At 71.4% G+C, this 115343-nt stretch carries 76 protein-coding genes and 2 pseudogenes (1 of these 78 running past the window's edge); 58 read left to right on the top strand and 20 right to left on the bottom strand.

Going from position 1 to position 115343, the window contains the following annotated elements; genetic code table 11:
• The 3 genes from BL254_RS09760 to BL254_RS09750 form a co-directional block, all read left to right on the top strand.
• Window positions 1-688, top strand: the end of a protein-coding gene (locus BL254_RS09760; protein WP_047223244.1) for an aldehyde dehydrogenase. It extends 830 nt beyond the left edge of the window; 688 of the gene's 1518 nt are visible here — the last part of the coding sequence; its start codon lies off the left edge, out of view; its stop codon occupies window positions 686-688.
• A gap of 103 nt (window positions 689-791) precedes the next feature.
• Window positions 792-2075, top strand: a complete 1284-nt coding sequence (locus BL254_RS09755) for a cytochrome P450 (protein ID WP_047223243.1) — start codon at window positions 792-794, stop codon at window positions 2073-2075.
• Window positions 2076-2080: 5 nt separating this feature from the next.
• Entirely contained in the window at window positions 2081-2272 is a 192-nt protein-coding gene (locus BL254_RS09750) for a ferredoxin (RefSeq protein ID WP_047223242.1), read from the top strand.
• 190 nt (window positions 2273-2462) lie between these two features.
• Here BL254_RS09750 and BL254_RS09745 read toward each other — a convergent pair whose 3' ends face one another.
• Complete coding sequence (locus tag BL254_RS09745; protein WP_076843122.1) at window positions 2463-3653, bottom strand: acyl-CoA dehydrogenase family protein; 1191 nt, start codon at window positions 3651-3653, stop codon at window positions 2463-2465.
• Window positions 3654-3842: 189 nt separating this feature from the next.
• Window positions 3843-5045, bottom strand: a complete 1203-nt coding sequence (locus tag BL254_RS09740) for a LuxR C-terminal-related transcriptional regulator (protein WP_175648334.1) — start codon at window positions 5043-5045, stop codon at window positions 3843-3845.
• Between the two features lie 548 nt (window positions 5046-5593).
• Here BL254_RS09740 and BL254_RS09735 point away from each other — a divergent pair.
• Window positions 5594-7144, top strand: a complete 1551-nt coding sequence (locus BL254_RS09735; RefSeq protein ID WP_076843120.1) for an acyl-CoA synthetase — start codon at window positions 5594-5596, stop codon at window positions 7142-7144.
• Window positions 7145-7516: 372 nt separating this feature from the next.
• Window positions 7517-8746: an NAD(P)/FAD-dependent oxidoreductase gene (locus BL254_RS09730; protein WP_076843119.1), complete on the top strand. Its 1230-nt coding sequence runs from the start codon at window positions 7517-7519 to the stop codon at window positions 8744-8746.
• A gap of 135 nt (window positions 8747-8881) precedes the next feature.
• Here the strand turns inward: BL254_RS09730 and BL254_RS09725 are convergent, their stop codons facing one another.
• The 3 genes from BL254_RS09725 to BL254_RS09715 all read right to left on the bottom strand — a co-directional run bounded on the left by BL254_RS09725 (window position 8882) and on the right by BL254_RS09715 (window position 12113).
• Entirely contained in the window at window positions 8882-9535 is a 654-nt protein-coding gene (locus tag BL254_RS09725; protein WP_076843118.1) for a TetR/AcrR family transcriptional regulator, read from the bottom strand.
• Between the two features lie 795 nt (window positions 9536-10330).
• Window positions 10331-11011, bottom strand: coding sequence for a hypothetical protein (locus BL254_RS09720; RefSeq protein ID WP_139342246.1), 681 nt, complete (start codon window positions 11009-11011; stop codon window positions 10331-10333).
• A 331-nt stretch (window positions 11012-11342) separates the two neighbouring features.
• A complete protein-coding gene (locus BL254_RS09715; RefSeq protein WP_076843117.1) occupies window positions 11343-12113 on the bottom strand; it encodes a hypothetical protein in 771 nt (256 codons plus the stop codon).
• Window positions 12114-12995: 882 nt separating this feature from the next.
• On the opposite strand from BL254_RS09715, the gene BL254_RS09710 reads away from it, so the two are divergent.
• The 12 genes from BL254_RS09710 to BL254_RS09655 all read left to right on the top strand — a co-directional run bounded on the left by BL254_RS09710 (window position 12996) and on the right by BL254_RS09655 (window position 27652).
• On the top strand, window positions 12996-13856 hold the full coding sequence (locus tag BL254_RS09710; RefSeq protein ID WP_076843116.1) for an ABC transporter permease: 861 nt from the start codon (window positions 12996-12998) through the stop codon (window positions 13854-13856).
• 13 nt (window positions 13857-13869) lie between these two features.
• Window positions 13870-14718: an ABC transporter permease gene (locus tag BL254_RS09705; protein WP_076843115.1), complete on the top strand. Its 849-nt coding sequence runs from the start codon at window positions 13870-13872 to the stop codon at window positions 14716-14718.
• 181 nt (window positions 14719-14899) lie between these two features.
• Complete coding sequence (locus BL254_RS09700) at window positions 14900-15751, top strand: ABC transporter ATP-binding protein (RefSeq protein ID WP_083730952.1); 852 nt, start codon at window positions 14900-14902, stop codon at window positions 15749-15751.
• Window positions 15752-16978, top strand: coding sequence for an MlaD family protein (locus BL254_RS09695; RefSeq protein WP_076843114.1), 1227 nt, complete (start codon window positions 15752-15754; stop codon window positions 16976-16978). It abuts the gene before it with no gap.
• Window positions 16975-18393, top strand: coding sequence for an MlaD family protein (locus BL254_RS09690; RefSeq protein ID WP_076843113.1), 1419 nt, complete (start codon window positions 16975-16977; stop codon window positions 18391-18393). Before BL254_RS09695 ends, BL254_RS09690 begins: the two co-directional genes overlap by 4 nt.
• Window positions 18390-19682 carry an MlaD family protein gene (locus tag BL254_RS09685; RefSeq protein ID WP_047223384.1) on the top strand — a complete coding sequence of 431 codons (1293 nt, stop codon included), beginning with the start codon at window positions 18390-18392 and terminating at the stop codon, window positions 19680-19682. The genes BL254_RS09690 and BL254_RS09685 overlap by 4 nt, the downstream gene beginning before the upstream one ends.
• A complete protein-coding gene (locus BL254_RS09680; RefSeq protein WP_076843112.1) occupies window positions 19679-21142 on the top strand; it encodes an MlaD family protein in 1464 nt (487 codons plus the stop codon). The genes BL254_RS09685 and BL254_RS09680 overlap by 4 nt, the downstream gene beginning before the upstream one ends.
• Window positions 21139-22434, top strand: coding sequence for an MlaD family protein (locus tag BL254_RS09675; protein ID WP_047223362.1), 1296 nt, complete (start codon window positions 21139-21141; stop codon window positions 22432-22434). Before BL254_RS09680 ends, BL254_RS09675 begins: the two co-directional genes overlap by 4 nt.
• Window positions 22431-23717, top strand: coding sequence for an MlaD family protein (locus BL254_RS09670; protein ID WP_076843111.1), 1287 nt, complete (start codon window positions 22431-22433; stop codon window positions 23715-23717). The genes BL254_RS09675 and BL254_RS09670 overlap by 4 nt, the downstream gene beginning before the upstream one ends.
• Window positions 23714-26257, top strand: coding sequence for an RND transporter (locus tag BL254_RS09665; protein WP_175648333.1), 2544 nt, complete (start codon window positions 23714-23716; stop codon window positions 26255-26257). The genes BL254_RS09670 and BL254_RS09665 overlap by 4 nt, the downstream gene beginning before the upstream one ends.
• Window positions 26254-27420, top strand: coding sequence for a peptidyl-prolyl cis-trans isomerase (locus BL254_RS09660; RefSeq protein WP_076843109.1), 1167 nt, complete (start codon window positions 26254-26256; stop codon window positions 27418-27420). The genes BL254_RS09665 and BL254_RS09660 overlap by 4 nt, the downstream gene beginning before the upstream one ends.
• A gap of 13 nt (window positions 27421-27433) precedes the next feature.
• Window positions 27434-27652: a hypothetical protein gene (locus BL254_RS09655; RefSeq protein WP_047223360.1), complete on the top strand. Its 219-nt coding sequence runs from the start codon at window positions 27434-27436 to the stop codon at window positions 27650-27652.
• Between the two features lie 100 nt (window positions 27653-27752).
• On the opposite strand, the gene BL254_RS09650 is transcribed toward BL254_RS09655, so the two are convergent.
• Complete coding sequence (locus BL254_RS09650) at window positions 27753-28790, bottom strand: TIGR03617 family F420-dependent LLM class oxidoreductase (RefSeq protein ID WP_047223359.1); 1038 nt, start codon at window positions 28788-28790, stop codon at window positions 27753-27755.
• Window positions 28791-29275: 485 nt separating this feature from the next.
• Between BL254_RS09650 and BL254_RS09645 the strand changes: the two genes are divergently transcribed.
• From BL254_RS09645 to BL254_RS09635, 3 genes are all read left to right on the top strand, one after another.
• Entirely contained in the window at window positions 29276-30466 is a 1191-nt protein-coding gene (locus BL254_RS09645) for a TetR/AcrR family transcriptional regulator (protein ID WP_047223358.1), read from the top strand.
• Window positions 30467-30728: 262 nt separating this feature from the next.
• Window positions 30729-31898 carry a LuxR C-terminal-related transcriptional regulator gene (locus BL254_RS09640; protein ID WP_076843108.1) on the top strand — a complete coding sequence of 390 codons (1170 nt, stop codon included), beginning with the start codon at window positions 30729-30731 and terminating at the stop codon, window positions 31896-31898.
• Complete coding sequence (locus BL254_RS09635) at window positions 31895-33118, top strand: LuxR C-terminal-related transcriptional regulator (RefSeq protein WP_047223356.1); 1224 nt, start codon at window positions 31895-31897, stop codon at window positions 33116-33118. The genes BL254_RS09640 and BL254_RS09635 overlap by 4 nt, the downstream gene beginning before the upstream one ends.
• Window positions 33119-33392: 274 nt before the next feature.
• Here the strand turns inward: BL254_RS09635 and BL254_RS09630 are convergent, their stop codons facing one another.
• On the bottom strand, window positions 33393-34604 hold the full coding sequence (locus tag BL254_RS09630) for an acyl-CoA dehydrogenase family protein (protein WP_047223355.1): 1212 nt from the start codon (window positions 34602-34604) through the stop codon (window positions 33393-33395).
• 650 nt (window positions 34605-35254) lie between these two features.
• Here BL254_RS09630 and BL254_RS09625 point away from each other — a divergent pair.
• From BL254_RS09625 to BL254_RS09560, 14 genes are all read left to right on the top strand, one after another.
• Complete coding sequence (locus BL254_RS09625) at window positions 35255-35752, top strand: hypothetical protein (RefSeq protein WP_076843107.1); 498 nt, start codon at window positions 35255-35257, stop codon at window positions 35750-35752.
• A gap of 47 nt (window positions 35753-35799) precedes the next feature.
• Window positions 35800-36777 (top strand): nitronate monooxygenase family protein, encoded by a 978-nt coding sequence (locus BL254_RS09620; RefSeq protein ID WP_076843155.1) that lies wholly within the window; start codon window positions 35800-35802, stop codon window positions 36775-36777.
• A gap of 7 nt (window positions 36778-36784) precedes the next feature.
• Window positions 36785-38359: an AMP-binding protein gene (locus BL254_RS09615; RefSeq protein ID WP_047223353.1), complete on the top strand. Its 1575-nt coding sequence runs from the start codon at window positions 36785-36787 to the stop codon at window positions 38357-38359.
• 104 nt (window positions 38360-38463) lie between these two features.
• Window positions 38464-38988, top strand: coding sequence for a flavin reductase family protein (locus tag BL254_RS09610; RefSeq protein WP_235433547.1), 525 nt, complete (start codon window positions 38464-38466; stop codon window positions 38986-38988).
• A 47-nt stretch (window positions 38989-39035) separates the two neighbouring features.
• On the top strand, window positions 39036-40547 hold the full coding sequence (locus BL254_RS09605) for an aldehyde dehydrogenase (protein WP_076843106.1): 1512 nt from the start codon (window positions 39036-39038) through the stop codon (window positions 40545-40547).
• 144 nt (window positions 40548-40691) lie between these two features.
• A complete protein-coding gene (locus BL254_RS09600; protein ID WP_076843154.1) occupies window positions 40692-41903 on the top strand; it encodes an acetyl-CoA C-acetyltransferase in 1212 nt (403 codons plus the stop codon).
• 29 nt (window positions 41904-41932) lie between these two features.
• Window positions 41933-44101 carry a 3-hydroxyacyl-CoA dehydrogenase NAD-binding domain-containing protein gene (locus BL254_RS09595; RefSeq protein WP_076843105.1) on the top strand — a complete coding sequence of 723 codons (2169 nt, stop codon included), beginning with the start codon at window positions 41933-41935 and terminating at the stop codon, window positions 44099-44101.
• A gap of 342 nt (window positions 44102-44443) precedes the next feature.
• Window positions 44444-44854 (top strand): transposase, encoded by a 411-nt coding sequence (locus BL254_RS09590; RefSeq protein WP_076843153.1) that lies wholly within the window; start codon window positions 44444-44446, stop codon window positions 44852-44854.
• A gap of 230 nt (window positions 44855-45084) precedes the next feature.
• On the top strand, window positions 45085-46239 hold the full coding sequence (locus BL254_RS09585; protein WP_076843104.1) for an acyl-CoA dehydrogenase family protein: 1155 nt from the start codon (window positions 45085-45087) through the stop codon (window positions 46237-46239).
• Window positions 46240-46249: 10 nt separating this feature from the next.
• The gene (locus BL254_RS09580; protein ID WP_076843152.1) at window positions 46250-47884 is read left to right on the top strand and encodes an acyl-CoA carboxylase subunit beta; all 1635 of its coding nucleotides are present in this window, start codon (window positions 46250-46252) and stop codon (window positions 47882-47884) included.
• 5 nt (window positions 47885-47889) lie between these two features.
• A complete protein-coding gene (locus BL254_RS09575; RefSeq protein WP_047223379.1) occupies window positions 47890-49878 on the top strand; it encodes a biotin carboxylase N-terminal domain-containing protein in 1989 nt (662 codons plus the stop codon).
• Complete coding sequence (locus BL254_RS26955; protein WP_047223350.1) at window positions 49875-50054, top strand: hypothetical protein; 180 nt, start codon at window positions 49875-49877, stop codon at window positions 50052-50054. Before BL254_RS09575 ends, BL254_RS26955 begins: the two co-directional genes overlap by 4 nt.
• The gene (locus tag BL254_RS09565) at window positions 50054-50851 is read left to right on the top strand and encodes a TIGR03084 family metal-binding protein (protein WP_047223349.1); all 798 of its coding nucleotides are present in this window, start codon (window positions 50054-50056) and stop codon (window positions 50849-50851) included. Before BL254_RS26955 ends, BL254_RS09565 begins: the two co-directional genes overlap by 1 nt.
• 55 nt (window positions 50852-50906) lie before the next feature.
• Window positions 50907-52706 (top strand): acyclic terpene utilization AtuA family protein, encoded by a 1800-nt coding sequence (locus BL254_RS09560; RefSeq protein ID WP_076843151.1) that lies wholly within the window; start codon window positions 50907-50909, stop codon window positions 52704-52706.
• A 388-nt stretch (window positions 52707-53094) separates the two neighbouring features.
• Here BL254_RS09560 and BL254_RS09555 read toward each other — a convergent pair whose 3' ends face one another.
• Entirely contained in the window at window positions 53095-55869 is a 2775-nt protein-coding gene (locus BL254_RS09555; RefSeq protein WP_076843103.1) for a PEP/pyruvate-binding domain-containing protein, read from the bottom strand.
• A 665-nt stretch (window positions 55870-56534) separates the two neighbouring features.
• On the opposite strand from BL254_RS09555, the gene BL254_RS09545 reads away from it, so the two are divergent.
• A complete protein-coding gene (locus BL254_RS09545; protein WP_052914638.1) occupies window positions 56535-57143 on the top strand; it encodes a TetR/AcrR family transcriptional regulator in 609 nt (202 codons plus the stop codon).
• Window positions 57144-57521: 378 nt separating this feature from the next.
• Here the strand turns inward: BL254_RS09545 and BL254_RS09540 are convergent, their stop codons facing one another.
• Window positions 57522-58451 (bottom strand): hypothetical protein, encoded by a 930-nt coding sequence (locus tag BL254_RS09540; RefSeq protein ID WP_076843102.1) that lies wholly within the window; start codon window positions 58449-58451, stop codon window positions 57522-57524.
• Window positions 58452-60076: 1625 nt separating this feature from the next.
• Between BL254_RS09540 and BL254_RS09530 the strand changes: the two genes are divergently transcribed.
• The 5 genes from BL254_RS09530 to BL254_RS09510 all read left to right on the top strand — a co-directional run bounded on the left by BL254_RS09530 (window position 60077) and on the right by BL254_RS09510 (window position 68985).
• Window positions 60077-62977: a branched-chain amino acid ABC transporter permease/ATP-binding protein gene (locus BL254_RS09530; RefSeq protein ID WP_076843100.1), complete on the top strand. Its 2901-nt coding sequence runs from the start codon at window positions 60077-60079 to the stop codon at window positions 62975-62977.
• Window positions 62974-63972: an ABC transporter ATP-binding protein gene (locus tag BL254_RS09525; protein WP_083730950.1), complete on the top strand. Its 999-nt coding sequence runs from the start codon at window positions 62974-62976 to the stop codon at window positions 63970-63972. Before BL254_RS09530 ends, BL254_RS09525 begins: the two co-directional genes overlap by 4 nt.
• A complete protein-coding gene (locus BL254_RS09520) occupies window positions 63969-65219 on the top strand; it encodes an ABC transporter substrate-binding protein (protein ID WP_047223346.1) in 1251 nt (416 codons plus the stop codon). Before BL254_RS09525 ends, BL254_RS09520 begins: the two co-directional genes overlap by 4 nt.
• Before the next feature lie 739 nt (window positions 65220-65958).
• On the top strand, window positions 65959-67248 hold the full coding sequence (locus BL254_RS09515; RefSeq protein WP_371390336.1) for an ABC transporter substrate-binding protein: 1290 nt from the start codon (window positions 65959-65961) through the stop codon (window positions 67246-67248).
• Window positions 67249-67878: 630 nt separating this feature from the next.
• Window positions 67879-68985 (top strand): ABC transporter substrate-binding protein, encoded by a 1107-nt coding sequence (locus BL254_RS09510; RefSeq protein ID WP_254857974.1) that lies wholly within the window; start codon window positions 67879-67881, stop codon window positions 68983-68985.
• Window positions 68986-69053: 68 nt separating this feature from the next.
• Here the strand turns inward: BL254_RS09510 and BL254_RS09505 are convergent, their stop codons facing one another.
• On the bottom strand, window positions 69054-70253 hold the full coding sequence (locus BL254_RS09505) for a CaiB/BaiF CoA-transferase family protein (RefSeq protein WP_047223344.1): 1200 nt from the start codon (window positions 70251-70253) through the stop codon (window positions 69054-69056).
• 212 nt (window positions 70254-70465) lie between these two features.
• Entirely contained in the window at window positions 70466-71167 is a 702-nt protein-coding gene (locus BL254_RS09500) for a TetR/AcrR family transcriptional regulator (RefSeq protein WP_047223373.1), read from the bottom strand.
• A 441-nt stretch (window positions 71168-71608) separates the two neighbouring features.
• On the opposite strand from BL254_RS09500, the gene mftA reads away from it, so the two are divergent.
• From mftA to BL254_RS09415, 17 genes are all read left to right on the top strand, one after another.
• Window positions 71609-71755: a mycofactocin precursor MftA gene (gene mftA, locus BL254_RS09495; RefSeq protein WP_076843098.1), complete on the top strand. Its 147-nt coding sequence runs from the start codon at window positions 71609-71611 to the stop codon at window positions 71753-71755.
• A 68-nt stretch (window positions 71756-71823) separates the two neighbouring features.
• Window positions 71824-72174, top strand: coding sequence for a mycofactocin biosynthesis chaperone MftB (gene mftB / locus BL254_RS09490; protein ID WP_200902438.1), 351 nt, complete (start codon window positions 71824-71826; stop codon window positions 72172-72174).
• Complete coding sequence (gene mftC, locus BL254_RS09485) at window positions 72171-73436, top strand: mycofactocin radical SAM maturase (RefSeq protein ID WP_047223343.1); 1266 nt, start codon at window positions 72171-72173, stop codon at window positions 73434-73436. Before mftB ends, mftC begins: the two co-directional genes overlap by 4 nt.
• 1 nt (window position 73437) lies before the next feature.
• A complete protein-coding gene (locus BL254_RS09480; RefSeq protein WP_076843097.1) occupies window positions 73438-75663 on the top strand; it encodes a mycofactocin system FadH/OYE family oxidoreductase 1 in 2226 nt (741 codons plus the stop codon).
• 162 nt (window positions 75664-75825) lie between these two features.
• Window positions 75826-77802 carry a mycofactocin system FadH/OYE family oxidoreductase 2 gene (locus tag BL254_RS09475; protein ID WP_076843148.1) on the top strand — a complete coding sequence of 659 codons (1977 nt, stop codon included), beginning with the start codon at window positions 75826-75828 and terminating at the stop codon, window positions 77800-77802.
• Window positions 77803-77972: 170 nt separating this feature from the next.
• Window positions 77973-79001, top strand: coding sequence for a mycofactocin-associated electron transfer flavoprotein alpha subunit (locus BL254_RS09470; protein WP_235433539.1), 1029 nt, complete (start codon window positions 77973-77975; stop codon window positions 78999-79001).
• Between the two features lie 113 nt (window positions 79002-79114).
• Window positions 79115-80413 (top strand): FAD-dependent oxidoreductase, encoded by a 1299-nt coding sequence (locus tag BL254_RS09465; RefSeq protein ID WP_076843096.1) that lies wholly within the window; start codon window positions 79115-79117, stop codon window positions 80411-80413.
• Window positions 80410-80889: a ferredoxin family protein gene (locus BL254_RS26950; protein ID WP_175648332.1), complete on the top strand. Its 480-nt coding sequence runs from the start codon at window positions 80410-80412 to the stop codon at window positions 80887-80889. The genes BL254_RS09465 and BL254_RS26950 overlap by 4 nt, the downstream gene beginning before the upstream one ends.
• 7 nt (window positions 80890-80896) lie before the next feature.
• A complete protein-coding gene (locus BL254_RS09455) occupies window positions 80897-82090 on the top strand; it encodes a mycofactocin-associated electron transfer flavoprotein beta subunit (protein WP_076843095.1) in 1194 nt (397 codons plus the stop codon).
• A 154-nt stretch (window positions 82091-82244) separates the two neighbouring features.
• On the top strand, window positions 82245-83279 hold the full coding sequence (locus tag BL254_RS09450; RefSeq protein WP_175648331.1) for an NADP-dependent oxidoreductase: 1035 nt from the start codon (window positions 82245-82247) through the stop codon (window positions 83277-83279).
• 264 nt (window positions 83280-83543) lie between these two features.
• Complete coding sequence (locus BL254_RS26945) at window positions 83544-84707, top strand: hypothetical protein (RefSeq protein WP_047223340.1); 1164 nt, start codon at window positions 83544-83546, stop codon at window positions 84705-84707.
• Window positions 84704-86938 carry an ATP-binding protein gene (locus BL254_RS09440; protein WP_076843094.1) on the top strand — a complete coding sequence of 745 codons (2235 nt, stop codon included), beginning with the start codon at window positions 84704-84706 and terminating at the stop codon, window positions 86936-86938. Before BL254_RS26945 ends, BL254_RS09440 begins: the two co-directional genes overlap by 4 nt.
• On the top strand, window positions 86935-88137 hold the full coding sequence (locus BL254_RS09435) for an AAA family ATPase (protein ID WP_076843093.1): 1203 nt from the start codon (window positions 86935-86937) through the stop codon (window positions 88135-88137). The genes BL254_RS09440 and BL254_RS09435 overlap by 4 nt, the downstream gene beginning before the upstream one ends.
• A complete protein-coding gene (locus tag BL254_RS09430; RefSeq protein WP_047223337.1) occupies window positions 88130-88903 on the top strand; it encodes a hypothetical protein in 774 nt (257 codons plus the stop codon). Before BL254_RS09435 ends, BL254_RS09430 begins: the two co-directional genes overlap by 8 nt.
• 154 nt (window positions 88904-89057) lie before the next feature.
• On the top strand, window positions 89058-89372 hold the full coding sequence (locus tag BL254_RS09425; RefSeq protein WP_047223336.1) for a hypothetical protein: 315 nt from the start codon (window positions 89058-89060) through the stop codon (window positions 89370-89372).
• Complete coding sequence (locus tag BL254_RS09420; RefSeq protein ID WP_047223335.1) at window positions 89365-90333, top strand: hypothetical protein; 969 nt, start codon at window positions 89365-89367, stop codon at window positions 90331-90333. Before BL254_RS09425 ends, BL254_RS09420 begins: the two co-directional genes overlap by 8 nt.
• Window positions 90334-90429: 96 nt before the next feature.
• A complete protein-coding gene (locus BL254_RS09415; protein ID WP_175648330.1) occupies window positions 90430-92442 on the top strand; it encodes a hypothetical protein in 2013 nt (670 codons plus the stop codon).
• 215 nt (window positions 92443-92657) lie between these two features.
• Here the strand turns inward: BL254_RS09415 and aceB are convergent.
• From aceB to BL254_RS09400, 3 genes and pseudogenes are all read right to left on the bottom strand, one after another.
• Window positions 92658-94281 (bottom strand): annotated as a pseudogene (gene aceB / locus BL254_RS09410) (malate synthase A).
• Window positions 94282-94450: 169 nt separating this feature from the next.
• A complete protein-coding gene (locus BL254_RS09405) occupies window positions 94451-96283 on the bottom strand; it encodes an MFS transporter (RefSeq protein WP_083730948.1) in 1833 nt (610 codons plus the stop codon).
• Window positions 96280-96999 carry a TetR/AcrR family transcriptional regulator gene (locus BL254_RS09400; RefSeq protein ID WP_047223333.1) on the bottom strand — a complete coding sequence of 240 codons (720 nt, stop codon included), beginning with the start codon at window positions 96997-96999 and terminating at the stop codon, window positions 96280-96282. The genes BL254_RS09405 and BL254_RS09400 overlap by 4 nt, the downstream gene beginning before the upstream one ends.
• Window positions 97000-97483: 484 nt before the next feature.
• Here BL254_RS09400 and BL254_RS09395 point away from each other — a divergent pair, with 484 nt between their 5' ends.
• Entirely contained in the window at window positions 97484-97945 is a 462-nt protein-coding gene (locus tag BL254_RS09395; RefSeq protein ID WP_076843091.1) for a hypothetical protein, read from the top strand.
• Window positions 97946-98206: 261 nt separating this feature from the next.
• On the opposite strand, the gene BL254_RS09390 is transcribed toward BL254_RS09395, so the two are convergent.
• The 6 genes and pseudogenes from BL254_RS09390 to BL254_RS09340 form a co-directional block, all read right to left on the bottom strand.
• The gene (locus tag BL254_RS09390) at window positions 98207-99715 is read right to left on the bottom strand and encodes an acyl-CoA carboxylase subunit beta (RefSeq protein ID WP_139342239.1); all 1509 of its coding nucleotides are present in this window, start codon (window positions 99713-99715) and stop codon (window positions 98207-98209) included.
• Between the two features lie 307 nt (window positions 99716-100022).
• Window positions 100023-100499, bottom strand: a complete 477-nt coding sequence (locus tag BL254_RS09385) for an AtzH-like domain-containing protein (RefSeq protein WP_047223332.1) — start codon at window positions 100497-100499, stop codon at window positions 100023-100025.
• The gene (locus tag BL254_RS09380; protein WP_076843090.1) at window positions 100496-100963 is read right to left on the bottom strand and encodes an ester cyclase; all 468 of its coding nucleotides are present in this window, start codon (window positions 100961-100963) and stop codon (window positions 100496-100498) included. Before BL254_RS09380 ends, BL254_RS09385 begins: the two co-directional genes overlap by 4 nt.
• A gap of 256 nt (window positions 100964-101219) precedes the next feature.
• Window positions 101220-101996 carry an SDR family NAD(P)-dependent oxidoreductase gene (locus BL254_RS09375; RefSeq protein WP_013873904.1) on the bottom strand — a complete coding sequence of 259 codons (777 nt, stop codon included), beginning with the start codon at window positions 101994-101996 and terminating at the stop codon, window positions 101220-101222.
• 299 nt (window positions 101997-102295) lie between these two features.
• Window positions 102296-109255: pseudogene (locus tag BL254_RS27645) on the bottom strand (SDR family NAD(P)-dependent oxidoreductase); the annotation flags it as partial.
• Window positions 109256-109257: 2 nt separating this feature from the next.
• Window positions 109258-115343, bottom strand: a 6086-nt coding sequence (locus tag BL254_RS09340; protein ID WP_139342238.1) for a type I polyketide synthase, incomplete at its 5' end; no start/stop codon positions are given.

Below are 115343 nucleotides of genomic sequence, written 5' to 3'. Positions count from 1 at the left end.
CGGCGTGCTCTACGGCTGTTTCCTCTACTCGGGCCAGGTCTGCGAGTCCGGTACCCGGCTGCTGCTGCCGGAGTCGTTGCACGACGAGTTCGTCGAGCGGCTCGTCGAACGCGCGAAGACCATCGTGCTGGGCGACACCCGGGACTGGGAGACCGATCTCGGGCCGGTCATCTCCGCCAGGCAGCACAGCCGGATCCTCGAGTACATCGCCTCCGGGGTCGAGCAGGGCGCGACCCTGGCCCACGGCGGCGGCGTCCCCGCGGGTGAACGATTCGAGCGCGGGCACTGGATCGAGCCGACCATCTTCACCGGGGTCCGCAACGACATGCGCATCGCGCGTGAGGAGATCTTCGGTCCGGTGCTGTCAGTGATCACCTACCGCGCCGACGAGGAGGCGGTCGCGATCGCCAACGACACCAGCTACGGGCTCGCCTCCTCGCTGTGGAGCGGGGACAACGACCGCGCGCTGGCCATCGCCAACGAGATCGAGGCCGGTTCCGTCTGGATCAATGACGCCCACCAGATCAACTGCCAGGTGCCCTTCGGCGGCTACAAGCAGAGCGGCCTTGGCCGGGAGCTCGGCCCGGACGCGCTCGACGAATACACCGAGACCAAGAACGTCCACCTCGATCTCTCCGGCCGCCGCGACCGCAGGCCGTACGACGTCCTGCTCAGTCACGTCGACTGACAGATCCCCCGGTTACGGGCGGCTCAAAGGCGCCCGGAAGGCCCGGCGTCGCCGGGCCGGGAAAGGCCACCGCCAAGCCACTGCAATTCTTTTGGAGGATCCGATGACCGTCGAGATGATCCCGGCCACTGCGGATCACAAACCTGATTTCGACGAGATCGACGTCTCGTCGAAATCCTTCTGGGAGCAGACCTCCGAACAGCGGGAGAAGACCTTCGCGTTACTACGCGAACAGCGCCCGGTGTCCTGGCAGCGTCCGGTGGAGGACGCGGTGACTCCCGACCCGGACGACCCCGGCTACTGGGCTGTCGTCAAGCACGCCGACATCGTGCGGGTGAGCAAGGACCACGAGACCTTCATCTCTGGTCAGGGTGTGCTGTTCGATCTCCTGCCGGAGATCTTCCTGGAGATGTCCCAGTCGTTTCTCGCGATGGACCCGCCCAGGCACGACAAGCTGCGCAGGCTGGTGAGCGCGGCGTTCACCCCGAAACAGATCAGGCGTATCGACGACAAGATTCGAATTGCGGCGGCCGAGATCGTCGACTCCATCGCGGACAAGGGCAGCATCGACTTCGTCGCCGAATGCGCGGAGAAACTTCCCGTCCGCATGTTCGGGGATATCTTCGGCGTTCCCGCCGAGCTGCGTCCCACCGTGGCCAAAGCCGCGGCGGACGTGGTGGCCTGGGCCGATCCGGAGATCCTCGGCGACCGTTCGGCCGACGAGGTACAGGTCGAAGCGTGCACCACCCTGCACGACGTCGCCGAGCAGCTGATCGCCGACCGCCAGCGGAATCCGGGCGAGGACCTGATGACCGCGCTCGTGCGGGCCGAGGTCGATGGGCAGTCCCTGGACGCCTTCGAGATCGGCTCCTTCTTCGTGCTGATGGCGGTGGCCGGCACCGACACCACCAAGCACACCTCCAGCCACACGGCGCTCGCCTTCACCAGGTTCCCCGATCAGCGGGACTGGCTGTTGGCGGACTTCGACGGCCGGATCGGCCGGGCCACGGAGGAGTTCGTCCGGTACGCCTCACCGGTGATGACCTTCCGTCGTACCGCGGTCCGGGAGACCGAACTCGGCGGCCAACGGATCATCCCCGGCGACAAGGTCGTRCTGTTCTACCCGTCGGGCAACTGGGACACCGACGTGTTCGAGGATCCCGACCGCTTCGACCTGAGCCGCAACCCCAACCCGCATGTAGGTTTCGGTGGCGGYGGCATACATTTCTGCCTGGGGAACCAGCTCGCGAAGTCGATGCTGCGCGCGCTGTTCCGCGAACTCCTGACCCGCATACCCGAGTTCACCGCCAGCGAGCCGGAATATCTTGGCACCAACTTCATGCGCGGCATCAAGCGGATGAAGTTCGAGTTCACACCGGAGAGATGACTGACATGCGTATTGTGGTCGACCACAGCAGGTGCACCGGCCTGGGTATGTGTGAGTCGATAGCCGAGGACGTGTTCGAGGTCCAGAGCGACGGCAGCCTTCGTATACTGATCGAGGAAATCGACCCCGCCCGCCGTGAGGAGATCCAGGCCGCGGTGGACTCCTGTCCGACCGAGGCACTGAAACTCGTCGACTGACGACTGATTTCCGTTGGGAGGGTGTTCGGAGCCAGCTGTCCGGTTCGCCGTGCCCAGGTGGCTCCTGGCCTCGTCGTTCCCCGCACACCACGGTGCCCCTGGTCGGGCATCGTGGTGTGCGGGTCGCGGCCCAGCGGATCCTTCTGACACCGTAGCCAGGTCCACGTCCGCTATGTCATGAGTGTGTCGCTCATCCGGTCACGTCCCTGCCGATGAGCTGGCGAGCGACCACCCAGAGCAGTACCTCGTTGGCGCCCTCGAAGATTTCCAGGACCTTGGCGTCTCGGTAGAGCTCCTCCAGCCGGAAGGTTTCACCGGTCTCGGATATCTCACGAGCGAAGCCGTAGCCGCCGAAGACCTGAATGGCGTCGCGAGCCATGTCACCGGCAAGCCTGGTGGCGTATGCCTTGGCCATCGCCGCCTCGGGTTCCGGTACCCGTTCGCCGCGGTCCACCCGCAGCGCGGCCTTCTGGTACAGCGTCCGTGCGCAGTCCAGCTCGGTGGCCCGCTGCGCGAGCCGGTACTGCCAGTGCTGCATGGCGCCGAGCGGTTTGCCGAACAGGTGACGGCTGCRCGTCCGGTCCACCGCCAGATCCAGCGCGGCCTGCGCCACACCGACACCGGCGGCGGCGATGCCGATCCGTCCGTAGGTGAGTGTCGCCAGCGCCACCGACAGGCCTCTGCCAACTCCGCCCAGCACGTTGTCCCTGGGCACGAGTACGTTGTCGAACGCGATGTCCGCCGTCAACTGGCCGCGGTGGCCCATCTTCAGGTCCGGTTTGCCGATGCGGACGCCGGGGCTGTTCTTCAGGTCGACGGCGAACATGGTCATGGCGGAGCCGGAGCGGCAGAGCACGGTCACCCAGTCCGCGACCGGGCTGTTGGTGATCCAGCGTTTGCGCCCGTTGATGACGAATCCTTCCGCGGTCTCCTCCGCCGTGGTCCGYAGGGCGCCCGCGGAAAGGTCGCTGCTGGCATCGGGCTCGGTGGTGGCGAAGGAGAACACCAGCTCACCGGAAACCAGACCGGGGATCAGCCGGGCCCGCAGTTCGTCGCTGGCGAAGGACAGCGCCTTGGGTACCAGGATGCACTGCCCGTCGTACACGCCGGCCATGCTGCTGCTGTGGTAGGCGATCTCCTCGGTCGTGGTGCATGTGCCCAGCAGCGGGAACTCCAGGCCCAGGCCGAAATCCGGTCCGAACGGGACCGCGAAGGCGCCCGCCTCGGCGAGTCCGCGAAACGCCTTCCACGGGAAGCTCTCCGCGCTTTCCTCACGCTGTCCGATGTCGCGGGCGTGGGGCGCGACCCGTTCGACCACGGCCTGACGTATCTGTTTCCGGAGGGCGATCGTCTCCTCCGGTATTCCTAGATCGTGCCACATGTGATCCTGCGTACGTGGCGGTGTCTGGGTCAAAGTAAGAACTCCTCACGGGACGGAAAAGAGCGCGGATCCCGGCGGGAACTGTCGGCCGGGAATCCCTGGATGTGKGCATGGCCGGAGCCGGTCGGGCAGAAATCGGGGGTGCGTCCGTGTCCGATCTGTTCGGGTGGCGTTACGAGAACGCGGTGGCTACCGCTGGCCGTTCAGCCAGATCGACACGGCTTCGGCACGATTGGCCGCAAGCAGTTTACGCAGGATGTGTTTGACGTGGGACTTTACGGTTCCCTCGGTGATCACCAGTTTGCTGGCGATCTGGTGGTTCGTGTCACCGGCGGCCATCAGCCTGAGTACGTCGATCTCCCGCCTGGTCAGGGGGGAGCCCGTCGTCCGGCGGTCGTCGTCCGGCGGTCGTTCGGGGCGGGCGGGCCGGTGCTCCTTACCGTGTGTGMCGAGCCCGCTCTGCTCCTCGAAATCGTCGTTGATCAACGCGGTCAGCCCCGCGGCGTAGCGCAGCATCTCGGTGCGCATCTGGGTCAGCCGTTCGAGGAGGATCGCGCGTTCCAGGGTATAGCCGAAGCCTTCGGCGAAGAACGTCAGGACGTCCTGGTCGAAGTCGGTGAATCCGCCGCGGTGGAAGTAGCGGTCGGCGTGCAGGAAGCCGATCATCTGGTCGGAGGACATGATCGGCACCGCGACGTAGCTCCGGCACTGGGAGACCTCGGCGATCGGCCGGTGTACGCGTGACTCCCGCTGGACGTTGGTGACGGTCAGCGGTCGTTTCCGCCGTACAATCTCAGTTTCGAACAGGTTGGGCACGAGCTTCTGCGGGTTGTCCCGTCCGGCCTGCAGGATCACCTGTGCCCACTGACCGTCCCCCTCGACGTGCAGCGCTTCCGCCATCCACAGTGAATGGTGGATGCGGGACAGGATCGCCCGGTCGAAGCCCATCGTGCACACGATGCTCGGGGCGGACTCGATGAGTTCGGGCACCGACGCCGTCTGGCGTAATCGGCTGAGGGCATTCTGTGCGTTGCGCAGCATGCCTGAGTGGTACTGGGCGCGTTCCTCACGCACGTCGTCGTAGACGTTCTTCAGCTGGATGGCCAGTGATAGCAGGTCGTCGGCGCCGGCCAGACGGTCGGCTATGGCGCGGTCACCGGCCGCGGCCGTGCGTACACCGCGCCAGATGGCGTCCAGGGCGATGCTGGCGGTGGGTAAATCGTCGATCTCGGCGGCGTCGGACAGGCGCTGGGAACGGAGCAGCTCCTGGGYTCTGCCGATGATCGTGAGCACCTCGCTCAGCGTCTGATCGGAAATCGACCGCTGGTGTACGCGGCCGTCGATCGTTGGTCTGCGGTTCCTCCCCTGACACCCGATGTCCTTGGTGGGCACGATGAGCCTCCTCGACTGACGCAGGCGTCCGGCGCTGGACGCTCGGCGGGGCATAGGCCGAGCACAAAACCAAGGTCCGGTCCCGCCATATTCTGTCCATATCCATAACCTGCTGTCCGGGCCGCCGGTGTCGGTGCGGCGGATGTTACCTCGTTGGAGGGAGTAAATGTCCCCCGAACGGGAGATGTGACCTGGCGAATAAAAGACGGGACCCTTCGTGTTGTCCGGTCGAACCGCTCCCGAGAATTCCGTCCGGATCCTGCTGTTGTCCGGGTCGGCGACGCAGTGAATACTCCCTCGTTGGAGAGAGCAACAGTCTCCCGGCGAGAGATGCGACCCGATGCGCGGAAAGGCCGGATTCGTTCCCGGTGCGTTGCCCGGCCTGACTGCTCCCAACAACGTGAACACCGAATACTCCCGGTCGGCGCTGGTGCCGCTGGAGGGGATGCGGATGCCCTTGTCCCAGCTCAGCCGTCCGATGAGAACCAGGTGTGCCGGGTACGCGCGGCCCGTCCTGTCCTGACAATCCCTCCACAGCCGGAGCGCTCATGTATCCAGGAACGCACGCAGCCGGAAAACCCGACAAGCCGGCGGTGGTAATGGTCGGCACGGAACGTACGCTCACGTACCGCGAGTGGGAGAGCCATTCCGCCCGCCTCGCGCGCTACCTGTACGACGCTGGCCTGCGCCGCGGCGAGACGGTGGCCGTACTCGCCGAGAACGCCCCGGAGTGCTTCGAGGCCTACTGGGCGGCGCTGCGTTCAGGGCCCTACATCACAGCGGTCAATCACCACCTCTCGCCGGAAGAGGCCGCCTACATCGTCAACGACTGCGACGCCAGGGCACTCATCGTTTCGGCGGGCAAGCACGAACTGGCCGAGGCGGTCGCGCAGCGGGCACCCGAGCTGATCGTGAAGCTCGCCTTCGGCGGCAGGGTCACCGGTTTTGGTGACTACGTCTCGGCGCTGGCCGGGGTAAGCGACGACCCCTTGCCCGAGCGGCCGCGCGGCGCGGACATGCTCTACTCCTCCGGCACCACCGGGCGCCCCAAGGGTGTCAAGCCACCCCTGCCGGACCGGCAGGTGCACGAGCCTGKTGACCCCTACACCGCGATCTTCAGCAGGATGTACGGGTTTGACGAGAACACCGTGTACCTTTCGCCCGCGCCGCTGTACCACGCCGCGCCACTGCGCTTCGGCGGCGTCGTGCACGCCATCGGTGGCACGGTGCACGTGATGCCGAGGTTCGACGCCGAGCAGGCGCTGCGCACCATTGAATCGGCGCGGATCACGCACAGCCAGTGGGTGCCGACGATGTTCGTGCGGATGCTCAAGCTCCCGGAGGAGGTAGGTCTGCGCCACGACGTCTCGAGCCTGCGGGTTGCCATCCATGCCGCCGCGCCCTGCCCGGTGGAGGTGAAGCAGAAAATGATCAACTGGTGGGGGTCGATCCTGTACGAGTACTACAGCTCGACCGAGGGCAACGGGATCACCTTCATCGACAGCGAGCAGTGGCTGCGCAAGCCGGGATCGGTGGGGCAGGCCGGGCTCGGCGTCGCGCGGATCTGCGACGACGACGGCCGTGAGCTGTCGGCCGGGAAAATCGGAGTGGTCTATTTCGAACGTGAGACGCTGCCGTTCCAATACCACAAGGATCCCGCGAAGACCTTGAGCGCACAGCACGTTGACCACCCGAACTGGACGACCACGGGCGACATCGGTTATCTCGACGACGACGGCTGCCTGTTCCTGACCGACCGCAGGGCGTTCACCATCATCTCCGGTGGGGTCAACATCTATCCCCAGGAGATCGAGGACTGTCTCGCCCTGCACCCGAAGGTGCATGATGTCGCGGTGATCGGTGTTCCCGACCCGGAGATGGGTGAGTCGGTGCACGCGGTGGTACGGCTACCRCCGGGCGTGGCGCCCAGTGCGGAGCTCGCCGAGGAACTGCACACTTATGTCCGGGAACGGATCGCCCGATACAAGGCTCCGCGGGGGATGGATTTCGTGGACGAGTTACCGCGTACTGAAACCGGCAAGCTCGTGAAGTGGGTGCTGCGTGAACGGTACCTGCGGGCAGCCGGAGTCACCCCGTGATGACGACAACGGTCGATACCTGCAGCGATCAGGGAGATCTTGTAGTGGCCGGGGACGAGGTGGCAGCCCAGACGGTCCGGGCTGCGGCTGGTTGGTTTCGCAGGCCTGTTCGGCCGAAATGTTGTAGCGTACGCCATGAAATCCCTCGGTAGCCGGCGGTCCGGAGGTGTCGATGCCACGATTCGTGCCGTGGCCATTTTTTGATGACCATGGTATGGGCCATTCGCATGGTGGTATGTACGTATTTTCTCGGTGAGGTGCGCGTTGCACTTCGATGATCATGGCGGACGCGGCAGTTTATTCCGCATTCAATGATGGCCTGACTTCAGACAGCCTGAAGCGACCAGCTCGGAACAGAAAGGTGATCGGGCCATGACGTCTTCCCGCCCGCGTCTTGTCGTGGTGGGCGCGTCCCTCGCCGGGCTGCGCGCTGTCGAGGCCGCGCGCCGCCACGGCCACGACGGGCCGATCACGCTGGTCGGCGCGGAGGAGCATCTGCCCTACGACCGGCCGCCGCTGTCCAAGGCGTATCTGGAGTCGGGGGAGCCACCCGTCGTGCAGTTCCGCGACGAGTCCTACCTGCGCGAACAGCTCGGTGTCGAGCTGGTGCTCGGCCTGCCCGCGAGCGCGCTGGACACCGAGGCGCGGACCGTCCTGGTGGGGGAGCGTCCGATCGGCTACGACGCGCTCGTCATCGCCACCGGCGCGCGGGCCCGCCAGCTGCCGGGGGGTGAGCAGCTCGCCGGCGTGCACACGTTACGGACGCTCGACGACGCGCTGGCGGTGCGGGCCGCGCTCGACGCGGGCGCGCGGACCGTGGTCGTCGGTGCCGGGTTCATCGGGTCCGAGGTCGCCTCCGGCGCGCGCCGGCGCGGGCTGCCGGTGACCATCGTCGAGGTGCTGCCCACCCCCCTCGTCCGGGCGGTCGGCACGCGGATGGGGGCCGCCTGCTCGGCGCTGCACCAGGCGCACGGCACCGACCTGCGCTGCGGCGTCGCGGTYGACACCCTCCTTGGGAACGGCAGGGTCGAGGCCGTGCGGCTCGTCGACGGCACGGTGCTGCCAGCCGACCTGGTCGTGGCGGGGATCGGGGCGAGCCCGCAGACCGACTGGCTGGCCGGCTCGGGCCTGACCATCGACAACGGTGTGCTCTGCGACGAGACACTGTGGACCGGTGCCCCCGGCGTCTACGCGGCCGGTGACGTCGCGCGCTGGCCCAACCCGCTGTTCCCCGGGCACATGCGGGTCGAGCACTGGACCAACGCCGCGGAACAGGGCACGCTCGCCGCCACGAACGCGCTGAACCCCGACGACGCCAAGCCGCACGAGAGCGTGCCGTACTTCTGGTCGGACTGGTACGACCACCGGATCCAGTTCGTCGGCGTGCCACAGGCCRACGAGGTCCAGGTGGTGTGGGGCAGCGTCGACGAGCACCGCTTTGTCGCCCTCTACCGGCAGGGCGACCGGGTCACCGGCGCGCTCGCCGTCAACGGGGCGCGAGAGATCATGAAGTATCGGATACAGATCAGCCGGCGTACCTCCTGGGCGGACGCCCTGACGTTCGCGGCCGGGCGCCCCGCGGCGACACCGGCGTCCGCGTGAACGGACCGGGTCTTTGACGTCCGGCTCAGTTGGGGCCCTATAGCAGGTCGCCGAGGCTGGGTGTTGCGGAGCGTACCGTGACACCCCGGCCTGAGCGGCCGGCTACCGGCAGGCCATGGTCGAGGGGACCGTGGGTCAGGGGCGCAGCGCGTGCAGCACCATCGACTGCGCCGTGGTGATCAGCGTTTCGAGCGGCCCGCGGTCCGGGTGCCACCACTCGGCGGCCCAGTTGAGGGCGCCGAGCACGAGCATGCGGGCCAGCGGGGGATCGACGTCGGGGCGTAGCTGGCCGCTGGCCTGCAGGGCGGCCACGAGCTCACGCCAGATGTCGTTGTAGGCGGACACCTCCGCGAGCGCCCGCCGGCTGATGGCCTCGGGCAGCTGGTTGGCGTTACGGATGATCGCGTGCGAGTAGGCCGAGATCTCCAGCTCGTGACGCAGGTGCGCGGCCACGGCGGCGGCGATCCGCTCGGACGGGGTGGCGTCGGACGGCAGCGCGGCGAGAGCCTCCTCGAGATGTGTCCGCATCGCCGCCGCGCCGACGAACATGACCTCCTCGATGAGGTCCTCACGCGACGGGTAGTAGTAGTAGATCGCCGGTGCCTGCACACGGGCCTGTGCGGCGATGTCCGACAGCCGGGTCCCGCTGAAGCCCTTGCGGCTGAGCACCTCCGCGGCCGCGTCCAACAGCCGGCCGCGGGTGCGCGAGGACTTCGACGCGCTCGCAGCCTTCGACGTGGTCGCCGCCTGCCCCTCGCCCCTGACGCCGTCGACGGCGTTTTTTGCCACGGTTCAATAATAGGACGCTCCAGCGCCGCGTCCTGCCGAGGCGCCCATTGCTCCCGGAGCGCGGTACGCACAGGCGATCACCGGCAGCGCCCCTGGCGAACTCAGGCCACTCAGGCCGCTCAGGGCGACCGGCTGGCCGGTAGCGACATCGACAAGCGTCGTGCCRTACACCCGGCGCGGCGCATCGCGAAGTCGTCCACCACGATGTTCGCCAGACGCGACGCAAGACCCCACCGCCACGGAGGTCGCATCCGCCCTGTGGTCGTAGTCATCTGACACAGTCGGTCAACACCGAGAGGCCGGTTCGGTTTCAAGATCGTTCTTGGCTCCGGAGAACACCCGTAGAGCCAGYTGTGAGCCCGCTGCTTTCCGGGACTGCCGCGACGTCCCCACGGTGTGCGTTGTCATGGGCCAGGTGTGGCGTGCTCCCCTTCGGTGAAGGCGGCGAGTTGTTCGCCGACACCGTCGAGGACAGCGTAGGCGCGGATCTCCCGCCGGACGGGGGCGGTTCCGCCCGCCGTCCCCGCCACGCTGTCGGCGGTATTTTCACCGTCGGTGTGGCTCGGCCGCGGGGCGGGACGGTCGGGGCGCGTAGAAGCGCACGCTGGCCTCGGTATGCGCGACCGCGCTCCAGCAGGGCCGGTCGAGGGCTCTGCCCGCGGCATCGGGCAGCCAGCGGGCAGGCTGATGACAGGGTATGACCGTACAGGGATGCCAGAGCTCACCGGGTGGGGTGGGGTTGCTTCGGTGTTGCGGGCGCGCGGGGGATGCGGTGGCCGCGCGCCCGCCGGCCGGTTACAGAATTTCGATGTTCGAGATCTTCCAGCGGCCGTCCTGGTTCTCCAGGACCAGTCCGAGGTGTGCCGGGCCGGAGGAGTTGGACTGCTGCGCCGAGGAGCTCTGCGCGGCCTGGTCGGCCAGTACCAGCACGTCGGCGCGGTTGCCGTTGAGCGCTGTCACGCCAACGGCGTGGACGGTCGTGGTGACGCTGACCCCTCGCGCCGGGGCCTGCTGCAGCAGCGGTCGATAGAGCTGTTCGTACTGGTCGGTCGCGCTTCCGGTCAGGGAGTCCTTGGCGGCCTGCTCGGTGGCGGCGACACTGTTCGGGTTGACCGTGAAGACCGTCTCCACGGTCTTGCCGATGTCCTGCATCAGGGCTGTCGTGGCGGCGGAGTCGACGAAGGCGTCATTGGTCGACAGGGGATGACGGCCAGCCTTGTCCGCGTGCACACCCAGCGCGATGGCCGCTGTGACCGCGGCCGCCAGACCCGCCACGAGAGCTACGAGAACCTGGACGCGGGCGAGTGCGGGAACGGCGGGCACGGTGGATCGCCTCCGCGCGCCACCGCCGGGGGTGCGCGGCCCCACGCGCGGTTCACCGGTGGCGGCCGCGGGGCTGTCATCCGCCGGTTTTCCGGTCGCCGCGTCCAGGGCGGACCCGTCGCGTTCCCCCCCGTCGGCGGAAGCCTCGGGCACCTCAGGCACCTTGGAGGCGCCGGAAGCGTCGGGTAAGTCGGGCGTCCTGGGCGCGGCGGGCGCTTCAGGCACCTTGGAAGCGTCGGGCGCCTCGGGCGCGGTCAAGGCGTTCGACGCGCCGTCCCTGGCTTCGTGATCAACAGTGGTGTCGACGCTGGGGTCGGCCGTGAGGTCGACATCGCTGTCGCTGTCGCGCCGTTGCCGGTGAGACGGTCGCCGCCGCCCCGGTGCGGACGGATGCATGGTGGCCCTGTCGGTCCGGGAACGGTGAGCGGATGTCACAGGGGCGTCCTTACAACTGTGAAGTGACCGGATGACGTACCGGGTGATGTCATGTCCCCGCCGGGACCGTCTGGATGGAGCTGAGCTTCCAGCCGGCGRCTGTCCGTGTCACGTCGCCGGTCAGGCGGGTGCGTTCGGTGGTGGCCGGCTGTCCTTCGGGGACCGAGCGGATCTCGATGACCGCGATCACCTTGGCGGTGCCGGCGTCACGGTCGAACGCGACGAGGCCGCCCTGGATGAGCCGCGCGGTGCTGACGGTCCTGGTGTCGGTGATCGTTTTGGTGATCTGTGCGTTTTCCTGCCGGACCTTGTCCTGAAGGGCTCCCGTCGAGGCGTTGGCCCAGCGCTCCAGGCCCTCCGCCGGCTGGCGGTAGTCCACTGTGTTGAATATGACCATGCTGTCCTGCCCGGCGGTTATCGCGGCATCGCGGTCGGCCGTGAACGTGGCCTTCGCGTTGTCGCCGGATCTCTCCTCCGCCCACCAGCGCAGGCCCTGCCAGGCAGACGCGGCCACGGCGATGACGAGCAGGCCCGCGAGTACGAATCCCGTGACCTGGCGCGCCCGGGGATAGCGGGGTGCCGCGTCGCCACGGCGGGAGCGCTGGGCACGCCGGGAGCGCCGGGCGCCGCCGGTGGGGCCGGCGGGCCGTGCCGGCTTCCCGTCGGCCCCGGGGCGGTCACCGGGCTGCTCCTGCTCCTGTGCCTGGTCCCGCTCCTGGTCCTGCTCCTGTCGGATGCTGGTGTCATCCTCCGCGTCCTGGTCGTGGCCTTCGGCCTTCCCGTTGTCGGCGGTCTTGCGCGCGGTCAGTCGAAGCGCCATGACCGATGAACCCTCCTGCCTGCCTGGCTGGTGACCGTGCTTTCGTAGGCATCGATCTGTTCAGCCGGTGTCATGCCGACGGCGCGGCGTCCTCCGCCGGAGTCCGCCGTCCGTCCAGGGACAGCGAATCCTGAAAGTAGTCCGCTCCGCGCGTCAGTGGAATCTCTCTCGTGGAGAAGTTCCGCCCTTCTATGGGGTGACTACCGGCGGTGCGCGCGGAGCCGGGGCACCAGCACACAGCGGCGGTGGGACCGACGGGCGTCGAATCACCTGCGCCGGTGTGCCGCGCGGGTACCGAGCCGCTTCCCGTTCTCCAGCCGTCGTGTTTACAGGCCGGTTCTTCCCCGCTCGCCTGGGAGTCGGCGTTCCGGCTGTTATCCAGGCGCCCTCTTCCGGTCCGTCGACAAATCCAGTAGTTTTGTCAACAATAGTGATTGTTGTGTATTTGTTGATGGTTATTTATTGTGCGATGTGATTTTTTGGCGCTGCCCACCTGCCCCGCCAGCTGCCCCAGCACCTGTCCCCGCGCTGTTCACCCGGCGCTGTCGGGACAGGTGTGTCATAGCGGGGGCGTCGTCAGGGTGATGCCAGGGCATCCAGTGTCATGGTGCATCCAGGGACGGTAGGGCCGGGCCTGCCTGGTAGGGTGGATCTCCCCCCTGTCCCACCCCAACGGGTAGGTCAATTCCTCCCCGGGGATGTCGCGACCGTGCTTCCCGCTGGAATAGGTTCATGGTCCAATAAAGATCCAATCCGTCTGGTGAATCTGGTACGGCGAGGTTCCGTACTCCGGTGAGTGCCCGAAAGCGACGGGAACCCCGTTGACGACGGCACGGTGGGTCCGCGAACGTGATACAGCGCCGAGYTGATGCAGGGAGACAGATGACGCACCAGGTTGCGACCGGGCCCAGCCATCACCGCTCACGTTCCGGCTCCCTCGCCGGGGGCGTTATGACGAGGCTGCCACCGCTTCTTCAGCGAGTAGCCGTCGACGTCGGACAGAGCGGGCAGTTACTCGGGCAGCTGACGACCACGGCGGTACGCCAGCCACGCGGGTACTGGGGGAGCACCCGTGACGAGATGTACGCGATGCTGCGCTTCTGCTGGCTGCCGTGCAGCCTCGCGGTCGGCGGCTTCACCTTCCTCATCGCGAACTACGCGTACGACCTGCTCAGCCTGCTCGGCGGGCACAACCGGATAGGCACCTACTTCGTGATGGCGAGTCTCCGGGAGATCTCGCCGTTCTGTACCGGCATGGCCGTCGCGGGGGTGATGGGCACGGCCATGACCGCGGACCTCGGCGCCCGGCGCATCCGGGAGGAGCTCGACGCGCTGAAGGTGCTCGGGGTCGACGCGACGCGCACGCTGGTGCTCCCCCGGGTGCTCGCCATCACGATCATGACGGTGGCCTTCACCATCATCGGTAGCCTGCTCGGCATCATCATGGCCATGATCTCCGCGACCGTGCTCGGCACGACGTCCACCGGTGGTTACTTCGGTAGCTTCCTGTCGAGCCTGACCGCCCCCGAGCTGGTCGGTGTTCTGATCAAGTCCACGCTCACCGGCCTGTTCATCGGCATCGTCTGCGCGCAGAAAGGGCTCACCGTGCGTGGTGGGTCGGAGGGTGTCGGACGGGCAGTCAACGAGGCGGTGGTGCTGTGTTTCGCCGCCGTATGGGTGATCAACTTCGTGGTGAACGCGACGATGCTGGGCCTGAACCCCGACATGTTGGCGAACCGGTGAAAGGCGTTCGACGATGACCGTGACCGACGAGCGGAAAGAGGCCACGCCGGAGCCGGTGAGCAGCGGTGGCGGTGGCTTCGGTTCCTACAGCAGTGACCGGTCGTTGGTGAGCGACCTCGGTGAGATCGCCAGGTTCGCGGCGACCTCCGTGCGCCGCATGCCGGGTGTGCGGCACTACGGCTCCGAGGTGTTACGCCAGGCCGGGATCATCATCCTGTCCAGTTCCGGGATCATCTGGTTCATGATGGCCATGCTGGCCGCGGAGATCTCGCTGGAAGGCCACTACCTCCTCGGCCAGCTGGGCGCCGGTGGTTACACGGCGGTGTTCACCTCGACCGGTGACTACACGGTCGCCCCCGAGATGTGGGGGTGGATTCTCTCGGCGAAGGTCGCCTGCGGGCTGGTCGCCGAGCTCGGCTCGATGCGGATCAGCGAGGAGATAGACGCGCTTGAGGTCATGGGCCTCGACTCGCACTCGTATCTCATCAGCACCCGGCTGCTCGCAACCATCGTCGTCACGCCGTTCATGTTCATCGCGGGCACCGGGATCATGTACTACGTCAACTACGTGCTGAACGTGCACGTGTTCCACAGTGTGTCCGCGGGTGGGTATCTCTCCGTCTTCTGGGCCTTCCAGACCCAGCAGGACCTGCTGCTGTCGCTGCTCATGGGCGCGATGATGGGAATCATGATCGTCCTTGTCGGCTGTTACTACGGGTACACGGCCAGCGGTGGGCCGGTCGGGGTCGGCAAGAACACGGCGAAGTCCATGGTGATCAACCTGGTCATCGTCAGCGTGATCGGGGCGGTGTTCCAGCAGATGTTCTTCGGGTCGCTGACACGCGCGCCCATCGGGTACTAGGCCGGGCCCGGCAGATGTCCGACCGTGTGGGTGGCGCCCACCTCGACCAACATCCGTCTGGCTGGTGTCCAGCGGGCCGGTACCCAGCGGACCGGCATTCATCAGGCATGGCCCAACCGGCTGGCGGCAACGCGCGCCGGGTTCTTTTACGCCCGGGATTCCTGGAGGAAAGGAGCGGTGAATGTCCACGAGTGACGACCTTGTCGGTGGGAACGTCGATCCGTGGCTGTCGGTGAGTGAGCCGTATCAGCCGGACCCGCCGGGTCACGAGTCGGATCTCACGCACAGCGTGCAGATCCGTGACGTGCGGAAGGCGTTTGGTTCGTTCCACGTGCTGACCGGACTCAACCTGAACTTCGTGGACAACGCTGTCACCACGATCCTCGGGCCCTCCGGCACCGGTAAGAGCGTGCTGCTGAAGCACATCGTGGGCCTGCTCGAGCCCGACCACGGAGAGGTCGTCGTCTTCGGGCAGAACATCTGGAACGTCAGCGAGCGGGAGCGGCAGGAGATCCGCAAGCGGTTCGGTGTGCTGTTCCAGGACGGTGCCCTGTTCGGGTCGATGAACATCTACGACAACGTCGCCTTCCCGTTACGCAAGCACACGGACAAGAGCGAGTCGGAAATTCGCAAGATCGTGATGGCGCGGCTTGAGGAAGTCGGCCTGACACGGGCGGTCAACAAGGCTCCGGGCGAGGTCTCCGGTGGTATGAAGAAGCGCGCGGGTTTCGCCCGCGCGCTGGTGCTCAACCCGAGCGTCGTCATGTTCGACGAGCCGGACTCGGGTCTGGACCCGGTGCGCACGAGCCTGTTGAACGACCTGATCCTCAAGCTGCACGCGGAGCACGGCGGTACCTACATACTGGTCACCCACGACATCCGGACCGCGCGCAAGGTGAGCGACTACGTGGGCGTGGTGTGGAAGGGGAAGCTCATCCACTACGGCGAGACCGAAGAGGCGTTCAACTCCGACCTGCCCTTCGTTCGCCAGTTCCTGTCCGGCGACTCGGTGGGCCCCCTGGGGATGGACTGAATGAGATCCCGACGACTGGTCGTCAGCGCGGCGCTGGTGGCCGCTGTTGTCGTCGGCGCCCTGCTCTGGCGCGCCGACGACAACTACGAAGTGACGGTGGTGATGCCGTCGGCGGCACAGCTCGCCGACCGTTCACCGGTGTGGATCAACGGTTTCGGCGCGGGTTCGGTCAAGGAGCTGGAGACCAAGAACGGCAAGGCGCTCGTCACCATCGCCCTGAACAAGAAATACGCGCCCCTGCATGACGGCACGACCTCGCGGGTGGAATGGAACTCCGCCATCGGTGAACGCATGTTGACGCTGTACCCGGGACCGGCCACGAACGCGCGGATCCCGGAGCACGGCCTCATCGAGAGCGAGTCCAAGCAGATCGAGGTCGACCAGGTGCTCGCCGCCCTGGACAAGCCGACCCGGGACAGGGTCAGCTCGTTGCTGACCGAGCTGAACCAGACGGTGGACGGCCGGGAGCCGGACCTCAACGCGACGATCAGGAGCGCCGGGTCGAGCGTGCAGGCGCTCGGGGAGATCCTGGAGGCGGTCGGGCGCGACGGCCCGGCGATCCGCGCGCTGGTCACCCAGCTCCAGCAGATGATGGCGATAGGCGCCGACCACCGCCAGGAGCTCGCCTCCGTGGTGAGCGACCTGACCAGCGCGACCGGCGCGGTCGCGGGCCAGCAGCAGCAGCTCTCCGAGGGGCTCAGGGAACTGCCGTCGACGTTGCAGACCGCGAAGGGCACCCTGGACCGGGTTCCCACGGCGGGGGAGCCGACCATCGCGTTGCTCCAGGATCTCAGGCCGGCGACCAGCCGGTTGCCGTCGGTGGCGAAGAACCTCAGCCCGGTGCTCACCGAACTGCGCCCCAGCCTCGCCCAGCTGCGTCCCACGGTGGTGTCGGCGCAGGCGCTGCTGCAGGAGACACCCGGTCTGATCGACACCTCCCACGAGGTCGTCCCGCCCGTCACGCAACTGGTGAACAGCCTGCAGCCCGCGGTCGCCTTCCWGCGTCCGTACACCCCTGAAGCGGTCGGGTGGTTCCACAACTGGGGGCAGGCGTTCGCGCACTACGACGGGCAGGGGCACCTGTGGTCGGGCCTGCTTGCCCCGGGCACCAACATGATCAACGAGAGCCCGGTGCAGCTGCCAGGGTCACGCCGTGATCCTGAGCCGTATCCCGGCCAGCCGGTCGGGCAGCCGTGGGTGGACGCGACCGGGAGCGGAATCCGATGAGTACTGGTGGATTAGGCCGCAGACGGCCCGTGATCATCGCGCTGGTGGTCGTGGCGGCGCTGGTGTTGGGCGGCATCCTGTGGACCTCGCGGGGCGACGACGCCGTCGAGGTGACCGCGGTGTTCGACGACGCCAGCCCGCTGGTGCCCGGCAACACGGTCAAGGCGTCCGGGGTGGACGTCGGCATCGTGCAGTCCATCAGCCTGGCCGGTGGCCGGGCGCGGGTGCGGATGACGGTGGACCGCAGCGTGCTGCCGCTGCACAACGACGTGCGGGCGACCATCACCACGCAGGACCTGCTCGGTGAGCGGTTCATCCTGCTGGAGCGCGGGTCGCCGTCGGCGCCGGTGCTCTCGGAACCCGTGGTGATCCCGCAGACCCAGACCAACCGGGTGGTGGACCTCCAGGACGTGCTCAACGCCGTGGACACGCCGACCGCGTCCGCTCTCGGCGCGCTGCTGACCACCGCGGGTGAGGGCTTCAAGGGGCAGGGCAAGCAGGCCGCGGACGCGATCACCGCGTTGGAGCCGGCGATGACGCAGGCCAAGGACCTCGCCGCGATCCTCGACCAGCAGAACGAACTGCTGACCAAGCTGGTGGACGACGCCCAGCCGGTGGCGAGCGCGCTGGCCACCGACAACGGGCAGAGCCTCGACCGGCTGGTCGGGTCGGCCACGGACACACTCGCGACCGTGGCGGCCAACCGCAAGGCCCTGCAGGACTCCCTCGTCCGCCTCCCGGGGACCATAGCCAGCGCGCGCAGCACTCTCGCGCAGCTGGCCGGTGTCGCCGACCCGGCGACCCGCACGCTGGCGTCGCTGCGCCCGGTCACCGACGATCTCAGCGACATCACCGGTGAGCTGCACCGGTTCGCCGATGCGGCCGATCCCGCGCTGGCGTCGCTGCCGCCGGTCCTCGACCGGGCCAACACGCTGCTGGACGAGGCGGCGCCGCTGGTGAAGGCGCTGCGCCCGGCCACGCCGGACCTGCTCGGGGTGTCGGTGTCGGCGCGGACGCTCTCGGAGCAGGCGCTGAGCCTGCGGCTGACGAACCTGATGGAGTTCGTCAAGGGCTGGTCGATGGCGACCAGCGACTACGACGCCATCAGCCACTACTTCAAGGCGATGCTTCCGCTGTCGCCGAAGGTCCTGGGGCAGACCGTCGGCGGGCTCGTGCCCGGCCTGCCGGACGCGCCGGTCCCCAGCCTGCCGCTGCCCGCGCCGCCGGAGCTGCCGCTGCCGGGCAAGACCAACGCGCCGGCGGCGTCCACGCCCGCCAGCGGCGGGCGGACCGGTTCCGCGCCGGCCACCGCCGGCGGCGGCACCTCCGCCCCGGCCGGCGGCAGTGCGACCGGGCTGACCGAACGGCAGGAGAACTCTTTGCTGGGGCAACTGCTGGGAGGGGTGCTGTCATGACAACGCCGGAGTTCCGCGCGCGGTCGCGCTCCTTCCGCGCCGGCGGCATCGTGCTGGCCGTCCTGGCGGCGATCCTGTACCTGACGTTCAAGGCGCAGACCGGGCTGCCGTTCGCGCCGACGACGACGGTGCGCGCGGCGTTCGACAACGTCCACTCGCTGCGGGTCAACGACGGTGTCCGGGAGATGAGCAAGCGCATCGGCCGGGTCAGCGCGATCGACTACGTCAACGGTGCCGCGGTGGTGACCATGCAGCTCGACGGCAACGTTGACGTCTACCGGGACTCGCACGCGGAGATCTGGGACGTCTCGGCGCTGGCGACGAAGTTCGTCGAGCTCGACCTGGGTACTTCGGCGGCCGGCAAACTCGGCGACCAGACCATCGAGGCGACCCGCAACGTCAACTCGGCGGACCTCTACCAGCTGCTCGACGTGCTCGACCAGCCGACCCGGGACGCCGCCACCCGGACGGTGCGCGTTCTCGGCGGTGGGGCGGCCGGGCACAGCGACGACCTGCAGGATCTGCTGAAGACCGCGCCCAGCCTGCTTGCGGACATCGGCACTGTCTCCCAGGCGCTCGCGTCCGCGCAGACGGACCTGCCCACGTTGCTGACGGACATCGACCGGCTGGCGGGCCGGCTCGACGACCACCAGCAGCAGATCGCCTCCCTCGTCGACCAGTCCGACCAGACGCTGCGGGCGGTGTCGGTGGACGGCGGCAAGCCGCTGGCCGGCACGCTGGAACGGCTGCCAGGCACCCTGGACACGGCCAAGCACGCGCTGGACTCGCTGAACACGCCACTGGCCGACACCGCCTCGGCGGTGCGGGACCTCGAACCGGGCGCGGGCGCGCTCGCCGACTCGGAAACCGACCTGCGTGGCGTGCTGGTGGACGGGGTGCCGGTCGCGGGCAAGGTCCCCCCGGTGGCCGGGCAGGCCATCCCCGCCGTCGAGGACCTGACGCGCACGGTCTCGGACGCCCGGCCGTTGGCGTCGCCGGTGCGCCAGGCGGTCGGTGACCTGCTCACCCCGCTGCGGGTGCTGGCGCCGTACGCGCCTGAGCTCGGGCAGCTGTTCGTCCGCGGCCAGAGCTTCGTCTCCGAGGGAGGCGCGCCGGGGATGCGCTACGCCCGGCTGGGGCTCAACCCCGGTCTGGGGACCGTCACCAGCGGTCTGCTGCCGTCCGGGAACTTCTATCTGAACCAGTACCCGCGGCCCGGTGAGGCGCAGCGGGACCGCGCGCAGGGACTTCCGGCGGGCATCCCGCTGGTGGGGGGGACGGCTCGATGAGTGTGCTGCGGCGTCAGCGGGCGAGCCTCGCCCACCTCGGACAGCGGATACCCACCAAGGCGCTCGGCCTGGTGGTGCTGGCCGTGCTGGCCCTGGTCGGTTTCTTCGCCTTCAACCGGGCCCGCATCCTGATCACGGTGGGCTCCGGYGAGACGATCAGGGCGGAGTTCGCGCGGGACTACAAACTGGAACCGTTCAAGAGCGTCGTGAAGGTCGCCGGCGTCAAGGTCGGTGACGTCACGGGGGTGAAGGAGAGCGACCAGCACACCGCCCTGGTATCGCTGAAGATCGACGGGTCGGTGCTGCGGAAGCTCGGGGACCAGCCGACCGCGACGGTGCGGCCCGCGCTCGTGGTGGGTGGCTCCTACTATGTCGAGCTCGCCCACGGGGGCTCGGGCAGCGGCTTCCGCACCGGGCAGACGATCCCGCTGGAACGCACCAGCGTTCCGGTCGAGCTCGACCAGGTCCTCAGCGCCATCGATCCGGACGCGCAGAAGTCCATCCCGCGCACGGTTGAGCGGCTGGACGCGACGTTGCGTAACGACGGGCAGGAGGAGTTGCGCAAGCTCATCGCGGACGCGCCGGACACCCTCGAACCGGCCGGGGTGGTGCTCAGCGCCGCCCGCGGCACCCGTCCGGACACCGACCTGACCGGGGTGGTCACCGGCCTGCAGCACGCGGCGGCGGCGCTGACCAAGCAGGACGGCCAGCTCGACTCGATCATTACCTCGTTGGCGACGACATCGGAGGCGCTCGCGGACGAGCGTCGCCCGCTGGCCCAGACGGTGGCGGACCTGCCGCAGACGCTGCGGACCACCCGCGCCGGCCTTGCCGACCTCAACCCCACCCTGGACAAGCTGACCACGACCGCGCAGGAGTTCCGGCCGGCGGCCCGCCAGCTCGACCCGGTGCTGGCCAAGCTCGACCCGGTGCTGGAGCGCACCCTGCCGGTAGCGACCGACCTGCGGATCCTCCTGCAGGACGCCCGGCCGCTGGTCGACCGGCTGGTGCCCACCGCGCAGAACGCCAACGGGGTCCTGACCGACGTGCGCGGCCCGGTGCTGGAGCGGCTCAACGGCCCGGTCACCCAGGCTGTGYTCTCCCCCTGGCACGGCACCGGAATCTACGACGGTGGCGGTAACGATCATCTCCTGTACCAGGAGCTCGCCTACCTGTTCACGCATGGTGATGAGGTGTTCAAGTTCCATGACAGCAACGGCGCGGCGGGCCGGCTGATGGCCGGAGTCGGGGTCAACTCCCTCGGTGGGACCGCGACAATACTGCCGCTGGAGAAGTACCTGGAGTCCCTCGGTCTGCAACAGCCCGCGGGCCCGCAGGAGGGCACCCGGCAGGGTGCGCCGGGTCTGATCCCGCCGCCGGGGGCGGGGCCTGACGCGGGCGCGCTAGGCCAGCTGGTGACCTCGCTGGACCTTCCGCTGGTGTCGAGGAGTTTCCAATGAGTGCATCCCTGCGTCGTCGCTGGGAGCGGATCCGGACGGTACCCGGGCTGGGCCGTGACATGACCGCGTTGGCGGTCCTCGTCGTGCTCGGCCTGGTGGCCGCCGTGATCATCCAGTCCCAGCTGTCCTCGACGCCGCCGTGGGCGAACCGGTCGATCGTCAAGGCCGAGTTCGCCTCGGTGCCCGGCGTGAACCCGACGAGTTCCAACCAGGTCACGATCGCGGGCGTGAAGGTCGGGAAGATCGCTGACTGGTCGGTCAGCGACCATGCGACGGCCATCCTCACGCTGGAGATCGAGCCCGGGCATCCCGTGTACGACAACGCCCGTGCGGTGGTGCGCCCGAAGAACGCGCTCAACGAGATGTCGGTGGAGATCAACCCCGGGGGGCCGCCCGGCCGGGTGCTGCCGTCCGGCGGGCTCATCCCGCTGAAGCAGACGTCCCGGCCGATACAGGCCGACGAGGTCCTCAGCCATCTTGACGACCGCACCCAGCTGGCCCTCACCGACCTCCTCGTCGAGTCCGACGTCGCGTTGGCACGGTCCGAGAAGGAGCTGCCCCCTGGCCTGGCGGCGACGGACGGCACGGTCACCCAGCTGCAGCCGGTGGTCGAGGCGCTGCAGACCCGCCGGGAGAAGATCAGCCAGCTCGTGACCGCGCTGTCGCAGATCTCCACCGCGGTCGGCGGCAACGACCAGCGGGTCGCCCAGCTCGCGACGGCGACCCAGCAGACGCTGGAGACACTGGCGGGCAACGACGGGCAGCTGCGCGACAGCCTCGCGCAGCTGCCCGGCCTGACCGACCAGCTCCGCAGGACGTTGACCAGCACCCAGGCGCTGACCGAACAGCTCGACCCGACGCTGGACAACCTCCACAGCGCCTCCGGCGAACTGCCGAAGACGCTGGAGCGGCTGGAAAGCACCGTCGACGAGCTGGGGAACACCGTCGACGCGGCGAAGCCGGTGGTCAGCAAGGCCCGGCCGGTGGTCGCCGACCTGCGTCCGATGGCCGACGACATCGACAACTCTCTGATCAACCTTCGGCCGATCAGTCGTAACCTCGACCGCGACACCCAGACGGTGGTGTCCTACCTCACCGACATCCAGGCGTTCGTGTACAACACCTCGTCGGTGTTCGGCGCGGGAGACGCGCAGGGCAGCATCATCCGCGGGCACCTGGTCGTGCCGCTGCCCGCCGCCGGAGTACTGCCGAAGCAGCCGCCGAACGGCTACTTCCCCGGACCGGAGAACGGCCTGCCCATCAACCCGCAGCAGGGAGGCCAGAGCCGATGAGAGCACTGACCGGGACGGTGGGCCGGCTGGTCATCGTCCTGCTGTTCCTCGCCGCGAGCCTCGGGATCCTGACCTTCCTGCTCAGGGGCACCGGGACGCAGATCCCGCTGATCGACCGTGATGAGTACACCTCCTCCGCGGTGTTGACGGACGTCGACAACCTGGTGAAGGCGGGCCGGGTGCAGATCGCGGGCGTGCAGGTCGGCGAGGTCCGCGAGGTCACCCGGCAGTCGAACGGGCTGCGGGTCGAGTTCTCGCTGGACAAGAAGGTCGCCCCGCTGYACGAGGGGGTGAGCGTGCGTCTCGGCGAACGCTCCCTCGTCGGYGAGGGCTACCTGGACATCACCGATGGCAACGGCCGCGCGCTGCCCTCCGGCAGCACCATCCCCATCGACGCGGTGAAGCCCAGCGTGCAGCTGCGCGACGTGCTCGCCAGCCTGGACACGGACACCCGCGCGGAACTGGGCACCCTGGTGCGGTCGTTGGGCCAGGGCACCGAGGGCCGTCAGCAGGACGTCTCCGCGACCCTCGACGGGCTGGGCGATCTCGGCCGGGAGGGGCACACCGCCCTGGACGCCATCGCGGCCCAGTCCGAGGACCTCAAGGCACTGGCACAGCAGACCGCCGTCGTGCTACGGGCCCTCGACACCGGGCAGGGGCAGATCGCAGCCCTGGTGGACAACGCCAACCGGCTGACCCAGGCCACCGCCGGCCAGCGGCAGGCCGTCGAGGACGTGCTGAAGCAGACACCCGGCGTGCTCGACAGCGCCAAGGCCGCGTCGGGCACCCTGACGAAGCTCTCCGGGGCGCTGGCACCGGTCGCGGCCGACCTGAAGACGGCCTCCCCGCTGCTGAGCAATGCACTGCAGCAACTGCCCGACACCTCGGCGGACCTGCACGGGCTGCTGCCCCCGCTGTCGGGCGCGCTGGACCTGGCACCCGCCACGCTCGACCGCGTGCCCACCCTGGGCACCGATGTCCGCGGCGCCATCCCGCCGGTACAGACACTCCTGCGGGACGTCAACCCGATGCTGTCGTACATCAAGCCCTACGGGCCCGAGCTGGCGGCCTACTTCGCCAACTTCAACGCGGTCCTGCAGTACACCGACGAGTCCGGGGCCCACTACCTGCGGCTGGTCCCRCTGGTCAGTGACCAGTCCGTTCAGACACCCATCCCGTACCACATCCTGACCTACACCAACCCGTTCCCGGCACCAGGCACGGGCGCGAAGCCCGGGCCGTTCACCGGGCCGTACCCGCGGGTGGAGCGCAGCGACGGATGAGGTTGCGTGGACCTGCCGTCCGGCGCCTGGCGGCGCGGGGGACCCGTCCCCCGCGCCGGCCGGGCGCGCCGCGCCGACTGCTGGCCTCCCCGGTCCGGGGACTGAGGTGGCTGTGGGCGCGGCTGAGGCGGCGGCGCCCGTCCGCGCGGGCCTGCGCCGGGTTCGCCGTCGTGCTGGTGGTGGCGCTGGCGGCGGGGGTGGGGCTCAGCCGGGTCAGGTCGGACACCACGACGACGTCCTTCCTGCCCGCCGGGGATCCGGCGCAGCGCGCGTTACAGGAGTCCGCGCGTTCCTTCGGCGGCGACCCGATCGTCATCCTCGCGGAGTCGGCGGGCGATCGTGAGCTGCTGGGCGCCGAGGAGATCACCAAGCTGATGGCGTTGGAGGGCAACCTCGCGCAGTTGCCCGACGTCGCCGTGGTCTATGGCCCGGCGACCGTGCTGAACCAGATCGCCGGTGCGGCACAGAACCTGCTCGCGACCATCTCCGGCAAACGGGACGCCCTGCGGGCCGAGGCCGAGCAGCAGGCGCGTGCCGCCGGCCGTTCCGACGCCGAGGTCACCCAGGCCGCGGACGCGGCTGTCGCCGAGTTCGACCTGCGTTACGGCAGTCTGCTCGTGCGTGGCCTGCCCGCCGGCCTGCCCACGCTGCGCAACCCGTCCTTCGTCAGCGCCGTGGTGTTCGACCAGGACGGCACTCCCCGCCAGCAGTGGCGGTTCGTGGTTCCGGCGCCGAACGCCGTCGCCATCCTGGTCCGTCCCCGGGAGGGGCTGGACCAGGCGGGAACCGAGCGGCTGGTCGCCGCCACGAGGAAGGTCGCCGACGGCGCCGGGCTGCGCACGAGCAGGCTGACCATCACCGGCATGCCCGCGATCGCCGCCGATCTCGGCGGGCAGGTACGGCGCGAGATCCCGCTGCTCGGCGCGCTGGCCCTCGGGCTGATCGCCGCCTGTTATCTGCTGGTGCCCTGGGTGCGCCCCCGTCACCGGCTGCTGCCGCTGGCCGCGACGCTCGGCGCGACAGCGCTCACGCTCGCGGCCCTCGGCTGGCTGGGGCATCCGCTCTCCCTCGGCGTCGTGGCGTTCCTGCCCATCCTGGTCGGGATCGGCAGCGACTTCCCCGCCTACCTGATCCGGGGCGCCGAACGGCGGCGGGTGATCGTGGCGGCGCTGGCCAGCGCCGCGGGCTTCGCCTCGCTGGGACTCTCACCGGTGCCGTTCGTCCAGGACCTCGGATGGGCGCTCGCGGCCGGTGTCCTGCTCGCCGTCGGGTTGGGCTTCCTCACCCGGCGCCGGGTCGCCCAGGCCGCGGCCGAGCGGGCGGTGGGCGATGCGGTGAGCCACGAGGTAAGCCATGAGGTGAACGAGGACAGGCCGGTGCCGACGATGTCGCGGGCGCGCCGGGCGATCGTGCTGGTCATGCTCGTCGCCGTCGCGGGAGCGGGCTGGTCGGCGCTGGCGTTCCTCGACATCGAAGCCCGGCCGGACCGGCTCGCCAACGGTGTGTCCACACTGGCCGACGCGCAGCACGCCGAGAACGTGCTCGGATCGGCCGGTGAGGTCCAGATCCTGGTCAGCGGCACAAACGTGATCACACCGCAGGCGCTGGCCTGGATGCGGCAGGCCGAGGACACCACCATCCGCCGGTTCGGGGGCGACCTGCATCCCATCGTGAGCCTTCCCGGCCTGCTGGCCTTCCTGGGGGACTCGCCGACACCCGACCAGATCGCGGCCGGGCTTCAGCAGCTCCCGCCCTACCTCGCCACCGCGGTCGTGCGCAACGACGGCCGGCAGGCGGTGATCAGCTTTGGCGTCGAGCTGGAGGACGTCGCGCGCCAGCAGGCCCTGCTGCGGGACGTGCGGGCCGCGCTGCCCAGGCCACCGGAGGGGCTGACCGCCGAGCTGGTCGGGCTGCCGGTGGTGGCCGCGCGAGGATACGAGCTGGTGTCCGGCGATCGCTACCCGGCGAGCCTGCTCGGGATCGTGGCGGCGGGGCTGGTGCTGCTGGTGGGCCTGCCCCGCCGTTCCGAGGCGGCGCGTGCCGTGCTGGCCGCGGCGCTGGCCACCGGGTGGGGGCTGGCCGGGGCGTGGCTGTGCGGCATCGCGCTCACCCCGCTGACCGTCACGCTGGGCTCGCTGGCCACCGCCACCGCGTGCGAGTTCAGCGTGCTGCTCGGCCAGGGGTACGCGCGCCGGTCACCACACCTGCGCCGGTCGGTGGCGGTGGCGGCGCTGGCCGCGTCCGCCGRCTACCTCGCGCTGGCGGCGTCCGGCCTGTCGCTCATCCGGCAGTTCGGTATCTTCCTGGCGGCCACGGTCGGCCTGTCGCTGCTGGCGGCGTTTGTCGTCGTCCGGCTGTTCCCCGTTCGGCCCGCGGCCGGGCCGCGGGCCGACGGTGCCGGCGGCGCAGCGGTGCCGGATGCCGTGCCCGGCGTGGCGGTGCCGGACGACGGGCGCGGCGTACCGGCGTCCGACAGCGAGCATGACGCGCCAGCGCCGGACGGCACACCCAGCGCAGCGCGGACGGAGGTGAAGGTGTGAGGATCACGCTACCGGGCCCGCTGGGCCGGTCATGGGCGCGCGCGGTTCTGGTGGTGCTGGTACCGCTGGTCATCGCCGGGCTTGCGCTGCTCGTCGTGCCGCTGGTGACCGGGCTGCCCGGCAACGCCGCCTTCCGCGTGGGCGACACCGTGGTGACCAAGGACCAGTTGCACGACCGGGTCGAGGTGCTCAGCGCGCTCTACGGGATCCGCGAGCCGGTCGGCGGCAGCGAGCTGGAGCAGTTCCGGCGGGACATCGCCAAAGCGGTCGCGGTGAGCATGATCCTGGACAACGCCGCCGCCGAGCGCAAGATCGTCATCGCGGACAAGTCGGTCCGGGACACCCTCAGCAAAATGATCGACGAACAGATGGGGTCGGACGGGCAGCGTGCCTTCACCGACCTGCTGGCCAAGCTGAAGGTGTCCGAGAACGACGTCCTCGACGAGGTCGGACGCCAGCAGCGCACGGCCAGGCTGTTCCAGGAGGTGACGGCGCCGGCGGTCGCGACCGTCGCCGACGACCAGCTGCCCTCGTACTACGAGGGCCACCGGGCGGACTTCGCCGTTCCCGCGCAGCGCCACCTGCGCAACATCGTGGTCGCCACCAGGGAGGAGGCGGACCAGGCGGTGCAGCGCACCAGGGATGGCGCGGACTTCRCCGCCCTCGCCGGTGAGACGTCGCTGGACGAGTCGACCCGGAGCAGCCAGGGCGATCTGGGGTTTGTCACCGCCTCGCAGCTGGATGCCGAGTACGCCAAAGCCGCCTTCGCCGCCCCCGTGGGCTCCGTGTTCGGCCCGGTGCAGACCCGTTACGGCTGGAACGTCGGTCAGGTTCTCGAGGACAGGCCGGCCAGCCAGCCGTCTTTCGAGCAGGCCAGGGACGAGGTGCGGGAGGCGCTGCGCTCCGAGCGCGCGGTCGCGACCTGGCGGACGTGGCTCGCCGACCGGATCAGGGCGGCGGACGTGGAGTACGCCGACGACTACCGGCCCGCGGATCCCGACGCGCCGCCGTCCGACGACTCCGCGACGCTTCCGCAGCCGGGCGTGACCGGCAGCCCGGCACCCGCGGCGCCTCTCTCGTCGTCCCTGCTGTCCCTGCCGCCCGCCTCCGCCCCGCCGTCGCTGTCGGCCCCGCCGCCGCTGTCCCTCTCCTCGACGCGATGATCGGCTCGGTGCGATGATTGCCGCGGCGCTGGTGCAGTTCGCGTTCGCCGCCGCGTTCTTCGCCATCGGACGGTGGGGGCAGCGGCACGCCCCCACCCTCGTCCCCGCCTCCCTTTCTCCGGAGGGACGGGCGAAGAGGGAGCGGTCCCTGCGCCGGGGGGCGCGTTCCTGCAAGATCATCGCTGTGTTCTTCGTCGTGCTCGGCGTGGTCGGGCCGGTGCTGCCCAGCTGACCAGGGAGCGGGGGAGTGCCGCGGGGCGGGGGAGCGGCGGCCGGATCGTCCGCCGGCGGTCAGCTCCCGCCGCCGTGGTGGCCCGGYCGGCTCTTCTCGGTCAGTTCCGCTGCAGCCCGGTGACGATGATCTGCCGGGCCTCGTCGGCCAGCGGGTAGGGCACGAACAGGGTGAACCGGTTGATCAGGTCGTCGAAGCGGCGCCGGAGCTCCGTGACGACCGCGGCCGGCTCGCCCACCACCGCGAACGTGTGCAGCACGGTGTCGTCCACGAGCTTGGTCATGACGTCCCACTCGTTCTGCCTGGACAACCGGTGCAGCTCCGTGTGCAGGTCRCCCCAGCCGTGCAGTTCCAGGACGCCGCGGTAGGCCGGGGTGGCCCCGTAGAAGGCGATGCGCTCGCGCACCGTCCGCACGGCCTCGTCATAGCTTTTCTCGTCGATTCCGGTGGCCACCAGCCCCGGGTAGGACAGGGTGAACTGTTCCCGCCGCCGGCCGTTGTCACGGAGCACCGATTCCACGATGGGGAGCGTGACCTCCCGCAGGTAGCGTTCCGTGGTGAAAGAGTGCACGAGTATGCCGTCGGCGACCTCCGCGGCGACCGAGGCCATCTTCGTTCCGACCGCGGCTATCAGAACCGGTGGCGGGCCGTAGGGGTTGGGGCCGGGATTGAACAGCGGTGTCATCAATGTGTGCTGGTATATGTCGCCGCGGAAGTCGAGCGGTTCCCCGTGGTGCCAGCTACGCCATATCGCCCGCATGGCCAGGACGAACTCCCGCATCCGCTCGTTCGGCGCGGACCACGGCATGCTGAAACGGCGCTGAATATGTGGTTTGATCTGAGAGCCAAGCCCCAGCACGAACCGGCCGGAACTGAATGTCTGGAGGTCGTTCGCTGTCGACGCCATGGTCATCGGGTTGCGGGCGAATGCCACGGCTATGGCGGTACCGATTTGTAGCCGCGGTGAGCGGTCCGCGGCCAGCAGCAATGGTAAAAAAGGGTCGCGGCCGACCTCGGTCGCCCACACCCCGTCGTATCCGATCCGTTCGGCCGCCGCGACCTGGGCCGAGATGCCAGCGATATTCGCGCCGCTGGTCCCGTCCGAGGATCCGCCACCAATGAATCCGTCAACCAGCACTGTCAGCTCCTCCTGATCGCCACGACGACAGTTTCAGGCCTGCTACGGGGTCGACGCGCCCCGCCCGGGTCGACTGCCGTGCCCTGACGGCCCGGCTGTCCACCGACGGGCCGGCCGGTCGCGGGTACCAGCGAAGATCATTTTCTTCTCCTGGTCGGCCTGCCTGGCCGTGAAAGGTCGACCGGCGTCTCGGCGGACGGGGTGAGGGCCGCCGTCGCGATCAGGACGGGGCCGACGGGCGGACGATCGTGGAGAATTGGCTCCGATGGCGAGAAGTAAATCAGGAGTAACTTAATGGGTCAACAACTCCACCTCGTCCGGCGATGCGCGAGGCGGTGCGCGAAGCGGCACACAGCGCTCCCCGGACGCGGGCTGGACGCCTGGCTGGGGGCGTTGCCGTCGGATCGTGCCGTCAGCTGCTGTCGGTGGTGGGGAAGTTTGAGTGGGACCGGTATCCGCGTGAGACGGCATGGTGGGAGCGGACAGTGAGTGAGCATGGCGGTAGAGGGACGATCGCRAGAACTCCGCGTCCACGCAACCGCAGAGCTCAGATCATCACTGCTGCCAGTGAGCTGTTCTATCGTTTCGGTTATCACAACGTGGGCACCGAGGACATCGCCGGCGCGGTCGGGATCACCGCCGGTGCGCTCTACCGGCACTTCCGCAGCAAGGAGGAGCTGCTGGTGTGCGCGCTGACCGACAGCTTCGACCTGGCGGCGTCCGTCGTCGACCGGCATCACGATGGCCAGCTCACAGCCATGGTGCAGGACCTGGCCGAGACCGCGGGCCGGCGACGCGACCTCGGGGTGCTGTGGAGTCGGGAGAGCCGCCATCTCAACGACGAGCAGCGGCAGCGGATGCGGGAGAGGTTCTTCGCCTTCCTGGCGGGCTTCGTCGTCGCCCTGAACGACGTGCGTGACGAGCTGAGCCGGGACGACGCGGAACTGCTGGCATGGTGCGCGCTCGCCGTGCTCACCAGCCCCTCCTACCACCGGGTCCCGGCCGCCCCGGAGACGATGGTCGCCCTGCTGCGCAGGATGGCCCTGTCGGTGTGCACCGTTGACATCGCCGGTCTGTCCGGGCAGCCGGCTCCGGAGCCGGTCACCACCGAGACCGGGCTGTCACCGCAGGGGCGGCGGGAGGCGCTGTTGGTGGCGGCGGCCCGATTGTTCAGCATCCGTGGTTACCAGACGGTGACCATGGAGGAGGTCGGTGCCGAGGTCGGGGTGACCAGCGCCGGCGTCTACCGGCACTTCACCGCCAAGGCCGACCTGCTGATGGCGATTGTCGCGCGTGCGGCCGAGTCCCTGCAGCTGGGCATCGCCCGGGCRCTGGCGGCCGCCACGACCCCGCAGGCCGGCCTGGAGAACGTGGTGGCGGCCTACATCGACTTCGCGATGGCGCACACCGATCTGGTCAACGTGCTGGTCGCCGAGGTGATGAACCTTCCGTATTGGAACCGTCACAGAATTCGTAAGGCGCAGCACGACTACGTCGCGGAATGGGTGTCCCTGATGGCGGCCACGCGCCCGGATCTGGACCGGACCGCGGCGCTTTTCCGCATCCACGCCGTGTTGATGGTGGTCAACGACGTAGCGCGCACCGCTCACCTGCGAAGCCAGCCAGGAGTAACAGAAAAACTTCGTTTGGTAGCCGCTCATATCTTGCACAGTTAACACTGTGTCGACGGTGGCCGCCGGCCTCCGTCGCGGGCGGGCGGCCGTGGCGACGGGCCGTGCCCGAGGCCGACCCGAGAGTCGTATCCGGAGAAGCCTTGACGAAGTGACCTGAATCACCTACGTTCTGTCCCGAAGTAAATGTGGCAACACATAGATCCGGTCTCTGGAGCTGTTGTCCGGCCCCCGCGAGGGGCGCTGGGCCCTGGGGGCCGCGCCGTCGTCGCGATCGGTCCACTTCGGACGTGGAGGACAAGGGACAGTGGCGTCACCATATTCCACCACTGCGTTAGCCCAGGCGGATCTTCAGATTCGTCAGAAGAAGCTGGTCACGGCATTACACACGGCGGTGGACGCGGCTCCGGTCGAACCCGGCAGCCGTTCGGCCGCGGCGCTCACCGCGAGACTCGAGCGGATCGACGGTGAATCCATCGACGCGGAGGTCCGGGGCGGGGAAGCGGCCCGGGCCGGCGCGCTGCTCGCCGAGATCAGTGCCGTGCAGAACGATCTGCGCGAGCACATGTTCGGTATGCCGTTCCGGGTGCTGAGCCGCATCCGGGAGGAGCTCGCCCGGATACGCCGGGCCACGACTTCCGCGGAGGCCATCGCGTCCGCTCCGGCAGCCCTGTGCGCGGCCGGTGGATTCGACCGGGCGATGATTTCCAGCCTGCGCGGCTCGACCTGGCTGCCCGCCGGGCTGCACGTCGGGGCCGACGCCGACAGCGCGGTCAACGTGGCGTTCCGGGACTTCATCCAGGACCTGCGGATTCCGTTGACCTCCGCCATGCCGGAAGCCGAACTCGTCCGGCGCAGGGTACCCGCGCTGATCCAGCACGCGCAGTCCGAGCCCAGGCTCTTCCGCCCGTTGGTCGAGGTGTCCCAGACCCGGGAGTATGTCGTCGCGCCGATCCTGGCGAGTGGTTCGGTCGTCGGCTACCTGCACGCGGACGCCTATTCCTCCGGGYGTCGCCTCACCGGTTACGACCGGGAGCGTATCCAGATCTTCGCCGACGGCTTCGGTCTGATTCTCGAGCGCACGGTGCTGCTCGAACGCCTCGCCCTGCAGCGGGAACGGATCGCGAAGGCGTTCTGCACCGCCCGGATGATGACCGAAGGGCTCAGCGCCGCCCCGGTCCGGCTCGTGCGGCAGAGCACCCCGGCGACCGAGTCCAAGCCGCCGGTGTCGCTGCCGAGTATGCTCGCGGCCTCCGCACCTCGTCTCCCGGACGGGCTGACCCCGCGGGAGCGGGAGGTGCTCGCCCTGCTGGCCAGCGGAGCAACCAACGCACAGATCGCCGATCGTCTGACCGTCTCCGAAACCACGGTGAAATCACACGTGAAACACATCCTGCGCAAGCTGCACGCGTCGAACCGCGCCGAGGCGATCGCCCGGTATCTGTACCTTGCGCGCAGTCAGGATCGTGCCTTATGACCGCCGACCCGGACCGGAAGCCCGGCATGTTCCCGGCGCCCGCCGGCGCCCGAGGATGGCGACGCCGCCAACGCGATCTCGCGGCCCGCATCGACCTCATGCACGACGAGGTCCGGGCCGCCCTCCACACGGAGCCGACGGCATCCGTCATCCCCGACGATCTGGCGACGTCGGCCGAGGTCGTCTCGACTCTGGCCGGGCGCTGCATCGACCAGCTGCGGGCCACCGCCGGCACCGACGGCATCACCGCCGCGGACGGCGACACCAGCCTGCAGCTGTGCCATCTCATCCTGGATCTCCAGGAGCTCTCGTTCGACCTCTACCAGCACGACCTGAACCTGTGCACCCGGCGGTTCGCCGACTGCGCCGCGGGGCTGCAGCGCCTGCGGACGCTGCCGAGCTCGGTCGACCTGCTCGACCAGGTGTGCGAGGAGCTCGTCCACCGGTGCGGGTTCGGGCGCGCGGTRCTCTCTCGGGTGGAGGACAGCGCCTGGCATCCGTGGATGGCCTATTTCAGCAACAGTGACGAGTTCGAGTCATGGTTCGCGCGCTGGGTCGACCGGCCGATCCCGTTGGAGGGCATGACGCCCGAGACCAGGCTGCTGACCGACTGCCGGCCCGCGGTCGTGTACGACACCGCGAACGCGCCCGTCCACCGGCCGATCATCGTGGAGTCCGGGCGTTCCAAGTCCTACGTCGTCGCCCCGGTGATGCGCGGGACGGAGGTCGTGGGTTTCCTGCACGCGGACCACCATCCGTCCTCGCGCCGGGTGGACGAGGTCGACCGGGACGTTCTCTGGATGTTCGCGGACGGGTTCAGCCACATCTACGAACGAGCCGTGCTGGCCGAACGCCTGCGTACCCAGCGCAACCACGTGCGGGAGATCCTGTCGTCGGCAGTGGAGATGATGAACGACTTCTGCGACGCGGGCATCGATCTCTCCCGGTACGCGGGTATCGGAGCCATGCCCGGCGACGGCGCGCGGCCCGCCCCGATCGCCACCGCGCACACCGGCGGGGATCTCACCGCGCGGGAGTCGGAGGTTCTGGAGCTGATGGTGGCGGGTGCCACGAACAGCGTCATCGCGGAAACCCTGGTCATCGCCGAGGAGACCGTGAAGTCGCATGTGAAGCACATCCTGCGCAAGCTCGGCGCGGTGAACCGCTCCCAGGCGATCGCGGGCTCCCTGGGGATGACCATGCGTGAGATAGAGGCCTGAAAACTGGTCACAGCCGAAAAATCAATACGCAACGTAACAAAAAGTTGCGATGCGTATTGACTTTTCTAGCACCTGGAACCACAGCCCCCGACAGGGAACCCCGCTCCTCGATGGGGACCGCGGCCACGGTGGCCGCGGTCCCCGCAGGTAGGGCATCGTGGCTTGGGTCGCCAGTGACGCCCACCGTCTCGCGTTGCCGCCGGCATCCTGTTCGCCGGAGGCAACGCGAGCAGCGGCTACGGAGCGTGAAGCAGGCCAGGGACCTGGTCGGTGGTCAGCCGAACAGACCGAGCTCGGACCGGCCGAGCAGGTCGTAGACCTGGTCGGTGGTCAGCGGGTGGAAGGGGCCACCACGGGCGTCCCGGTAGAGCCGTTCCAGGATGTGCCCGCGCCGGAAGGCCGAGCCGCCGACCAGGCGGAGCGCGGCGTCCGTCACCTTGATCGCCGTCTCGGTCGTGGCGACCTTGGTAACGTCGGTCCAGGCTGCCCGCGCGACCGGGTTCCACTCGGCGTCACGGCCCTCGATGAGGATCCGGGCGGTCGTCTCCAGCGCCCGGGCCGCAGCCTCCGTCTCGACCAGGATCTTGCCGAGCCCGTACTGGACGTAGCCGATCCCCTTCAGGGCGACGTCCTTGCCCTCCTGCGTCGCGCCGAGGGACTTCTTCTTGAGGATCTCCCGGGTCTCCAGGTAGGCCTTCTCCGCGAGGCCGAGGTAGACGCCGGAGAAGCTCAGTGACGCCCACTCGAACTCGCCGAAGAGGCCGTTGCGGAAGTTGCCGCCGTACGCCGAGGCCGGCACGTAGACCTTGTCGAAGACGAGCGTGTGAGTGCCGGTCGCGCGCATCCCCAGGGTGTCCCAGGTCTCGACGATGCTGACCCCGGGCGTGTCGATCGGGATGACGAAGACGGCCTCGCGGGACGCGTGCTCCTGGAAGTCCTCGGGCAGCTCCCCGGAGGGGTCGGTGATGGTGGCGTTGAAGGCGACGATGTCGGCGCCCTGACAGAGGGTGGCCCAGGTCTTCTTGCCGCTGACGTGCCAGCCGCCCTCACCGTCGGGGACCGCCACGGTGTCGGCGAGACCGGTCAGCCCGGCCCGGTCCTCGCTGAAGGGCCCACAGATGATCTTACGCTCGTTGACGACCTCGGAGAAGACCCGCTGCCGGGTCTCCTCGTTCAACAGGCCACGGAAGATACCGACCATGGTCTGGTGCATGTTGAACGCCAGCGCGATGGGCGGGTCACCCTTGGCGAGCTCCCTGGACACCAGAGCGGTGGTCCAGATGTCGGCGCCGAGGCCACCGTACTTCTTCGGGACGGCCAGAGCGGGCAGGCCGCTCTCCTTGTAGATCGGCACGAGCTCGGTCGGAAAGCGGTTCTCGGCATCAGCCCGTGCTCCGGCCTCGGCAAAGTGCTTCGCCACCGAACGGGCTATCTGTATCACCTCGGCTTGTTCGGCCGGGGTTATTTCCACGTCGTGCTTCCCCATACCGCAACTCACTCCCAACCATCGACGACCATGTGCTTGCGAAGCCGTTGCGAGCGTAATCGCGCCGCCGCCGGCCGGAATCTCCCTGCGGGAGAGATTCTGCCCTTCAACGGGGTGACACCCGCTGGGAACCGCCTCCTCCCGGGGGATTCGGGAGCCGGCCGCGCGCGTGCCGCCCCGGGCCGGGTGCGGTCCGCGACCACGGCTGCCCGGCTTCCGTCATTATCGGCATCGGCCCTTCCGTCATTACCGGCCCTTCCGTCATTACCCGGGCACGGTAAGCTGGCCATCGCCGACCGGCGGATGATCGTCCGCGATCAGGCTATCGTGGCGGTGTGCGCCGCCGCCGGCCTGCTGGTTCACGCGAAGGAGCACCGGTTCACCCGAAGGAGCAGCGTCTTTACCCCTGGGGGATGAGGCGCCGGCCGTGAACTGGTTCTACCGTTGGGACACCTACCCGCCGATCGGGCCGGCGGTGTCTTTCTTGAGTTTTCCCGGATTTTCCGGGACCGCGGGTACGCAGGAAAAGCTTGATCATACCCGTCGGTCCGGCGGAGCCGACCCACCGCGGCTCCGCCGGACCGTCGCTCGTGGGTGTGACCGTCGCCTGACCCTGGTCGGGCCAACCGGGATCGGAACGGAGCGCGTCGATGAGCCGAGTCACCGAACACGCCGAACACTGGGCGCAGGGGATCACGAGTGACACCGATGTGGCGATCTCGCTGTACACGGACGACGTCCGGTACGACGGGCACTCGGCGGCCGGCCAGGAGCGCGGCCCGGCCGCCGACGTCGCGGGCCTTCGCGAGCGGTTCGCCGCGTACCCGGACCGGGAGACCGACAACGACCCGGAAGCTCCTCGTTTCGAGGTGCTTGAGGCGATCACGACCACCGGGGRAAGCGGATCGCGTTCCGTAACTGTCCTGTGGCACCAAAACGGCGAGCAGCGTGCCGGATACCAGAACCCGTCAACCGGCGACGAGAACCCTTCCGTTCGGGACCAAACCTGGTGGTTGGCCGACGCCGACGGCAGAATTGACCGTGAGCCGACCACCTGGAACGACGCCCCGGTATTTCAGCGAATCGGGCCGCCGGTCCCCACCCCGCACTCCTGGGAGAAGGATGCCGACCCCGGTTCGCCGGTCTGAACAGGCGGACCGAAGGTGACACCACTCCGCCGATCGTGGAGGTACCGGTGACATTACCGCACGCATGGCACCAACGGCTGAGGCTGCCGGCGGTGGCGGCGCCGATGACCGACGTGTCAGGCCCCGATCTCGTGATCGCCGCCGCCGTGAACGGCATCATCGGCACTTTTCCCACCCATAACGCGAAAAGTGCCGACGAACTGGAGGAATGGCTGTCGCGCATTACCGCGGCGACAGGGCCCCCCGGGTCCGCGCAGGCCGCCCCGGTGGGCGCCAACCTCGTCGTGCACCGGTCCAACACGCGGCTCGCCAGCGACCTGGACAGCCTGCTGCGGCATCGTCTGGAAATCGTCATTACCAGCGTGGGTTCTCCCGCGGCGGTGGTCGGGCCGCTGCACGACGCCGGCATCCTGGTACTGGCGGACGTGGCAAGCATACGCCATGCCCACAAGGCGATCGAAGCCGGGGTGGACGGCCTGGTGCTGCTGTCCGCCGGCGCCGGCGGACAGACCGGGTGGGCCAACCCGATCTCCTTCGTACGGGCCCTGCGGGACGACTACGACGGGATCCTGGTCCTGGCCGGCGGCATCAGCGACGGTTACGGCGTGTTGGCCGCCCGCGCCGCCGGTGCCGACCTGGCCTATCTCGGCACCCGCTTCATCGCCACCACCGAAAGCCTGGCCTCCGACGCGTACCGGCAGGCCGTCGTCGAGGCCACCCTCGACGACATCGCCGCATCGGTGCAGGTCAGCGGCCTACCAGCGAACGTACTCAGAAGCTGGCTCGAAGCCCAGGACATCACGCCGACCCCGCCCGCCGGGGGGGCCGGCGACGCTTCTCCCGGCTTCGCCCAGGACCGGCTGCTCGCCCAACAGAACGTCTGGGCGGCTGGCCACTCGGTATCCGGCATCGACGAGGTTCTCGACATTCCGAAGCTGGCGGAGCGGCTTGCCCGCGAATACCAGCAGGCCCAGGACCTGCTGCTACCGGCCGCAGCGAACGGCATTTCCAGAAGGTGGAGGTAGAGCACGCATGTGGGGCACGCTGCCAACGGTTTTCGATCGGGTCACCCTGTACTACGCCGATTCAACGGCGATCATCGACGGTGATCGCCGGCTGACATACCGGCAGACGCGGCAATGGGCCAACCGGGTCGCGAACGGGCTCATCGCGTTAGGGGTCGCCAAGGGGGAGCGGGTCGGCCTGTTGCTGCCCAACGTCCTGGAGTTCATCCCGTCCCAGCACGGCATCTGGAAGGCCGGCGCGGTGCTGGTGCAGCTGCCGACCCGGGCCTCCGCGTCCGGCCACCGCAGCAACCTCAAGCAGGCCGAGGCGACCACGCTCATCTACCACGCGCAGTTCGACTCGACCGTCGCCGAGGTGGTGGCCGGGCTGCCCAACCTGCGCCACGTCATCCGGCTCGACGACGGGCGCGGGCCCGCGGAGACCACCGTCGCCGGTGTCGTCGACTACGCGAAGCACTTCGAGTCGCAGTCGGACACGGCCCCCTCGGTGGACATCGACGAGCACGACGAGGCGTACGTGCTGTTCACCTCCGGCAGCACCGGTGAGCCGAAGGGCGTGATCAACTCTCACTTCACCTGGGCGCACTACAGCATCACCGCCGGTCTGGAGATCGGTGACATCCGACCCGGTGAAATCTTCGCCCACGGCGCGCCGCTGACCCACTTCACCCAGATCTTCGTGCTGCCGACCTTCCTGCGCGGCGGCACGAACGTGATGCTGCCGGGACTGGACGTCAACACCCTCCTCGAGAAGATCGAGAAGGAGAAGGTGACGGCCACGGCCCTGGTCCCGACGATCATCTACCTGCTGCTCGACCACCCCGACCGGAAGAAGTTCGACCTCTCGTCGCTCAACACCATCATCTACGCGGGGGCCCCGATCGCTCCGGAGCGACTGCGTGAGGCGCTCGACGTGTTCGGCCCGATCTTCATCCAGGCCTACGCCGGYACCGAACCGGGATACGTCTCCAGCCTGCGCAAGCAGGACCACCGAGTGGACACCGAAAAGGACATCAAGCGGCTGGCGTCGGCCGGCCGGCCCCTGCCGTACGTGGCGGTGACCATCCAGGACGACGACGACCGCCCGCTGCCCGTCGGCGAGGTCGGCGAGATCACCTCCAAGCAGCTCGGCCAGATGCTCACCTACGTCGACGCCTCGCGTAACGCGGAGGCGCTGCGCGACGGCTGGGTACACACCGGGGACATCGGTCACCTCGACGAGGACGGCTTCCTCTACATCGTCGACCGCAAGAAGGACCTGGTGGTCAGCGGTGGGTTCAACGTCTTCCCACGGCAGGTGGAGGACGTGCTGCTGACCCACCCGGCGGTCGCCCAGGCGGCTGTTTTCGGCATTCCGCACCCGAAGTGGGGCGAGGCCGTGCACGCCGTCGTGGTCACCCGGTCCGGGCAGCAGGTCGACGAGAGCGAGCTGATAAACCACGTCAAGCGCGAGCTGGGCAGTGTGCCCGCGCCCAAGTCGATAGAATTCACCGACCAGCTGCCGGTCAACCCGGCCGGGAAGGTCGACAAGAAAACGATTCGCGCGCCCTACTGGGCCGGCCGGACCCGTCAGATCGGATAGCTCCGCCGCCCCTCGGCTGGTGTTCACCCTGGCCGTCTGACCAGGGTGAACACCAGGCCGATCGGCGCGAGACGAGGAAGAACCCCCAAGCCATGGGAATGACGATGAGTGCTCAAAGCAGTACCGGCCATCCCGGCCCGGAGACTTCCGTGGTGGATCCCGCCCATTTTCGCGACGTCCTTTCGCGTTTCGCGAGCGGGGTCGTCGTCGTGACGGCGATAGTCGGGGACAGGCCGGCCGGCCTGACCTGCCAGTCGTTCACGTCACTGTCCCTGCAGCCGCCGCTGGTGCTGTTCTGCCCGGCCAAGTCGTCCACGTCGTGGCCTTCGGTGGCGGCGGCGGACAGCCTGTGCATCAACATCCTGAGCGAGGGGCAGGACGAGGTYAGCAACGGGTTCGCGCGCAGCGGCGCGGACAAGTTCGCCGGCGTCGGCTGGACGCTGCTGCCCAACGGCGCGCCGGCGCTGGACAGCGCCGTCGCCCACATCGGCGCCCGGATAGCCACGGTCTACGACGGGGGCGACCACCACATCGTCACCTGTCACGTGGAGTCCCTCCAGACCCCCGGGGAGCGCGATCCGCTCCTCTACTACCGGAGCAAGTATCGGCGTATCCGGTCGCTGGACTAGCCTGGCTGGCCGGCATCACAAGCCATCCGCGTCCAAAGGAGGACAAGGTGTCCGTACCGCATTACGGGTTGTTCATCGACGGAGAATGGGTCGACTCCGCCGAGAAGTACGAGATTCGCAGTCCCGCGACGGACGAGCTGGTGGCAACGGTCGCCAAGGGCGGGACTGCCGACGTGGACCGGGCGGTTGCCGCCGCCAAGGCCGCGCACGAGGCGGGGCAGTGGCGGCGTACCCCGCCGCAGGAGCGTGCCGCGGTGCTGCACGCGGTCGCGGACCGCCTGGAGAAGCGGCTGCAGGAGCTGGCGGCCCTGCAGACCCGGGAGAACGGCGCGACGATCCGCGTCACCGGGGCCCTGCACCTCGGCCTGTCCATCGCCCAGCTGCGTTACATCGCCGACCTCGCGACGACCTACGAGTTCGAGAAGAACGGGCCCGAGATCGGGCCGATCCCGRCCGTGGGTGTGCTGCGCCGCGAGCCGCTGGGCGTGGTGGCCGCGATCGTGCCGTGGAACATCCCGCTGCTGGTCATCGTCTGGAAGGTCGGCCCGGCGCTGGCCGCGGGCAACACCGTCGTGCTCAAGCCCGACGAGCACTCGCCGCTGGTCGCGCTCGAGCTGGCCAAGGAGTTCGAGGCCGCCGGTCTGCCCAAGGGTGTGCTGAACCTCGTCACCGGTGACGGCGACCCGGTGGGCGCCTACCTCAGCGGCCACCCGGACGTCCGCAAGGTGGCCTTCACCGGGTCGACCGAGGTGGGCAAGAGCATCCTGAGCAAGTCCGCCGACACAGTCAAGCGGGTCACCCTCGAGCTCGGCGGCAAGGGGCCGAACGTCGTCCTCGACGACGCGGACGTGCCACTGGCCGTCGACGGAGCGCTGTTCGCGGCCCTGGCCAACAACGGGCAGGCCTGCGAGGCGGGAACCAGGCTGCTGGTGCCGAACAGCCTGAAGGAGGAGTTCCTCACCAGGCTGGTGGAGCGGGCGAAGACCCTCAAGCTCGGCAACCCGCTGGACCTCGCCACCGACGTCGGCCCGGTGATCAGCCCCGGGCAGCGGGACCGCATCCTGGGCTACATCGAGTCCGCCCGGGCGGACGGCGCCACCATCGCGCTCGGCGGCGGGGTGCCGCAGGGGCCGGAGTTCGCCACCGGGAACTGGGTGGAGCCGACCATCGTCACGGACGTCACCAACGACCAGCGCATCGCCCGGGAAGAGGTCTTCGGCCCGGTGCTGACCRTGCYGACCTACGACTCCGTGGACGAGGCGATCAAGATTGCCAACGACACGAACTACGGCCTGTCGGCCGGGGTGTGGGGACGTGACGAGGCGCGGGCGCTGGACGTGGCCCGACAGCTGGACGCCGGCATGGTCTACGTCAACGACTGGCACGTGATCAACCCGGCCTACCCGTTCGGCGGCTACAAGCAGAGCGGCCTGGGGCGCGAGGGCGGCCCGAACGCGCTCGACGCCTACACCGAGCAGAAGTACATCGCGGTCGACCGCAGCGGCGGACTGGAGAACCGGGCGGCGTTCGCCCTGGTACTGGGGACGCCGCCCGCATAAGTGACGGGCCTGAAGGAAACAGCGCGGTGCCGACACCCTGTCGGCACCGCGCGCCGATGCCGACAGCGCGTCCATCCGGCGTGAGCCGGGCATGAACGACTGCCGTCGCCGGTGTCGGCGACATCCCAGAAAGGGAACCTGATCGTGTCAGCCGAGGCGTACATCTACGAGGCGGTTCGGACCCCTCGAGGAAAGGGAAAGAAAGGGGCGCTGCATGGCACGAAGCCGCTGGACCTCGTGGTGGGCCTCATAGACGAGGTGAAACAGCGGCTTCCGCAACTGGATCCGGCATACGTCGATGACGTGGTCCTGGGAGTTGTCTCCCCGATCGGGGACCAGGGCGGTGACATCGCAAAGGCGGCGGCGATCGCGGCCGGCCTGCCCGACACGGTGGGCGGAATACAGGTCAACCGTTTCTGCGCCTCGGGCCTGGAAGCGACCAACATCGCGGCCCAGAAGGTGCGCTCGGGGTGGGACCGGCTRGTCTTCGCCGGCGGCGTCGAGTCGATGTCGCGGGTGGGGATACTCTCCGACGGCGGACCGCTGTTCAACGACCCGGTCACGACCTATGACCACTACTTCGTCCCGCAGGGCATCGGCGCCGACCTCATCGCCACGATCGAGGGCTTCAGCCGCGAGGACGTGGACGCGTACGCCGTGCGTTCGCAGGAGCGCGCGGACGCGGCCTGGCGCAACGGCTACTTCGCGCGTTCGGTGGTACCGGTCAGGGACGTCAACGGGGTCGTGATCCTGGACCACGACGAGCACCGCCGGCCCGGCTCGACAGTGGAGTCCCTCGGCGGGCTGAAGCCGTCCTTCGAAGGTCTCGGCCGCTCGGGCGGGTTCGACGCCGTCGCGCTGCAGAAGTACCACGAGGTCGAGAAGATCACCCACGTCCACACCGGGGGGAACTCCTCGGGCATCGTCGACGGCGCGTCGCTGCTGCTCATCGGTGGGGAGCAGGCGGGCAGGGACCTCGGCCTGACACCGCGCGGCAGGGTTGTCRCCACGGCGATCAGCGGGGCCGACCCGACCATCATGCTGACCGGGCCGAAGCCGGCGACGGAGAAGGTGCTCGMCACCGCCGGGCTGACCCTGGACGACATCGACATCTTCGAGCTCAACGAGGCGTTCGCGTCGGTGGTGCTCAAGTGGATCAGTGATCTGAAGATCCCCGAAGAGAACGTGAACGTCAACGGCGGGGCGATCGCGATGGGGCACCCGCTCGGCGCCACCGGCGGGATGCTGGTCTCCACCGTGCTCGACGAGCTCGAGCGCCGGGGGCAGCGCCGGGGGCTCATCACGCTGTGCATCGGCGGCGGTATGGGCGTGGCCACGATCATCGAGCGCGTGTGAACATGTCGACGGATACGGGTGGATCGACTATGGCGTACACAGAGACCATCCAGTGGGCGCACGACGCCGACGGCGTCGTCGTGCTGACCCTGGATGATCCACAGGCTTCGGCGAACACCCTCAACCGGGATTTCGTCGAGTCGTTGCAGGCAGCCGTCGACAGGCTCAACCGGGAGAAGGAGGCGATCACCGGCGTCGTTCTCACGTCGGCGAAGAAGACCTTCTTCGCCGGCGGTAACCTGAACGAGCTCAGGGCGCTGCGCAAGGAGGACGCCGCGGAGTTCACGGCGCACCTCAACCGGATCAAGGGGCTGCTGCGCGCCCTGGAGACCTTCGACCGGCCGGTCGTGGCCGCCTTCAACGGCGCGGCCCTCGGCGGCGGTCTCGAGCTCGGGCTGGCCACCCACCACCGGATCGCCGCCGACGTCCCGGGCAACCAGATCGGTCTGCCGGAGGTCGGGCTCGGGCTGCTGCCCGGCTGCGGCGGGGTGGTGCGGACCGTGCGCATCCTCGGCGTCATCGACGCCCTGAACAAGGTGCTGCTGCCCGGCACCCRGTTCAGCCCGGCCGACGCGGTCGAGGTCGGCCTGGTCGACGAGATCGTGGCGACCATCCCCGAGCTGGTACCCCGGGCCAAGGAGTGGATCCAGAAGAACCCCGAGGCGCGCCAGCCATGGGACGTCAAGGGCTTCCAGATACCCGGCGGGACACCGGCCTCCCCCTCGCTGGCGCCGGTCCTGCCCAGCCTGACGGCCAAGCTGCGCGCCCAGCTCGGCGGCTCGCCGCTGCAGGCGCCGCGGGCCATCGTCGCCGCCGCCGTGGAGGGCGCGCAGGTCGACGCCGACACGGCGTCGCTGATCGAGACCCGGTACCTGATCCACCTGGCCACCGGCCAGGTGGCCAAGAACCTGATCCAGGMGTTCTTCTTCGACACCCAGCACATCAAGGCCGGTGGTAGCCGGCCGGCCGGGTTCGACCRCTTCCAGGCGCGCAAGGTCGGTGTTCTCGGGGCCGGGATGATGGGCGCGGGTATCGCCTACGCGGCGGCGAAGGTCGGGATCGAGGTGGTCCTGAAGGACGTCAGCCTCGCTGCCGCCGAGCGTGGCAAGGCCGGTGTCGAGAAGACCCTCTCCAGGGCGGTGGCCAAGGGGAGGACGCCGCAGGCAGAGGCGGACGCGATACTCGGCCGAATCCTGCCGACGGAGGATCCGGCCGACTTCGCCGGGGTCGACTTCGTCGTCGAGGCGGTCTTCGAGAGCGTCGAGCTCAAGCGCAAGGTCTTCGGCGAGATCGAGGAGATCGTCGATCCGGACGCGGTGCTCGGGTCGAACACCTCGACCCTGCCGATCACCCTGCTGGCGCAGGGGGTCCAGCGGCCGGAGGACTTCATCGGCATCCACTTCTTCTCGCCGGTCGACCGGATGGCCCTGGTCGAGATCATCAAGGGTGAGCGCACCTCGGAGCGCACCCTGGCCAGGGTCTTCGACTTCGTGCAGCAGATCCGCAAGACGCCCATCGTCGTCAACGACAGCCGCGGGTTCTTCACCAGCCGGGTCATCATCGCCTTCCTCAACGAGGCGGTCGCGGCCGTCGGTGACGGCATCGCGCCCGCCAGCATCGAGCAGGCCGCGTTGCAGGCCGGCTATCCCGCCGGCGCGCTGCAGCTCATCGACGAGCTCACGCTGACCCTGCCGAGGAAGATCCGCCAGGAGGCCAGGGCCGCGGTCGAGGCCGCCGGCGGCGTCTGGAAGGAGCACGCGGCGGAGGCGGTCATCGACCGGCTGATCGACGAGTTCGGGCGGCCGGGCCGTTCCGGCGGCGCCGGTTTCTACGAATACGACGACTCCGGCCGCCGGCAGGGGCTGTGGCCGGGCCTTCATGAGGCGTTCCGGGTACCGGGCCGCACGATCCCGTTCGAGGATCTCAAGGAGCGGCTGCTGTTCGCCGAGACGCTGGAGGCCGTCCGCGCGCGGGACGAGGGGGTCATCACCTCGATACCCGATGCCAACATCGGCTCGTTGTTCGGCATCGGTTTCCCCTCGTGGACCGGTGGAGTGTTCCAGTACATCGACCAGTACAAGGGCGGAACAGCCGGATTCGTGGCGCGAGCGAACGAGCTGGCCGAGCGTTACGGCGAACGGTTCACCCCGCCGGATTCCCTGGTGCGGGCGGYGGCCGCGGGCGCGTCGTACGCATAGGGAGGGACCGGCACCGGAAAGACCGCTGTACGTGCGACAGCGTCGTTGTGCGTACAGCAGGATATTGCGCCGCCACATACGGTGGATCAATGTCCGTCATGTTTTTCGTGTCGCACGGCCGGAGGCCCTCAAGGAGTACTGGTTGAAGGCCGTGCGGCCCTTGTGCCTCACGGTTGGAAGCCGCGGGGGAAACGCCGGCTGAAGGCTGTGCGATGCTTGTGTCGCACAGCCGGAAGCCTTGAGGGAAAACAGCCAGGTGGAAGGGAGCGGATGTCGGTGTCCGTGGGGCTGAGCATCAGGCCAGCTGTAGTCGATGACGGCCGGCCGCCCGATGGTGACCGGGTGGGTCGGCCTGGTCCGCAGGCACAGGGGAGGGCGCGTAAGCGCTCGTTCAGTGCCGATTACAAACTGGCGATCCTGGCGGAGTACGAGGCGGCGACAACACCGGGTGCGAAGGGCGCCATTCTGCGCCGGGAGCAGCTCTACGCCGCGCATATCGCGGTGTGGCGCCGGGCCCGGGACGCCGGCGCGCTGGCGGAGCTGTCCCGGCCGATCGGCCGGCCGCCGGCGGACGCCCGGGACACCGAACTGGCCGAACTGCGTGCGAAGAACGGGCGGTTGGAGAAGGAGTTGGCGAAGGCCCGGCTCGTGATCGACGTCCAGGGAAAACTGCACGCGCTCTTGGCGACGTTGTCCAGGAGCGCGCCCAGCGACGTCGGTGTGCCGACCTTCTCACAGAAGCAGAACGGCTGATAGCGGACGCAATGGCCGTACTGGTGCCCCAGATCGGTGTGACGGCGGCCTGCGCCGCGGTCGGCCGCTCCCGGTCCACGTACTATCGGCGCTACCGGGAAAGCTCGTGTCCGTCACAACAGCTGCCCGGGGAAGGCTGGCGGGTGACAGCGGCCGACGAGTCCGTGACCCAGGGGATATGACCGCGCTGCCCCTGGCTCACGAGCTGATGAACAATCCTTGGAGACGGTGTGGACTTCGGTGAGGACGCGGAGCTGCGGGCTCTGCGGGAGACGGTCGCGGCGATCTCCAAACCGTTCGGTGGCGCCTACTACACCGAGCGCTCGGAGGCCAGAAAGCCGACCAGTGAGATATGGGCGGCGCTTGCCGAAGCGGGCTTCATAGGCGTGAACCTCCCCGAGGAGTACGGCGGCGGGGGCGGCGGCATCGTCGAACTCGCCGCCGTCACCGAGGAGAGCGCGGCGGCGGGCTGCCCGCTGCTGCTCCTGCTCGTCTCGTCGGCGATCTCCGGCGAGGTGATCGCCCGTTTCGGCAGCGCCGACCAGAAGCAGCGCTGGTTGCCGGGCCTGTCCTCCGGTGCTCACAAGATTGTCTTCGCCATCACCGAGCCCGACGCGGGCTCGAACACCCACCGGATCTCGACACGGGCCGTCCGGGATGGTGACGACTGGCTTCTCACCGGCCAGAAGTACTACATTTCCGGTTTTGACGACGCCGCCGCCGTCCTGGTGGTGGCCCGTACCGGTACTGACGAGGCCAGTGGCAGGGCGCGCCTGTCGCTGTTCGTCGTGCCGACCGACACCCCTGGTCTGACCGCCCACCCGCTGCCGGTTGCCGCGCAGGTTCCCGAGCGGCAGTTCACCCTCTTCTTCGACAGCGCCCGGGTCGCATCCGACGCGCTTGTCGGCGACGAGGGGGACGGGTTCCGGCAGGTTTTCCACGGCCTGAACCCGGAGCGGATCACCGGTGCCGCGCTGTGCGTGGGGATTGCCCGGTACGCGCTGGGCAAAGCCGTCGACTACGCGCGCAACCGGCAGGTGTGGGACCAGCCGATCGGTACCTACCAGGGGATTTCACATCCGCTGGCGAAAGCAAAGATCGAAACCGACCTGGCCGCGTTGATGACCCACAAGGCGGCCTGGGCACACGACCACGGCCTGCCCGCGGGCGAGCCGTCGAACATAGCGAAGTACGCCGCCGCGGAGGCCGCGCTCGCCGCGGTGGACCAGGCTATTCAGACCCATGGTGGCAACGGCATGTCCGTCGAGTACGGTCTGGTGCCGCTGTGGGGGCTGGCCCGGATACTGCGCATCGCGCCAGTCAACCGGGAAATGATTCTCAATTACGTCGCGCAGCACAGCCTCGGCCTTCCTCGGTCGTACTGAGGGGATGTACATGACGATCGTCGCCACCCACCCCAGGGCAGTTGAAGGCACCCCGTTGCGGTCCCGCCTCGACACAGCCTCGGAGCTGTACCGCACCAACCGTGCGGCCCAGTTGAAGTTTCTGGCCGAGCTCGACGACCAGTTGGATCTCGCGCGGGCAGGCGGTGGACAACGCTACCGGCAGCGGCACCACGACAGGGGCCGGCTGCTGGTACGTGAGCGGATCGAGCTGTTGCTCGACCGCGACGCACCGTTCCTGGAGCTGTCCACGCTCGCCGCGTGGGGGAGTGAGTTCGCTGTCGGGGCAAGCGTCGTCAGCGGCATCGGAGTGGTCTCCGGTGTCGAGGTCGTGATCCTCGCGCATGATCCGACCGTGCGTGGCGGCGCGATGAACCCCTACTCGTTGAAGAAGACGCTACGTGCGCTCGAGATCGCCCGGCGCAACCGGCTGCCGGTGGTGAACCTCGTCGAGTCCGGTGGYGCCGACCTGCCGAACCAGGCCGACCTGTTCGTCCAGGCCGGGAAGATCTTCCATGACCTGTCCGAGCTCTCGGCACTGGGCATCCCCACCATCGCGCTCGTGTTCGGTAACTCCACCGCGGGCGGTGCGTACGTACCGGGCATGTGTGACTACACCGTGCTCGTGGACCAGCAGGCCAAGGTGTTCCTCGGCGGCCCCCCGCTGGTGAAGATGGCCACCGGCGAGGAGTCGAACGACGAGGACCTCGGCGGCGCCGCGATGCACGCCCGGGTCTCCGGGCTCGCCGACCACTTCGCCGTCGACGAGCAGGACGCGATCCGCATCGGCCGGCGCATCCTCTCCGAGATCAACTGGCGGAAGCTCGGCCCCGGCCCRAGCCTGCCGCCCGACCCGCCCCTCTACGATCCCGACGAGCTGCTCGGGATCGCGCCGTCGGACTTCCGTGTTCCCTTCGACCCACGCGAGGTGCTCGCCCGGGTCGTCGACGGCTCCCGCTTCGGTGAGTACAAGCCCGACTACGGCACGAGCATCGTGACCGGCTGGGCCTCCATCCACGGCTTCCCGGTCGGGGTGCTGGCCAACGCCAACGGCGTGCTGTTCAGCGAGGAGGCCAAGAAGGCCTCGGAGTTCATCCTGCTGGCCAACCAGGCCGACACGCCGCTGGTGTTCCTGCAGAACACCACCGGATACATGGTCGGCGCGGCCTACGAGCAGGGCGGCATCATCAAGGACGGCGCCAAGATGATCAATGCCGTCACCAACAGCAAGGTGCCGCATCTGACCGTCAACATGGCCGCCTCGTTCGGCGCCGGCAACTACGGCATGTCCGGCCGGGCGTACGACCCGCGGCTGATGTTCGCCTGGGTGGGCGCCAAGTGCGCCGTCATGGGCGCCGCCCAGCTCGCCGGCGTGCTGTCGATCGTCGGCAAGGCCGCGGCCGCCGCGGCCGGCCGGCCGTTCGACCAGGAGGCCGACGACCGGCGCCGCGAGGAGATCGAAGGTCAGATCAGCGCCGAGTCACACTCGTTCTTCATGAGCGGCAAGCTCTACGACGACGGTGTCCTCGACCCTCGTGACACCCGCACCGTGCTCGGTATCGCCCTGTCCGCCGCTCATTCGGGCCCGATCGAGGGGCGCCGCGGCTACGGCGTCTTCAGGATGTGAGTGCTGTGGTCACCAAGCTGCTGATTGCCAACCGCGGTGAGATCGCCTCAAGGATCATCCGCACCGCCCACGAGCTGGACATCGCCACGGTGGCGGTCTTCTCCGACCCGGACGCCGACGCCCCGTTCGCCCGCGAGGCCGACGAGGCGGTCCGGCTGCCCGGYGCGACCCCGACCGAGACGTACCTGCGGGGCGACCTGGTGATCGCCGCCGCCCAGCGCACCGGGGCCGACGCGATCCACCCCGGCTACGGCTTCCTGTCGGAGAACGCCGACTTCGCCAGGGCCTGCGCCGACGCCGGCATCACCTTCGTCGGGCCGCCCCCGGACGCCATCGACGCGATGGGGTCGAAGACCAGGGCGAAGGAACTGATGGACAAGGCCGGGGTGCCCGTCCTGCCCGGCCTGGTCATCGACGCCGACCTGCTCGCCGACGGTGGCCAGCTCTCCCAGGCCGCCGCGGACCTGGCGTTCCCGCTGCTGGTYAAGGCCGCCTACGGCGGTGGTGGACGCGGCATGCGCATCGTCCGCCAGGTCGACGAGCTCGCGGAGGCGGTCGCCGGTGCGCAGCGCGAGGCGGCCTCGGCGTTCGGGAACGCGACGGTGTTCCTGGAGCACTATGTCGAGCGTCCCCGGCACATCGAGGTGCAGATCTTCGCCGACCAGCACGGCAACGCGGTGCACCTGTTCGAGCGGGAGTGCTCCATCCAGCGCCGCTACCAGAAGATCATCGAGGAGGCCCCCTCGGTCGCCGTCGACGACGAGCTGCGCGAGCGCCTCGGCTCGGCCGCGGTCGCGGCCGCGAACGCGATCGGCTATGTCGGTGCCGGAACGGTGGAGTTCGTCCTCGACCAGCAGGGGCAGTTCTTCTTCCTCGAGGTGAACACGCGGCTGCAGGTCGAGCACCCGGTCACCGAGGAGATAACCGGCCTCGACCTCGTCCGCGCCCAACTCCTGGTGGCCGAGGGCGCGCCCCTGCCCGACGAGCTGCGCCAGGCGCGCATCAACGGGCACGCCATCGAGGTCCGGCTGTACGCCGAGGACGTCCCGGCCGGCTTCCTGCCGGCGACCGGGACGGTGCACCACTTCGAGGTGCCGGCGCTGACGGGGATCCGCGTCGACAGCGGGATCGCCGACGGGTCGGTGATCGGCGTGCACTACGACCCGATGCTCGCCAAGATCATCGCACATGGCCCGACCCGGGCGGACGCCATCCGCCGCCTCGGCCGGGCTCTCGCCCGCACCCGGGTGGACGGCGTGACCACCAACCGTGAGCTGCTGGTGGGCATCCTGCGCGAGGAGGAGTTCCGCGCCGGCAGCATCGACACCGGGTATCTCAACCGGCACGACCCGGTGGCGCTGAGCACCCCGGCCCTGCCCGACGACGTCCTGGCGACCCATCTGCTGGCGGCCACGCTCACCGCCGCCACCCGGCGCCAGGCGAACGCGGTGCTGCCGACACTGCCGCCGGGGTGGCGCAACGTCCCGACCGAGGCCCAGCGCACCGTGCTGGAGGTGGCTGGCAGGGCGATCGAGGTCCGCTACCGCCAGTATGGCAACCGGGTCGAGGCCAGCGTGGACGGCCGCGCGCTGGAGGCGCTGGTCCACCGCGTCGACGCCGGCCTGGTCGACATCACCGTCGACGGTGTCCGCGCGACCGTGTACGTGACCCGTGACGGGGCGGTCTTCCACCTCGACGGCCGCGGCGCCTCGACCGTGGCACGGGAGGTCCCACGGTTCGTCGAACCGGGCGCGAACGTCGCCCCGGGCTCGCTGGTCGCGCCCATGCCGGGCACAGTCGTCCGGGTCGTCGTGGAGGAGGGCGCGACCGTCACCACCGGTGACGTGGTGCTGGTCCTGGAGGCGATGAAGATGGAGCACACCGTCACCGCCCCCCAGGACGGCGTGGTGGTGGAGATCAACGCGCGCCAGGGCCAGACCGTCGACGGCGGCCATGTCCTGGCCGTGCTCGCCGCCGACGGTGAGCAGTCATGACGGCACCGGTCACCTGTGTCCTGGACGGACCGGTGGCCTGGCCGACCATCGACCGGCCGCGGACGCGCAACGCGCTGTCGGCCGGCGTCAGGCAGGGGCCGCGTGACGGTGAGGGCACCCCGGAAGGCCCCCGGGCCTTCCGGGAGAAGCGCACGCCGGTCTGGAGCGGACGCTGATGGCCGCCGACATCGGCCCGCTGCTGGCCGACCTGGCAGCCGAGACCGAGGAGCTGACGGCTGCGCTGCGCGGCCTTGACGAGCCCGACTGGCTCACGCCGACACCGGCCGCCGGCTGGGACATCAAGGACCAGGTCAGCCACCTGGCCTACTTCGACGACGTGACAACGCTCGCCGCGACCAACCCGGACTGCTTCGACATCGAGGCGAAGAAGCTGACCGCCCTCGGTGGGGACTTCGCCGCGCAGGTCGCCCTGTGGTACCGGGACCGCTCGGGCAGCCAGCTGCTCACATGGTTCGAGCAGGCGCGCGGCACACTGCTGGACACGCTGAGGGCGATCGAGCCCGGGACGAAGCTGCCCTGGTTCGGCCCGCCGATGAGCGCCCCGAGCTCCGCCACCGCCCGGCTGATGGAGACCTGGGCGCACGGGCAGGACGTCGCCGACGCCCTGGGGGTGCGGCGTGAGCCGACCGCCCGGCTGCGCCACATCGCGCACCTCGGCGTCGCGACGGTCCGCTGGAGCTTCGTCGTCCGGCAGCTGCCCCCGCCCGACAGCCCGATCCGGATCAGCCTCACCGCCCCCGACGGCTCGCTGTGGCAGTGGGGGCCGCCGGACGCGGCCGACGTCATCACCGGCCCGGCGCTCGACTTCTGCCTGCTCGTCACCCAGCGTCGCCACCACGCGGACCTCGGCCTGCGGGCCACCGGGGCCACCGCGGCCCGCTTCCTCGAGATCGCCCAGGTCTTCGCCGGGCCGCCGGGCCCGGGGCGTCCCCCCGGTGGGCAGCACCCGTGACAGCGATCCCCTCAGCAACCCCCTCGTCGGCCGTCCCATCGGCCTCGCAGGAAGGATGGTGCCGCACGTGACCACACCGGCCGCACAGCGGCGTCCGATACGCATCGCCAACTGCTCGGGTTTCTACGGGGACCGTATCGACGCCGCGAAGCAGATGGTCGACGGCGGCCCGATCGACGTGCTGACCGGCGACTACCTCGCCGAGCTGACGATGCTGATCCTGTGGAAGGCCCGGCGTCGCGACCCCGAGGCCGGGTACGCCCGCACCTTCCTCACCCAGCTCGAGCAGGTGCTCGCGACCAGCCTGGAGCGCGGCATCAAGATCGTTGCCAACGCCGGCGGCCTCAACCCCCGTGGCCTGGCCGAGCAGGTGACCAAGCTCGCCGCGGGCCTTGGGCTCTCCCCCCGCGTCGCCTACGTCACCGGTGACGATCTCGTGGGCCGCATCGACGAGCTGCAGGCGGCCGGCGAGCCGTTCGTCAACCTCGACACCGGACGCAAGCTCGCCGAGCTGGGCGTGCAGCCGGTGACCGCCAACGCCTATCTCGGCGGATGGGGCATCGCCGCCGCGCTGGAGGCGGGCGCCGACATCGTCGTGACGCCCCGGGTGACCGACGCGTCCCTCGTGGTCGGCCCCGCGGCCTGGTGGCACCGCTGGGAACGGACCGACTGGGACCAGCTCGCCGGAGCGGTCGCGGCGGGCCACGTGATCGAGTGCGGCCCGCAGGCCTGCGGCGGCAACTACGCGTTCCTGTCGGAGGTCACCGACCGGCGCTACCCGGGGTTCCCCATCGCGGAGGTGGCCGCCGACGGCAGCAGCGTCATCACCAAGCACCCCGACACCGGCGGCCTGGTCTCGGTCGGCACGGTCACGGCCCAGCTGCTCTACGAGATCGCCGGCCCCGCGTACGCCAACCCCGACGTCGTCGCCCATTTCGACACCGCCGAGCTGACGCAGGAGGGCCCGGACCGGGTGCTGCTGAGCGGCACCCGCGGCAGCGCCCCGTCGGACAAGCTGAAGGTCGCCGTGAACTACCTCGGCGGCTACCGCAACACGATGACCCTGGTCATCACCGGCCTCGACATCGAGGAGAAGGCCGCGTGGGCCCGCCAGGAGCTGTTCGACATCCTCGGCGGCGAGGACTCCTTCGACGCCGTCGACGTGCGGCTGCTGCGTTTCGACCACGACAACGCCGAGATCAACGCGCTGGCGACCGCGCACCTGCAGGTCACGGTCAAGGACCGTGATCCCGCGCGTGTCGGCCGGTCCTTCTCGAACGCGACCATGGCCCTCCCGCTGGGGGGTTATGCCGGCTTCCACACCACGACACCACCCACCAGCGAGAGCGCGTACGGCGTCTACTGGCCCACGCTCGTCGCCCGGGACGTCGTCACCCAGCGGGTCGTGCTCGACGACGGCTCCGAGTTCGTCATCGAGCACAGCCCGTCGGCGCCGCAGCCTCCGGCCGCCGCGGAGGAGCCCGTGGGCGTGACGACCACCCCGCCGGTGGGCACGGGCGAACGGGTGCGGGTCCCGCTCGGGCGTCTGGCCGGCGCCCGCTCCGGGGACAAGGGCGGCAACGCGAACGTGGGTATCTGGGCCCGGGACGACGCCACCTACGCCTGGCTCGCCGCCGAGCTGACCACGCGGAAGTTCGCCGAACTGGTACCGGAGGCCGCCAGCCTGGAGATCCGCAGGTATGAGCTGGCGAACCTGCGCGCGCTCAACTTCGTCGTCGTCGGGCTGCTGGGGGAGGGGGTCGCCTCGGCGACCCGCCCCGACCCGCAGGCGAAGGGTTTCGGCGAGTACGTGCGTTCTCGCCACATCGACGTACCCGCCGAGCTCGTCCGGTAGGAACGATCTCCTCCGGCGAAGGCCCGGTGGGAACGCGGCGGGGACGTGGCGACGTCGAGTTGGTCGCGACGTTCCCCGCGGTACCGGTAGGCCGGTCGGCTGCCTCACACCGAAGGGCAGACCGGGCGGCGCGCGCCGGATCGCGCGTGCGGCACATGCGGCGCGCTGGCGCGGGAAACCGGTACGGGGTGTCGCGGACGGCCCCGGCATGCTCTGGAAGCCATGCCGGGGCCGTCCTGCGTACGGGGCCGGGGAGCATGGAGCGGGACGTGCCCGCGGGCGGGCACGGGCGCCCGCGGGGTCTCCTGGCGATCTGCTGTGGTCATGGGCCGCCCGGCCGGGTGGTGTCGGGCGGGCCGACGTTCCCGCCCGGCCGGACGGCCCGTACTCATCGGGTGGCCGCCGCTCCTTCGATCTCCGCTTCTTCGGCGTCTGACCCTTCGGCGTCGCCGTGCGCGCTCGAGAGGATCTCGACCGTGCCGGCGGTGCCGTCGACCCGTACCCGGTYGCCGGTCCGCACGACGCGGGTGCCGGTCCGGGTGTTCACCACGCACGGGATACCGAGCTCGCGTGCCACGACGGCGGCGTGACTGAGCGCGCCGCCGATGTCGACCACCAGACCCGCGGAGATGAACATGATCGACGACCAGCTCGGGTCGGTGGTCGGGGCCACCAGGATCTCGTCGGGTTCGACGTCGGCGAAGGCGGGGTCGGTCACCACCCGGGCGACGCCCTCGACCACGCCGCTGCTCACCCCGATCCCGCTGATCACCCGTTCCCCCGACGGGTCCGTCGCGGGGTCCGCCGCCGTGACGAGGGAGGGCTGTGGCGACCCCTTCCACTCACCCGGAATGGTCACCTGCTGGTACTGGGCGCGGCGCTCCCGGCGGCGGGCCACCAGCGCGGTGGTGTCCGCCGGCAGGTCGCCGGTGAGTTCGTCCACGGTCAGGTGGAAGACCTCCTCCGGGTCCGCCAGCCGCCCGTCCGCGGCGAGCAGCGCGCCGATCCGCCGAGCGCAGGCCCGAGCGACGTCGAAGGCCTGGAGAAACGACCGTTTCGGCACGCCCCGCAGCGGCAGCCGGGCGGCGGCCAGCCGCAACGCCGTCCGCGCGGCCGGCCGGCCGGTGACGGGCAGCGCCGCGACGACCTCCCGCTGCGCCTCGGCGAGCTGAAGGCGGCGGGCCTGCTCCCGGGCAACCGGATCCGCGGAGTCGTCCCGCCTGGCGTAGTCCTCGATGATCTTCCGCAGCGGGGAGTCGTCCTCGCGCCACACCCGGCTGGACAGCTCGCCCTCGAACGGTCCGTGGAAACCGTGCCGACCGACCACGTCCTCGACGGTCAGCTCGCCGCGGGAGGCCCGCCAGATGTCGGCGACGACCGCCATCTCGGCGCCGCCGACGCCGCCCAGCGTGGCGATGTCCCCGACCCCGGCCCGTTCGACGATCTTCCGCAGCGTGTCGTAGAGCGGCTGCATCGTGCTCAGGATCAGGATCGACTGGAGGGTGACGGCGTAGTCGTGCCGGCGGGCGGCGTCCTGGAGCAGGGCGATCAGGTCGGCGTGCCCGAGCTGGTCCACCCGCGCCAGGCTGGCGCGCCACCACTCGTCGGTCTCCCGCGCGAGTTGCCGCGCCTTCTTCGGCGCCGTCGCGAAGGTCACGGGAAGCCGCCAGGCCACGGACGGGTAGCGCCGTGCCGTCGGAGCGAAGGCGATGTCCTCGGGAACCCGGCCGAGGATGCTCGCCACCGCGTCCGGCCCGGTCGTGCCGGGCATCCGGTCCCCGAGCAGGGCGAGGAACTCGGCCTGCATGGCGGGCCTGCCGTAGAAGATACGGATGTACCGCTGCGAGACGTCCGCCGGTACCCGGCTCTCGGCCCTGGTCAGCCCGCCGATCGCGCGGGCGGCCTCCCGCGGCGCGTGTTCGACCACGGGGGACCACAACGACCAGCTCAGCGGGGTCAGCACCCCGGGCATCGCCTCCCCGAGGTTGGACGTCGACCAGTGCAGCTCCGGGGCGCTGGGGTCGTGCAGCGGGTCCCAGTCGTCATACGGGTCGGCCACCGGCGCGGTGGCCGTCGGCGCTGTTTCGGCGGGCTGGGCGGCCGTGGCGGGTGGCGCCGGCCGGCGGCTCCAGACCGTTTCGGGCCTTGCCTGCAGGGTGAACAGCTCCCGCTGCCCGTCGGCGTCGGCGGGACCGAAGGCCCACTCGATGTCCACCGGGAACCCGAACGCCTCCTCGACGCGCCGGCCGACGCCCGCGAGCGCGACGGCCTCCTCCGTGCGCAGCGACGGCGTCTTCTGCAGCTCGGCGGGGACGTCGGTGAAGAGCAGCGCGTCGGCCTGCGCGTCGAACCGCCAGGCCTTCTCCTTGGGGTTGATCTGCTCGGCGGTGAGGGTGAGGGTCTCCTTGGCGACCCAGTAGCGGTCGGCGGTGACGTCCCCGCGCACGACGGCCTCCCCGAGGCCGAACGCGGACTCGATGTAGACGCGTGACCGGTCGCCGGTCGTCGGCTCCAGGGTCATCAGGACGCCGGCGGCTTCGGCGGGCACCATCGTCTGCACGACCACCGCCATCGCGACGTCCTCGACGGGCACCCCCAACCGGGCGCGATAGCCGATCGCCTGCGCGGTGAACAGGCTCGCCCAGCAGTCGAGCACCTTGGCGACGACGTCGTCGGCGCCGCGGATCCACAGGTAGGTCTCCTGCTGACCGGCGAACGAGGCGTCGGCGGTGTCCTCCGCGGTGGCGCTCGAGCGGACCGCGACGGGGATGCCCTGCTCATGATCACCATCGGCGGCGGCCGACGCGTGACCAAGTCCGGCGTAGGCCGCCCGCACCGCGGCGGCGACGTCGGACGTCATGACCGTGTCGACGAACAGCGCGCGGATCCGCTCGGAGACCTCGTGGTCGCCCGACGGGGTCCCGGCCCCGGCCAGCAACTGGTCGATCCGCGGGCCCAGGCCGGCGGCGGCGACGCCGGCCCGGTAGGCGTCCGTGGTGACGACGAAGCCCGGGGGGACCGGCAGGCCCTGGCTGATCAGTCTGCCCAGGCCGCTGGCCTTCCCGCCGACCAGGGCCGCGACGTCGTCATCGGCGCAGGACGCGAGCGGGAGGACGTGGACGGGGGCGTCTGGCCGTTCGGGCGCGGCTGGCACCGGGGACATCACTGCTCCAGGGGGCTCGATGGGTGGAGGGCGGGCTTCCTTGCGAAACTGTGTATTCCTCGCGAAGCCGGTGTCGAGAGGGATCCGGGGCCATGTCGGGGCCGCTGGCCGACGTTTTCAGTTGTCCGTCCGCGCCGGGGCGTCCGTGCGAGCCGCGGGCGCCGCTGTCGCGGCGGGTGGCCGCCCGCCGCCGCTGGGCCCTCCCGATGGTGGGTTCGGGATGGTTTGGCGAGTTCATGATGATTTGGTGACATCGGGCGGTCAGGCTACTCCAGCCGCTGGTCACGGCCGGCGGGCAGGTCGTATCCGGTGGATCTTCGCTCGTGCGGATCGGCGCTGGTGGCGGCCGGGGCTCGCCGGAGACGGCGGACGGCCCGGCGCACGGTGATCGGCCGGCCTGCGGGCCGTACGGGTGGCGTGTCGCCGGGCGGACGGCGATCCCGGGAACCCGGTTTCCGGGACATCCGTTGCTACTACCACCGCGGCAGCCGACCATTGTCTCCACTGACGACGCTGTCCGCACTGACGACGCCGCTCCGCCGGATCAGCGGGCAGCGCGCCGGTAGGCGTCCGCGGTGACGGAGAACCGGTGGTTTCCGGTGAAGGAGAAGATGTCCAAACCCAGCGCGCGGAAGCTCGGYCGCCCGCCAGGATCGAACGGGGCGGTGACCCGGGGGCGCATCCTCCGCAGCGCCCGGGTGCTCTTCAGCACTGTTGGCTACCGGGACGCGACCCCGGCGGAGATCGCCGAGGACGCGGGGGTCACGCGGTCGACCATCTACCGGTACTTCCCGTCGAAGTCGGACCTCTACGCCGCAGCCTTCGAATCGATGTACCCCAGTGTGATCGACCGGATGAGGACACAGGCGTCCGCCCACACCGCCCTCGTCGACCAGGTGGCGATCGTCTTCCGCGTGTGCGCGGCGCTCAACCACGAGGACCCGACGTACGCCAGGTTCGCCATCACCTCGCTGGTCGACGGACTGCGTTATCCGGAGCTCACCAACCAGGCCCGCGAGCAGATCGGCGAGATGCGCGACTTCTTCCTCGTCAGTGTCGATCGCGCGATCGCGCGTGGCGAGTTGCCCTCGGACGTGAATTCGCGGGTGGTCGGCGACATGCTCGTCGCGATCCTGTGCGGCATGGGTCTGTTCTCCGCGATCGTCGGTACCGAGCGGGAGACGGACGACGCCACCGAGATGCTGGTCCGCTTCCTCGCGGGTGAGCTGTCCGCGGCATCCGGCCGGGTGCTCACCACCGATCCGGGCCCGTGAGCGTGTGGCGAGCGAGCGGGCGTGAACGAACGCTGACAGTTCTCGTGCCGCCCGGCCGCTTGGGCGCCGTACGGCGTGTCCGGCCGGGCAGCGGCCGGGGATTCGCCCGGCGGCCAGTCGGCGGCCGGCATGCGCCGTCAGGTCCGTGTGGCTGGAACCGGCCGTCGGTACCGCGGGCGCGGCTCGCGCGAGACGGTGCCTGTGCGAGACGGTGCGTGACCGGGCAGCCGGGTTCGAGGCGGGTGACGGTCGCCCGTTCCCGCCGGACCGGTGGAGCTGATCCGGCGGGAACGGGCGACCATGCCCTTCTGGTCATGCCCTCCTGGCCGTGGTCTTCTGACCATGATCCCCTGGCTGTGGCCAGGGACCGGAGCGCTCCTAAACGGTGAGTTTTCCGATGCGGTTACCGGTGAACTCGCCGAAGTAGATGCTGTTGCCCCGCACCGTGAGATCGCACGGCCCGCCCAGCGGCGTGGGCAGCGGGATCGGGGTGTAGGTATTGGTGACCGGGTTGTAACGTCCGACATTGCTGCCGAGAACCAGGCCGCCTTCGGCCACGTACAGGTTTCCGTCGCTACCTGTCACAATGGGGCCCGGCAGCGGACGCAGATTGAACAGCGAAACTATTGACTTCTCTGTGATCGCGTGGGTCACCGGGTCTATTCGCCCGATTTTCTGCCCCACGGTTTCGGTGAACCAGATGGCACCGTCCGGCCCGGTGGTGACGCCCTGGGGCACGGATGCCGGTGTCGGCACGGTGTACTCGGTGATCACGCYGGTGAACGGATTGATCTGGCCGATTTTGTTCGCTGTCGACTCCGGGAAGATGAGCGTGTTGTTGGGCCCGTGGTCGATGATGAGCGGGCCGGCGAGCGGAGTCGGGATCGGGTATTCGGTGATCACATGTGTGCTCAGGTCGATACGGCCGATCGCGTTCGCCCCGACCTCGGTGAACCACATCGCGTTGTCCGGGCCGGCGATGATGYCGTCCGAAACGGCGACCCCCAGCTGCGGTATTATGATCGACGCCAGCGCGAGCGGGGTCGGTATGGTGAACTCCTGGAAGGCCAGGGTGTTCGGGTCGAGGCGTGCGATCTTGTTGCCCGCCACCTCGGTGAACCAGACACCGCCGTCCGGGCCGACGTCAAGGCCGCCAGGCACCGATGCCGGGGTCGGTACCGGCACCTCGTAGACGTCGCCGGTAACCGGGTCGTAGCGCGCGATCTTCCCCGCGGTGATCTCTTCTACCCAGCCAATGCCGTTCGCGTCGAACTTTATCTCGCATGGACCGGCCACCGGGGTGGGCATCGGAGCGGACTCGGTTATGACTCCACTCGCCCCGGCTGGCGCGGCCGTGGCTAAGAAGGTCGCGGCCGCCGCTGTGGTGACAGCTAACATGAGCTGCGGGCGGCGCCGTCGATAAAAATTCATGAACGCCCTTTCATGAACTGGGCAGCACTGTTCGGACGTGCTGGAAGAGGTTGAATCCGTGCGGCGGCCACCGCGATTCGGGCGGCGCCCACGGGAATACGGGCGGCACCTGCGAGATGGCATCGGACGGTATGGGGTCGAACGGCGGACCGCGTGCGGACAAACTCATGCCCACTCTTTTCCTCGACTGRCTGAAAAGTCACGGATGGTGGCAGTTGTTCCGAGCGATCGTCACCCTAGTGGGGGATGTCGAACCCCCGCAAGAGTGAAATTTCGAGTCAGTTGATCACGCTCCGTGTCGCAACGGCCGCCAGCCTTTCCCTGAAGCTGTCCGGGCTCGCCCGGAAGTTGCGGCGGTCGTCTTTTCCCGCTACTGTTAACGCCTTTTGCGCGGCCATGGTCCTGGTTCTGCGCCGGACTGTCGGCGTCGGGCCGCCGGATGGCGGCGGGTGGCGCTGCGCGGCTTTCCGGGTGTCCTTGCGTGATATCTCGGGGGTGCGGGGTTTCCGGGCGCTCCCTGATCGGCCGTGGCTGAACCGTCGCGGTGTGTCGTGAGTACGCGCTTGCTCCGGGCCGGTCGCATCCGGCCCGTAAGTCGGTGGCCCGGTGGCCCGGTGGCCCGGTGGCCCGGTGGCCCGGTGGCCCGGTGGCCCGGTGGCCCGGTGGCCCGGTGGCCCCGGTGGCCCCGGTGGCCCCGGTGGCGCCGCGACGGTCGGTGGCAGGGGGCGGGCCGGTGCCGGGCCGTCGGTCGCCCACGGTTGTCCGCGTGCTCCCAGCGTCCGTGTCACCTGTTCGTGCCGGCGGGGCCGTGGGCGGTGACGGTTACGGTGCGTCCCGATGGTGGGTGCGGTAGGTGGCCGTGGGAGGCATCCGGCGCCGCGTGTCGTGGGCCGGTTCGGTACGGGATCCACCGTGGTGCTGGAATGGTGGCGTAGGTAGGGGTTTTCCCTTGTATCCGGAACGTGGTCAAGGCTTGACCAGGGATGATCGCACGGCTAGGTTGCAAACGATCGTTAGCGGTTTCCGTCGCTCTCCCAGCGGTCGGGCGCCCGTCCAGGCACCAGCAGAGAAAAGGAACAGCCGAAGTCGGGGGCCGGCGGAGGAGGCGCAGGGATGTGACAGTTGCCGCGAAGGCCGAGACGGCGTACGCGGTGACAGAGAGCGATGCCTATCACGGCTGGGAGTGGCCGAGCGGGCGAAGTGTCACGATGACCGGTGCCGACACCGGGACACCGGGGCGGCCCGCTGGCGCGGGGCCTCGCGACGACGGCCGCCGGTGCGATCCCATCCGTGCCAGTCGGCCGCGCCGACGTGTTGATCAATGCCCATGTTCCGATCAGCCAGACGGCCCTCTGTCGCGCATCCGTCTGCAGGTCACCATCGGCCCCCTTGCCGCACCATGCCCAGGGTGGCGGCACGGCATCGCGCGCCCGTCCCCCGGCCCGTCGCCGGAGAAGTGACCCGCCACGGCTACGACGGCCGCTGGCCCAGTTTGGGGAGACATGTCCCAGGTTCTGCCCTTTGTCGTCACCGGGCTGACGACCGGCGCGGTCTACGGTCTCGCCGGCACCGGCCTGGTACTGACCTATAAGACGTCGGGCGTCTTCAACTTCGCGCACGGCGCGCTGGCGGCTGTCGCGGCATACCTCTTCTACTCCCTGCACATCGGGCAGGGCTGGTCCTGGCCGATGGCGGCGGTGGTCGCGGTGCTGCTGGCGGGGCCGCTGCTGGGCCTGGTCCTCGAACTTCTCGCGCGGTCGATCCAGACGGCGAGCCTGGCCCTGCAGGTGGCGAGCACGGTCGGGCTCCTGCTCGTGATCCAGGCCGTCATCGTCCTTTCCTACGGGACGCTGGAGCTACGGACGGTCCCGGTCTTCCTCGCCTCGGGCGACGTGCGGCTGCTCGGGACGAACGTCCGCTGGACCGACATCGTGACCTTCGCCTTCGCGCTGCTCACCACGGCGGGGCTGTCGGTGATGTTCCGCACGACCCGGCTGGGGACGGCGATGCGCGCCGTCGTCGACGACCCCAGCCTGCTGGCCCTCACAGGGAACAGCCCGGCGACGACGCGGCGTTTCGCCTGGTCCATCGGCGCCACCCTGGCCGCGGCCTCCGGCGTGCTGTTCGCGCCGCTGCTGCCGCTGGATCCGGTGCAGCTGACCCTGCTGGTCGTGGCCGCGTTCGGCGCGGCGGCGGTCGGCGGGTTCACGAACCTGCCGCTGACCTTCGCCGGTGGGCTGGCCATCGGCGTGCTGGCCTCCCTGTCGACGAAGTACTTCACCACCGGCGCGCTGGCGGGGCTGCCGCCGGCGCTGCCGTTCACCGTGCTGTTCGTCGTGCTGCTGGTCTTCCCCCGCCGCTACCTCATCGGCCCGTCGCGGGCCGTCGCCCGCCGCCGGCCGTCGTGGACGGTGCCACCCGTCCTCCAGCTCGTCGCGGGCGCGGCGCTGCTGGCCGTGCTGGCGACCGTGCCCTCGTTCGCCGGCATCCACCTCACCGACTGGACCGTGGCGCTGGCGACGAGCATCGTCTTCCTCTCGCTCGGCCTGCTCGTCCGCAACTGCGGGCAGGTCTCGCTCTGCCAGGTCAGCTTCATGGCGATCGGTGCCGCCGGGTTCTCCCACCTGAGCGTCGACCACGGCCTGCCGTGGCTCGTCGCGCTGCTGCTGGCGGGGCTGGTCGCAGTGCCGGTCGGGGCGATCCTCGCGATCCCGGCGATCCGGCTCACCGGGCTCTACCTGGCCCTGGCGACCTTCGGCTTCGGCATCTTCCTGCAGTACATGTTCTACGCGCAGGACTACATGTTCGGGCCCACCGGCGCCGGCCTGGACCAGCCGCGTCCCCACCTGTCCTGGCTGGAGATCGACGACGACCGGGGCTACTACTTCCTCGTGCTGGCGATGACCGTCATCGCCGCGGGAGTCCTGGCCGTGCTCGACCGCGGCCGGCTCGGCCGGCTGCTACGCGGGCTGGGTGACTCGCCCACCGCGCTGGAGACCAGCGGCGTGACGGTGAGCGTCACCCGGGTGCTCGTCTTCTGCGTCTCGGCGTTCATGGCCGCCGTCGGCGGGGCGCTGGGCGCGGTCGCGCAGAGCACCGTCTCCGCCGACTCGTATCATCCGCTGCTGTCACTGACGTACTTCGCTCTGATCGTCATCGTGCTGGGCGGCAACCCGTGGTATGCGCTGACGGCGGCTGGCGCCCTCGTCCTGGTCCCGTCCTACTCCTCGGGTGAGAACACCGCGACGATCCTGCAGCTCGTCTTCGGCCTGGCGGCGATCGCGGCCGCGGTCACCGCCCATTCGACGGCCCTGGTTCCACCGGCGGTGCGGCAGGCGATCGGCACCGTCCTCGGTGGCCGCCGTCGCGCCGCGCGCGCCACCGCGGCGGCCGCCCCGCTGCCCGCCCCGCTGCCCGCCCCACAGCCCGCCGCGGACAGCCCGCAGGCTGCCGTCACGGACGACCAGGCCGCATCCCAGGCCGCATCCCAGGCCGGGGAGGCGGCCGCCGCGGCCCCGGTGCCGACCCGGCCGGCGGCCGGTGCGGGCCGGGTGCGGCCGGGCGCGCTCACCGTGCGCGGCCTGCGGGTACGGTACGGCGGTCTGGTCGCGGTGGACGAGCTCAACCTGGTCGCGCCGACCGGACGGGTCACCGGGCTGATCGGCCCGAACGGTGCCGGCAAGACCACGACCTTCAACGCCTGCTCCGGCCTGGTACGCCCGAGCCGGGGGAGCGTCCTGCTCGACGACCGTGACGTCTCGCGCGCCGGTCCGGCGGCGCGGGCACGGCGCGGCCTGGGGCGCACCTTCCAGCGGATGGAGCTGTTCGACACCCTCAGCGTCCGGGACAACGTCGCGGTCGGTGCGGAGGGGACGCTCGCCGGCGGCAATCCGCTGTCGCACCTGGCCGGGTGGCCGGCGGACCGGTCGGCGGTGCGCGTCGCCACCGACCGCGCGCTTGAGCTCTGTGACCTGGGCGATCTTGCCGGCGTGCCCGCGGCAAACCTCTCGACCGGCCAGCGGCGGCTGGTGGAGCTGGCCCGCTGCCTGGCCGGGCCCTTCCGGATCCTGCTGCTCGACGAGCCCTCCGCCGGCCTCGACCGGGCGGAGACACGGCGTTTCGGCGCGATCCTGCGGCGCGTCGTCGACGAGCGCGGGGTCGGCATCCTGCTCGTCGAGCACGACATGTCGCTCGTGCTCGACGTCTGCGAGGCGGTCTACGTCCTCGATTTCGGCCGGCTGGTCTTCGAGGGGAGCGCGCGCSAAGTCGTCGGGTCACCGATCGTGCGGGCGGCCTACCTCGGTGACGCGCTGGTCGAGACCGCCGCGGGCGGCACGGCCGCGGGCAGCGCGGCGGCGGACAGGACAGCGGACGAGGCGGCGGACGAGGAGGTGACCGTATGAACGCCGGGCCGGCCGTGACCGAGCGGGCCGACGCACTCCAGCTATGTTCGGTGACAGCAGGTTACGGGCGTTCGACCGTACTGCGCGAGGTCACCCTGACGGTGCCGGCGGGATCCGTCGTCGCCCTGCTCGGGCCCAACGGCGCCGGCAAGACGACGCTGCTGCGGGCGGCCGCCGGCCTGCTGCGGCCATCCGCCGGAACGGTCACCGTCACAGGCCGTGACGTGACCAGGAGCAGCCCGCACCAGCGGGCCCGGGCCGGGCTGTGTCTGGTCCCGGAGGGCCGCGGGATCTTCCCGAGCCTGACCGTCCAGGAGAACCTCCAGCTCCAACTGCCGTCCTGGCGCGGGCACGGCGGCCGCGGCCGCGGTGGCGGCATCCGCGGGAGCGGTGGCCGCGGTAGGGACAGTGGTCACGGGGACGACAGCGGCAGGGACGACAGCGGCCGCGGGAACAGCGGTGTGGATGCCGCGTTGGACGCCTTCCCGGTGCTGCGTGACCGGCTGCGCCAGGTGGCGGGCACGCTGTCCGGCGGCCAGCAGCAGATGCTCGCGCTGGCGCGCTGCTACCTGTCGGACCCCGCCGTGGTGCTGCTCGACGAGGTCTCCATGGGGCTCGCCCCGCGCGTCATCGACCAGATCTTCGAGTCGCTGCGGGGGCTCGCCGCCAGCGGCGTGTCGCTGCTGCTCGTCGAGCAGTACGTCAGCCGCGCTCTGGAGATGGCCGACGTGGTCTGTCTGCTGGGGCGCGGCCGCGTCGGCTTCACCGGGGCGCCGTCCGAGCTGGACGAGGACGAACTCGTACGCGGATACCTGTCGGCGGGCTATGGCCCGGGGCATGGCCCGGGGCATGGCCCGGGGCGTGCCGCGGGCTATGGCCCCGGGCGCCGCCGCGGCATCGGCGCACGGAGCCGACCCGACCGACACCGGACAGTGATGCTTTTTTCGCGATGGTCCGCCGGTATGACGACCGGAACACCAGAAGGAGAAGGATGAACGGGAAAAGACGCGGCGCCGCGTTGTGGGCCTTACTGACCGCCGTGTTGGTGGCGGTAGCTGCCTGTAGCTCCTCGGATTCCAATTCGGGGACGGACGCGGAGGCGCTGTCGGGCAAGCCAATCGTCCTCGGCGCGATCTGCAGTTGTTCGGGTGCGCAGTCGGCCACCCTCGGCCGGCTCAAGGACGTTTTCGACACCTGGGCCAAATCTGTCAACGCGCGGGGCGGCGCCAACGGCTATCCGGTGAAAGTGATCATCGAGGATGACGGCGGTGACCCGGCGAAGTCGCTGCGGGCCGTCAAGAAACTGGTCGAGCAGGACGAGGTCGTGGCCATTGTCGGCGACAGCAGCCTGGTCGACGCGACCTGGGCCGACTACGTGACCGAGAAGGGCATTCCGGTCGTCGGCGGGCTCTCCGTCGAGTCGCCCTTCCTGACCCACCCGGACTTCTTCATAACGGGTGCGCCGGTCCCGGTGACCACGGTGAGTATCTGGGAGGCGGCGAAGGCGGCCGGCAAGAAGAAGGTCGGCCTGTTGTACTGCTCCGAGACACCCGTCTGCGCCCAGCTCGAGGGCCTGGGCAAGGCGGCTTCCGCCATCGTCGGTGACGTCGGGATCGCCACCGGGAAGATCGCGGCGACCGCGCCCGACTACACCGCGCCCTGCCTGGCGCTGAAGGACGAGGGCGTGGACGCGCTGTTCGTGGCGCACAACTCCGAGGTCGTGCCGCGGGTCACGGACTCGTGTGCCCAGCAGGGATTCACCCCGACCGTGATCAGCCAGACCCCGACCCTCGGGCCGTCCTGGCTGGGGCACAAGGGTTTTGACGGGGCTCTCCTGTCGTCCCCGACCGTCCTTTACACCGACGAGTCCGTGCCGGCGGTGAAGGAGTTCCTCGACGCGCTGGACACGTACTACCCGGACCTGCGCAAGAGCCAGCAGTTCACCTATGACACGATCTATCCGTGGGCCAGCGGCAAACTGTTCGAAGCGGCGGCCAAAGCGGGTAACCTCGGGCCCGACTCGACATCGGCCGACGTCAAGAAGGGGCTGTACGCGCTGAAGGACGAGACGCTGGGTGGCATCATTCCACCGACGACCTTCACGGAGGGTCAGCCGGCCTTCCCCACCTGCTATTTCCAGGCAGCTATTCAGGGTGACAAGGTAGTTAGCCTCAACAAGGGCGCGACGAAATGTCTGACCGAAACCCAGGCCACGCAGCTGGTGCAGGCCCTGAAGGGCTAGCTCCGACGGCTGACGGCGGCGCGAGGAGGTCCGCCGCGCGACGACGCTGGTTTCGCGATGACGTCTGTCGCGTGACGACACCGGTTTCGCGTCGCCGTCGATACCGCATGGTCTTTCTGTCGGTTGTTTCTACCGAAACGGAACGCCGGAACACGCTTCGGCGGCCCGGGACGGCTGTAGGCCCGCCGGAGCGGCCAGTTGGCGGGGCTGGCCGCCCGGCGGGGATCCGCGGCAGGGGACGATCTTTCGATGTCGACGGGCCCCGCGGCGGCTCCGGCCTGCGACGGGAGTCCGAGACGGCTTTCCGCCGCCGTCGACGGCGGCGGGTGAGCGGGACCACAGCCAGGCTGGGCAGGGCTGACGGCTTCGTCAGACACACGGTGCCAGAAGCCCTTCCCGGCCGGGACGAGCACGGCGCCGGCGGCCCGGGTAGGAGGTGGCCAGCAGTCTTCCTTACCACCGCCGAGACAGGCCCTGGGACGGGCGTCCCGCTGTGTCCGGGTGGTTCCTTCTCCCGGCTGCCGGCTTTCGGGCAGGCTGTCGGGATGCCGCGGGCCGGGAGTCGGCGGCCGGGAGAAAACCGTGACCGCGCGTCCGGCCGGTCGTACCGTGACAACCGGGCCGGATTTTCCGGATCCGGTTCGCGGTTGTTCTCCCGTCGGCCGGGTGTCGCGTCCTGGTATTCCAATCGACATTGGAATACCAGGGGACGGGTGACTACCTACCGTRCACTCCTAGAATGGCCCTGTTTCATCTCGTGGGTACGGAGAGACGGGTCAACATGACAGTGATCAGAAGACGTCGACGCTTACATTTCATCACCCTGGTTCTCGCATTGGCCACCCTGGGCGGGCTGGTGCTCGGATGCGGTAACAATGATGTTGCCGGGCGGCCCACCYGATCGGCCTGTACGACGCCGGGAGTAACTGATACCGAGGTCAAAGCAGGTCTGGTGTTCAGTACGTCTGGGCCGGGGGCGTCCCCGCTACGCGGGTTCCGGTCCGGTATCGACGCCCGCCTCGGGGTGGTCAACGCTGAGGGTGGTGTCAACGGCCGGAAGCTCACCTATGCCTGGCGGGACGACGCCACCGATCCCGCRTTGAACCTGGTCGGTTCCCGCGATCTCGTCGAGGACGAAGGGGTCTTCGGAATCATTCAGGGACCGCACGTGGCGGCCGGTTCCGCGCCCTATCTGAGCGAGCGGGGGATCCCGGTTGTCGGATCCGCCGGCGAGACCGTCTGGGCGCAGTACAAGAACATGTTCTCCTGGCACTATTACACCACGGAAAAGGGTTCGTCCACCGTCTGGGGAGACTTCGTCCGCAGCCGGGGCGGCACCCGTGCCGTCATGGTGGACATGGCGTTGAGCGAGGCCACCAAGAAGTTCCACCGGCAGCTCGCCCGGAGCCTGAACKCCGCCGGCGTCAACACCGACATGACCTTCGAGGTGACGGCCAACACGACCAGCTTCGACGCGCTGGTCCGGCAGATGAAGGCGGCGCAGGTCGACACCATCGCCGGGGTCATCTTCCCGGACGTGCTGATCAAGCTCCTCCCGGCGGTGCGGGCCGCCGGGATCGACCTCAAGACCGTGCTCATCCCGGTCGGCTACGACCCGACGCTGCTGCAACAGGTCGGCCCGGCGCTGCCCGGGGTCGTCATCTACACCGACTTCGTCCCGTTCGAGCTGAACACCGAGGCGCACAAGCGGCTGTTCGACGCGATGACCGCCTACGCTCCGGAGAACCAGGTGCCAGCGCAGGAGAGCACCGTCTTCGGATGGTTGTCCGCCGACATGTTCATCCGTGGTCTGCAGGAGGCCGGGCCCTGCCCGACCCGCCAGTCGTTCATCGACGGYCTGCGCAAGGTTCACGACTACGACGGCGGCGGTCTGCTGCTGCAGAAGGTCGACTTCGCCACCAACTCCGGACGGCTGGGTGACTGCTACGCCTTCGTCCAGGTCAGTGACGACGGCAGCCGGTTCCTGCCGCTGGCACCCACCCCGCGCTGCGGCAGCCTGCTCCCCTGAGCGGGCGGTTACGGACCACCGCTGGCTGTTTCCGTGTGACTGGCTGTTTCCGTGCAAACAGCCAGTGTGAACAGGCGGGATCGGGTTCGCGGTGTCGTGCCGGCGGCGGCCGGGTGGCAGGTTCTGCCCGGCCGCCGCCGGCACGAGAAGAGAACACGAGAAGAAAAGAGGCCTGCCGGCGCGGGAGCGTCCACCCGCCTCGACGAGGACTGCCGCGCGGCGGCCGTCGCGCCCCGCCCCGCGGCAGGCCACTGACCTGACAGGTACGGCCACGGCCCGCGTCTCATGCGGCATCGGGCCAGCCCTGTCCAGGCGTGCCGCGAGGGTGGCCGGTGGCTCGTGATCTCCGCCGAGCACTGCTCCTGGTTGCCACCTGGTGACTCTTCACATCAACGGAAGGCCAAAGTCTGGTGGCCGTCCGACTGCGCACCGCATACTCCTACACTGGCCTGTGCTCCATCTCACACTTGGGACAAGAGACGGGTCAACATGTCATTGGTCTGCAGACGTTGGCACTTACGTTTCACCGCTCTGGTCGTCGCATCGGGCGGCCTGAGCGGTTTGCTGGTCGCATGCGGCAGCGGGGATACCAGCCGATCCGTGCAGGCGGAGAGCTGTACGGCGCCGGGAGTGACCAGCACCGAGGTCAAAGYCGGCCTGCTGTACAGCAATTCCGGGCCCGGGGCGTCCCCGGCGCACGGATTCCGCTCCGGCGTTCAGGCCCGTTTCGACCTGGCCAACGCCGAAGGCGGTGTCAACGGCCGGAAGCTCAGCTACGTCTGGCGGGACGACGCGACGGATCCCGCGCTGAACCTGGTCGGAGCCCGTCAGCTCGTCGAGGACGAAAAGGCCTTCGGCATCATGCAGGGGCTACAGGTGGCGGCCGGCTCCGCACAGTATCTCGGCGACCATACGGTCCCGGTCACCGGGTTCGCCGCCGAGACGGTCTGGTCACAGCACCAGAACATGTTCTCCTGGCACTATTACACGGCTGCGAACGGGTCGTCCACGGTCTGGGGGGATTTCGCCAGCAGCCGGGGTGGCACCCGCGCCGCCATGGTGGACATGGCGTTGAGCGACTCGACCCGGAAATACCACCAGCAGGTCGTCGAGAGCCTGCGGCGCACCGGCATCAGCGTTGACATGGAATACGAGGTGACCGCCGGCACGACCAGCTTCGACGCGCTGGCCCGGCAGATGAAGGCGGCGCGCATCGACACGATCGCCGGCGCGGTCTTCCCGGACGTCCTGGCGAAGCTGATCCCGGCGGTGCGGGCCGCTGGCGTCGACCTCAGGACCGTGCTCATCCCGGCCGGTTACGACCAGACGCTGCTACGGCAGTTGGGCCCGCTGCTGGCCGGGGTCGTCGTGTACGTCAACTTCGTCCCGTACGAGCAGAACCCGCAGGCCTACACGCGGATGCTCGGTGCGATGTCCGCCTACACGCCGGAGAACCAGAGCCCGACGCAGGAGGGTGCCGTCTTCGGGTGGCTGTCCGCTGACATGTTCGTCCGCGGGTTGCGGGAGGCCGGGCCCTGCCCGACCCGCCAGTCGTTCATCGACGGCCTGCGCAAGGTCCACGACTACAACGCCGATGGTCTGCTGCCCCGGCCCCTCGACCTCAGCACCAACTTCGAGCAGCTCAGCGACTGCTTCACCTTCGTCCAGGTCAGCGACGACGGCAGCCAGTTCGTACCGCTGCCGCCCAGCCCGCGCTGCGGCAAACCCCTCACCTAATGACGTGACAGCTACGGGCCGCCGCTGACGGCCTTCCCGGATCGTCGGGCCAGGCCGTCGGACACGGCCTACGCCTGGACCGCAGCCTGGACCGCCGCGCCGGAGGCGAGCAGCGCGTCCACGTCGCGCACACCCCAGTCGGTCAGCGCCTGTCGGGTGTGCGCGCCGGGCCGCGCGGGAGGGCCCGGGACGGCAGGGGGCGTCCGGCTGAAACGGGGCGCGGGAGCGGGCTGGCGCACCCCGTCCACCTCGATGAACGTGCCGCGGGCCGCCAGGTGTGGGTGACCCGCGGCCTCCGTCAGGTTCAGGACGGGGGCGACGCAGGCGTCGGTGCCCTCGAAGACCTTCGCCCACTCGTCCCGGGTGCGCTGGGCGAACGCCGCGGCGATCCGCTCCCGCAGCGCGGGCCAGGCCGCGGGGTCGGCACGCTCCGCCTCGTCGGGCGCCAGACCGAGCAGCGTCATGAACTGCGCGTAGAACTTCGGCTCCAGCGGCCCGACAGCGACCCAGTTGTCATCGGCGGTCCGGTAGACGTCGTACCAGGGGCGCCCGGTGTCGAGTAGGTTGACGCCCCGCTCGTCGCGCCACTGCCCGGCGGCGAGCAGGCCGTACACCATGGCTGTCAGCGACGCCGCACCGTCGACGATGGCGGCGTCGACCACCTGGCCGCGGCCGGACCGGGCCGCCTCGAAGACCGCGGCGAGCACGCCGACGACCAGGTACAGGGAGCCGCCCCCGAAGTCGCCGAGGAAGTTGACCGGCACGGCGGGCTCCTCGCCCTGGCGGCCCAGCGCGTGCAGCGCCCCGGTGATCGCGATGTAGCCGATGTCGTGCCCGGCGGTGGGGGCCAGCGGGCCGTCCTGGCCCCAGCCGGTCATCCGGCCGTAGACGAGACGGGGATTGCGGGCCCAGCAGTCCCGCGGGCCGACCCCGAGGCGTTCGGCGACCCCCGGCCGGTAGCCCTCGATCAGCACGTCCGCCCGCTCGGCCAGGTCCAGCACCGCCCGTACACCGTCGGGGGAGCGCAGGTCGATGGCAACCGAACGACGGCCGCGCCGCAGCACGTCCACCGCGGGCGGCACGATGTCGTTCGCCTCACCCGGGCGGTCCACCCGGATCACGTCCGCGCCCAGGTCGGCGAGCAGCATCGCGGCGAAGGGCCCGGGGCCGATACCGGCGAGCTCGACGACGCGCAGCCCGCGCAGCGGCCCGGACGCGCCAGTGGCCGTCTCGTCGGTTGTCCCGTCGGCCATCCCGCTGTCCGTCATACCGCCTCCGGCCTCGATCGGGTGAGCAGCCGTCATCCTGGCTCGTGCGGCCTCAGCCTAAACAGGTAGGGAACGTCCGCTCATCCAATGGCACATCCCGTCACAGCCGGTGTGGCGCCGGGTCCGCGGCGGCCCGGCGCAGTGAACGTACGTTCACCACGCGGGCCGGATCGTGCCACGGGCCGGATCCTGCCGATCACCCTGCCGGAGGGTCAGGCGGTGGCCTTCGCCGAGGAGCTCTGGGGCGACCGGGCCCGTCGCTGGGGAGGGGGAAGCGCCCGCGTGGCGGGCGTCCCCGCCGCCCGCTCGGCAGCCGTGGCCACGACCGTGTCGACGAGCTGTCCGCACAGCCTGTCGAAGATCTCGTCGGCGGACAGGGAACGCTGTTCGAACGCCTGGCTGAGATACGGCGTCCGCTCGGCGTCGTGATCCACCCCGGCGCGGTCGTCGCCGCCGCGCGCCTCGTGCAGGGCGCTGCCGATCGCGGCAAGCTCGAGCGCCTCCAGCATCGGCGCGATCGCCCCGACCGGCACACCTTCCTCAGCCAGCAGCGCGGCGGTGGCCTCCAGCTGCATGAAGCCGATGCTCAGCGGCTGGCGGCGCAGCATCACGGGCACGAGGTCGGGATGTTCGCGCAGTGCCTGCCGCAGCCGGCGGGCACTGCGCAGGATCCACGCCCGCCAGGGCTCGTCGTGGGCCTGCGGGGTGCGGACACCTTCGAGCGCCAGTTTTGCCGCGCCGACGACGATCTCGTCCTTGTTCTGGAAGTGGTGGTACAGGGAGGCGCCGTTGACCCTGAGTCGTTCGGCGAGCCGCCGGATGCTCAGCGAGTCGATACCCTCCGTGTCTATGATCTCCAGCGCGACCTCCAGTGCCCGTTGTCTGGAGATCAGCGGAACCTTCGGTCGCGCCATCGCTGTGCCGCCCTCCCGCGACATCGCCGGGGCGTGAGCTCCCGGATCATGGGCAGTGTCGCTTCGCCCGCCGACGATACCAATCGATGGTAATCGATACCAATCGATTCTGATCGACACCAATCGATACCAATCGGTACCGACTGGCACCAGTCGGCGACCGCCCCGAAGATCCGTTGCGATCCGCGCCGCGCGGGAGCCGACGCGCCCGGCCGCTCGCCGGCCAGGGCATCCAGACGGAAGACAGGCGGAAGGCAGACGGAAGACCTGGCCGGACGGACGATCTGGACGGAAGATTCGGCCGGAGATCTGGGTGGAAACGGTTCAGGGGCTTCCTTTCGGCACCAAGTGCCACTACTGTGACTCGGCACTGAGTGCCACTACTGTGACTTCGCACACGAAACCACCCGACCGACACAGGGAAGCGACAAGGGAGCGGCCATGGGCAACCACGCAGGCGAAACGCTGACCATCCTCGACGAGGACACCGCTGGCGCGGCACAGGCCGTCGACGGCGATGTCGACGTCATCCAGGAGGAGTTCCTCGTCGAGGACGTCTCCATCGACGGGATGTGCGGGGTCTACTAGTGCCGCGTCCCGTGCCGCGTCAGCCATCGTTCACCCCGTCCGCCGCGCCCGGACGGCCAGCGCAGACAGTGGCTGACGCGGCACCGGCCCGCGCGGCCCGCGCGGCCCGGACGAGCGAGCCCACCGCGGCGGCGCGGGCCGTCCCCGACTTCGCCCTCGACGCCCCCTGGCAGCTGCATCCCCAGGTCTCGGTGCGGCCGGAGCCCTTCGGAGCGCTGGTCTACCACTTCGGGACGCGCCGGCTGTCCTTCCTGAAGGACCCGACGCTGCTGCGCCTGGTCCAGGCACTGCCGGAGCACCCCCGCGCGCGGGACGCCGCCACCGCGGTCGGCCTCACCGAGGCCGACCTGCCGCGCTACCACCGTGCCCTTGCCACGCTGGCGGCAACATCCATGATCGTCGAAAGGAGCCTGCCGTGAGTGTCGCCGCGGCACCGGCCCGCCTGGTCGACCACTTCCAGCACGGCCTGGCCGCCCCGATCTGCCTGACCTGGGAACTCACCTACGCCTGCAACCTGGCCTGCGTGCACTGCCTGTCCAGCTCGGGGCGGCGCGACCCGCGCGAGCTGAGCACCGCGGAGTGCAGGGCGGTCATCGACGAGCTCGAGCGCATGCAGGTCTTCTACGTCAACATCGGCGGTGGCGAACCGACCGTCCGCCCGGACTTCTGGGAGATCGTCGACTACGCCGTCGCCCACCACGTCGGGGTGAAGTTCTCCACCAACGGGGTGCGCATCACCAGGGACGTCGCAGCCCGGCTCGCCGGCAGCGACTACGTCGACGTGCAGATCTCCCTGGACGGCGCCACCGCCGAGATCAACGACGCGGTCCGCGGCGAGGGCTCCCACGCCACCGCCGTGCGCGCCATGGAGAACCTCGCCGACGCCGGGTTCTCGGGCTTCAAACTCTCCGTCGTCGTCACCCGGCACAACGCCGGCCAGCTCGACGCGTTCAAGGCCCTCGCCGACCGGTACGGCGCCCAGCTGCGGCTGACCCGGCTGCGCCCGTCCGGCCGCGGCGCCGACGTCTGGGACGAGCTGCACCCCACCGCCGCCCAGCAGCGCGAGCTCTACAACTGGCTGGTGGCCCACGGCGAGCAGGTGCTCACCGGGGACTCCTTCTTCCACCTGTCCGCCTACGGCCAGGCGCTGCCCGGACTGAACCTGTGCGGCGCCGGCCGGGTGGTCTGCCTGATCGACCCGGTCGGGGACGTCTACGCCTGCCCGTTCGCCATCCACGACTCCTTCCTCGCCGGCAACGTCCGCGAGCCCGGTGGCTTCGAGCGGGTCTGGCGCTCCTCGGAGCTGTTCACCGAGCTGCGGGCGCCGCAGAGCGGGGGCGCGTGCGCGTCCTGCGCGCACTTCGACTCCTGCCGGGGCGGCTGCATGGCCGCGAAGTTCTTCACCGGCCTGCCGCTGGACGGCCCGGATCCCGAGTGCGTCCAGGGCTACGGGGTCGACGCCCTGCTCGCCCGCGGCGACGCCGGCGTCCCGAAGCCCTCCGGCGACCACTCCCACGCCCGGGCCGCCGCCGGGAAGCCGCCGCGGCACGGGGGGTCGGGGCGCGGCGGGCCGGGGCCGGTCCCGGTGGTCATCGGCCGCGCGCCGGTGAGTGCCGCACCGGTGAGTGCCTGTCAGCAGGACCCGCTGGCCGGGTTCGCGCCCACCGCCGTGGGGCACTGACATGCCCGCCCCACAACTGGCCGACCCCCTGTTACTGGGGGCACGGCAGGCGTCATCCCGGGTGCTGTTCGGGCCGCACGAGACCAACCTCGGCCAGCGGCGCTCGTTGAGCCCCCGGCAGGTGGCCTACTACGCCCGGCGGGCCGCCGGCGGCGCCGGGATCATCGTCACCGAGACGGCGTCGGTCACCGCCGACGACTGGCCCTACGAACGGGCACCGCTGGCCGCCGACTGCGCCCCCGGCTGGTCCGCGGTGGCCGACGCCTGCCGGGAACACGGCACCCTGGTGCTCGCCGGTCTCGGCCACGCCGGCGGGCAGGGCTCGAGCGCGTTCTCCCAGTCGGTGCTGTGGGCGCCGTCGCCGGTGGCCGACGCGGCCAGCCGCGAACTGCCCGCGGAGATGGAACAGCCCGAGATCGACGCGGTGATCGAGGGTTTCGCCGCCGCCGCCCGGCTGGCCACGGCGGCTGGCACCGACGGGGTGGAGATCGACGCCGGGGTCGTCTCGCTGCTGCGCCAGTTCCACTCCGGGCTGACCAACCAGCGTCAGGACGGCTACGGCAGCGACCGGTTGCGCCTGACCCGCGAGGTGATCGCCGCGGTGCGCGGCGCGCTGGGGGCCGAGGGCATCCTCGCGCTGCGGCTGTCCTGCGACGAGCTCGCGCCCTGGGCCGGGGTGACGCCCGAGCAGGCGGCCGAGCAGGTCGCCGCCCTCGCCGGCGACATCGACCTGCTCGTCGTGGTCCGCGGCGGGCCGTTCTCCACCTCCGCCTACCGGCCCACCGCGCACACGCCACCGATGTTCAACCTGGAGCTGTGCCGGCGGATGCGGGCCGCCACCGGGGGCGTCCCCGTGGTGCTGCAGGGCAGCGTCGTGGACGTGGCCGAGGCCGAGGCCGCCCTGGCCGACGGCGTCGCCGACATGGTCGAGATGACCCGGGCACAGATCGCCGAACCCGACCTGGTGCGTCTCGTGCGCGCGGGCGCGGCCGACCAGGTCCGGCCGTGCGTCCTGTGCAACCAGGCCTGCCGGGTGCGTGACAACCGCAACCCGGTCGTGAGCTGCGTCGGCGAGCCGTACAGCGGGCACGAGACCGCCGAAGGACCGGTCAGGGGCACCGACCCGCGGGCCCGCGGTGTGCTGGTGGTCGGCGGTGGGCCCGCCGGGCTGGAGGCCGCCCGGGTGCTGGCGCTGCGCGGGCACCCGGTCCGGCTGGCCGAACGCACCGGTGTGCTCGGCGGCGCGCTGCGGGCCGCCGCGGTCGGGCCGGGCCGCACCCGGCTGGCCCTGCTCACCGACTGGCTGGCGGCGCAGTGCCACCGGCTCGGGGTGCGGGTCGACCTCGGGGCCGAGGTGACCGTCGACGATCTCGACGCGGCTGTCGCGGACGGCTGGGACGTCCTGCTCGCCACCGGCTCCCGGCCCGTGCCTGGCCGTTACGGACCGGCTGGCGCCGATGATGCCGCCGCTCTCGCCGCCGGTGCCGGTGCCGCCGCCGACGGTGAGGGCGGTGCCGCCGATGACAGCGGCAACAAAAGCGATGTCGGTAACAAGAGTGCTCTCGGCGAGGAAGACAGAGCCGATAGTGAAGCCGTCACCGTCACCGTCACCGTCACCGTCGCTGGTGCTGGTGCTGGTGACGAAGGCGGCGGCGCTGCTGAGGGGGGCGCCGCCGAGGACCGTCCCGGCGCCGGCGAGACGACCGTGCTCGACGTGCTCGACGTGCTGCGCGGCGGCCTGGACGCCGTTCCGGCCGGCCCGGTGTTCGTCCACGACCCGGTCGGGGGGCCGGTGGCGGTCGGGGTCGCCGAATGGCTCGCCGACGCCGGGCGCGAGGTGACCCTGGGCACCCCTGACACGGTGGCGGGCACGCTGCTCTCCCTCACCGGTGATCTCGCACCGGCCAACACCCGGCTCCAGCGGGCGGGTGTGCGCCGCCGGCTGCGGGTGCTGCTGCGCGAGGCCGGCGGCGGGCGGGTCGTGCTGGAGGACGTCTGGACGGGCGAGCGCCGCACGCTGCCGTGCGCGGTGCTCGTCGACTGTGGTCACCGTCTCCCCGAGGAGGCCCTGTACACGGCCCGGCCGGGCACGCCCCGGGCCGGCGACTGCGTGGCGCCGCGGACGGTTCTCGAAGCGGTCCTGGAGGGCCGCCGCCGCGCACTCGAGATCGGCGGCCGTACGAGCCCGCCGGCGTCCCGGCCGCTCGCCGGGGCACGCCGCGGTTAGGCCACCTCCGATGGACCTTCATTCAGCGGCTTCCCGCCTGGCGGCTCCTCGTCCGCTGGCCGCATGTCCGGCGGCTCCTCGCCCGGCGGCTACGCGGCCGTACGGACCGGGGCCCGGACGGCCGCCCGCGCCCAGCCGGCAGCCCGCACCCAGGAAGGCGACATGAGTGCCACCAGCCGTTACCGGTACCTGTTCAGCCCGTTACGCGTCGGGCCGCTCACCGTCGACAACCGGGTGGTCTTCTCGGCGCACCTGACCAACTACGCGCGGGCCGGCCTGCCCTCCGAGCAGCACGTGGCCTACTACGCGGCCCGGGCGGCGGGCGGCGCAGGGATGATCATCACCGAGGAGCACTCGACGCATCCCACGGACTGGCCGTACGAGAAGCTCATCCACGGGTTCAACCCGCAGGTGATCCCCGGCTACCGGCGGATCACCGACGCGGTGCACGCGCACGGCGTGCCGATCCTCGCCCAGATCAACCACAACGGCGGCCAGGCATCGTCGATGTACTCGCGGCTGCCGGTGTGGGCGCCCAGCCCGGTGCCCGACCCGCTGTTCCGCGAGGTCCCCAAGGCCGTCGAGCTTCACGAGATCCGGGAAGTGGTCGACGGCTACGGGCTGGTCGCCGAGCACTGCGTCGCCGGCGGCTTCGACGGCGTCGAACTGCAGTGCTCGCACTCGTCCATCGTGCGCGGCTTCCTCTCCCCGGCGACCAACCGGCGCACCGACGCCTACGGCGGGACGCTGGCGAACCGGGCCCGCCTGCTGCTGGAGATCGTCGACGTGGTCCGGGCGGCCCTCGGCCCGCGGCGCGCCCTCGGCGTGCGGATCTGCGGCGACGAGCTGATCGAGGGCGGGACGACGATCGAGGAGGCCGTCGCCGTGGCCCGGCTGGTGGAGGCCACCGGCAAGGTCGACTACATCAACACCTCGATCGGTGTCGCCACCGCCACCCTCTACATGATCGAGGCGAGCATGCAGGTGCCGCCGGGCTACGCGATGTTCATCCCGAGCGCGATCCGGCAGGCGGTGAGCCTGCCCGTCGTCGGCGTCGGCCGGTTCAAGGACCCGCTGCAGGCCGACCGGGCCCTGGCCGCGGGGCACGCCGACCTCATCGGGGTGGTGCGCGGGCAGATCGCCGACCCGGACTTCGTGGCCAAGGCGCGGGCCGGGCACGCCACCGAGATCCGCACCTGCCTGTCCTGCAACCAGGAGTGCGTGGGACGGATGGGGCTCAACCGCTGGCTGGGCTGCATCGAGAACCCGCGCACCGGCCGGGAGTCGGTGCCGCTGCCACCGCCGCGCCGCCGTGGGCGGCGGGTCCACGTCGTCGGCGGCGGCCCCGGCGGCATGCAGGCCGCTGTCACCGCCGCCCAGCGCGGGCACCATGTCACCCTGTTCGAGCGGTCGTCGCGGCTGGGCGGCCAGGTGCCGGTGGCGGCGGCCGTGCCCAGCCGGGCGGAGTTCCTCGACATCGCGCGCAACCTGATCGCGCACGTGCGGCGGACCGGCGTCGACGTGAGGACCTCCGTCGAGGTGGACGCGGACTTCCTGCGCGCGCAGGCCCCGGACGCGGTGGTGCTGGCCACGGGTGCCCGACCGAATCCCCCCTGGTGGGCGGCGGGGCATCCCCGGGTGGTAGACGTGCGCGACGTGCTGGAGGGGCGGGCGGAACCGAGCGGCACCGTCGTGGTCGTGGACGAGCTGGGGTTCCACCAGGCCACCTCCGTCGCGGAGCTGCTGGCCGACCGGGGCTGCCAGGTCGAGGTCGTCACCAACGGCATGGTCGTGGGCCAGGACCTCGGGGTGACGCTGGACCTGGAGACCTGGAACGTCCGGGCGGCGGCCAGGGGCATCGCCCAGAGCACCGACCTGGTGCCGATGGGGGTGACACCCGGCGCGGACGGCGGTGTGCTGCTCGCCCTCCAGCACCATCCCACCGGCACCGACGCCCAGCGCGCCGTGGACTGGGTGGTCTGCGCCGTCCAGCAGCAGGCGGAGGACACGCTCTGGCGCGGCCTGCGCGAGGATCTGCCGGCGCTGCCGTTCTCCGTCCACCGGGTCGGTGACTGCCTTGCCCCCCGCCGCGCGCACGCCGCGGTCGTCGAAGGCCAACGCGTGGCGGTGTCCCTGTGAGCGCAGGAGGGCGCGAGTGGAGTGGTCGTCCTCGGGACGAGGGCGGCCGCGGAGGGAGTGTCCGACGGAGCGAACCGGGGGTGGAGTACGCAGGAGGGCGCGAGTGGAGTGGTCGTCATCGGGACGAGGGCGGCCGCGGAGGGAGTGTCCGACGGAGCGAACCGGAAGCTGTGAGCGCGGGGGGTGTGGGAGACGGCCGGTTCGTTCCGGGTGGGGCGGTGCTTGCCGTGGTGGTGGCGCGTGGTGGGGTGCTGCCGCTGGGCGCCGAGGAGAGCATCGCCGAGGCCGACGGGCAGGTGTTGGTCATCGGTGGCGGGGCCAAGGAGGCGGCGCAGGCGGTCACCGGCGCGTCGGCGCTGTGGTGGAGCGACACCGGCCCCGGGCTGCGCGCCGGCGCGCTCGCCCGGGTGCTCGCCGACGTGCTCGCCGACGTCCCGCTGCTGCTGTTGCCGGCGTCCCCGGACGGCCGTGACCTTGCTCCGCGGCTGGCCGCCGCGCTCGACCGTCCGCTGCTTGCCGGCGCCGTCGCGGTCCGGCGGGACGCCGACGGGGTGGTGCGGGCGGAGCTGTCGAGGCTGGACGACCGGCTGCTGCTCACGGTCGAGTGCGTGCGGCCCGCGGTGGCGACCCTGCTGCCGGGCGTGCGCTCCGTGCCCACGGCCGGGCCGCGTCCGGATCCGCGCGAGCTGCCCCTGCCGCCGCTGTCACCTTCGCGGTCCTCGCCGGTCTGGGCGCGCGATGTCGACGTCATCGAGGTGGTCGAGCCGGATCCGGCGACGATGGATCTTGCCGAGGCCGGCCGGGTCGTCGGCGGCGGCGCCGGGCTGGTGCCCCCCGGGTCCGGCGCGGATCAGGCGCGGGCGCTGTTCGACCTGCTCGCCGCCGTGTCGGCGGCGCTCGACGCCTCGACGGGGGCGACCAGGGTCGCCAGCGACGCCGGCTGGATCGGCTACGACCGCCAGATCGGCACGACCGGGGTGACGGTCGACCCCGAGCTCTACGTCGCGTTCGGGATCTCCGGCGCGAGCCAGCACGTCGGCGGGCTGGGCTCGCCCCGGCACGTGGTGAGCGTCAACGTCGACCCGTCCTGCCCGATGACCGCGATGGCCGATCTCGGCCTGGTCACCGACGCCCGTGCGCTGCTGGTGGAGCTGGCCCGGCGGTTCGGTGTCCCCGTCCCCGAGGAGGTCCGGCCGTGACGGCAACGCCCGCCGCGTCGTCGGCAACGCCCGCGGCGCCCGCACCGTCGGCGTCGGCCTCGTCCCCGCCGTCGGCGTCACCGGCGTCACCGGCGTCATCCGGCCGGGCGACGTTGCTCTTCGACGCGGTCGTCGTCGGTGCCGGCCCGGCGGGGTCGGCCGCCGCGCTCGAGCTGGCCCGGGCGGGCCGGTCCGTCGCGCTCGTCGAGCGGGGGCCGTTTCCCGGGTCGAAGAACGTCTACGGTGGCGTGATCTACGGCCGGGTCCTCGACGAGGTCCTCCCCGCCTGGTGGGAGGAGGTGCCGGTGGAGCGCTGGGTGGTACGCCGGTCGACGATGATCATGACGCCGGCGCGGTCGCTGTCCATCGACTACCGCAGCGAGGCCTGGGGCGCCGCCCCCTACAACGGGATGACCACCTACCGGGCGGACTTCGACAGCTGGCTGGCGGGCAGGGCCGTGGCCGCGGGCGCCCGGCTGGTCACCTCGACCGTGGCCACCGGGCTGCTGCGCGACGCCGCCGGCCGGGTCGTCGGTGTGCGCACCGACCGGGCGGACGGCGACCTGCGCGCCCAGGTCGTGATCGCCTGTGACGGGGTGAACTCGTTCCTGGCGAAGGAGGCCGGCCTGCTGCCGCGGGCCGACGCCGCGCACCACACCCTCGGCGTCAAGGAGGTGCTGTCGCTGCCGGCGGAGGTGATCGACGAACGTTTCGGGGTGCGCCGCACCGAGGGCGTGGACATCGAGATGATCGGCTGCACCCGCGGCATCCCCGGCGGCGGCTTCCTCTACACCAACGCGGACACGGTCAGCGTCGGCGTGGTGCTCTCCCTGCCCCACCTGGCGGCGGCGAAGGTGCGTCCCGAAGAGATCATCGCCGATGTGAAGGCGCACCCGGCCGTCGCGCCCTACCTGCGCGGGTCGACGGTCAAGGAGTACTCCGCCCATCTGATCCCCGAAGGCGGCTACGACGCGATGCCGCGGCTGCACGCCGACGGGCTGCTCCTCGCCGGCGATGCCGCCGGCATGACGCTCGCCGCCGGCATCTGGCTGGAGGGGGTCAACTTCGCCATCGGCTCGGGGCTGGCCGCGGGCCGGGCCGCCGCCCGGGCGATCACCGTCGGTGACGTCTCCTCGGCCGGGCTCGCCTCCTACCGGTCCGACCTGGAGGGACAGTTCGTGCTGGCCGACCACAGACGGCTGCGCGGCGCGCCCGGGGTGATCCTCTCCGAACGGATCCAGCAGCGGTATCCCGGCCTGATCACCGACATCGCCGAAGGGGTGTTCACCGTGACGAACCCGACGCCCAAGCCCGGGCTCACCCGGCTGCTGCGGCGGGCGGCGAGGCGCAACGGCGTGAGCCTGCGCGAGCTGGCCGCCGACGCGGCCCGGATCGGCCGGGTGTTCCGATGAGCCGCCTGCCGCTCGGCCTCGTCAGGGACCGCAGCCGGGATCGTCGCCGGGCCGGTCGGGCAGCCCCGGCGGCCGCACCGGCCAGGACCGGCCCGGCGGCCACGGGCCTGCCGGCAGACCCGGCGGTCACAGCTGGCTCGGCTCGCCCGGCCGGCTCGGGCGATGCGGCCGGGGCCGCCACGGGCGAACGCTGGCACGACATCTCCTTCGACGACCGGATGGCCACCGTCGACTTCCGGGTCGGCGAGCGGGCCCACATCATGGTCGACTCCGACGTCTGCCGTTCGTGCACCACGAAGGCGTGCGTGACCGCCTGCCCGGCCAACCTGTTCGCCCCGACCTCCGACGGCGGCATCCTGTTCAACTACGAGCAGTGCTTCGAGTGCGGGACCTGCTACATGATCTGTAACGGCGAGAACGCGATCAGATGGACCTACCCGGACGGCGGGCAGGGCGTCGTCTTCCGGCGGGGGTGACGGCGCCATGACGTCACAGCCGTCCGGACCGACGCTCACGACAGCGGCCGAGACACCAGCCGGGGCCGTGGCCGAAACAGCAACCGATACCAGGACGTCGGCCGGGACCCCGCTCGGGACGTCGGCCGAGACCCCGGCCGACACCGGGGCAGCGGCCGCTACCGGGGCCGTGGCCGGGGCGGTGGTCGCGCCGCTCGTTGCCGTGTGCCTGTGCCACACCGACCTGCGGCCGGATGTCGACCCGCTGACCGGGGCCGTCACCCGGGACCTGCGCGGCGCCGGGATCGCCCCGGCCGAGCAGGCCGCCCTCGAGCACGCGCTGCGGATCGCCGACGCCTGGGGTGGGGCGGTGCTGGCCGTGGCCGCCGGTCCACCCGCCGCCGGCGAGACCCTGCGCGCCGCGGCCGCGCTCGGCGCGCGAGTGCTGCGGGTCCCATGGCCGGCGTCGGCGCCGGCATCGGGGGCGGCGTCGGCATCGGGGGCGGGGCCGGCATCGGGGGCGGGGCCGGCGTCGCACACCGGCGGCCCGCGCCACGGTGACGATCCCCGGCACCTCGGCGATCCGCTCGGCTCCGCCCGGCACTACCTCGACGATCTCGGCCGGGACGAGCGCGCCCTGGCCCAGAACCTGCTCGCCGCGATCCGTACCGTCGGGGAGCCGGCGCTGGTGCTCTGCGGCGACCGCTCCCCGGACCGGGGCACGGGCGCGCTGCCCGCGCTGCTGGCGCACGAACTCGGCGCCGCCCAGGCGCTCGGGCTGGTCGACCTGCGTGTCGACGGCGGGTCGCTGCTGGCCGAGCGCCGTCTCGACGGCGGCCGGCGGGAACGGTTGCGGGTGCGCCCGCCGGCGGTGTGCTCGGTCGAGGGCGCCGGCGTCCGGCCGCGACGGGCGTCCCTGCCGGCGGTCCTGGCGGCGGAGCGTGCCGAGATAGCCGTGCTGGACGCGGAAACCGTCGCCGGCGACGACCTGGCGGCCGCCGTCACGGTCCGCTCGGCGCGTCCGTTCCGGCCGCGGACCAGGGTCGTCCCGCCGCCGTCAGGCACCCCACGGCAGCGCCTGATGGAGCTGACCGGCGTGCTGGTCGCGCACGAACCGCCCACCATCGTCGGCCCCGTGGACGCCGCCGGCGCGGCCGACGCGCTGCTGGCCTTCCTGGAACGCAACGGCTACCTCGGCGAGCGGCTCTCCGCCGGGCCGTAGCCGCGCTACCGTCGGCGGTGGCTGCCCGGCGCCCGGCATCCGGCACGCGGCATCCGCCGTATCAGGGCTGTTCCTGCCAGGGCCGCCTCCGTAAGGGCTCCCCTGGCAGGGGCAGCCGCCGTACCAAGCGCCGTTGTCCCGTGGAGGGTGGACCTTGAAGGCCGTCAACCGGCAGATCCGTCTCGCGGCCCGTCCGGTGGGCCTGCCCGCCTCCGGCGACTGGGAGCAGGTCGAGACAGTGGTTCCCACCCCGGGTGAGGGGGAGTTCCTCGTCGAGATCAGCTATGTCTCCCTCGACCCGGCCATGCGGGGCTGGATGAACCAGGCGCGCTCCTATGTCCCGCCGGTGCCGCTGGGGGAGGTCATGCGCGCCTATGCGGCCGGCCGCGTCGTCGCCTCCAGGAATCCCGGGTTCGCCGTGGGTGACCATGTCACCGGGCCGTTCGGGGTTCAGGAGTACGCGGTCTCCGACGGCCGGGGCGTCGTCACGGTCGACACCGGCCGGGCGCCGCTGCCGACCTACCTCGGCGCGCTCGGGATGCCGGGCCTGACCGCCTACTTCGGGCTGCTCGACATCGGCCGCCCCCGGCCGGGTGACACCGTGGTGGTCTCGGCGGCTGCCGGTGCCGTCGGCAGCGTGGTCGGCCAGATCGCCAAACGGCTGGGATGCCGTGTCATCGGTATAGCAGGTGGCGCACGCAAGTGCGGCTGGCTGGTCGACGAGCTCGGTTTCGACGCGGCCATCGACTACAAGGAGCAGAATGTCGAGGACGCGCTGCACAAGTACGCCCCCGACGGCGTCGACATCTATTTCGACAATGTCGGCGGTGACATCCTCGACGGCGTCCTCGTCCACCTGGCCCTCGGCGCGCGGGTGGTCATCTGCGGCGCCATCTCGCGGTACAACGCGACCACGCGGGTCAGCGGACCGCGGAACTACTGGTGGCTGCTGATCCAGCGCGCGTCCATGACGGGGATGCTGGTCTCCGACTACGCCGACCGCTATCCGGAGGCGACGGCGGAGCTGGCCAGCTGGCTGGCGGACGGTTCGCTGCGGGCCCGCGAGGACGTCGTCACCGGCGGGATCGGGTGTTTCCCCGAGACGCTGCTCCTGCTCTTCTCCGGCGGCAACACCGGCAAGCTCGTACTCGAGATCGCCGGCTCCGCCCGCCTGAGCCGGGACGGCTGAGATGACCTCCGGGACGAACGCGCGGTGGTCCGCACGACGGGGGACGCAGCCTGCGTCGTTCCTGGCCGGATCCAGGGCAGCCGCCCGGAACAACGGGAGAGTCCGATCTTCTTCGAGACGTCGCTGTTGATGCTGACGCCGTGCTTACGGCCACGGCGCGCGCACAAGAGGTGACGCTCGCAAGAGGTGGCGCGCACAGGAGGTGAGAGGTGCCCGGGACGGTGCTGAGAGCATGGTGATCACCCCCTGTTGGGGGACCGCCGGATGAACGCGGAGACGACCGTGCGGCGGGTGCTCGCCTGGGCCACCGAGGCCGCTGGAGCCGCTGGCGCCGACCGGCCGGCGGGTGGTGACGCGGCGAGAGGGCCGGGGCCGCCACCGGTCGGCCCGCTGCGGGACGTCGGCGGGCTCGGTCGTCCCGGTGCGGCCACCGTGACGGCGCTGCGGGAGCTGATCCGCGGCACGGCCGCCCGGCTCGGGACGGGATCGCCTCCGTTCGCCGACCCGGTGCCGGTCGGCCCGGGGGCGCTGCTGCTGGCCGCCGCGGTCGGCGGGCGGGCCGAGCCCGTGCCGGCGCGGGCCCTCGCCGAGGCGTCTCCCGCCGTGGGGCTGCCCGCCGGTGGCTGGGCCGACGCGCTCGCCCGGCACGCCGTGGTCGCTCCGGCCCTGCTGGCCTGCCGGACGGTACCCCGCACGCCAACGCCCGAACGGACGGCAACATCCGAACAGGCAGCGATATCCGAACAGGCAGCAACAGCCGGGCGGGCAGCAACACCCGGGCGGACGGCGGACTCCGGGCCGGCCGCGGCATCCGGGCCGCCCGGGCCGCCCGGGCCAGCAGGGGTGCCCGGGCCAGCCACACCGGCCACACCGGTCGGGCTGGCCACGCCGGTCGGGCCGGCGGCGGAGCGGACGATCGACGCCGAGCTGGCCGACGCGCTGCTGCGGGCGTCTCCCCTGACCGCGGTGTTGTACCGGCCGCCGCTGGCCCGGTTGGCCCGCGGTGCCACCGCGACGCAGGCCGCGGCCGCCGTCGGCCTGCTCGGCCGGCCGCGTGGGCGTGCCGTGCTGACCGCGGCGCTGGCCGCCTGGTCGTCCGACCCGGCGGTGCTCGCCTGGCGCGCGGAGCTGCTGACCCGGCTGTCCAACGATCATCCCGATGTCGTGCTCGACGTCTATCTGCTGGCCCGGCTGCGCCACGGCGCCGACTGGGACGGGCGGCTGGGCGCGGCGGCCCGGGCGCTCGCCGGCACCGGGCCGCCCGACGACCTGCCTGTTGCCACCATCCGGTTCTGGGCGCCGCTGGCCGTGCTGGACCAGCGCGACCCGGAGCTGATCCGCTCCCGGATGTTCCTGGACGGCCACCGCGACGCGCTGACCCTCGTCCGGCGGTATCGGCTCGCCGTGTCGGTGGCAGGTGCGGCATGAGTGCGGGTGTACGCATGTTGCGGCTCGTCCCCCTCGACCCGACGGCGTTTCACGATCGCTACGTGTTGGCCGAGACCGACGAACCGGAGCTCACGCTCGGTGAGCTGTTGGCCGACCTGCCGGCGTTCAGCCTCACCCCGCTGGATCCGGCCTACCTGGACGTACCGGTCCGGCGGCTCGTCCTGGAGCTGGCCGAACCCGACCCGTCGACCCCGCTCCACCTCCCGCCCGGCCTGGACCTGACGGCCCTCGCCGCGGCCGGCTCCCCGCGCGACGGCGGGCCGGCGGCCGGCACCGACGCCGCGGACAACTCGGCTGCCAATCCCGCTGCCGGCGCTGGCAGCGGCCCCGGCAGCGGGATTGGCAGCGGGATTGGCGCGGACGTGGACACCCACGTCAGCAGCACCGGGCGGAACACCCCCCTGCCCGGGCAGGGCGGTGACACAGCCGGGCGGGACGCCGACGCGGCCGGCCCGGCCGCGGCCGCGGAGTCCGGGTATCCGGAGACGCTGAGCGAGCGGGAAGCCGTGCTGATCGCGCACGACACGGAGATCAACCGGGCCGCCGCGTACCTGGAGAGCGGCCTGTCGGTCCTGGTGCGCTGCGAGAAGCTGCTCGTCGAGCACCTGGCCCACGAGATCGCCGGCCGCTCCGGACGGCCCCAGCGGACGCCGCGGCCCGCCGGCGGCGCCGCGACCGCGGTGCCGGGGACGCCGTCCGGGCCGGGGGAGGCGACCCCGCTCGGTGGCGGGCGCCGCGCCGAGCTGCTGGCCGCGTTGCAGGCCGCGGTCGCCGACGCCAAGCCCGGTGACGTGGTGGTCGTCCCGCATCTGGACCTGCTCGCCGGCGGCAGCGACGCGGCGCTGACGAGCGAGGCCCGGGAGCTCGCCGACGTCCTCTACGAGCGCAGCGCGTGCGTGCTGCTGGCGTTCACCGACCCGTCCCTGGTGATCCCCGAGGTGCTGGCCAACCGGTTCGCGGTCCGGCTGTCGATCGAGATCCTGCCCCGGGAGGTGACGACCGGCTCCGGCGCGCGGGTGCCGGTGGGGCGGGCGCTGGTCACCCGCGAGGAGGCCGGGCTCTTCGACGGCTTCGACGCGGCCGACCTGTACAAGTACGTGGCCGGGATGAACGCCGTCCGGCTGCGCAACGCCCTGCGGTTCGCCTACCACCAGCACCGCCCGGCGCTCCGCGAGGGCGACCGGCGGCCCACCTTCGCCGACCTGCGTCACGAGCTGCGGGTGTTCAAGGCCCGTACGTCCAGCTCGTTCGAGGTGCCGAACGTGCCGTTCTCGGCGATCGGCGGCTACGCGGAGGTCAAGGCCGAGCTGGCGCGGGCGCTGACCATCATCGGCGGCGCCGTCGACCTGCCCGCCCATCTCCGCCACGACCTGGTGCCGCGGGGGTTCATCTTCCACGGCCCGCCGGGCACCGGCAAGACGCTGTTCGCCAAGGCGGTGGCCGCCCGGCTGGCCGCGACGATCCTCGTGGTCAGTGGGCCGGAGGTCACCGACATGTACGTCGGGGAGAGCGAACGCAAGATCCGCGATCTTTTCGCCGAGGCGCGGCGCAACGCCCCGGCCGTGGTGGTCTTCGACGAGTTCGACTCGATCGCGGCCAGCCGCACCGGCCGGGGCGACGGCGGCAGCCGGGCGGGCAACGCGATCGTCGCCCAGCTGCTCACCGAGCTGGACGGCTTCCGCCCCGAGGTGCCGGTTCTGATCATCGGTACGACCAACCGGATCGACCTGATCGACGACGCGCTGCTGCGGCCGAGCCGATTCCGCCCGATCAGGATCGGCCTGCCGGACGAGGACGCCCGCCGGGAGATCGTCCGGGTGCACGCCGAGCATTTCGGCATCCCRGTCGGCCCCGCGCTGGTGGACGCCATCGCGCGGGCGACCGAGGGGTTCAACGGCGACGAGATCCGCTCGGTGTTCCGCGACGGCCGCGCCGACGAGCTGGTCGGCGACCCGCGGCGGCCTGCTGACGCCCGCCGGCTCGGCGAGCTGATCGGGGCGTTGCGGGCAGCCCGACAGCAGCGGGAGCTGGCGAAGAGCCCGCCGTCGGACCGGCGCACCGAGGACGCCATACGTCGTGACATCACGGATACGCTCCCGATCGTCACCGATGGGGAAGAATTCACCACGGACACGGACGGGAACTCCCGGGCCGGGACGTCCCGTGCCACCGGTACCAGGCCCGGCCGGGGAGAGAGCACCGCGCCATGACCACACCAGCGCTGGACCAGCCGACCAGGGTGCTGGCGCGCACGTTCGCCACCCGGCTCCGCGACGTCCGGCAGGACTTCGTGGACCGGGACGAAGCGGTCGACCTGCTCGCTCTGGCCGTCCTGTGCCGCGAGCACGTCCTGCTCGTCGGGCCGCCGGGAACCGCCAAGAGCAGCCTGCTGGAACGCTTCCGCCGCACGCTCGACGCCTGCTGCTTCAGCTATCTGCTGACCCGGTTCACCGAACCGGCCGAGCTGTTCGGGCCGATCGACATCCGGCGGCTGCAGACCGAGGGCGTCTACCAGGTGAACACCGCCGGCATGCTGCCCGAGGCCGACATAGCCCTGCTCGACGAGGTGTTCCAGGGCAGCTCGGCGATCCTCAACACCCTGCTCACCCTCATCAACGAACGGACCTTCCACAACGGCACCCGCATGGTCGACACCAGTCTGATTACGCTGCTCGGCGCGTCCAACGACATTCCGGACGATCCGGTGCTGGCCGCGTTCAGCGACCGGTTCCTGCTGYGCTGCCGGCTCGACTACGTCCCCGACGACGACATCGAGGACGTCCTCACCCTCGGCTGGCGCGGCGAACAGGAACTGATCAATCCGGCGGCGGCCGGGGCAGGCGGCCCGGCCGGGCGCACCCGGGTCGGGTTCGGCCTCGCCGATCTCGGCCGGCTCCAGCGCGCCGTCGCCGACATCGACCTGACCGCCGTGCGCGGGCCGTTCGCCCGGATCGTGCGCTCCCTGCGCGCCGAAGGCGTCGTCTTCTCCGACCGGCGGGCGGTGAAGGCGCAGAAGACGTTCGCGGCCCGCGCGCTGCTCGCCGGCCGCGCCGCCGCCGAACTCGCCGACCTCGCCCCGCTCGTCCACCTGTGGACCAACCCACGGGACGAGCAGACGATACGCCGGATCGTCGCCGACGCCGGCGTGCCCGTCGACCGGCCCGGCCGTACCGTGCGCAGCTTCGGCGAGCTGCGGATCGACCTCGCCGAGCTGGCCGGCCAGCGTGCGCGGGTGGCCGGYGCCGAGGAGTTCCGGGAGCTGCTGCGACGCGGCCAGCGGCTCGTCCTGGAGCTGCGCCGCGACCATCCCGACGCCCGCGACCTGCTCGCCGACGTCCAACGCCACCAGCGGGAGACGATCGCCATCTACCGGGAACGGTTCGCCGAGGAGGAACTGGTCGATGTGTAACCCGCGCCGGGTCCGCGTCCGCGCCACCCGTGACCTCAGCGACGCCTGGGAGCAGGAGGTCCGCCGCCAGGTGACCCGGCGCGGGCAGGCCACCGGCGACGCCCGGATCCGCGAGCCGCTGACCGCCGGCATCGGCGCGCCCACCCTGGCCGCGCTGACCGGAGTCCTCGCCCGCACCGCCGGGTGGGAACGTGACGGCGAGTCGTTCCGGCACGCCCTCGACGGTGGCTGGCTGAGCTACCACCCCGCCACCCGCGAACTGGAGATCGTCGCGGAGGCCGTCGCCGAGGTGACGGCCTCCGGCGAGGCCAGCGCGGTCGTCCGCGGGCAGCTCGCCGAAACCGTCGAGGCCGAGGGCGAGGGCATCTACTACGACGACAACTACGGCGGCCGGACGCAGCGGTACGCCCGCCGGGAGGCCGCGCGCAACGCCGAGCGGGCCGTCGACGCCCAGGTCGAGGCGCTGCTCGCCGCCGCCCGGCAGCAGGCCGACAGTGCCGAGGGCACCGCCGTGAAGGCCGCCGCCGCGGCCCGCGCGGACGCCGCCCTGGCCGAGGCCGCCGCCGCCCGCGCCGAGGCGCTGCGCCGGGAGGCAGCGAAACGGCTGGTCACCGTCGGTATTCAGGGGCGCAACATCTTCCACCAGGCGCTGGCCGGGGCCTACCGGGACGCGATCCTGGCCTACGCCCGGGCCCGGCACGCCGAGGGCATCACCTGGTCGGAGAACGACGGTGTCCTCGACATCGAGTTCGAGCTGCGGATCTGATGGCCCGGCCGGATTCCGGCCGCCAGGCCACGGATCGCAGCCTTCGATTCTCGATTTCAGGTTCTGGGCTCCGGACTATGAAGCACGGCCACGACAGACCACGACCGACGAAAAATGATTTCGGGACACGGATTACGGGATTCGGGGGTGGGGCATGCGGGTCCGGGTGAAGTTCCGTTACCGCGCCGACAGCGGTGAGGTCGAGGTGTTCCGCGTCGAGGACACCGGCGAAGGTGTGCCCGTGGCCGACCACGACGCCCGCCACGACCGGATCACCGCCGACGTCGCCCGCATCGTCGAGAACAACGCTCTCATCGAGCAGGAGGCCCTCATCGAGCAGGAGGCCCCCGTCGGGCAGGAGGCCCCGCGGCCGGTACCGCTGGTCCAGGAGCGGCAGGCCGGGCAGCGGCCCGGCGAGCGGGAGCCGTCGACCGGACGGGCCGAACGAGGGCAACGGCTCCATGACTGACCGTGTGCTGCTCGAGCGGGCCGCGAGCTGCTACCTGCGGGCGGGGCAGATCGTCGAGGCCGCGCGCTGCTACCGGGACGCCGGCTCCTTCCAGCGGGCGGCGGAGCTGGCCATCCGGATCGGCCGGTACCGGGACGCGGTCGCCGACTACACCGCGGCCGGTCTCCTCCACGTCGCCGCGTGGCTGCTCGTCCACAACCTGGACGACCCGGCCGCCGCCCGCGCGTCCCTGCCAGCCGCTCCTGGCCCCAACCCTGATCATGATTCGTTCGAGCCGTCGGTCGGGCTCACGGCCGATCCGGCTGTCACGCCGTCGAACGTGCCGGCTGGTTCGGCCGGCATGGTGGCTGGTTCCCTTGGATCGGTGGCCGGTGCCGTCGAGCCGATGTCCGGTTCCGCCGTCGGACCGGTGCCCGGCGTTGCCGGGACGATGGGGGGACCGGCGGTTCCGCCGGTGCTCAACGTCATGTCGCGACGGCTGGTGCTGGCCCGTTGCGACATCGCCGAAGGGCTGCCCGCCCGGCGCATCCTGCCCGTGCTCGCCGACGTCCAGGCGATCCTGGCCGAGCCGCTGGCCGGCGAGCCCACCTGGCCCGTGGCCGCGGCCGACCTGCGGATCGAACGGTGGGCGGTCGCGCTGGCCGAGGCCGCGCACCGCTACGACCAGGTCGCGCTCGTCTTTGCCGCGGCTGTGCGGGGACGGCGTACCGGCGCGGAGCAACGGTGGGCCGAATGGTCGCTGCGGGTCCTGCACACCGAGCTTGTCCTGCCGCCCGTCACCACCACGCCGGCCCTCGCCGCGCCGACCGAGGCCGGGGTGACCAGCTCCGGACCCTCCGCTGCCGGGCCGTTCTCTCCCGGCGGGCCGTCCGCTCCTGTCGGGTCATCTGCTCCTGGTAGGCCGTCCGTCGTCGCGGGGTCGGTCGCCGCATGGTCCGCGACCAGCCCGTCCGCGAGGTAGTCGATGGCTCTGGGACCTGGCAGTCCGGCGTCCGGCCAGGGGCGGCGTCCGCGTCCTTTCGCCGGGCGGGAGATCCCGCCGGCAGCGGTGGCCGGCTTGCCCGGGCCGGCTGGCCCGGGGCCGGCGGTGTTCCTTGCCGGCAGGTTCGGCTCCGCCTCCGCGGCGCTTGTGTTCGCTGGTTCACTCGTGGCAACCGGGCATGGCGAGAGCATCCAGTTCCTCCGGGCCGACGGAGCGGCCCCGACCGGGACGCCCGCTCCGACCGGGACAGCCGGCCCGCCCGGCGCCGGTGGATCTGCCCTGACCAGAGCAGCCGGCCCGGCCGGGGCTGGCGGATCCGCTCCGGCCGCGGCCGGGGCTGGCGGATCCGGGCCGGCCGGGGACTGGTGGGTCGCCGCTGACGTGGCCCTCGACCTGGGCCGGGAGCTGGTGTCGACCGCACGCGGCCGGCTGTACGTCCGTGCCGGCGAACGCTTCCTGCCCGACCGCGGCTGGGACGCCCCGCCGACCGCGTCACCGGCCGCGTCACCGCCTGTGTCACCGGCCCGGTCGCCAGGCGCGCCACCAGCGGCAACGCCGGCCACGGCGGGCGACGATCGTGGGTCGGTGCTGGTGTCCGGGCTTCGTCCGGTGAGCGTCGTCGAGGTTGTGCGGACGGCCGGGCTCCATCCGGTGGCGGCTGGCCCGTCCGCCGAGGCGGTGGTACTGGTACCGGGCTCGCAGGCCGGTGGGGTCGTCCAACGCGCCCTGGAGCTGGGGCTGGACGTGCGGTACCGGCCTGTCCGGCTCGTCCCGCTGTTCGACGACACCACGCCGTCCGGCACTGCCACGGGCGCGGGGCCCGGCGCCGCCGTCGAGCCGTCATGGTCCGCCGTCGGCGGGCGAGGGACGGGAGAGCCCGTCGCCGGGGCGTCCGGCGGCGGGCGAATCATCATCGAACTACGACTTTCTGTGACGGATCCCAGGGTCTCCTGGGCATACGGGCAGAGCACCGGGGCGCCTTTCCCAGCATCGACTGCGAGTTCGACTTCGGCATCGGCGCGGGGGGAGCCGCTGCTCGCGTCGTTGCTGACGGCGCTCGATCACGACCCGTTCGTGCTGGCCTGCCGGGTCACCGGAGGCACTCTGCTGGTCCAGCACGCCATGGCGTCCGCCCTGCCCGATCCGTTGCTCGCCGATCTGGTGGACGCCRGTACGTGGGTGCTGGCCGACGCCTCCTTCGGCTGCTGGCGGCTGGTCGGCCTCGGTGCGCCCACGGACGCGGCCACGCTCGTCCGGCTCGCCGACGACTACCCGCTGGAGACGCCGGACCCGACCACATCGGCGGTGGACGGCACCTCCCTGGCAGCGGCCGGCGCATCGCCGCGGCTGGCGGGGCGGCCGGTCGCGATCGTCCCGGGCCGTACCGGCGAGGCCGACACCGACGCGGCGCTGCTCGACGACGACGACCTCGCGGCCGTCCCGCTGCTGCTGGAAGGRCATCCGCTCGCCGAGACCGCGTTCGTCGTCCGAGGCCGGGACCGGCATCTGCTGCTGGCCCCCGGAGGTCTGCTCGAACGGCTGCCGGTCGGTGAGCCGCTGTACTGCCTCGGGCCCGGCCCGCTGTTCCTGCCGGTCGGCTACCGGACGCGCCCGCGGCTGCCCCCGAGCGCCCGCCGGGCCCTGTTCGGCGCCGGGGACGACATCGCCGTGGTGGCGTTGCCGGACCGGGCCGTCGCCTTCGACCTGGGTACTCGCCATCCGGTGTGGACGCTGTGGGCCGGCCCCGGCCCACAGCTGGACCTCCAGCTTCCCCCGGAGATCGAGGCGGCGCTGGCGGATGTCGACGCGCAGGTCACCCCCCGGCCACCGGAGCCGGGGTCCGACCTGGCGCCGCAGCCGTCCGCCGACGGCCGGCAACGCGCCCGGGGGCTGTGGAAGAGGCTGCGCAACCACGCCCCAGAGGCGCCTCCAGCGCCGCGTACCTGGCTGGATGATGCCCTTGCGGCAGAATTTGCGGACGACTGGGTCCGAGCCGCGGAGCTCCACGAACGCAACGGCGACCCGCTGCGCGCCGCCCACCTCTACGAACGCGCCGCCCGCCGCACCGGAACCCGCGCCTCTCCGTAGGTCCGTAGGTCCACAGGCTTCCCACGCCCGTAGGCTTCCCGCGCCCGTGGGGTTCCCCGCGACCGACCGCCCGCGAAAGCCACCGGACTGGTCGCGGGGTTTCCGCCCCAGATGTAGGTGGAAAGTGTCGTGGCGGCAACGTTTTTCACCTACGGACTTCGCGCCCGTAGGTGAAAAAACGTTGTGTCAGTAGCGGTTTCCACCTACGGCATCTCTTACGGCAGCCGGYCGTAGGCGGCGAGGGTCAGGAAGTCGGTGAAGTCGTCGGCGAGGGCGAGCTCGACGAACAGCGCGCGGGCCTGCTCGAAGCCGGCCGCGTCGTAGCCGTCGCCGGGGGACTGCCGGATCACGGCCAGTTCCTCCTCGACGAGGCGTTCGACCAGCTCGCGGGTCACCGGTGTGCCGCCGTCGAGGACGACGCCGCCGCGCAGCCACTGCCACACCTGGGAGCGGGCGATCTCGGCGGTGGCCGCGTCTTCCATCAGGTTGAAGATCGCGACGGCGCCGGTGCCCCGCAGCCAGGCGCGCAGGTACTGGAGGGCGACGCTGACGTTGTTGCGCAGGCCCGCCAGTGTCCGCTCGCCGGGCGCGGAGACGACGTCGAGGAGGTCCGCGGCGCTGACCCGAACGTCCTCGCGGATGCGGGTGAGCTGGTTGGGGCGCTCGCCGAGCACGCCGTCGAAGACCTCCCGGCACGGCGCCACCAGGTCGGGGTGGGCGACCCAGGATCCGTCGCAGCCGGCCTCGGCCTCGCGGGTCTTGTCCGCGCGCACCCTGGCCAGGGCGGTGGCGTTGACCTCGGCGTCCCGGCGGCTGGGGATGAAGGCGGCCATGCCGCCGACCGCGTGGGCGCCGCGCCGGTGGCAGGTGCGCACCAGCAGGTCGGTATAGGCGCGCATGACGGGGGCGGTCATCGTCACCGCGTTGCGGTCGGGCAGGGTGAACCGCTCACCCCGGTCGCGGAACTTCTTGATGATGCTGAACAGGTAGTCCCAGCGGCCCGCGTTCAGCCCGGCGGAATGTTCACGCAGCTCGTAGAGGATCTCCTCCATTTCGAATGCCGCCGGGATCGTCTCGATGAGCACGGTGGCGCGGATTGTGCCCCGGGGAAAACCGAGGGCGTCCTCGGTGTGGACGAAGACGTCGTTCCACAGCCGCGCCTCAAGATGGCTTTCCAGCTTCGGGAGGTAGAAGTACGGGCCCCTGCCCGCGTCGAGCTGCCGTTGCGCGCAGTGGAGAAGTACAGCCCGAAGTCGAACAGGCCGGCGGAGACGGGCCGGCCGTCGACGAGCAGGTGCTTTTCGGTCAGGTGCCAGCCCCGGGGCCTGGCCACGATCGTGGCCAGGGTGTCGGCGAGGGCGTAGCGCCGGCCGTCCCCGCTGGTGAAGTCGATGGTGCGGTCCAGGGCGTCCCGCGGGTTGAGCTGGCCGGTGACCATGTTCTCCCACAGGGGGTGTTGGCGTCCTCGAAGTCGGCCARCCAGACCTTCGCGCCCGAGTTCAGCACGTTGATCGTCATCTTGCGGTCGGTCGGCCCGGTGATCTCGACCCGGCGGTCGAGAAGGCCCGGCGGGGGCGGGGCGACCTGCCAGTCACCCTCGCGGACGTCCCTGGTGTGGGGGAGGAAGTCCAGGTTCGCGCCGGCGGACAGATGGGCCTGCACCTCGCCGCGCCGGGCCAGCAGCTCACCCCGCCGTGGGCCGAAGCGGCGCTCCAGATCGGCGACCAGCGCCAGCGCCGGGAGGGTCAGGATCTCCTCGAAGCGTTCCCCGACAGGGCCAGTGATCTCCACGCCGGCGGGAACGTCGGGGAATGGGACGCCAGGCTCGGCCACACGCATCTCCAGGAATTCCAGGAATCTCGGACGACAGAAGAAGATTTCGCGCGGTGGAACGCTTCGGTGAAGTTCTCGTCAGACCGTCGGTGCTCCCCGTTCCCGACGCTCCCGAGGTAGCGGTGGACACGGGGGCAGGGCTGAAGCGGTCACGAATCTATCGTGATCCGTTCGGCTACGCCGGCTGTGGCTGCTGTGCTGACTGTGACTGGCGCGCCGCCTGTGGGCGGTGGGAGCGGGTGCGGACGGCGGCGCAGAGCAGGGCTGAGAGGGCCGCGACGCCTGCCATCACGTACCAGACGCGCTGGAAGGCGTCGAGCGCGGAGGCGGGGGACGGCGTGCCGAGGACGGCGACGAACACCGACACCCCGAGCACGGCGCCGAGCTGCCGGAACGAGGAGTTGATGGCGCTGCCGATCCCGAACCGGGCCGGTGGCAGCGACGCGGCGGCCGCGCTGCCGAGCGTGGGGAGGGTCAGCCCGATGCCGGCACCGGTGAGCAGGGCCGCCGGCAGCCAGTCGGTGACGTAGTGCGGGGTGGCATCGATCTGGGTGGCGAACAGCAGCATCGCCGCGGTGAAGGACAGCGCGCCGGGGACGAGGACCGCGCGGTGCCCGAAACGGTCGGCCAGCGCGCCGGCCAGCGGGGCGGCGACACCGGCGAGCAGCGGGCTCGGGGTCACCGCGAGGGCGCTGCGCAGCACCGACCAGTGCCACACCGTCTGCAGGAAGATGATGTTCGCCAGAGTGACGGCGAAGAAGGCGGTGGCGAACGTCAGCATCCCGGCGTTCGCCACGCTGTAGGCGCGGACCCGGAACAGGCTGAGGTCGACGGCTGGCCGGGCGGCATGCCGGGTCCGGACGACGAACAGCGGCAGACCGACCGCGGCGACGAGGAACGCGCCGATGACGCGGGGGTCGTCCCAGCCCCAGTCCGGCCCCTCGATGATGCCGAACGCGACAGCGCTGAGCGCCAGCGTCACGAAAAGGATGCCGAACGGGTCGGGGATGCCGGTGGCGCCGGTGTCCCGGCTTTCCCGCAGCACCCGCGCGCCGACCAGCGCGGCCAGCAGACAGATCGGCAGGTTGACCAGGAACACCCAGCGCCAGGACAGATACTGGACGAGCACCGAGCCCAGGACCGGTCCGCTGGCCGCGGCGAGCCCACCCATCGCGCCCCAGATCCCGATCGCGGCCGAGCGCTTGTGGGGCGGGAATTCGGGGAGCAGCAGAGCCAGCGACGACGGCACCAGGATCGCGGCGAACACCGCCTGCAGCGCCCGGGCGGCGATGAGCACAGCGGTGCCGGACGCCAGCCCGCAGGCGGCGGAGGTGACCGCGAACCCGATCAGCCCGATCTGGAACAGCCGTTTGCGGCCGAACTGGTCGGCCAGCCGCCCGGCGAGGACGAGCAGCGCGGTGAGGACCAGCGCGTAGGCGTTGAGGACCCAGGCCAGGCCCGCGGTCGTGGTGTGGAAGCTCCTGGTGATCGACTCGAACGCGACGTTGACGATCGTCGCGTCCAGGAAGACGACGAACACCCCGATCGAGGAGATGGCGAGAACCGCGCGGGCGCGCCCGCTCCTCGGCGCCCGCCGCTCGTCGGTGGGCGCCGGCGCCGCTTTCCCGCCCGGTGCCGCTTTCCCGCCGGGGGCCGCTGACGGCGTGGTCGCTGGCCCGGCCGCCGGCCCGCTCCGTGGCGCGGCCGGCGGCTTGGGGGCTGGCTCGGCGGCTGGCTCGGACGGTAACGTCACCACCGGTTCGGCTGACGGCTCGGCTGACGACCCGCCGGGCGGACTGGGTGGCTCGGCGGGTGACGTCACCGATGGCTCGGCCGCCGGTTCGGCCGGCGATCCGGCCGCTGTCTCGGCCTGCGATCCGGTTGGCGGCCCGGCCGCTGCCTCGGCTGGCGATCCGGTTGGCGATCCGGCCGCTGCCTCGGCCTGCGACCCGGTTGGTGGCTCGGCCGCTGCCTCGTCGGTAGTGGTCGGTACCGCTGGGTTGCTCACTGTTGCTCCTGCCGGTGGTGGAGGCGGTCGACGGTCCTGTCGAGTTCGGTGGTGATGGCCGCGCTGCCGTAGCTGCCGCCGGGAACAGCGACACGGCTGATCAGCGCGGTGCCGAGCCCGGCCATTCGCACGGTGTGGTCGACGAAGTCCTCGACCGGCGGCCAGTCCAGCTCGGGTTTGCTCAGCAGCAGCGACACGCAGCCGTGGATGGCGGCCCACAGGCTCAGCGCGAGCGGGCGCGTCTCCCCGCGGAACACCCCGGCGTCCACGCAGTCCTGGACGGCCCGGCTCATCTGCCTGAGTGCCGCTCGGGCGGCCGTCGTCGCCGCGGCCGCACACCTCTCACCATGGGTGAGGGGTCGGCCCATCATCAGCAGCCGGTACTGGACGGGATGGTCGAGCCCGAACCGGACGTACGCCATGCCGCACCGGCGCAGGGCGTCCAACGGGTCCGTCACGCCGACGGTGGCGGCGGTCAGCCGCTCGTCCAGGTCACCCCAGACCTTCAGGCAGACGGCGTCGAGGAGCGCGGCCTTGTCGGCATAGTGCAGGTAGACCGATGGCGTCGTCACACCGACCCGGCGGGCGACCGCACGCACGGTGACGGCCTGTTCGTCCCCGGTTTCGACCAGCAGGGCCTCGGCCGCGAACAGGATCTCCTCGGCCAGTCGGCCGCCCTCACCCCGGCGCGCCCTCGTCCGCCCGGCTGACACCATGGACGAAGGTTGCCAGCGTCAACTTAACCTTGTCAACTCACGCTGTCGCTGTCGCTGTCGCTGTCGCTGTCGCTGTCGCTGTCGCTGTCGCTGTCGCTGTCGGCGGTGGCGGTGGCGACCGGCGGGAGCCGGTCCGGGGGCCGCTGTCGCGGCGGCCGTGCGCCCGGCCGCCGGGCGCGAGCCGGTAAAAACGGGAACATCCCATAAAATCAGGAAGGCCTTGTGGCGAGGATCGGACGGCCGGTGGTGGGTGTTGCCGGCGTGTCGCCGATGACAGGCTGGCCCTTTTGTTCTGAAAAACGACTGAGTTGTTCCCGAAAATCCGTCGCGGCGGATATCGACCTGACCGGGGTGTTCCGGCGGAATAGGCAGTTTGGCGCGCCGGGAACAGTGCGCTGATGCGTCTGTTGTCTCGAGTTGACGCTGCACGGTAGCGAAGTAGTTTTATTCCTACAAATAGCTGGCTCGAGCTGGAGGCGATCGTATGGAGCAGCAGCAGGCGCAGGAGCTGGAGCAGCGGCTGCGGGAGGACTGGGACCGGATTCGCCATCAGATTCTCGATCAGTTCGTCCAGGTCAGCACCGCGGATCTGGACGCCGCCGCCAGCGTCAACGATCTCGTACGGCGGATCGCCGACAGGTCACACCACACCGAGCCCTACGTCGAGACGCGGTTGCGCGAACTCGTCGCCGCCACGGTGTCAGCCGGGCAGGCTGGGCCTGAGCAGCCCGGGGAGCAGGCCGGGCAGGCCGAGAGCGGGGGTGAGGGGACGCGGCCGGGCGCCGAGGGCGAGGGCGCCCGGCCGGCCACGGCGGAGGCAGGCGGGCAGCCGGGCGCCGAGGCGGAGCAGGGTGGTGAGGCAGGGGATTTCAGCCAGCCCTCCGAACCGCTTGGTGGGCCACGACAACCGTTCGGCGGGTCGGAGGATCCGCAGCAAGAGTCGTAAAACCAGTGGTGGGGCCGGTACTGAGACCAGTGACAAAACCGGCGTCCGGACTTCTTCGGCTGATTTTCCCGGACTGAGCCCGGACCAGTTGGACCCGGGCTGGTGATTCCGGGTTTTCGCCCCGAGGAGTGTTCCCGGCGGTCCGCTCGCCGGGAACACTCCTGCCGGGGGCTTCCGGCGGGGATTCCTGCCAGCGGCACAGAGGATTCCCCGGGAGCGGGTGAAGGGTGTCACGCCTCTTCTCAGGCAGGCTGGCGCGGGCTACAGCGGGATGTTGTTGTGGCCGCCGCGGCGCCCGACCGCGGCGGGGCGTTCGTCCACGGCGGGACGTTCGTCCGCGGAGGCGAAGGTCCGCACGAGGGTGCGGCGGGTGCGGGCCGGGTCGATGACCTCGTCGACGACGCCGATGGACAGGGCGCGGTCGACGCCCCCGGCGACCCGCTGGTGCTCGGCGACGAGCTGGACGCGCAGCTCCTCGCGCCGCTCGTCGTCCGCGGCGGCGGCCAGCTTCCTGCGGTGCAGGATCCCGACGGCGGCCTCCGCCCCCATGACGGCGACCTCGGCCTGCGGCCAGGCGTAGACGGCGGTGGCGCCCAGCGAGCGGGAGTTCATGGCGATGTACGCCCCGCCGTAGGACTTCCGCGTGATCAGGGTGACGCGGGGCACCACCGCCTCGGCGAAGGCGTGCAGCAGCTTCGCGCCCCGGCGGACCACACCGTCCCACTCCTGCCCGACGCCGGGCAGGTAGCCGGGCACGTCGACGACGACCAGCAGCGGCACGCCGAACGCGTCGCACATGCRCACGAACCGGGCTGCCTTCTCCGCGCTCAGCGAGTCCAGGCAGCCGCCCTTGCGGATCGGGTTGTTGGCGATGACCCCGACCGTGTGCCCGCCGAGACGGCCGAGACCGATGACGATGTTGGGCGCCCACCGGGGCTGCAGCTCCTCGAAGGCGTTCCACGGCCCGGCGCTGTCGAGGATCTCCAGCAGCAGCGGGCGGACGTCGTAGGCGCGCCGCGCCGTCGCGGGCAGCAGCTCGCGCAGGTCCCGGCTGTCGTCCACCGTGTCCGGGTCGAAACGGCCGGGCCTGGTGAGCAGCCCGGTGATCCGGCGGGCCCGGGTGAACGCGTCGTCCTCGGTGTCGACGGTGACGTGGACGACCCCGGAGCGGCGGCCGTGCGCGTCGACGCCGCCGAGACCCGCCATGTCGATCTGTTCGCCGGTCACGCTGCGTACGACGTCGGGCCCGGTCACGAAGATCCGGCCGGACGTCGACATGATCACGATGTCGGTCAGCGCGGGGCCGTAGGCGGCGGCGCCGGCCGCCGGGCCGAGCACCACCGATATCTGCGGCACCCGGCCCGAGGCCCGGGTCATGGCCGCGAACATCCGGCCGGCGCCGTCGAGGGACTCGACCCCGTCCGCGAGCCGGGCGCCGCCCGAGTGCCACAGCCCGATCACCGGCTGGCCGTCGCGCACCGCCGTGTCGATGGCGTCGACGATGTGCCGGGCGCCGCCGAGGCCGAGGGCGCCGCCCATCACCGTCGCGTCGGTGCAGTAGGCGACGACGGGGGCGCCGTCGATCCGGCCGCGCACGGCGAGCACGCCGGTGTCGTCGTCGGGGTGCAGGGCGGTCACGGAGCCGGTGTCCAGCAGGTGGGACAGGCGTGCCGCGGGGGCTCGCCGATCGGCCTGGATGTCGTCGGCGGCGGGCCTGGGAAGAGCGATCCTGGCAACGGCGTCCTCGGGACGAGCCGTCAACCCTGTCATCTCCAGCCTCCTCCTGGCGAACCCCGGCGCATCCGACGGGTTCGACGAACAACGATGAATGACGAACAACGACTAACGACCAACGGCGGGCAGCCAGTGATTGGCGGACAGCCGATTGATGGTGGACAGCAACGAACGGTGAACGCGACGAAGCACGACGTACGACGACGTACGACGACGAACGACGAACATGACCAGCACGCCCCGCGGGGCTCGGGTGCCCGCTCCCGGCACGGGCCGGACCGGGCGGCTCGCCGCCGGGGCCGGGCCCGGCCGCGCGGAGCGTGCTGGACGGGATCCGCGAGGATCAGTCGACGATCACCGGGAGACGGTCGGCGGTCGGCCGCCACTCGTCCGTGACCGCCGTCGGCCGGGGGCCGGCCTCGGGCTCGAGGGGGTAGCGCAGCACGCTGCGGAAGTATGCGATCCGCCAGCCCCGCTCGGTGTGTACGACGACGCTCAGGTAGTCGCCGTTGGTGGTCGTCCCGTCCGACCGGAGCGCGATGTAGCGGCTGTGGGTCCGCACGGTCCCGTCCGGGTCGGTCAGGATCAGCGTGTTCACCGTCTGGTGGTCCGCCCCGTCCGGCTGCCGCTGGTCGAACAGCTCCCGGACGGCGTCGATCCCGTGCAGGTGGACGCCATCGCCGTAGCCGAGCTCGATCTCGACGTCGTCGGTGAAGAGCAGGGGCAGGGCGTCGAGCTCGCGGCTGTCGTACACGTGCGCGATCAGCGCGATGGTCTGGTGGATCTCGGCGACGTCGGCGGCCGACAGTTTGCGGCTCATGCCGGGATCGCGCCGAGTTGCTGGAGGATGGTGAGCCGGTCCGGGGTGACGACGTAGTCGACGACCTTGCCATCACGGAACGTGACCAGGCTGATGCTGGTGCCGTCGATGGTGTTCCCGGTGCCGGGCACACCCCAGACCTCGCCGGAGTGGACGCCCTGGATGCGCCAGAAGACCRCGACCCGGTCACCCTCGGCCACGATGTCGGTGACGGTGGTCTTCAGGTCGGTGACGTTCTTCCGCAGGTCGATGACGTGGCTGGCGAAGCTGTCGCGGCCGAACGTGCCGCTGCCGGTGCTCCGGCTGGCGTCCTCGGCGAGGAAGTCGTCGAGCAGCTCCAGCCGGCCCTCGTTGACGATCTCCTCGTACAGGCGCCGGGCGATCGTCTTGTTCGCCTGGAGCCTGTCCGGGCTGTCCGCCGCGACGGCCGTCGCCGTCCCGGCGTGCTGGTCGGTGGTGGTCATAAATCGTTCCCTCTCATAAATGCCGTGAAGGCCGTAAATGCCGTGAACATCGTAAAGGCTGCGAATATCGTACATATCGGGACCGCGACGGACGCCCGTGCGGCCGGCACGAACGCGGCGGACGTGAATCCGCCGGGCGTGAATCCACCGGGCAGCGGTGGGCGGGAACCCCCGGCGGATCCGCCGGGGGTGAAGCCACCAGGGACGCGTGTCCCGGCACCGGCCGCGGGCGCACCGGGTGTCCCCGCACCGGGTGTCACTGCATCGGCTCACCGTCGTACGTCGGCGGCAGCAGGAAGCCGTTGCTCGCGCTGAGGCCGCCGTCGCTGGGGATCACCGCGCCGGTGATGTAGGAGGACTCGGGGGTCGCGAGAAACCAGATCACCTGGGCCTGCTCGCGCGGGTCGCCCCACCGGCGCAGCGGGATCCGCCGGTTGATGTTCGCGAACAGCCGGGGATCGTGCTTCACCGGCGCCGTGCGCGGGGTGAGGGTGATGCCCGGTGCGATCGCGTTGATCCGGATGCCCTGGTAGCCGTAGTCGAGCGCGGCCGACCGCACCAGGTTGATCGCCGCCGCCTTGGTGGCGTTGTACGCCCAGGTGTAGGGGTCGCCGCGCAGCCCGGCGCCGGAGGCCGTCACGACGATGGCACCGCCGCCGGCGGCCCGCAGCGCCGGAGCGGCGGCCCGGATGCCGAGCGCCGCGCCGCGCACGTTGACCGCGTGGACCCGGTCGAGCTGTTCGATCGCCCCGGGGGCCTCGATCGGCGGCGCGCCGCCGATGCCGGCGTTGAGGACAGCGGCGTCGAGGCGGTCGAAGTGCTCGAGGGCCAGCCGCACCGCCTCGACGTTCGCCTTCTCGGTGGAGACGTCGCCCTCGAGCGTCACGACGTTCTTGATGCCCTCGAGCTCGGCGAGGCCGGCCGTGTCGGGGTCCACGGCGACGACACCGTAGCCTCGTTCGGCGAACAGCTCCACGGTCGCCCGGCCGATCCCGGCGGCGGCGCCGGTCACGACGACTGCCGGAAGTGTCATGCTTGTCCCCTCTGCTGGTTATCTACTGGTGACCCGGGGCCGTCGGCGGCGCGAAAAATGATCACGCTGCTTCTGGTCCGCCGGGTGGGTCGTCCGGGGTGTCCGCCGCGAGGCCGATCCCGATGCCCGGCCGGTGCCCGCGCGCTGCCTGGCTGATGCCCGTCCGGTGCCCGGCTGACGCGCGGTGTGGGACGCGCGGGCCGGGCCCCGGTGCGCGGGCTGGATCCGCGCTCATGGGCCGGTCAGGTCGCCTGGGCAAGCGACGCCAGCCACTTGGCCACCGCGGCGGCGGTCGTCCCGGTGTCCTCCTCAAGGATGGTGAAGTGGTCACCGGGGACGTCGATGATCTCGTGCGGGAGTGTCCAGTACGCCCGCCAGTCCGGCCGGCCCGCCGTCTCGGCGGGGGTGCCGGCCAGCGGCTGTTCCGCACGGATGAGCAGGGTGCGGGCACGGACCTCGGACGGCTGCCAGTCCCCGAAGATCCGGTTGTAGGTGCCCATGGTGGACAGCCGGGAGTCCAGCGTCGACAGGTCGAAGCGGTCGAACCGCTCCACCAGCGCGGTGATCATGGCGGCGTTCCACCATTCCATCCCCGGCCGGGAGGGGGTGTCGATCGGGTAGGAGTCGACCAGGATCAGCCCGGCCGGGAAGATCCCCTCCGCCTCCAGGCCGGCGACGACCGAGTTCGCCACGCAGCCGCCCATCGAACGGCCGAGGACCACGAACGGCTCGTCCCCGACGACCTGCCTGACCGCGTCCACGTGCATCTGGATCAGCGTGGCGGCCGAGCCCGGGAGCAGGTCGCCTGTGGGCAGCCCCGGGGCCGGCACCACATGGACGTCCCGCTCGTCGCGGAACAGGCTGCCGAACCGGGAGTACTCGTGCGGGCCGGACAGCGCCGACAGCGCCGGGAAGCAGACGATGTTCGGCCGGGACGGCCCGGTCACCAGGGTCAGCGGGGGCGGGGTGTGCTCGTGGCGGTCCGCCTCGTCGAACGTCGAACGCAGGCTGGACGCCACGACCAGCAGCTGCGCGGCGGCGTTCATCTGCCCGGCGTCGAACAGCCGCCGGTACAGCCCGCCGATGCCCCCGCCGACAGCGGCGACGGCGTCGGCTGACGGCCCGCCGCTGCCCGCGCCCGCCGCCGGCGCCGACGGCGTCCCCCGCCCGGCGGAATCGGGCCCGGCGGAGTCGAGCCGGCCGGCGATGAGCTCGGCGACGTCGGCCGGGGACGGATGGTCGAAGGTGAGCGTTGCCGGCAGCCGCAGGCCGGTGTGCGCCTCCAGCCGGTTGCGCAGCTCGACCGCGGTGAGCGAGTCCAGCCCCAGCTCGACGAAGGCGCCGGCGGCGGAGACCGGGTCGGCGTCGGCGTAGCCGAGAGCATTCGCGGTTTCGCTACGCACAAGCTCGAGTATGACCGCGTCACGTTCGGCCCCGGACAGGCCGGTGAGCCGCTCGCGCAGCGCCGACCGGCCACCCGCCGGCGCCGTGCCCGCCGCCCGCCGGGCCGGCCGGACCAGCCCGCGCAGCAGCGCGGGCACCCCGGCCGTCGCGGACCCGGCGCGGATGGTGGCCAGGTCGAGCGGCGCCGGCACCAGCAGCGGCCGGGCGGTGCGGGCGCCGGCCGCCAGCGCGGTGTCGAACAGCGCCACGCCCGCCTCGTCCGACAGCGGCCGCAGCCCGGAGCGGGTGATGCGCTCCCGGTCGGCGTCGGTGAGGTGGGCGGTGACGCCGCTGGCGAGCGCCCACTGGCCCCAGGCCAGCGACAGCGCCGGCAGGCCGTGCGCCCGGCGGTACGCCGCGAGCGCGTCCAGCGCGGCGTTCGCCGCCGTGTACGGAGCCTGCCCCGTCCCGCCGGTGAGCCCCGACAGGGACGAGAACAGCACGAACGCGGCCAGGTCGTGCCCGCGGGTGAGCTCGTGCAGGTGCCAGGCGCCGTCCAGCTTGGGACGCAGCACCGCGTCGAGACGGTCACCGGTGAGGCCGGCGAGCAGGCCGTCGTCGGCGATGCCGGCGGCGTGCACGACCGCGGTCAGCGGATGCTCGGCCGGGATCGCGGCGAGGACGCCGGCGAGCGCGCCACGGTCGGCGGCGTCCGCGGCCACGACGGTGGCGGTCGCGCCGAGCTCGGCGAGCTCGTCCCGCAGCGCCACCGCACCGGCGGCGTCGGGACCGCCGCGGGAGGTCAGGACGAGGTGGCGGACGCCGTGGGCGGCGACCAGATGGCGGGCGACCAGCGCGCCGATCGCGCCGGTACCACCTGTGATCAGAACAGTGCCGCCGGCGGTGAACGACGTCCCGGCCACTGTGCCGGTCGCTGTCACGTCCGCTGTGGTGTCCGACGCTGTGGTGTCCGACGTGGTGTCCGGCGCGTCCACCGTGCTGTCCGTGACGGACGCCGGGCCGCCCGCGGCCGTCTCCGTGATCGTCTCTGTGGCCGTGGCTGTGTCCGCACCCGCACCCGCACCCGCGGCCACATCCGTGCCTGGGCCTGCCGTGCCGGTCGGGTCGGCCGTCGCGACCCGGACCAGGCGGGGGACGGCGACGCTGCCCGCGCGGATCGCGAGCTGCGGCTCACCGCCGGCGTCCGCGACGGCGAGCGCCGCCGGCAGCGCCGCGGCCGAGACGGGATCGTCGTCGACGTCGAGCAGGACGATCCGGCCGGGATGCTCGGCCTGCACCGAACGCACCAGCCCCCACACGGCGGCGGACGCGACATCGACAGCTTCGTCAACAACTTCACTGCCAACGGCCCCGCTGCCGACAGTTCCGCCGCCGGCGGTCCCGTTGGGGGCGTCCGTCTCCTGAGCGGTTGTCGTGTCCGCGTCGGCTGTGCCCTGGGGGTCGGCTGTGCCCTGGGCGTCGGCGGGGGCGTCGGCGGGGACGCCGTCCACGGCGACCGCGTGCCGGGTGACGATGACGAGCTGGGCGCCGTCGACCCGGCGTTCGGCGGTCCACGCCTGCACCTGGGCCAGGACGCCGCGCGCCGTCGCGTGCGCGGCGGCCAGGACGTCACCGCCAGTGCCGCCGTCGCCGGCACTGGTGTTCGGGCCGCTGTCGTCGACGCCGGTGGCCGGCAGGCCGCTGGCGAAGACCAGACCGGGGGTGGGCTCGCCGAGGTCGATGGCGGTGGTGAGGTCGGTGAGGTCGGCGAACGCGCGGGTGTCCGCGCGGGCCTGCCGCAGCAGGTCGCGCAGGTGCTCCTCGGCGCCGAGCACGGACCAGGTCCGGCGGTCGGTGGCCGTCGACGTCGGCAGCGGTTTCCAGTCCACCGCGAACAGGGTGTCGTCGTCCGTTGCCCCGCCGGCGGCGGCCCGCGCGGCGTTGATCTGCGCCGAGGACACCAGCCGGCCGGTGAGCGAGGCGATCGACAGCACGAGCGCGCCGGTGCCGTCGGCGGTGTGCAGGGACAGCCGGTCCGGTCCGATCACCGCCAGCCGCACCCGCAGCGCGGACGCGCCGGCGGAGTGCAGCCGCAGACCCGACCAGGCGAACGGAAGCTGCACCTGGCCTGGCGGGGCGTCGAGCAGCCCCCGGTGGGCGCTGACGTGCACGGCCGCGTCGAGCAGGGCGGGGTGCAGGCCGAAGTCGCCGGCGTCCGCGCGTACCTGCTCGGGCAGCTCGATCTCGGCGAACAGCTCCTCGCCCCGTTCGGACTGCCGCTGCCAGGCGGCGCGCAGCCCGCGGAACGTCGGCCCGTACACCAGCCCCGCGCCGGCCAGGGCTTCGTAGACGCTGTCGACGTACGCGCTGCCGCTGCCGCTGTCGTCACCGTCGGTGCTGATGGCCTCGGCGCCCGGAGGCGGCCAGGTCGCCAGGGCCTCCGCGGCGGCCGCCTCGGCCGCCGCCGCGTCCGCGCCGGGGGTGTCGTCGGCGGTCAGGTAGCCGCTGACGTGGCGGGTCCAGCCGTCGGCGCGGGGCTGCTCGCCGTCCGGCCGCGAGTGGACCGCGATCGGTCGGCGTCCCGTCTCGTCCGGCGCGCCGACGACGACCTGTACCTGGACGCCGAACCGGCCGGGCAACACCAGCGGCGCCTCGGCGATCAGCTCGTCGACGGTGTCGTACCCGGTGATCTCGCCGGCGTGCAGGGCGAGCTCGATGAACACCGTGCCCGGGACGATCACGGAGCCCAGCACGGCGTGGTCGGCGAGCCAGGGGTGGGTGTGCAGGGAGAGGCGGCCGGTGAGGATGGTCTGCTCGGTGTCGGCGGGGGTGAGGGCGGCACGCAGGAGCGGGTGCTGGGTGGCTGCGAGGCCCAGGGTCGTGGGGTCGCCGCTGGTGGTGGCGGGGCGCAGCCAGAAGCGCTGGCGCTGGAAGGCGTAGTTGGGCAGGGGGACGGTGCGTGGCGGGGCGATCGCCGCGTCGGGGCCGGTCGTGTCGGGGCCGGTGAAGAGGGCGGGCCAGTCCAGGCGGACGCCGTGGGTGTGTGCGGTGGCGAGCGCGGTGAGCAGGGTGGCCGTTTCGGGCCGGTTGCGGCGCAGCAGGGGGACGGCGACCGTTTCGGGTCGGTTGTCGCCGCTGTCGCTGTTGGTGTTGGTGAGGGTTTCGTGGGTGAGGGCGGTCAGGACGGGGTCGGGGCCGAGTTCGAGGTAGGTGGTGGTGCCGTGGTGGTGGAGGGTTTCGGTGGCGTGCTGGTAGTGGACGGTGGCGCGGATGTGGCGGGTCCAGTGTTCGGGGGTGGCCGGGTCGCTGTCCGGGGTGTCGGTGAGAGCGCTCACGATCGGGACGGCGGGCTGGTGGTAGGTGAGGGTGCGGGCGACGGCGTCGAACTGGTCGAGGATGGGGTCGAGGTGGTGGGAGTGGAAGGCATGGCTGACGCGTAGCTGACGGGTTTTTACCCCGCGGTCGGCGAAGTGTTGGGCGACGGCGTGGGTGGGTTCGGGGTCGCCGGCGATGACGACGGAGGTCGGCCCGTTGATGGCGGCGATGTCGACGCCGGGGTGGCCGTCGAGGGCGGTGCGGACGTCGTGTTCCCCGGCCTGGATGGCGATCATGATGCCGCCTGCTGGGGCGGAGTTGATCAGATGGGCGCGGGCGGCGACGAGGGTGGTGGCATCGGGGAGGGTGAGGATGCCGGCGGTGTGGGCGGCGGTGAGTTCGCCGATGGAGTGGCCGGCGAGGTGGTCGGGTTGCAGGCCCCAGTGGGTGAGGAGGTGGTAGAGGGCGGTTTCGAGGGCGAAGAGGGCGGGCTGGGTGTAGAGGGTTTGGTTGAGGTCGGTGGGGTCGGTGTCGAAGATGACCTCGCGCAGTGGCCGTAGCGGCTGGTCGAGCTGGTCGGTGTAGGTGGCGAGGGCGCTGTCGAGGGCGGCGGTGGTCTCGTCGAAGGCGGCGCGGAAGACGGGGTAGGTGTCGTAGAGCTCGCGGCCGGCGCCGGGGCGCTGCGCGCCCTGCCCGGTGAACAGGAAGGCGATCTTGCCAGGGGTGCCGGTGCCCACGACGGTCCGGGGCGTCTGCCGCTCGGTCGCGACCGCGTCCAGGCCCGCGAGCAGGTCGTCCCGGTCCCCGGCGATGACGACGGCGCGGTGGGACAGCGTCGCCCGGGTGGTGGCCAGCGAGTAGGCGACGTCCACCAGCCGCGGCGCGCTGTCACCGCTGACGTGCGCGGCCAGCCGGGCGGCCTGGTCCTGGAGAGCTCTGGGTGAGCGCGCGGAGATCAGGAACGGCAGCGGGCCGCCAGCCGGTTCGCCGGCGGGCGTCCCCGCCCTCCCCGGCTCCGCGCCCGCCTCGGTGGCGGGTGTGCCCGTGGCGGGCGCGTCCGCGTCGACCAGGGCAGCTGCCCGCACGTCCGTCCGGTCCGCCGGGCCGTCCGTCCCGGCATCCGCCGGGGTGGCCGGAGGGCTGTCCACCGCGGCGTTCTCCGCGGTGGGCTGGTCGGTGGGGGCCTGTTCGATGATGATGTGGGCGTTGGTGCCGCTGACGCCGAAGGCGGAGACGGCGGCCCGGCGGGGCCGGTCGACATCGGGCCAGGGGCGGGCCTCGGTGAGCAGTTCCACCGCACCCGCCGACCACTTCACGTAGGGTGACGGCGCGTCCACGTGCAGGGTTTTCGGCAGGACGCCGTGCTGGAGGGCGTGGACCGTCTTGATGATGCCGGCGACGCCGGCGGCGGCCTGGGCGTGCCCGATGTTGGACTTCAGCGAGCCGATGTAGAGCGGCCGGTCGGCGGGGCGGTTCTGGCCGTAGGTGGCGATGAGGGCCTGGGCTTCGATGGGGTCGCCGAGGCGGGTGCCGGTGCCGTGGGCCTCGACGGCGTCGACGTCGGCGGGGGTGAGGCCGGCGGCGGCGAGGGCGGCGCGGATGACGCGCTGCTGGGATGGTCCGTTGGGTGCGGTCAGTCCGTTGGAGGCGCCGTCCTGGTTGACGGCGGAGGCGCGGACGACGGCGAGGATGCGGTGGCCGGCGCGCTGGGCGTCCGAGAGCCGCTCGAGCAGAAGCAGGCCCACGCCCTCCGACCAGCCGGTGCCGTCCGCCGCCGCCGCGAACGCCTTGCAGCGGCCGTCGGGGGCGAGCCCGCGCTGCCGGGCGAAGTCCACGAAACCCAGCGGCGACGTCATGACGGCGACCCCGCCGGCGATCGCCAGGTCGCTCTCGCCGGAGCGCAGCGACTGGCTGGCCAGGTGCAGGGCGACCAGCGACGACGAGCAGGCCGTGTCGATGGTGACCGCCGGCCCCTCGAAACCGAACGTGTAGGAGATCCGGCCGGAGGCGACGCTGCCGAGCGCGCCGGTGACCAGATAGCCCTCCAGCTCGTCGGGGACCTCGTGGAAGCCGGCGGCGTAGTCACGTCCGGCGACACCGGCGAACACGCCGGTGCGGCTGCCGCGCAGCGACGCCGGGTCGATCCCGGCGTTCTCCAGCAGCTCCCAGGCGTTCTCCAGCAGCAGGCGCTGCTGCGGGTCGGTCGCGGCGGCCTCCCGCGGGGAGATCCCGAAGAACGCCGCGTCGAAGTCACCGGCACCGGAGATGAACCCGCCCTGGCGGGTGTAGGTGGTGCCGGGATGGTCCGGGTCGGGATGGTAGAGCGCGTCGGTGTCCCAGCCGCGGTCGTCCGGGAAACCGCTGATCGCGTCACCGCCGGAGGCGGCGAGCCACCACAGGTCCTCCGGCGAGGCGACCCCGCCGGGGTAGCGGCAGGCGGCGCCGACGATCGCGATCGGCTCCCGCCGGCTCTCCTCGATCTCCCGCAGCCGCCGGTGCGCGGCCCGGGAGTCCGCGAGCGCGCGCTTGAGGTATTCGCGGAGCTTGTCGTCGTTGGACATCGTCAGGCGTGCTCCTGATCCATAAGGGCGAACAGTTCCTCGTCGCTGGCGGAGTCGAGGTCCAGCTCGTCGTCGTCGGACAAGCCGGTGGCGCTGGCGGGGCCGGTGCCCCACTGGTCGAGCAGGCGGCGCAGGCGGGTGAGCGCGGCCTGCCGGTCCGCCTCCGTGGCGGCGCCGGCGGCGAAGGCTGCGAAGGCGGCCTCCAACTGGTCGACCGCGTGCGCCGGCGTCGCCGGTACCGCCGCCGGGGTGTCGAGGGCCAGCTCCCCGCGCAGGTAGGCGGCGACGGCCTCGGGGGTGGGGTGGTCGAAGACGAGCGTGGCCGGCAGGTCGAGCCCGGTCGCCGCGCCCAGCCGGTTGCGCAGGTCGACCGCGGTCAGGGAACTGAACCCCAGCTCCTGGAACGTCCGGGTCTGCAGGACCTCGCCGGCGTCGGTGTGCCCGAGAACCGTCGCGATCTCCGATCGGACGACCGTCAGCAGCACCTCGTCACGTTCGGCCTCGCCGAGGCCGGCCAGCCGTTGCAGCAGCAGAAGCCCACCAGCGGCCGAGGCTGTGTCCTGGGCCGAGGCCGTGCCCGGAGACACGGCCGGGTCGTCGCCGGCGGGCCCGCCGGCCTGCGCCGGCCGGGTGGCGGACAGCTCCCCGGCGAACGAGCGTCCGACGTCCAGCCAGTAGCGCCGGTGCTGGAAGGCGTAGGTCGGCAGGGCGACCCGCGGGTGCGGGCCGCCGAACGTCGGCGCCCAGTCGACCGGCACCCCCTGGACGTACAGCTCGGCGGCGGACAGCAGGAAACGGTCCAGCCCGCCCTGGTCGCGGCGCAGCGTCCCGACRACCACGGCACCGGTGGGGCCGGTGGCGCCGGCCGCCCCGACGGTCTCCTGCAGGCCGAAGGTGAGCACCGCGTGCGGGCTGATCTCGACGAACGTGTCATGGCCGCTGTCGAGCAGGGCGCGGGTGGCCTGCTCGAAGCGGACCGTCTCGCGCAGGTTCGCGACCCAGTAGGCGGCGTCGAGAGTGGCGGTGTCGATCCGCTCACCGGTGACCGTGGAGATCAGCGGGATCGTGGCCGCCCGCGGTGTGATCGGCGCCAGGTCCGCCAGCAGCACCTCGCGCACGCTGTCGACGTGCGCCGAGTGCGAGGCGTAGTCGACCGGGATGATCCGGGCCCGGGTGCCGCCGGCCTCCAGCTCCGCGACCAGCTCCGCCACGGCGTCGGTGTCACCGGCGACCACCGCCGACCCGGGGCTGTTGACGGCGGCGATCGACAGCCGGCCGTCCCACCGGGCCAGGTGCGGCTCGATGTCGTCCGCGGCCAGCGCGATCGAGGCCATGCCGCCGCGTCCGGCCAGGGTGGTGATGGCCCTGCTGCGCAGGGCGATGATCCGGGCGGCGTCGTCCAGGGACAGGGCGCCGGCCACATGGGCGGCGGCGATCTCCCCCTGGCTGTGGCCGACGACGGCGTGCGGATGCACACCGTGCGCGCGCCACAGGGCCGCGAGTGCGACGAGGACCGCCCACAGCGCGGGCTGGACCACGTCGACCCGCTCCAGCGACGGCGCGTCCGGCGCCCCGCGCAGCACGTCGAGCAGATCCCAGTCGACGTATGGGCGCAGCGCCCGCGCGCAGTCCGTGACCGACGCGGCGAACACCGGGGAGGAGTCGAGCAGGCCCGCCGCCATGCCCGGCCACTGGGAGCCCTGACCGGGGAAGACGAACACGATCCGGCGGTCCGCCGTGACGGTGCCCCGGGCCGCGTTCACCGGCAGGTCGCCGCGGGCCAGCGCGTCGAGGGAGGCCAGGAAGCCGTCCCGGTCGTCGGCGACGACGACCGCGCGTTCGCTGAACGTCGCGCGGGTGGTGTGCAGCGCAGCCGCGACCGCCGCGACCGCCGCGACGCCCGCCCCGGCCCCGGCCCGGCCGCCGTCCACCTCAGCCCCGCCGTTGGTCACAGGTTCGCCGCCGGCCGGCGGTTCGTCCGCGCGTAGCCAGGCCGCCAGCTGGGTGGCCTGCGCCCGCAGGGCCTGCGGGGTTTTCGCCGACAGCGTCCACGCGACCGGCTTGCCGTCGGTCACCGGTTCGCCGCCGGTGGCCGGTTCGCCGTCGGCGGCCGGACGGGACGGTACCGGCGGGCGGTCGTCGGCCGGGGCCTGTTCGATGATCGCGTGGGCGTTGGTGCCGCTGACGCCGAAGGAGGAGATCCCCGCCCGGCGGGGCGCGCCCGTCTCGGGCCAGGGCCGGGCCTCGGTGAGCAGTTCGATGTCCCCGTCAGCCCAGTCCACGTACGGTGACGGCTCGTCCACGTGCAGGGTCCTGGGCAGGACGCCGTGCTCGATGGCCTGGACCATCTTGATGATGCCGGCGACGCCGGCCGCCGCCTGGGTGTGGCCGATGTTGGACTTCAGCGAACCGAGGTAGACGGGCCGGCCGGCCTCCCGGTGCTGACCGTAGGTGGCGATGATGGCCTGGGCCTCGATGGGGTCGCCGAGACGGGTGCCGGTGCCGTGCGCCTCGACGGCGTCGACGTCGGCCGGAGCAAGCCCGGCGGCGGCGAGCGCGGTGCGGATGACACGCTGCTGGGACGGCCCGTTGGGCGCGGTCAGCCCGTTGGACGCGCCGTCCTGGTTGACCGCCGACCCCCGCACGAGCGCCAGCACCGGATGGCCGGCGCGGCGGGCGTCCGAGAGCCGTTCGAGCAGGACGAGCCCGATGCCCTCGGCCCAGCCCACGCCGTCCGCCGCCGCCGCGAACGCCTTGCTGCGGCCGTCCGGTGACAGCGCGCGCTGTCGGGACAGCTCCACCCAGGCGCCGGGGGAGGCCATCACCGTCACCCCGCCGGCGACCGCCAGCTCGCTCTCGCCGGAACGCAGCGACTGGGCGGCCAGGTGCAGGGCGACCAGCGACGACGAGCAGGCCGTGTCGATGGTGACCGCCGGCCCCTCGAAACCGAACGTGTAGGAGATCCGGCCGGAGGCGACGCTGCCGGCGCTGCCGGTGCCGAGGAAGCCCTCCAGCGACGACGGCGCCTCGTCCAGCCTGGGGGCGTAGTCGTGGTACATCACCCCGGCGAACACGCCGGTGCGGCTGCCGCGCAGCGTCGTCGGGTCGATCCCGGCCCGCTCGAACAGCTCCCAGGTGGTCTCCAGCAGCAGGCGCTGCTGCGGGTCGGTCGCCAGCGCCTCGCGGGGCGCGATCTCGAAGAAGTCGGTGTCGAAGTCGCCGGCGTCGAGCAGGAAACCGCCGTGGCGGGTGTAGGACGTGCCAGGGTGGTCCGGGTCCGGGTCGTGGAGCGCCTCGAGATCCCAGCCGCGGTCGCCCGGGAACTCGGTGATCGCGTCGGTGCCGGCGGCGACGAGCCGCCACAGGTCCTCCGGCGAGGCGACCCCGCCGGGGAAGCGGCAGGCCATGCCGACGATCGCGATCGGGTCGTCGACGACCTGGCCGCCCGGCCGTCCGGCGCGGGACGCCGTGGCATCGGCCGGCGCCGTCCCGGCCAGCCCGGTCTCGGTCTCGGTCAGCAGCGTGAGCAGGAAGGCGGCGACGGCGGTGGGGTTCGGCTGGTCGAAGGTGAGGGTGGTCGGCAGCCGCAGCCCGGTCGCCGCGCCCAGCCGGTTGCGCAGGTCGACGGCGGTCAGGGAGTCCAGCCCCAGGTCGGTGAACGGCCTGGTGGCCGCGACCGCGCGCGCGTCGGCGTGCCCGAGGGCCGCCGCGACCTCGCCGCGCACCAGGTCGAGCAGGTGCGCGGTCCGCTCGTCCGGGGACAGTGCGGCCAGCCGCGCCACCAGCGGTGACCCGGCGGCCGCCGGCCCGGCGGAGCGGGCCGCCCGCCGGGCCGGCCGGACCAGGCCGCGCAGCAGCGCCGGCACCCCGTGCTCGGCGGCCCGGCCGCGCAGCACGGCCAGATCGAGATGGACGGGTGCGAGCAGCGCCCGCTCCACACCGCCGGTCCCGCCCACGCTGGCTTTTTCGCCCGTTTCACCGGTGTCGGCATCCCCGGCGCTGTCGGCGTTACCGATGGTGCCGGTACCCGCATCTGCGTCGGCGTTCCCGGTGGTGCCGGCTTTCCCGCTGGTAGCGGTGCCGGGAACAGTCGCGTCCGGACCGGTGCCTGTGCCCGCGTTGGTGCCTGTGCCTGCGGCGGTGGCGGCGGTGGGGCGGACGCCGAGGGCGGCGTCGAAGAGGTCGAGGCCGTCCCGCGCGGACAGCGGGCGCAGGCCGGCGCGGGCGATGCGCTCGCGGTCGGCGTCGGTGAGCTCGCCGGTGATCCCGCTGGCGCCGGCCCACAGCCCCCAGGCCAGCGACGTCGCCGGCAGGCCGTGCCCGCGGCGGTAGCCGGCCAGCGCGTCGAGGAAGGCGTTGGCCGCCGCGTAGTTGCCCTGGCCGGGGCTGCCGAGGATGCCGGCGGCCGACGAGAACAGCACGAACGCGGCCAGGCCGGTGCCGCGGGTCAGCTCGTGCAGGTGCCAGGCGGCGTCCGCCTTGGGCGCCAGCACGGCGTCGAGACGGTCCGCGGTGAGCGCGGTGACGACACCGTCGTCGATGACACCGCTGGCGTGTACGACCGCGGTCAGCGGGCGCTCGGTGGGGACAGCGGCGAGCAGGCCGGCCAGCGCCTGCCGGTCGGTGACGTCGACAGCGGCGACCGTCACCGACGCGCCGAGGGCGGTGAGATCGTCGCGCAGCTGTTCCGCGCCTGCGGCGGCGAGGCCGCGGCGGCTGGTGAGCAGCAGGTGACGCGCGCCGTGCCGGGTCACCAGGTGACGGGCCAGCAGCCCGCCGAGCGCCCCGGTACCACCCGTGATCAGTACGGTCCCGTCCGGATCGAGCGCTGCCTCCGCCGACGCTTCCACCGCCGGCTGTGCCGATGGGGCCGGCTGTGCCGGCTGTGCCGATGGGGCCGCGACCCGGACCAGGCGGGGGACCGTGAGCGTGCCGCCGCGGACGGCGAGCTGCGGCTCGTCGGTCGCCAGCGCCGTGGCGAGCACGGCCGGCAGGTCGATCTCCGGCGGGTCCGCGTCCAGCAGGACGCTGTCCAGCGGGTCGAGGTCGAGCAGGACGAACCGGCCCGGGTGCTCGGACTGCGCCGAGCGGACCAGCCCCCAGCCGGCCGCCACGGCGGGATCGGGGATCTGCCCGCCGGCCGGYACGGCGCCGCGGGTCACCAGCACCAGCTTCGATCCCGGGTCGCGCGGCTCGGCCAGCCACCCCTGCACCAGCTCGAGCACACGGTGGGTGACAGCGTGCGCCGCTGCCGCCGTCCCACGAGAACCGGACGCGACCGTGCCGGAAGTGGCTGTGCTGGTAGCGGCTGTGCTGGTAGCGGCCGTGCTGGTAGCGGCCGTGCTGGTAGCGGCCGTGCCGGAGGGGGCCGTGTCGGACGTGGTCACGGGGGCGAGGACGAGTTCGGGCTCGGTCGTGCCCAGCCCGGCGAGGTCCGTGGCGGCCCGGGCGTCCACCCCGGCCGCGCGCAGCGTGGTCAGCAGTGGGTGATCATCGCTGCCGAGCACCTGGTAGCGGTCGGTGATGGTAGGCAGGTCGGCGGTGGCCGGCAGGCCGATGACGGCCCAGTCGACGGCGAACAGCGAGTCCCGGTGGGCCTCGCGCCGCGCCGCGCCGACCTGCGCGGCGCTGACCGGCCGGGACAGCAGCGAGCGGACGGAGACAACCGGCGCGCCGGTGCTGTCGGCCGCGTGCACGGCCACGCTGTCGCCGTCACCGGCGATCCGCAGCCGCAGCGCGGCCGCGCCGGCGGAGTGCAGCCGTACCCCCGACCAGGCGAAGGGCACCCGGCCCTCGGGCGCGCCGCCCGCGGTGGCGCGCCCGCCCTCGGGCGCGGTCAGGACGGCGGCGTGCAGGGCGGCGTCGAGCAGCGCGGGGTGGATGCCGAAGCGCCCGGCGTCCCCGCGTACCCCTTCCGGCAGTTCGACCTCGGCGAAGACCTCGCCCGCGCGCCGCCACACCGCGCTCGTGCCGCGAAAGAGCGGGCCGTAGGCCAGCCCGGCCGCGGTGAGCCGCGCGTACACGTCGTCCGGGTCGACGGCGGTGGCGTCCGCGGGGGGCCAGGCCGTCGGCGCCAGCGTGTCGAACA

The organism is Protofrankia sp. BMG5.30, assembly GCF_001983005.1.
Taxonomy (GTDB): domain Bacteria; phylum Actinomycetota; class Actinomycetes; order Frankiales; family Frankiaceae; genus Protofrankia; species Protofrankia coriariae.
The sequence above is the reverse complement of the archived record's forward strand: the minus strand, read 5'-3'. Positions and strand labels throughout refer to the sequence as shown.

What these genes read in the sequence shown, in the direction of transcription:
- BL254_RS09750 (WP_047223242.1), top strand. Translation starts at nt 2,081, where the DNA reads ATGCGTATTGTGGTCGACCACAGCAGGTGCACCGGCCTGGGTATGTGT.
- BL254_RS09710 (WP_076843116.1), top strand. Translation starts at nt 12,996, where the DNA reads ATGACGCACCAGGTTGCGACCGGGCCCAGCCATCACCGCTCACGTTCC.
- BL254_RS09705 (WP_076843115.1), top strand. Translation starts at nt 13,870, where the DNA reads ATGACCGTGACCGACGAGCGGAAAGAGGCCACGCCGGAGCCGGTGAGC.
- BL254_RS09700 (WP_083730952.1), top strand. Translation starts at nt 14,900, where the DNA reads ATGTCCACGAGTGACGACCTTGTCGGTGGGAACGTCGATCCGTGGCTG.
- BL254_RS09690 (WP_076843113.1), top strand. Translation starts at nt 16,975, where the DNA reads ATGAGTACTGGTGGATTAGGCCGCAGACGGCCCGTGATCATCGCGCTG.
- BL254_RS09685 (WP_047223384.1), top strand. Translation starts at nt 18,390, where the DNA reads ATGACAACGCCGGAGTTCCGCGCGCGGTCGCGCTCCTTCCGCGCCGGC.
- BL254_RS09675 (WP_047223362.1), top strand. Translation starts at nt 21,139, where the DNA reads ATGAGTGCATCCCTGCGTCGTCGCTGGGAGCGGATCCGGACGGTACCC.
- BL254_RS09655 (WP_047223360.1), top strand. Translation starts at nt 27,434, where the DNA reads ATGATTGCCGCGGCGCTGGTGCAGTTCGCGTTCGCCGCCGCGTTCTTC.
- BL254_RS09630 (WP_047223355.1), bottom strand. Translation starts at nt 34,604, where the DNA reads ATGGGGAAGCACGACGTGGAAATAACCCCGGCCGAACAAGCCGAGGTG.
- BL254_RS26955 (WP_047223350.1), top strand. Translation starts at nt 49,875, where the DNA reads ATGACGGCACCGGTCACCTGTGTCCTGGACGGACCGGTGGCCTGGCCG.
- BL254_RS09565 (WP_047223349.1), top strand. Translation starts at nt 50,054, where the DNA reads ATGGCCGCCGACATCGGCCCGCTGCTGGCCGACCTGGCAGCCGAGACC.
- BL254_RS09560 (WP_076843151.1), top strand. Translation starts at nt 50,907, where the DNA reads ATGGTGCCGCACGTGACCACACCGGCCGCACAGCGGCGTCCGATACGC.
- BL254_RS09525 (WP_083730950.1), top strand. Translation starts at nt 62,974, where the DNA reads ATGAACGCCGGGCCGGCCGTGACCGAGCGGGCCGACGCACTCCAGCTA.
- BL254_RS09520 (WP_047223346.1), top strand. Translation starts at nt 63,969, where the DNA reads ATGAACGGGAAAAGACGCGGCGCCGCGTTGTGGGCCTTACTGACCGCC.
- BL254_RS09505 (WP_047223344.1), bottom strand. Translation starts at nt 70,253, where the DNA reads ATGACGGACAGCGGGATGGCCGACGGGACAACCGACGAGACGGCCACT.
- BL254_RS09500 (WP_047223373.1), bottom strand. Translation starts at nt 71,167, where the DNA reads ATGGCGCGACCGAAGGTTCCGCTGATCTCCAGACAACGGGCACTGGAG.
- mftA (WP_076843098.1), top strand. Translation starts at nt 71,609, where the DNA reads ATGGGCAACCACGCAGGCGAAACGCTGACCATCCTCGACGAGGACACC.
- BL254_RS09480 (WP_076843097.1), top strand. Translation starts at nt 73,438, where the DNA reads ATGCCCGCCCCACAACTGGCCGACCCCCTGTTACTGGGGGCACGGCAG.
- BL254_RS09475 (WP_076843148.1), top strand. Translation starts at nt 75,826, where the DNA reads ATGAGTGCCACCAGCCGTTACCGGTACCTGTTCAGCCCGTTACGCGTC.
- BL254_RS26950 (WP_175648332.1), top strand. Translation starts at nt 80,410, where the DNA reads ATGAGCCGCCTGCCGCTCGGCCTCGTCAGGGACCGCAGCCGGGATCGT.
- BL254_RS09455 (WP_076843095.1), top strand. Translation starts at nt 80,897, where the DNA reads ATGACGTCACAGCCGTCCGGACCGACGCTCACGACAGCGGCCGAGACA.
- BL254_RS26945 (WP_047223340.1), top strand. Translation starts at nt 83,544, where the DNA reads ATGAACGCGGAGACGACCGTGCGGCGGGTGCTCGCCTGGGCCACCGAG.
- BL254_RS09430 (WP_047223337.1), top strand. Translation starts at nt 88,130, where the DNA reads ATGTGTAACCCGCGCCGGGTCCGCGTCCGCGCCACCCGTGACCTCAGC.
- BL254_RS09425 (WP_047223336.1), top strand. Translation starts at nt 89,058, where the DNA reads ATGCGGGTCCGGGTGAAGTTCCGTTACCGCGCCGACAGCGGTGAGGTC.
- BL254_RS09420 (WP_047223335.1), top strand. Translation starts at nt 89,365, where the DNA reads ATGACTGACCGTGTGCTGCTCGAGCGGGCCGCGAGCTGCTACCTGCGG.
- BL254_RS09400 (WP_047223333.1), bottom strand. Translation starts at nt 96,999, where the DNA reads ATGGTGTCAGCCGGGCGGACGAGGGCGCGCCGGGGTGAGGGCGGCCGA.
- BL254_RS09395 (WP_076843091.1), top strand. Translation starts at nt 97,484, where the DNA reads ATGGAGCAGCAGCAGGCGCAGGAGCTGGAGCAGCGGCTGCGGGAGGAC.
- BL254_RS09385 (WP_047223332.1), bottom strand. Translation starts at nt 100,499, where the DNA reads ATGAGCCGCAAACTGTCGGCCGCCGACGTCGCCGAGATCCACCAGACC.
- BL254_RS09375 (WP_013873904.1), bottom strand. Translation starts at nt 101,996, where the DNA reads ATGACACTTCCGGCAGTCGTCGTGACCGGCGCCGCCGCCGGGATCGGC.